The organism is Sphingorhabdus rigui (assembly GCF_014196595.1).
GTDB classification, from domain to species: domain Bacteria; phylum Pseudomonadota; class Alphaproteobacteria; order Sphingomonadales; family Sphingomonadaceae; genus Sphingorhabdus_B; species Sphingorhabdus_B rigui.
Map to the genome: position 1 here is coordinate 11585 of NZ_JACIEA010000001.1, position 113867 is coordinate 125451.

At 56.7% G+C, this 113867-nt stretch carries 112 protein-coding genes, 1 tRNA gene and 2 pseudogenes (1 of these 115 cut by a window edge); 60 read left to right on the forward strand and 55 right to left on the reverse strand.

All coding sequences use genetic code 11. The features are described from left to right. Positions 1-3652: beta strand repeat-containing protein (locus GGR91_RS00025; protein WP_281370173.1), on the forward strand; the 3652-nt coding region annotated here is incomplete at its 5' end. 78 nt (positions 3653-3730) lie between these two features. On the opposite strand, the gene GGR91_RS00030 is transcribed toward GGR91_RS00025, so the two are convergent. The 3 genes from GGR91_RS00030 to recJ all read right to left on the reverse strand — a co-directional run bounded on the left by GGR91_RS00030 (position 3731) and on the right by recJ (position 7174). Further along, a complete protein-coding gene (locus tag GGR91_RS00030; protein WP_183938870.1) occupies positions 3731-4999 on the reverse strand; it encodes an O-antigen ligase family protein in 1269 nt (422 codons plus the stop codon). Between the two features lie 267 nt (positions 5000-5266). Next, positions 5267-5341: transfer RNA gene (locus GGR91_RS00035), tRNA-Glu, on the reverse strand. A 66-nt stretch (positions 5342-5407) separates the two neighbouring features. Then, positions 5408-7174: a single-stranded-DNA-specific exonuclease RecJ gene (recJ, locus tag GGR91_RS00040; protein ID WP_183938872.1), complete on the reverse strand. Its 1767-nt coding sequence runs from the start codon at positions 7172-7174 to the stop codon at positions 5408-5410. A gap of 71 nt (positions 7175-7245) precedes the next feature. Here recJ and GGR91_RS00045 point away from each other — a divergent pair, with 71 nt between their 5' ends. Beyond that, positions 7246-7707, forward strand: a complete 462-nt coding sequence (locus GGR91_RS00045; RefSeq protein WP_246336979.1) for a flavodoxin family protein — start codon at positions 7246-7248, stop codon at positions 7705-7707. A 39-nt stretch (positions 7708-7746) separates the two neighbouring features. Here GGR91_RS00045 and glpX read toward each other — a convergent pair whose 3' ends face one another. Together glpX and GGR91_RS00055 are read right to left on the reverse strand one after the other, a co-directional pair. Beyond that, positions 7747-8730, reverse strand: a complete 984-nt coding sequence (gene glpX, locus GGR91_RS00050; protein WP_183938876.1) for a class II fructose-bisphosphatase — start codon at positions 8728-8730, stop codon at positions 7747-7749. Between the two features lie 220 nt (positions 8731-8950). Beyond that, the gene (locus GGR91_RS00055) at positions 8951-10270 is read right to left on the reverse strand and encodes a homoserine dehydrogenase (protein WP_183938878.1); all 1320 of its coding nucleotides are present in this window, start codon (positions 10268-10270) and stop codon (positions 8951-8953) included. 233 nt (positions 10271-10503) lie between these two features. Here GGR91_RS00055 and GGR91_RS00060 point away from each other — a divergent pair, with 233 nt between their 5' ends. Continuing rightward, entirely contained in the window at positions 10504-11373 is an 870-nt protein-coding gene (locus GGR91_RS00060; RefSeq protein ID WP_183938880.1) for a 3-hydroxyacyl-CoA dehydrogenase NAD-binding domain-containing protein, read from the forward strand. 9 nt (positions 11374-11382) lie between these two features. Here GGR91_RS00060 and metC read toward each other — a convergent pair whose 3' ends face one another. From metC to GGR91_RS00075, 3 genes are all read right to left on the reverse strand, one after another. After that, the gene (gene metC, locus GGR91_RS00065; RefSeq protein WP_183938882.1) at positions 11383-12597 is read right to left on the reverse strand and encodes a cystathionine beta-lyase; all 1215 of its coding nucleotides are present in this window, start codon (positions 12595-12597) and stop codon (positions 11383-11385) included. Further along, positions 12552-13394 (reverse strand): 3-mercaptopyruvate sulfurtransferase, encoded by an 843-nt coding sequence (gene sseA, locus GGR91_RS00070; protein WP_183938884.1) that lies wholly within the window; start codon positions 13392-13394, stop codon positions 12552-12554. The genes metC and sseA overlap by 46 nt, the downstream gene beginning before the upstream one ends. A gap of 61 nt (positions 13395-13455) precedes the next feature. Then, positions 13456-14979, reverse strand: a complete 1524-nt coding sequence (locus GGR91_RS00075) for a cryptochrome/photolyase family protein (protein WP_183938886.1) — start codon at positions 14977-14979, stop codon at positions 13456-13458. A gap of 165 nt (positions 14980-15144) precedes the next feature. On the opposite strand from GGR91_RS00075, the gene queF reads away from it, so the two are divergent. Both queF and GGR91_RS00085 read left to right on the forward strand, forming a co-directional pair. Beyond that, positions 15145-15603: a preQ(1) synthase gene (gene queF, locus GGR91_RS00080; RefSeq protein WP_183938889.1), complete on the forward strand. Its 459-nt coding sequence runs from the start codon at positions 15145-15147 to the stop codon at positions 15601-15603. 268 nt (positions 15604-15871) lie between these two features. Continuing rightward, on the forward strand, positions 15872-16882 hold the full coding sequence (locus GGR91_RS00085) for a serine hydrolase (protein WP_407698392.1): 1011 nt from the start codon (positions 15872-15874) through the stop codon (positions 16880-16882). Positions 16883-17010: 128 nt separating this feature from the next. Here the strand turns inward: GGR91_RS00085 and GGR91_RS00090 are convergent, their stop codons facing one another. Then, positions 17011-17265: a circumsporozoite protein gene (locus GGR91_RS00090; protein ID WP_183938893.1), complete on the reverse strand. Its 255-nt coding sequence runs from the start codon at positions 17263-17265 to the stop codon at positions 17011-17013. Positions 17266-17495: 230 nt separating this feature from the next. Here GGR91_RS00090 and GGR91_RS00095 point away from each other — a divergent pair, with 230 nt between their 5' ends. From GGR91_RS00095 to GGR91_RS00115, 5 genes and pseudogenes are all read left to right on the forward strand, one after another. Further along, a complete protein-coding gene (locus GGR91_RS00095) occupies positions 17496-18476 on the forward strand; it encodes an ArsR/SmtB family transcription factor (protein WP_183938895.1) in 981 nt (326 codons plus the stop codon). Beyond that, complete coding sequence (metF, locus tag GGR91_RS00100) at positions 18473-19414, forward strand: methylenetetrahydrofolate reductase [NAD(P)H] (RefSeq protein WP_183938897.1); 942 nt, start codon at positions 18473-18475, stop codon at positions 19412-19414. The genes GGR91_RS00095 and metF overlap by 4 nt, the downstream gene beginning before the upstream one ends. After that, the gene (locus GGR91_RS00105; protein WP_183938899.1) at positions 19411-20457 is read left to right on the forward strand and encodes a homocysteine S-methyltransferase family protein; all 1047 of its coding nucleotides are present in this window, start codon (positions 19411-19413) and stop codon (positions 20455-20457) included. Before metF ends, GGR91_RS00105 begins: the two co-directional genes overlap by 4 nt. Continuing rightward, positions 20427-23099: pseudogene (gene metH, locus GGR91_RS00110) on the forward strand (methionine synthase); the annotation flags it as partial. The gene GGR91_RS00105 and the pseudogene metH, both read left to right, overlap by 31 nt. 34 nt (positions 23100-23133) lie before the next feature. Beyond that, the gene (locus GGR91_RS00115; protein ID WP_246336981.1) at positions 23134-24066 is read left to right on the forward strand and encodes a right-handed parallel beta-helix repeat-containing protein; all 933 of its coding nucleotides are present in this window, start codon (positions 23134-23136) and stop codon (positions 24064-24066) included. Between the two features lie 200 nt (positions 24067-24266). Here the strand turns inward: GGR91_RS00115 and GGR91_RS00120 are convergent, their stop codons facing one another. The 8 genes from GGR91_RS00120 to GGR91_RS00155 form a co-directional block, all read right to left on the reverse strand. Continuing rightward, a complete protein-coding gene (locus tag GGR91_RS00120; protein ID WP_407698393.1) occupies positions 24267-25853 on the reverse strand; it encodes an ATP-binding protein in 1587 nt (528 codons plus the stop codon). A gap of 242 nt (positions 25854-26095) precedes the next feature. Continuing rightward, positions 26096-26857 (reverse strand): TIGR02186 family protein, encoded by a 762-nt coding sequence (locus tag GGR91_RS00125; RefSeq protein ID WP_322788780.1) that lies wholly within the window; start codon positions 26855-26857, stop codon positions 26096-26098. Then, positions 26857-27771 carry a sulfite exporter TauE/SafE family protein gene (locus GGR91_RS00130; protein ID WP_183938907.1) on the reverse strand — a complete coding sequence of 305 codons (915 nt, stop codon included), beginning with the start codon at positions 27769-27771 and terminating at the stop codon, positions 26857-26859. The genes GGR91_RS00125 and GGR91_RS00130 overlap by 1 nt, the downstream gene beginning before the upstream one ends. 51 nt (positions 27772-27822) lie before the next feature. Next, positions 27823-28560, reverse strand: a complete 738-nt coding sequence (locus GGR91_RS00135; RefSeq protein WP_221204187.1) for a hypothetical protein — start codon at positions 28558-28560, stop codon at positions 27823-27825. Positions 28561-28853: 293 nt separating this feature from the next. Continuing rightward, positions 28854-30254 carry a glycosyl transferase family protein gene (locus GGR91_RS00140; RefSeq protein ID WP_322788747.1) on the reverse strand — a complete coding sequence of 467 codons (1401 nt, stop codon included), beginning with the start codon at positions 30252-30254 and terminating at the stop codon, positions 28854-28856. 73 nt (positions 30255-30327) lie between these two features. Further along, positions 30328-30756 carry a hypothetical protein gene (locus GGR91_RS00145; protein WP_183938911.1) on the reverse strand — a complete coding sequence of 143 codons (429 nt, stop codon included), beginning with the start codon at positions 30754-30756 and terminating at the stop codon, positions 30328-30330. Between the two features lie 51 nt (positions 30757-30807). Then, the gene (locus tag GGR91_RS00150; protein WP_183938913.1) at positions 30808-31146 is read right to left on the reverse strand and encodes a hypothetical protein; all 339 of its coding nucleotides are present in this window, start codon (positions 31144-31146) and stop codon (positions 30808-30810) included. A 49-nt stretch (positions 31147-31195) separates the two neighbouring features. Beyond that, complete coding sequence (locus GGR91_RS00155; RefSeq protein ID WP_183938915.1) at positions 31196-31717, reverse strand: helix-turn-helix transcriptional regulator; 522 nt, start codon at positions 31715-31717, stop codon at positions 31196-31198. A 115-nt stretch (positions 31718-31832) separates the two neighbouring features. Between GGR91_RS00155 and nhaA the strand changes: the two genes are divergently transcribed. The 3 genes from nhaA to GGR91_RS00170 all read left to right on the forward strand — a co-directional run bounded on the left by nhaA (position 31833) and on the right by GGR91_RS00170 (position 35512). Then, positions 31833-33053 carry a Na+/H+ antiporter NhaA gene (gene nhaA, locus GGR91_RS00160; RefSeq protein WP_183938917.1) on the forward strand — a complete coding sequence of 407 codons (1221 nt, stop codon included), beginning with the start codon at positions 31833-31835 and terminating at the stop codon, positions 33051-33053. Next, positions 33050-34363, forward strand: coding sequence for a hypothetical protein (locus tag GGR91_RS00165; RefSeq protein WP_183938919.1), 1314 nt, complete (start codon positions 33050-33052; stop codon positions 34361-34363). Before nhaA ends, GGR91_RS00165 begins: the two co-directional genes overlap by 4 nt. 144 nt (positions 34364-34507) lie before the next feature. Beyond that, positions 34508-35512 (forward strand): histone deacetylase family protein, encoded by a 1005-nt coding sequence (locus tag GGR91_RS00170; RefSeq protein ID WP_183941466.1) that lies wholly within the window; start codon positions 34508-34510, stop codon positions 35510-35512. Positions 35513-35516: 4 nt separating this feature from the next. Here the strand turns inward: GGR91_RS00170 and GGR91_RS00175 are convergent, their stop codons facing one another. From GGR91_RS00175 to ykgO, 6 genes are all read right to left on the reverse strand, one after another. Then, a complete protein-coding gene (locus GGR91_RS00175) occupies positions 35517-36323 on the reverse strand; it encodes an energy transducer TonB (protein WP_183938921.1) in 807 nt (268 codons plus the stop codon). A gap of 184 nt (positions 36324-36507) precedes the next feature. Then, the gene (locus GGR91_RS00180) at positions 36508-37437 is read right to left on the reverse strand and encodes an electron transfer flavoprotein subunit alpha/FixB family protein (RefSeq protein ID WP_183938923.1); all 930 of its coding nucleotides are present in this window, start codon (positions 37435-37437) and stop codon (positions 36508-36510) included. Next, positions 37434-38180, reverse strand: a complete 747-nt coding sequence (locus tag GGR91_RS00185; protein ID WP_183938925.1) for an electron transfer flavoprotein subunit beta/FixA family protein — start codon at positions 38178-38180, stop codon at positions 37434-37436. The genes GGR91_RS00180 and GGR91_RS00185 overlap by 4 nt, the downstream gene beginning before the upstream one ends. A 99-nt stretch (positions 38181-38279) precedes the next feature. Further along, complete coding sequence (gene sucC / locus GGR91_RS00190) at positions 38280-39488, reverse strand: ADP-forming succinate--CoA ligase subunit beta (RefSeq protein WP_183938927.1); 1209 nt, start codon at positions 39486-39488, stop codon at positions 38280-38282. Between the two features lie 164 nt (positions 39489-39652). Continuing rightward, complete coding sequence (locus GGR91_RS00195; protein ID WP_183938929.1) at positions 39653-40264, reverse strand: HAD family hydrolase; 612 nt, start codon at positions 40262-40264, stop codon at positions 39653-39655. Between the two features lie 102 nt (positions 40265-40366). Beyond that, positions 40367-40492: a type B 50S ribosomal protein L36 gene (ykgO, locus tag GGR91_RS00200; RefSeq protein ID WP_125229386.1), complete on the reverse strand. Its 126-nt coding sequence runs from the start codon at positions 40490-40492 to the stop codon at positions 40367-40369. A gap of 153 nt (positions 40493-40645) precedes the next feature. Between ykgO and GGR91_RS00205 the strand changes: the two genes are divergently transcribed. From GGR91_RS00205 to GGR91_RS00270, 14 genes are all read left to right on the forward strand, one after another. Further along, positions 40646-41239, forward strand: coding sequence for a DUF4136 domain-containing protein (locus GGR91_RS00205; protein ID WP_183938931.1), 594 nt, complete (start codon positions 40646-40648; stop codon positions 41237-41239). 25 nt (positions 41240-41264) lie between these two features. Further along, the gene (locus tag GGR91_RS00210) at positions 41265-42401 is read left to right on the forward strand and encodes a M14 family metallopeptidase (RefSeq protein ID WP_183938933.1); all 1137 of its coding nucleotides are present in this window, start codon (positions 41265-41267) and stop codon (positions 42399-42401) included. Positions 42402-42404: 3 nt separating this feature from the next. Beyond that, positions 42405-42944, forward strand: a complete 540-nt coding sequence (locus GGR91_RS00215; protein ID WP_183938935.1) for an AAA family ATPase — start codon at positions 42405-42407, stop codon at positions 42942-42944. Between the two features lie 110 nt (positions 42945-43054). Further along, on the forward strand, positions 43055-43528 hold the full coding sequence (locus GGR91_RS00220) for a GNAT family N-acetyltransferase (RefSeq protein WP_221204188.1): 474 nt from the start codon (positions 43055-43057) through the stop codon (positions 43526-43528). Positions 43529-43570: 42 nt separating this feature from the next. Further along, the gene (gene gpmA, locus GGR91_RS00225) at positions 43571-44254 is read left to right on the forward strand and encodes a 2,3-diphosphoglycerate-dependent phosphoglycerate mutase (RefSeq protein ID WP_183938937.1); all 684 of its coding nucleotides are present in this window, start codon (positions 43571-43573) and stop codon (positions 44252-44254) included. A 113-nt stretch (positions 44255-44367) separates the two neighbouring features. Then, the gene (gene purE, locus GGR91_RS00230; protein ID WP_183938939.1) at positions 44368-44856 is read left to right on the forward strand and encodes a 5-(carboxyamino)imidazole ribonucleotide mutase; all 489 of its coding nucleotides are present in this window, start codon (positions 44368-44370) and stop codon (positions 44854-44856) included. Positions 44857-44866: 10 nt separating this feature from the next. Further along, the gene (locus tag GGR91_RS00235) at positions 44867-45937 is read left to right on the forward strand and encodes a 5-(carboxyamino)imidazole ribonucleotide synthase (protein ID WP_183938941.1); all 1071 of its coding nucleotides are present in this window, start codon (positions 44867-44869) and stop codon (positions 45935-45937) included. 23 nt (positions 45938-45960) lie between these two features. Further along, positions 45961-46458, forward strand: coding sequence for a dihydrofolate reductase (locus tag GGR91_RS00240; protein ID WP_183938943.1), 498 nt, complete (start codon positions 45961-45963; stop codon positions 46456-46458). A gap of 24 nt (positions 46459-46482) precedes the next feature. Continuing rightward, complete coding sequence (locus GGR91_RS00245; RefSeq protein WP_183938945.1) at positions 46483-47664, forward strand: dipeptidase; 1182 nt, start codon at positions 46483-46485, stop codon at positions 47662-47664. A gap of 144 nt (positions 47665-47808) precedes the next feature. After that, entirely contained in the window at positions 47809-48735 is a 927-nt protein-coding gene (locus GGR91_RS00250; protein ID WP_407698394.1) for a bifunctional riboflavin kinase/FAD synthetase, read from the forward strand. Positions 48736-48834: 99 nt separating this feature from the next. Continuing rightward, a complete protein-coding gene (gene ileS, locus GGR91_RS00255) occupies positions 48835-51588 on the forward strand; it encodes an isoleucine--tRNA ligase (protein WP_183938950.1) in 2754 nt (917 codons plus the stop codon). A gap of 339 nt (positions 51589-51927) precedes the next feature. Next, positions 51928-52476: a signal peptidase II gene (gene lspA / locus GGR91_RS00260; protein WP_183938952.1), complete on the forward strand. Its 549-nt coding sequence runs from the start codon at positions 51928-51930 to the stop codon at positions 52474-52476. Next, positions 52473-52736 (forward strand): DUF3035 domain-containing protein, encoded by a 264-nt coding sequence (locus GGR91_RS00265; protein ID WP_183938954.1) that lies wholly within the window; start codon positions 52473-52475, stop codon positions 52734-52736. Before lspA ends, GGR91_RS00265 begins: the two co-directional genes overlap by 4 nt. Before the next feature lie 12 nt (positions 52737-52748). After that, positions 52749-53141, forward strand: coding sequence for a DUF3035 domain-containing protein (locus GGR91_RS00270; protein ID WP_183938956.1), 393 nt, complete (start codon positions 52749-52751; stop codon positions 53139-53141). Between the two features lie 21 nt (positions 53142-53162). On the opposite strand, the gene dxs is transcribed toward GGR91_RS00270, so the two are convergent. The 3 genes from dxs to GGR91_RS00285 are packed head-to-tail and all read right to left on the reverse strand — an operon-like array spanning position 53163 to position 56015. Beyond that, positions 53163-55094 (reverse strand): 1-deoxy-D-xylulose-5-phosphate synthase, encoded by a 1932-nt coding sequence (gene dxs / locus GGR91_RS00275; protein ID WP_183938958.1) that lies wholly within the window; start codon positions 55092-55094, stop codon positions 53163-53165. A gap of 54 nt (positions 55095-55148) precedes the next feature. Continuing rightward, positions 55149-55607 (reverse strand): Fur family transcriptional regulator, encoded by a 459-nt coding sequence (locus GGR91_RS00280; protein WP_183938960.1) that lies wholly within the window; start codon positions 55605-55607, stop codon positions 55149-55151. Between the two features lie 42 nt (positions 55608-55649). Next, complete coding sequence (locus GGR91_RS00285) at positions 55650-56015, reverse strand: MerC domain-containing protein (protein ID WP_183938962.1); 366 nt, start codon at positions 56013-56015, stop codon at positions 55650-55652. A 126-nt stretch (positions 56016-56141) separates the two neighbouring features. Here GGR91_RS00285 and GGR91_RS00290 point away from each other — a divergent pair, with 126 nt between their 5' ends. The 3 genes from GGR91_RS00290 (at position 56142) to rpsI (ending at position 58314) form a co-directional block, all read left to right on the forward strand. Further along, positions 56142-57200 carry a COX15/CtaA family protein gene (locus GGR91_RS00290; protein WP_183938964.1) on the forward strand — a complete coding sequence of 353 codons (1059 nt, stop codon included), beginning with the start codon at positions 56142-56144 and terminating at the stop codon, positions 57198-57200. 143 nt (positions 57201-57343) lie between these two features. Then, entirely contained in the window at positions 57344-57823 is a 480-nt protein-coding gene (gene rplM / locus GGR91_RS00295) for a 50S ribosomal protein L13 (RefSeq protein WP_183938967.1), read from the forward strand. Then, positions 57823-58314 carry a 30S ribosomal protein S9 gene (gene rpsI / locus GGR91_RS00300; RefSeq protein ID WP_183938969.1) on the forward strand — a complete coding sequence of 164 codons (492 nt, stop codon included), beginning with the start codon at positions 57823-57825 and terminating at the stop codon, positions 58312-58314. The genes rplM and rpsI overlap by 1 nt, the downstream gene beginning before the upstream one ends. A gap of 450 nt (positions 58315-58764) precedes the next feature. On the opposite strand, the gene GGR91_RS00305 is transcribed toward rpsI, so the two are convergent. Beyond that, entirely contained in the window at positions 58765-59043 is a 279-nt protein-coding gene (locus GGR91_RS00305) for a winged helix-turn-helix transcriptional regulator (RefSeq protein ID WP_183938971.1), read from the reverse strand. 162 nt (positions 59044-59205) lie between these two features. On the opposite strand from GGR91_RS00305, the pseudogene GGR91_RS11575 reads away from it, so the two are divergent. The 4 genes and pseudogenes from GGR91_RS11575 to GGR91_RS00320 form a co-directional block, all read left to right on the forward strand. Next, positions 59206-59280 (forward strand): annotated as a pseudogene (locus GGR91_RS11575) (30S ribosomal protein S9); the annotation flags it as partial. 242 nt (positions 59281-59522) lie between these two features. Next, positions 59523-59870: a hypothetical protein gene (locus GGR91_RS00310; RefSeq protein ID WP_183938973.1), complete on the forward strand. Its 348-nt coding sequence runs from the start codon at positions 59523-59525 to the stop codon at positions 59868-59870. Positions 59871-59996: 126 nt separating this feature from the next. Beyond that, complete coding sequence (locus GGR91_RS00315; protein WP_183938975.1) at positions 59997-60317, forward strand: cupredoxin domain-containing protein; 321 nt, start codon at positions 59997-59999, stop codon at positions 60315-60317. A 97-nt stretch (positions 60318-60414) separates the two neighbouring features. Then, positions 60415-61305 (forward strand): alpha/beta hydrolase, encoded by an 891-nt coding sequence (locus tag GGR91_RS00320; RefSeq protein ID WP_183938977.1) that lies wholly within the window; start codon positions 60415-60417, stop codon positions 61303-61305. Here the strand turns inward: GGR91_RS00320 and GGR91_RS00325 are convergent. Then, complete coding sequence (locus tag GGR91_RS00325) at positions 61302-62618, reverse strand: lipopolysaccharide biosynthesis protein (RefSeq protein ID WP_183938979.1); 1317 nt, start codon at positions 62616-62618, stop codon at positions 61302-61304. The genes GGR91_RS00320 and GGR91_RS00325 overlap by 4 nt on opposite strands. A gap of 140 nt (positions 62619-62758) precedes the next feature. Between GGR91_RS00325 and GGR91_RS00330 the strand changes: the two genes are divergently transcribed. Next, complete coding sequence (locus tag GGR91_RS00330; protein WP_183938981.1) at positions 62759-63985, forward strand: hypothetical protein; 1227 nt, start codon at positions 62759-62761, stop codon at positions 63983-63985. Positions 63986-63994: 9 nt separating this feature from the next. On the opposite strand, the gene GGR91_RS00335 is transcribed toward GGR91_RS00330, so the two are convergent. Next, positions 63995-64669, reverse strand: a complete 675-nt coding sequence (locus GGR91_RS00335) for an HAD family hydrolase (RefSeq protein ID WP_183938983.1) — start codon at positions 64667-64669, stop codon at positions 63995-63997. An 81-nt stretch (positions 64670-64750) separates the two neighbouring features. Between GGR91_RS00335 and GGR91_RS00340 the strand changes: the two genes are divergently transcribed. Beyond that, positions 64751-65545: an NTP transferase domain-containing protein gene (locus GGR91_RS00340; RefSeq protein WP_246336982.1), complete on the forward strand. Its 795-nt coding sequence runs from the start codon at positions 64751-64753 to the stop codon at positions 65543-65545. On the opposite strand, the gene rpoN is transcribed toward GGR91_RS00340, so the two are convergent. The 5 genes from rpoN to GGR91_RS00365 form a co-directional block, all read right to left on the reverse strand. Beyond that, entirely contained in the window at positions 65546-67033 is a 1488-nt protein-coding gene (gene rpoN, locus GGR91_RS00345; RefSeq protein WP_183938987.1) for an RNA polymerase factor sigma-54, read from the reverse strand. A 28-nt stretch (positions 67034-67061) separates the two neighbouring features. Beyond that, a complete protein-coding gene (gene lptB, locus GGR91_RS00350; RefSeq protein ID WP_246336983.1) occupies positions 67062-67832 on the reverse strand; it encodes an LPS export ABC transporter ATP-binding protein in 771 nt (256 codons plus the stop codon). Positions 67833-67961: 129 nt separating this feature from the next. Next, complete coding sequence (locus GGR91_RS00355) at positions 67962-68486, reverse strand: LptA/OstA family protein (protein WP_183938991.1); 525 nt, start codon at positions 68484-68486, stop codon at positions 67962-67964. 7 nt (positions 68487-68493) lie between these two features. After that, positions 68494-69129 (reverse strand): LPS export ABC transporter periplasmic protein LptC, encoded by a 636-nt coding sequence (locus GGR91_RS00360; RefSeq protein WP_183938993.1) that lies wholly within the window; start codon positions 69127-69129, stop codon positions 68494-68496. 25 nt (positions 69130-69154) lie between these two features. Continuing rightward, positions 69155-69772 carry a ribonuclease D gene (locus tag GGR91_RS00365; protein WP_183938995.1) on the reverse strand — a complete coding sequence of 206 codons (618 nt, stop codon included), beginning with the start codon at positions 69770-69772 and terminating at the stop codon, positions 69155-69157. 215 nt (positions 69773-69987) lie between these two features. Between GGR91_RS00365 and GGR91_RS11680 the strand changes: the two genes are divergently transcribed. Next, a complete protein-coding gene (locus GGR91_RS11680; protein ID WP_183938997.1) occupies positions 69988-70785 on the forward strand; it encodes a cold-shock protein in 798 nt (265 codons plus the stop codon). A 64-nt stretch (positions 70786-70849) separates the two neighbouring features. Here GGR91_RS11680 and GGR91_RS00375 read toward each other — a convergent pair whose 3' ends face one another. Then, complete coding sequence (locus tag GGR91_RS00375; RefSeq protein WP_183938999.1) at positions 70850-71314, reverse strand: Dps family protein; 465 nt, start codon at positions 71312-71314, stop codon at positions 70850-70852. An 89-nt stretch (positions 71315-71403) separates the two neighbouring features. Next, a complete protein-coding gene (locus GGR91_RS00380; protein WP_183939001.1) occupies positions 71404-71970 on the reverse strand; it encodes a TMEM165/GDT1 family protein in 567 nt (188 codons plus the stop codon). A 325-nt stretch (positions 71971-72295) separates the two neighbouring features. On the opposite strand from GGR91_RS00380, the gene rpmG reads away from it, so the two are divergent. Next, entirely contained in the window at positions 72296-72463 is a 168-nt protein-coding gene (rpmG, locus tag GGR91_RS00385) for a 50S ribosomal protein L33 (protein ID WP_125229418.1), read from the forward strand. An 88-nt stretch (positions 72464-72551) separates the two neighbouring features. On the opposite strand, the gene GGR91_RS00390 is transcribed toward rpmG, so the two are convergent. Further along, positions 72552-72917, reverse strand: a complete 366-nt coding sequence (locus tag GGR91_RS00390) for a response regulator (protein ID WP_183939003.1) — start codon at positions 72915-72917, stop codon at positions 72552-72554. Positions 72918-72970: 53 nt separating this feature from the next. Between GGR91_RS00390 and GGR91_RS00395 the strand changes: the two genes are divergently transcribed. From GGR91_RS00395 to GGR91_RS00455, 13 genes are all read left to right on the forward strand, one after another. Then, positions 72971-73240: a DUF3572 family protein gene (locus GGR91_RS00395; RefSeq protein WP_246336984.1), complete on the forward strand. Its 270-nt coding sequence runs from the start codon at positions 72971-72973 to the stop codon at positions 73238-73240. Then, complete coding sequence (locus GGR91_RS00400; RefSeq protein WP_183939005.1) at positions 73237-73881, forward strand: HAD family hydrolase; 645 nt, start codon at positions 73237-73239, stop codon at positions 73879-73881. Before GGR91_RS00395 ends, GGR91_RS00400 begins: the two co-directional genes overlap by 4 nt. Beyond that, a complete protein-coding gene (locus tag GGR91_RS00405; RefSeq protein ID WP_183939007.1) occupies positions 73878-74342 on the forward strand; it encodes a RidA family protein in 465 nt (154 codons plus the stop codon). The genes GGR91_RS00400 and GGR91_RS00405 overlap by 4 nt, the downstream gene beginning before the upstream one ends. After that, positions 74342-75475: a GNAT family N-acetyltransferase gene (locus tag GGR91_RS00410; protein ID WP_183939009.1), complete on the forward strand. Its 1134-nt coding sequence runs from the start codon at positions 74342-74344 to the stop codon at positions 75473-75475. The genes GGR91_RS00405 and GGR91_RS00410 overlap by 1 nt, the downstream gene beginning before the upstream one ends. Positions 75476-75556: 81 nt before the next feature. Beyond that, positions 75557-76768 carry an acyl-CoA dehydrogenase family protein gene (locus GGR91_RS00415; RefSeq protein WP_183939010.1) on the forward strand — a complete coding sequence of 404 codons (1212 nt, stop codon included), beginning with the start codon at positions 75557-75559 and terminating at the stop codon, positions 76766-76768. Positions 76769-76812: 44 nt separating this feature from the next. After that, the gene (locus GGR91_RS00420) at positions 76813-77571 is read left to right on the forward strand and encodes a crotonase/enoyl-CoA hydratase family protein (RefSeq protein WP_183939012.1); all 759 of its coding nucleotides are present in this window, start codon (positions 76813-76815) and stop codon (positions 77569-77571) included. Position 77572: 1 nt separating this feature from the next. Continuing rightward, positions 77573-79099: an acyl-CoA synthetase gene (locus GGR91_RS00425; RefSeq protein ID WP_183939014.1), complete on the forward strand. Its 1527-nt coding sequence runs from the start codon at positions 77573-77575 to the stop codon at positions 79097-79099. Beyond that, positions 79096-80382: a cytochrome P450 gene (locus tag GGR91_RS00430; RefSeq protein WP_183939016.1), complete on the forward strand. Its 1287-nt coding sequence runs from the start codon at positions 79096-79098 to the stop codon at positions 80380-80382. Before GGR91_RS00425 ends, GGR91_RS00430 begins: the two co-directional genes overlap by 4 nt. Positions 80383-80400: 18 nt before the next feature. After that, positions 80401-81822, forward strand: coding sequence for an aldehyde dehydrogenase family protein (locus GGR91_RS00435; protein ID WP_183939018.1), 1422 nt, complete (start codon positions 80401-80403; stop codon positions 81820-81822). 182 nt (positions 81823-82004) lie between these two features. Further along, positions 82005-83174 carry an acetyl-CoA C-acetyltransferase gene (locus GGR91_RS00440; RefSeq protein WP_183939020.1) on the forward strand — a complete coding sequence of 390 codons (1170 nt, stop codon included), beginning with the start codon at positions 82005-82007 and terminating at the stop codon, positions 83172-83174. A gap of 116 nt (positions 83175-83290) precedes the next feature. Next, positions 83291-84073 (forward strand): SDR family NAD(P)-dependent oxidoreductase, encoded by a 783-nt coding sequence (locus tag GGR91_RS00445; RefSeq protein WP_183939022.1) that lies wholly within the window; start codon positions 83291-83293, stop codon positions 84071-84073. A gap of 4 nt (positions 84074-84077) precedes the next feature. Continuing rightward, positions 84078-84950: a crotonase/enoyl-CoA hydratase family protein gene (locus GGR91_RS00450; RefSeq protein ID WP_183939024.1), complete on the forward strand. Its 873-nt coding sequence runs from the start codon at positions 84078-84080 to the stop codon at positions 84948-84950. 19 nt (positions 84951-84969) lie between these two features. Next, on the forward strand, positions 84970-85617 hold the full coding sequence (locus GGR91_RS00455; protein WP_246336985.1) for a TetR family transcriptional regulator: 648 nt from the start codon (positions 84970-84972) through the stop codon (positions 85615-85617). 21 nt (positions 85618-85638) lie between these two features. On the opposite strand, the gene GGR91_RS00460 is transcribed toward GGR91_RS00455, so the two are convergent. Next, positions 85639-86832: a CaiB/BaiF CoA transferase family protein gene (locus GGR91_RS00460; RefSeq protein ID WP_183939026.1), complete on the reverse strand. Its 1194-nt coding sequence runs from the start codon at positions 86830-86832 to the stop codon at positions 85639-85641. Between the two features lie 72 nt (positions 86833-86904). Between GGR91_RS00460 and GGR91_RS00465 the strand changes: the two genes are divergently transcribed. The 4 genes from GGR91_RS00465 to GGR91_RS00480 all read left to right on the forward strand — a co-directional run bounded on the left by GGR91_RS00465 (position 86905) and on the right by GGR91_RS00480 (position 91878). After that, positions 86905-88398: a hypothetical protein gene (locus GGR91_RS00465; RefSeq protein ID WP_183939028.1), complete on the forward strand. Its 1494-nt coding sequence runs from the start codon at positions 86905-86907 to the stop codon at positions 88396-88398. A gap of 61 nt (positions 88399-88459) precedes the next feature. Beyond that, positions 88460-88885, forward strand: a complete 426-nt coding sequence (locus GGR91_RS00470; protein WP_246336986.1) for a hypothetical protein — start codon at positions 88460-88462, stop codon at positions 88883-88885. Between the two features lie 126 nt (positions 88886-89011). Then, positions 89012-91009 (forward strand): threonine--tRNA ligase, encoded by a 1998-nt coding sequence (thrS, locus tag GGR91_RS00475; RefSeq protein WP_183939030.1) that lies wholly within the window; start codon positions 89012-89014, stop codon positions 91007-91009. Positions 91010-91122: 113 nt separating this feature from the next. After that, positions 91123-91878 carry a sulfite exporter TauE/SafE family protein gene (locus GGR91_RS00480; protein ID WP_246336987.1) on the forward strand — a complete coding sequence of 252 codons (756 nt, stop codon included), beginning with the start codon at positions 91123-91125 and terminating at the stop codon, positions 91876-91878. Positions 91879-91908: 30 nt separating this feature from the next. Here the strand turns inward: GGR91_RS00480 and uvrB are convergent, their stop codons facing one another. Beyond that, on the reverse strand, positions 91909-94095 hold the full coding sequence (gene uvrB / locus GGR91_RS00485) for an excinuclease ABC subunit UvrB (RefSeq protein ID WP_183939032.1): 2187 nt from the start codon (positions 94093-94095) through the stop codon (positions 91909-91911). 188 nt (positions 94096-94283) lie between these two features. Between uvrB and GGR91_RS00490 the strand changes: the two genes are divergently transcribed. The 4 genes from GGR91_RS00490 to GGR91_RS00505 all read left to right on the forward strand — a co-directional run bounded on the left by GGR91_RS00490 (position 94284) and on the right by GGR91_RS00505 (position 97782). Then, positions 94284-94811 (forward strand): DUF3617 domain-containing protein, encoded by a 528-nt coding sequence (locus GGR91_RS00490; protein ID WP_183939034.1) that lies wholly within the window; start codon positions 94284-94286, stop codon positions 94809-94811. Next, positions 94808-95983: a serine hydrolase domain-containing protein gene (locus GGR91_RS00495; RefSeq protein ID WP_183939036.1), complete on the forward strand. Its 1176-nt coding sequence runs from the start codon at positions 94808-94810 to the stop codon at positions 95981-95983. Before GGR91_RS00490 ends, GGR91_RS00495 begins: the two co-directional genes overlap by 4 nt. A 109-nt stretch (positions 95984-96092) precedes the next feature. Continuing rightward, positions 96093-97427, forward strand: a complete 1335-nt coding sequence (locus GGR91_RS00500; RefSeq protein ID WP_246336988.1) for an amidohydrolase — start codon at positions 96093-96095, stop codon at positions 97425-97427. A gap of 34 nt (positions 97428-97461) precedes the next feature. Continuing rightward, complete coding sequence (locus GGR91_RS00505; RefSeq protein ID WP_183939038.1) at positions 97462-97782, forward strand: HNH endonuclease; 321 nt, start codon at positions 97462-97464, stop codon at positions 97780-97782. On the opposite strand, the gene GGR91_RS00510 is transcribed toward GGR91_RS00505, so the two are convergent. The 5 genes from GGR91_RS00510 to GGR91_RS00530 form a co-directional block, all read right to left on the reverse strand. After that, complete coding sequence (locus tag GGR91_RS00510) at positions 97779-98261, reverse strand: SgcJ/EcaC family oxidoreductase (protein ID WP_183939040.1); 483 nt, start codon at positions 98259-98261, stop codon at positions 97779-97781. The two genes, GGR91_RS00505 and GGR91_RS00510, sit on opposite strands and share 4 nt — an antisense overlap. A 34-nt stretch (positions 98262-98295) precedes the next feature. Beyond that, positions 98296-99285, reverse strand: coding sequence for a TerC family protein (locus GGR91_RS00515; protein ID WP_183939042.1), 990 nt, complete (start codon positions 99283-99285; stop codon positions 98296-98298). A gap of 69 nt (positions 99286-99354) precedes the next feature. After that, a complete protein-coding gene (locus GGR91_RS00520) occupies positions 99355-99549 on the reverse strand; it encodes a DUF465 domain-containing protein (RefSeq protein ID WP_183939044.1) in 195 nt (64 codons plus the stop codon). A 234-nt stretch (positions 99550-99783) separates the two neighbouring features. Next, a complete protein-coding gene (gene dapD / locus GGR91_RS00525; protein ID WP_183939046.1) occupies positions 99784-100623 on the reverse strand; it encodes a 2,3,4,5-tetrahydropyridine-2,6-dicarboxylate N-succinyltransferase in 840 nt (279 codons plus the stop codon). Then, entirely contained in the window at positions 100620-101402 is a 783-nt protein-coding gene (locus GGR91_RS00530) for a pyrimidine 5'-nucleotidase (protein ID WP_183939048.1), read from the reverse strand. The genes dapD and GGR91_RS00530 overlap by 4 nt, the downstream gene beginning before the upstream one ends. A gap of 283 nt (positions 101403-101685) precedes the next feature. Between GGR91_RS00530 and GGR91_RS00535 the strand changes: the two genes are divergently transcribed. Beyond that, positions 101686-103797 (forward strand): S8 family peptidase, encoded by a 2112-nt coding sequence (locus tag GGR91_RS00535; RefSeq protein ID WP_183939050.1) that lies wholly within the window; start codon positions 101686-101688, stop codon positions 103795-103797. Here the strand turns inward: GGR91_RS00535 and GGR91_RS00540 are convergent. The 11 genes from GGR91_RS00540 to GGR91_RS00590 form a co-directional block, all read right to left on the reverse strand. After that, positions 103794-104150 carry a HesB/IscA family protein gene (locus GGR91_RS00540; RefSeq protein ID WP_183939052.1) on the reverse strand — a complete coding sequence of 119 codons (357 nt, stop codon included), beginning with the start codon at positions 104148-104150 and terminating at the stop codon, positions 103794-103796. The genes GGR91_RS00535 and GGR91_RS00540 overlap by 4 nt on opposite strands. Beyond that, entirely contained in the window at positions 104147-104614 is a 468-nt protein-coding gene (locus GGR91_RS00545) for an SUF system Fe-S cluster assembly protein (protein WP_183939054.1), read from the reverse strand. Before GGR91_RS00545 ends, GGR91_RS00540 begins: the two co-directional genes overlap by 4 nt. Further along, a complete protein-coding gene (locus GGR91_RS00550; protein ID WP_322788748.1) occupies positions 104611-105807 on the reverse strand; it encodes an aminotransferase class V-fold PLP-dependent enzyme in 1197 nt (398 codons plus the stop codon). Before GGR91_RS00550 ends, GGR91_RS00545 begins: the two co-directional genes overlap by 4 nt. Next, a complete protein-coding gene (locus tag GGR91_RS00555) occupies positions 105804-106529 on the reverse strand; it encodes a SufD family Fe-S cluster assembly protein (RefSeq protein ID WP_183939056.1) in 726 nt (241 codons plus the stop codon). Before GGR91_RS00555 ends, GGR91_RS00550 begins: the two co-directional genes overlap by 4 nt. Positions 106530-106635: 106 nt before the next feature. Beyond that, positions 106636-107379 carry a Fe-S cluster assembly ATPase SufC gene (sufC, locus tag GGR91_RS00560; protein ID WP_183939058.1) on the reverse strand — a complete coding sequence of 248 codons (744 nt, stop codon included), beginning with the start codon at positions 107377-107379 and terminating at the stop codon, positions 106636-106638. A 52-nt stretch (positions 107380-107431) separates the two neighbouring features. Beyond that, complete coding sequence (sufB, locus tag GGR91_RS00565; protein ID WP_183939061.1) at positions 107432-108934, reverse strand: Fe-S cluster assembly protein SufB; 1503 nt, start codon at positions 108932-108934, stop codon at positions 107432-107434. Further along, positions 108931-109344: an SUF system Fe-S cluster assembly regulator gene (locus tag GGR91_RS00570; protein WP_183939063.1), complete on the reverse strand. Its 414-nt coding sequence runs from the start codon at positions 109342-109344 to the stop codon at positions 108931-108933. The genes sufB and GGR91_RS00570 overlap by 4 nt, the downstream gene beginning before the upstream one ends. Before the next feature lie 65 nt (positions 109345-109409). Next, positions 109410-110261 carry a helix-turn-helix domain-containing protein gene (locus GGR91_RS00575; protein ID WP_183939065.1) on the reverse strand — a complete coding sequence of 284 codons (852 nt, stop codon included), beginning with the start codon at positions 110259-110261 and terminating at the stop codon, positions 109410-109412. A 152-nt stretch (positions 110262-110413) separates the two neighbouring features. Continuing rightward, positions 110414-111868, reverse strand: coding sequence for a tetratricopeptide repeat-containing protein (locus GGR91_RS00580; RefSeq protein WP_183939067.1), 1455 nt, complete (start codon positions 111866-111868; stop codon positions 110414-110416). Next, positions 111861-112649 (reverse strand): hypothetical protein, encoded by a 789-nt coding sequence (locus GGR91_RS00585; protein ID WP_183939069.1) that lies wholly within the window; start codon positions 112647-112649, stop codon positions 111861-111863. Before GGR91_RS00585 ends, GGR91_RS00580 begins: the two co-directional genes overlap by 8 nt. A 3-nt stretch (positions 112650-112652) precedes the next feature. Then, on the reverse strand, positions 112653-113867 hold the 3' portion of the coding sequence (locus GGR91_RS00590; protein WP_183939071.1) for a toll/interleukin-1 receptor domain-containing protein. 495 nt of this gene lie beyond the right edge of the window; 1215 of the gene's 1710 nt are visible here — the last part of the coding sequence; its start codon lies off the right edge, out of view — the gene reads right to left on this strand; it ends in the stop codon at positions 112653-112655.

Sequence of the window (113867 nt, forward strand, 5' to 3'; positions counted from 1 at the left end):
GGCACCTGATTATGAGGTGCCGACCGATGGCACGACCTCGGGCAGCAATACCTATATTGTTCAGGTGAAGGCATTGGATGCGGCGGGTAACTTCTCGCTACAGACAATCACGGTCACTGTGCTTGACGTGAATGAGGCAACCGCCCCAGTATTTACAAATACCAACGCGACGGGTGCGAACAGTGCACGTGCGTATAGCTTTAATTATGCTGAGAACCGCGCGAGCGGTGCAACGCTTGGCACCGTGTCTGCGACCGGCACGGGCACGCTGACCTATTCAATCACCGCGGGGAACACCCCGAATAACTGGTTTGCGATTGATGCGACCACTGGTGTGATCACGTTGACCCAAGCGGGCAGCACGTCGCTTGCCAATGACTTTGAGACACAGGTGAATGTTCAGACGCTGACGGTTCAGGTGTCTGACGGTACGCGCACGACGACCATTGAGGTTGCGCTTAACGAGACCGACCTTGATGATACGGCACCATTGATTACGGGCCCAAGTGGCAATGCGGGTGACGCGACTGCTGCGATCTCGGTGAACGAGAACCAGACTGCAGTAACTACGCCAACTGCCAATGAGGCAGTCACTTGGAGCCTTGTGGGTGGTGAGGATCAGGCGAAGTTCGCGATTGATCTGACCACGGGTGCACTGACCTTTGTTGCGGCACCTGATTATGAGGTGCCGACCGATGGCACGACCTCGGGCAGCAATACCTATATTGTTCAGGTGAAGGCATTGGATGCGGCGGGTAACTTCTCGTTGCAGACCATTACGGTAACGGTTCTGAACCTCGACGACACTGGTCCTGTGTTCACCAGCACCAATGCGACCGACGGCAGCAACAACCCGTCCTACAGCTTCACATATGACGAGAACCGCGCGAGCGGTGCAACGCTTGGCACCGTGTCGGCTATAGGAACGGGTACGCTGCGCTACAGCATCACGTCAGGCAATAGCAGCGGCTGGTTTGTCATTGACGCGACCAGTGGCGCGATTACGCTGACGCAAGCGGGCAGCACCTCGCAGGCCAATGACTTTGAGACACAGGCGAATGTTCAAACGTTGACCGTTCAGGTATCTGACGGCACGCGTACAACGACCATTGAGGTCAAGCTCAACGAACGTAACGTCGATGATGTGGCATTGACCTCTATCTCGGGTACAGTGACACGCGCCAACCGCTCCACAGGCGGTGGCGCCGGTGTCGGCATTGGCGGACGGACGGTGACGCTGATAGGCAGCAACAACAATGTTCTGGCCACGACGACGACTGCATCCAACGGCAGCTATCGTTTCGATGGTGTCGTGCCAGGCACGTATTCTGTCCAATTCACCAACGGTTTGGCGACATCAGCTACCGGGAGCGTCTCTGGCTCCACCGTAAGCAATATCTCTGTCGCAGCGGGCGCAACTGTGGCCCAAGTAAATGCGGTCCTCATCGATCCTTCTGGTGTGGTTTATGACAGCGTGCGCCGGAGGCCAATCAGCAACGCGCAGGTTTCGCTCTATTTTGGCGGCACGAAGGTCAGCAACAGCTGGCTGGACCTCACAATCGGCGGCGCGAACGATCAGCAGACCGGCGCGGACGGACGCTATAGCTTTATCCTCGCGAGCACCGCGGCCTCGGGTACATACCAAATCCGCGTGGCGGGGCCTGCGGGCTATACCAATACGGAAAGCACGCTCATCCGGAGCAGTGGCACGGTCTCACCGTCTTTAGGTGGCGGCTTAGACAATGTTCAGTCGCAGGCCACTGCCCCGACGGGCACGCAAGCCACAACCTATTATCTGCAGTTTAACTTCACCATTGGCACCGATGCCGCATCTACGTCGAACGGAATTGGTAACAACCACATCCCGCTTGATCCCGCTGCGGCGCCTTTGGCGTTTACCGGAACCAATGCAACGGATGCGGGCAACCGCCCTTCTTACAATTTCAACTATAATGAGGGCCGTTCCCAGGATGCGACACTGGGCACAGTCGCGGCGAGTGGCGGCTATTCCGCTAACCGGACGTTTTCTATAACAGGTGGCAATACCAATGGTTGGTTTGCTGTCGGTGCAGGAAATGGTGCCGTTACACTTACCGCTTCAGGGGCAGCATCTGTAGCCAATGATTTTGAGGCTCTCGCCAATGTCCATGACCTTGTGGTTCAGGTGTCGGATGGCTTCGGCACAGTAAGTGTTGAAGTGAAGCTCAGCGAAGTGAATGTAGACGATTCTGCGCCGCTCATCACGGGACCAACAGGCGGTTCCGGGGCAACGGAATCGGCTATCACAATCGACGAGGGACGGACACAGATCACGACTATGACGGCTAATGAAGTGGTCACTTGGTCGATTGACAGTGGGCCAGATGCAGCAAAGGTCAGAATTGATGCTACGTCCGGTGCAATCGTTTTTGTTGCCGCCCCGGATTTCGAGAACCCGACGGATAGCGACCGAAACAACACCTATGTTGTTCGGATCAAGGCAGTTGATGCCGCTGGTAATATCAGCTTTCAAACATTGACTGTGACGATCACTAACGTTGACGAGATCGCACGCAAGTTGGGTCAAATTGGCGACAAGCTGCGCGGTAGCCTGCGGAATTACGCGGCACATGGCCTCAGCGATATGTTGGCGTTCAACGAGTCGTTGATGGCGGGCAACGACGCTTTTTGTTCAGATCGAAAGGGGCAAAAGGACATTTCAGGATCTGCGCGCGCTAATCAAAACGGCGCAAATCTCGACGTCAAATATGCCCAGAGGCTCTCCGATTGTAGCCGACCACATCAGCTGTTTGCGGATGCGGGCCTTAGCTCATCGCGCATGGACGGAAAGTGGAGCTCGCGTGTTTTTGGTGCCCTACGCTTTGAAACGAAGTTTAATGACGACATCACTCTTGGCCTGGCGGCTCTGGTTTCTCGTTCAAGTGATAAGCTAACGGGCTTTGAGAGCAGCTCGATTTCAGACAAGAGCCTGCAGGTAAATGCCTATGGACGTTACAACGTGAGCGACACCCTGCGCACGGGTGCATTTATCGGCTATGGTAATACATGGTATGACTTTGCTCTGACCGAAACCGATGGGTTTGATCTTGACGGTTCGATGACCGGAAAACGCAAGGTCTATGGCTGGATGCTCAGTGGTGATTTCAACCTCGGCGACACGGTTGTCACAACAGATGCGATTATCTCGCATGCTCGTGAGATGATCGGATCGGCGACTTTGGCTGCGCGCTATCTTGGCGAGGACCGCTCTGGTATCGCATTTGCAGTAGGCGCGGTGGATGTTACGCGGATCAGCGTTCCCGTCACTGCCCCAATTACACTCAGCGGATCAGCTGATTATGGCGCTTGGTCACGTTTGCTGCTGAGCCCTGGTTTGCTCTGCGAAGATCATGACGTGCAAAGTTCCGGCTTGCGCTGTGGTTATCAACTGGGCGCAAAATTGGTCGCCAACGATGGTGATCGGGCGCGGTTCTACGCTGACTATAACTGGGAAAGCGTAGCCGGAATGCGCCGTTCGCTTATTGCCGTAGGATATGCCTATCGCCTGGGTAACAAGAACAATCTGGAGCTTGCTGTTGAAGCAAATCGGGGCCTCAATGCCATGACAAGGCAAGACAACCGCGCGATGCTCTCAATAAGACTGGCGCAATAAGTTAGTAAATCGGGGCTGCTGGTGGCAGTGAATGCCATCGCCACCAGCTGCGCCGGTCGCCGCGTGTACTCCCCAAATCTATCTGTCGTTGCCGTGTTGCACTTCAGCCGGCGCAACGGATGTAGCAATGGCGACAAGGAAGATCGTGGTGGGATAGCTGAAATATAGTGCGCCATCGTAGAGCGAGTAGACAAGCAACCCCACGACAGCGCCGACTCCCGCTGCGCTTTCCCCTTTGGTGTATGGCCAACGCCAGCGCAGCAAAATCGGGATGACGATCAACAATGTCAGTAGCACCGAAACTATGCCGCCGGAGAACATCAGTTGTAGTGGAAAGTTGTGCGGGTGAAAAAAATTGGCGGGTTTGGAAGGGCCTGAATTGAAAAATTGGTTGATGCCCCAGCCGAATATCGGGCGTTCGCTAATCTTCTCTATTGTGCCGGACCAAAGGAGGGTCCGGCCCGAGCTGGCATCGTGGTCGGCGTTCGCTGTGACGTCCGCCATGCCCGTCGCTTCTGCAATGCCATATATGTGATGCGGCAGTGGCAATGTCGCGACCACCGCGGTGGACAGCAGGGCGGACGCCGCAAAGAATTTTGCGATCGATTTGCGATGGCCTGCAGCCAGGCAAAGCGTTGCTGCCACCACGACCAAAGAAGCGAGCAACGGACCGCGAGACCCCGTCCATAACGACAGGCCGAAACTAACGGCTCCGACCGATACCGGCAACACCCACCGCAGCCACATATTCGTGCGGTCGCGAAACACGATCACGCCAACGAGGCCTGCAGTCACCCCTGCAACCGCAAAATGCCCCATATGCCGGACATTATCCACGCCCGGTATACGATACACCCATTCGTCGCCTTGAGGGGAGTAGAGGAAAATATGGGTGACCCACAAAAGCGTCCATATCAAGGTGCCTGCGCCGATGGATAACCATAACGCGTGCGTCAGTCGGTTACCCACCATGCGCAAACTGTGGATGAGCGCCAAAAAAAACAATCCGGCCACCATCAGTTTGGAAATGCCGACACTCGGGAAAAAATGTTCTTTTCCGGGTTGGAACGACACAACGCTCGCGATTACGAACCAAAGTGCCAGGGCAAACTTGGATATAAAGGGCAATTCGCGCACCGCGTGGATCGGAGAAAAGCTCCCCCCCATCGCCAACAGTATAAAAATCAGTTGAATCATCGGGACCGCGAATGCGTTGACGCGGACGACCAATTGCCAGACTTCGGGTGCCCTCGTTATGTCGAGCGGCGCCAGCACCATCCATGCCGGCAAAAGGCCCACGAGGATCGCAGCGACACCCATCCGTGTGCGAAAACTATCATTGTGCATATATTCCCCGAAAGTGACCCACCGACCGTTTGCCGGTTTATGTATCGGCCTTACTTCCCGAATATGGTTAACATTTGGTGCAAGGTTGCCTCCTTGGCGGGGACAGGCCGAGGGTGGAGTGCAGCAGAACCGAGGGCTGCGGTAGACACGGAGCAGGTTTTGGCTTCGGCAGGGCTATCGAAGATTTCGCGATCAAACAGCGGCGTCACGCTAACTTTGAATATGTTCAGAAAACCAAGCTTGCACCGCCCATTGCGTGCAAAAAGTTGGTGACCCCTACGGGAATCGAACCCGTGTTTCAGCCGTGAAAGGGCCGCGTCCTAACCGCTAGACGAAGGGGCCAATCGCTTGGCGAGCCGCGCCTTTACGGGTTCGTTTTGCACTCGTCAAGGCCAAGTTCGCGCAAATTCAGTCTGCAAACGCAATGTCGTCGACATGCAGCTCCGCTTTTGGCGTTGCGCCCCAATCGTCGATCTTCGCGCGGCCCGCAAACCAGTACCGTCGCCCGCGATCTGCGTGCAGCATTGTTTGGCCCAAAACGGTCTCGCCCTGACGGAAAGCCATGGCTTTGAACGACTGCCCGTCGTCGCCCGCCACGATCGCGCGCACATGGTCTTTGCCGACGATATCGCATTTAATGATGCGCAATGGCCCCGTGACGACGCGTGGCCCGGGCCAGCCCATGCCATAGGGGCCAGCGGATTCCATCGCGTCGACAAAAATAGGGTTTAGGCCGCGTGGCGCGACGATGGCGTCGATCAAAAGCGCCTTGGATCCCGATGCGTTGCTAACGTCGGCCGACAGCCGCGCGTCCAACCAATCGGCCAGCGCATCAATTTTGTCATGCGACACGGTCAGTCCCGCCGCCATGGCATGGCCGCCGCCGGCCTCCAGCAATCCCGCTTCGCGCGCAGAAATAATCGCGGCGCCCAAATCGACGCCCGCAATTGATCGGCCCGAGCCTTTGCCGACGCCATGTTCGTCGACGGCAATCACGATCGATGGCTTTCCCGTTTTTTCCTTAATCCGGCCCGCGACGATGCCAATGACGCCGGGGTGCCAGCCTTCGCCTGACAGCAATGCTACCGCGCGGTTGTGTTGCCCCGCCAACATAGCCTCGGCCTGTTCCTGAACCACTGATTCAATCGCGCGCCGCTCTTCGTTGAGCCGATCGAGCTCAAGCGCGATCTCTTGCGCCTCCGCTGCGTCCTCGGTGGTGAGTAGGCGCACGCCAAGGTCCGACTTGCCCACACGGCCGCCGGCATTGATGCGTGGGCCCAAGGCAAAGCCAAGGTCGGAGCAAATAGGTGCACGCGTCAGGCGGCTCGCCTGAATGAGCGCCGACAGGCCTATATTGCGGCGCGCGGCCATCACCTTTAACCCTTGCGCAACAAATGCGCGGTTCAGTCCCCTGAGCTGCGCCACGTCTGCCACAGTGCCCAGCGCGACCAAATCGAGCAGGTCCATGATTTTGGGTTCTGCGCGGGTTGTAAAATGGCCGCGCGTGCGCAGCGTGCGGATGAGCGCCGCGCCTAACAGGAATGCTACGCCAACCGCCGCCAGATGCCCGTGGGCGGCCGCATCGTCGGCTTCGTCCAAACGGTTGGGGTTTACGAGCGCAAAGGCCTGAGGAAGCTCACTGGCGCATTTGTGATGGTCGACGACGATGACCTCAAGTCCGGCCGCCTTGGCTTGCGCAAGCGCGTCATAGGCCATTGCGCCGCAATCGACGGTTACGATCAAGCGGCTTCCGCCTGCGCCAATGCGCACCAGCGCCTCACCAGACGGGCCATAGCCCTCCATCAACCGGTCGGGGATGTAATAACCTGCATCAAGGCCCAGCATACGCAACAGGCGGATAAGCAACGCCGCACTTGTCGCGCCATCGACGTCATAGTCCCCATAGACGGTAATCTGTTCGCCCGCCTCGACCGCTTGCGCCAAGCGCAGCGCCGCATGCTCCATGTCCTGGAATATCGATGGGTCGGGCATGAAGTTGCGAATGGTCGGGTTACGGTGCCGTTCGATATCGTCGCGGTCGACGCCGCGCGCCATCAGTAACTGGGTCACCAGATCGTCAGGTTTGAAATCCGGATCACGGCCATCGGTGCCACCGCCGCGCCAATGCCAGGCTTGCTCAAGAACGGAACTGTTAATATCGAGTACGGGCTTCATACTGCTTCCCTATGGCGCGCCCGCGGTGCTAGCAAGCGTCGATGCGGCAATTGTTGATAATCTGGCACAGTATGACCGGCGGGTCCGAGGCGTTGGCCCGCGCTGCCTATGATGGTGCGCGCCGTGCGCAGGGTGTCGATGTCCGATTGGTCAACGCAGCAGATGCAGGTGCGGCGCAGGTTATGGCGGCGGACGGATATCTGTTCGCGTTCCCCGAAAACCTCGCGGCCATCAGCGGCGGCATGAAAAGCTTTTTTGACCGTTGTTATTACCCATGCCTTGGCGCGCTGAACGGGCGGCCTTATGCGATGATCGTGTGCGCCGGGTCGGACGGACGCAACGCTGTGGCGCAGGCGGAGCGCATAGCGACGGGATGGCGCTTGCGGCAGATTGCGGAGAGCAGGATCGTCTGCACCCATGCTCAAACGTCGGAAGCCATTTTGGCCCCAAAGACCATCAATGAGGCCGATCAACGGGCGGCGGGGGATCTCGGCGAACAAATCGCGACGGGACTGCTGATGGGCATTTACTAATCACCCTTGGCGAATTTTGCCGACCAATGGGTTAGGTGTTCAGCCGAGCTGCGCAGCCTTGCGATGCTCACTCTTGACCCAGCGCACGGTGCCTGATGATGCGCGCATCACGACGGTTTCTGTGGTGACCCGCCCATCGCGTAATGTTTTGACGCCAGCGAGTAACGAACCGTCGGTGACACCCGTCGCTGCAAAGATGCAGTCGCCTTTTGCCAGCTCTTCCAGATCGTAAATCTTGTCGAGATCTTCGATGCCCCATTTGCGCGCGCGCGACCGTTCATCGTCGTTGCGGAACAGCAAGCGGCCTTTGAACTGGCCGCCGACACAGCGCAGGGCCGCAGCTGCAAGTACGCCCTCTGGCGCACCGCCACTGCCCATATAGATGTCGACTGTGGTATCGGGATTGGTCGTTGCGATGACACCCGCAACGTCGCCATCGGGGATCAGCATCACGCCACAACCAAGCGCCCGCAGCTCGGCGATCAGCTTTTCATGACGCGGGCGGTCGAGGACGCAAACGATGAGGTCGCCTGGAGCGACACCCTTTTCCTTGGCAACTGCGTTCACATTTTCAGCAACCGTTTTGTCGAGGTTGACGATGTTGGGCGAGTAACCCGGGCCAACCGCAATCTTGTCCATATAAACATCGGGTGCGTTCAACAGATTGCCCTCTTCGGCAACTGCCAGCACGGCCAGCGCATTGGGCCCGGCCTTCGCCGTGATCGTTGTGCCCTCAAGCGGGTCGAGCGCAATGTCGATGCGTGGGCCAGTGCCGATGGCGGAGCCAACTTTTTCACCAATGAACAGCATGGGCGCTTCGTCGCGTTCGCCTTCGCCGATGACAACCGTGCCATCCATATATAATTCGTTGAGCGCCGCGCGCATCGCTTCGACGGCTGCGGCATCTGCTGCCTTTTCATCGCCACGTCCGATGAGCTTCGCGGCTGCAATCGCCGCGGCTTCCGTCACGCGGACCATTTCCAAGACAAGCACGCGGTCGAGGATTTGGCTTGCTGCAGTCATCGTATTTTCCTAGCTATTTGAACGTCAGGGTGCGCAGTCTGCACCCGAAATGGAATGGCATTTTGGGAGTTAGGTTTCGATAGGGAAGGCCGCGCCAAATGTCGAGATTAGTTGTCGCGGTTTTTGCTGCGCACTTCGTGATGACGCCCGCCGCGGCGTAACCCTCCACAACCGAAGATGGCGTTGCGGCAAGCATTGAACACGCGCCGCCCCAATAAGCTTATGCGCCCAAAATGTGCATGACCATTGGCTCGCCAAGCAGACTGTCGGAATGCTTGAGTGCCTGAAGCGTATCATTGATCGCTTGCTCTGGCCCAGCATGGGTGACCATCGCTACCAAGGCCGTTCCGTCGTCACCAGCTTCGGTCTGGATCAGGCTTTCAATCGAAAGCCCCGCATCGCGCATCGCCGCTGTAATTTCTGCGAGCACGCCGACGCGGTCGGCGACCACCATACGCAAATAGGATTTGCTGACCCGGTGCGCCGATGCTGCACGTGGCAGCTTTTCAAGCTCGGCCGATGGCATCGAGAAGGCGGGCCCTGTTTCCTTGCGCGCAATGTCGACAAGGTCGGCCACAACCGCGGACGCCGTTGGCTTGTCCCCTGCGCCCGCGCCCTGGAATAAAAGCCGTCCGGAGAAGTTGCCTTCAGCCACGACCGCATTGGTCGCGCCGATGACATGCGCCAGCGGATGGCTGAGCGGGACAAGGCATGGTTCAACGCGTTGGAAAATATTGGCAGAGCCATTGTCGCCGTCGATTTCGGCAAGCCCGATCAGGCGGATGCGATAACCCAGCGTCTTTGCTTGGGCGATGTCGGCGGCGAGTATTTTGCGAACACCGCGCGCTTCGACGCCGCCAAAATCAATGACAGAACCAAAGCTGAGCGAGGCCAGAATGGAAAGCTTATGCGCAGCGTCAATGCCGTCAATATCGAACGAAGGATCGGATTCGGCAAAGCCCTTTGCCTGTGCGTCAGACAGCACCTGCGCAAAATCGAGGCCATCACGCTCCATCGTCGACAAGATGAAATTGCATGTCCCGTTCAATATGCCATATACGCGATCGATCCGGTTGGCGGCGGCACCGTCGCGCAAGCCTTGAATCACCGGAATACCGCCAGCGACAGCAGCTTCAAATTTGAGCGCGGCCTGCTTGCTTTCGGCCAGAGCCGCCAGCTCAGCGCCGTGATGGGCGACCATGGCTTTGTTGGCCGTGACCAAAGCACGTCCGTTTGTCAGCGTTTCGCGCGCCAATGTAAGCGCTGGGCCATCAGCCCCGCCGACAAGTTCAACGACGACATCGAGATCGTCTACGGTGGCCAATTCGCCCATGTCGTCGACCCAGCGATAACCGGACAGATCAACACCCCGGTCTTTGGTCCGGTCGCGCGCGGTGATGGCAACAATCTGGATCTCGCGGCCCGCCCGGCGCGCGATCAAGGCGCTATTTTCTTCCAGAAGGCGGATAACGCCGGTTCCTACTGTCCCAAGACCAGCCAGACCCACCTTAAGCGGGGCGATACGAGAGGGGGTGGACATAGCTTCTAATTTCCTGCCGAAAGAATGCGTATTTGCGCCGCGCTTAAGCGGATTTGCGTTTAATTGCCAGCCCCGGCTTGCTGCAAAGTCACGGCCTGACAAATTGCGCAGAGCCTATCGCCCCTGCGAAAACAGCATTGCGATGCGTGCCAACGTCTTTTTGGTGGGAGTAAGCTAGCCCTGTGACCCATCATTCGCTAGGGGCCACTAATTGGTTTCACAGGGAGCGGCAAATGCGTGCAGTCGGCGTTATCGGAGCAGGTCAAATGGGTGCGGGCATCGCACAGGTCAGCGCTGGCGCTGGCTATCATGTCTATTTGTCGGACCTTGATCTGGCGAAGGCCGAAGAAGGCAAGGCCGGTATCGCCAAGGCACTCAGCCGTCTGGTCGCCAAAGAAAAAATGTCGGCGGGCGATGTCGAGACGCTTTTGTCGCACATAGAACCAGTTGCCAGCTATGAACCGATGGCCGACGCCGGGCTGATCATCGAAGCTGCGACCGAGCGGGAAGACATCAAGCGCAAGATTTTTGAATCGGTGGGCGCGGTCCTTGGTGATCGGGCCGTATTGGCCTCCAACACGTCATCCATTCCCATCACGCGGCTGGCGCAAGCATCACCGGACCCACAGCGTTTCATCGGCGTGCATTTCTTTAACCCCGTTCCCGTCATGGGCCTGATTGAAATCATCCGCGGGTTGGCGACGACCGATGCGACTGTTGATGTCGTCCGCCAATATGGCGAAGCATTGGGCAAGCAATTGGTGTTTGCAAATGATGCCCCCGGCTTCATCGTCAATCGCGTGCTGATGCCCATGATAAACGAAGCATGTTTCGCGCTGGGTGAAGGCGTTGCCACTATGCGCGATATCGACACCGCGTGCCAATTGGGTCTTAACCACCCGATGGGGCCACTGACACTGGCGGATTTCATTGGCCTCGACACCTGCCTTGAAATCACAAATGTGCTGTTTCAATCGACAGGCGATCCGAAATTCCGGCCAGCGCCATTGCTGCAAAAATATGTTGAGGCCGGCTGGTTCGGACGCAAAACGAAGCGTGGCTTTTACGATTATTCGGGCGAAGTGCCGCAGCCAACACGCTGATATCTAGGGTCAGGACCCATTAAATGCTTGGCCAAGGTCGGCGATAAGATCATCTGTGTCCTCAAGCCCGATTTGCAGGCGGATCAGTGTGCCGGGCTTGTCCCACGCGACGACTGACCGGTACTTCTCGGGCTGCACGGGCAACGCAAGGCTTTCAAACCCGCCCCAGCTATAGCCAATGCCAAACAGTTGCAGCGCATCGACAAAGGCCGCTGCTGTTGCGGCGTCGCCGGTGTGGATGAATGAAAACAATCCCGATGATCCGGTAAAGTCGCGTTTCCAAATATCGTGCCCGGGGCAATCGGGCAAAGCAGGATGGAAAACGGTGGCGACATTTGCCTGTGTCTGCAGCCATCGCGCAATATGGAGCGCAGACGTCTCATGCGCTTTCATCCGCACCGACAAGGTGCGTAGACCGCGGCTCGCGAGATAGGCATCGTCGGGTGAAACGGTCTGGCCAAGTTGCTGCGCGGTTTGGCGCAATTTCGTCCATAATTTATCGTGCGTGGTGACACTGCCCATCATCACATCGCTGTGGCCGACAATATATTTGGTGCACGACAAGATCGCCATATCGACGCCCTTGTCGAGCGCGGTGTGGAAATAGGATGTTGCCCATGTGTTATCGAGAAGGGTGACGACATTGCGTTTTTTCGCAGCGGCGCAGATTGCAGGAATGTCCTGCATTTCAAATGTCAGGCTGCCGGGTGATTCGAGCAATATGGCGCGCGTGCGATCACAAAATAGCGCGTCATAATCGGTGGTGCGTGGGTCAAAATATCGGGTCTCAACCCCAAAGCGCTTCAGAAACCCGTCGGCCAAAGACCGGCTTGGATCATAGGCGTTGTCGGTCATCAGCAAGATGTCACCTGCCTTCAGCACCGACAGCAGCGCACAAGCAATCGCGGCAACACCCGACGGATACAGCATGGTCCCATGCGCACCAGGCTCCATTGCGGTCAGCGCGTCGGCGAGGGACCATTGCGTCGGCGACCCACGACGGCCGTAGAAAAATCGGCCGTCTTCGTTGCGCGCTTTGCCCGCCTCCAGCTCAGCCACATTTTCATATAAATGTGTGCTGGCGCGCCAAACAGGTACGTTCACGACGGGGCCCGTGAGCGAGGCCTTGCGCCCTGCAGTGACTGTTTTGGTGGCTGGCTTTTGAGGTTTGTGGGAACTCAAGCCGCACCCTGCGCCTTGGGGGTGTCCTTGTCCAAGCCCCATTCGGACCAGCTGCCATCATATAAGGCAACGTCCGATTTTCCGGTGAGGCGTGCGCCGAACAGAACAACAGCTGCGGTCATTCCAGAGCCGCAGGTTGTGATCATGGGTTTGTTCAAATCAACGCCCGCATCGGTAAAGGCTTGGGTCAACGCATCGCCGCGCTTCCACGTGCCGTCTGCGTTAAAAAGATTGCCAAAGGGCAAGTTGCGGCTGCCGGGGATATGGCCGGAAGCCATGTCAGGCCGCGGTTCAGATTCTTCACCGGTAAATCGTCCTGCACCGCGGGCATCCACAACATCGGCTTCCTTGCTGTGCAGATTGGCGAGCATGTCTGCTTTGTTGCGCACGGCCTTTTCGTCTTTCCAGACAGTGAAGTGGCGGTGTCGCAACGTAGGCTTGCCGGTTTCGAGCGCGCGGCCTTCGGCTTTCCATTTTGCAATGCCGCCATCGAGGATCGCGACATCATGCGCGCCAAACAAGGTCAGCATCCACCAGGCACGCGTTGCCGATTTGAACGGGCTGTCGTCGTAGACCACGATACGGCTGCCATCGCCCAGGCCCAGTGATTGCATGCGGCTGGCAAATTTTTCCGGCGGCGGCAATGTATTGGGCAGGCTGCTGTTTGCGTCGGCGAGTTCTTGCAAGTCCATGAAAACAGCGCCGGGAATATGGCCACCTTCATATTCGGCCTGCGCATTGCGGCCAGCATCGGGCATGAACCAGGTGGCATCGACCACGCGCAAATCAGACGCGCCGATTTCATTCGCCAACCATTCGGTACTTACTAACAATTCCATGTTTTGTCCTTGCCCGCTATTTTTGATTCTTGTGCGGTGCAAGATAAGCCGCTTTTCCAAACTAGCCAAGCGTTTCGAGAAATTGCTGTGCCTGACGACGAAGCGCGACTTTATCGGCCTGCGCCATCCGGTCCCAGTTTTTATACGGCATCGCCATGCGCGGGTTCTTGCGCAGCCTATCTTCGTTGCGCGCAATAAATTCCCAATAAAGCGCATTGAACGGACATGCCTTGGGCCCGGTTTTTTGTTTCACATCATAACGGCAGCTGGAGCAATAATCCGACATGCGGTTTATATAGGCGCCACTGGCTGCATAAGGTTTTGACGCCAGCATGCCGCCGTCTGCAAACTGGCTCATGCCCAGGCTGTTCGGCAATTCGACCCATTCATACGCGTCGGCATAAACGGCGAGATACCATATATGCACTTCGGCGGGGTTGATGCCCGCCAGCAGGGCGAAATTGCCTGTAATCATCAGCCGTTGGATATGGTGGGCGTAGGAATATGCGATTGTCTGATCGACGGTTTGCGACAGGCAATGCATGTCGGTTTTGCCGGTCCAATAAAATTCCGGTAGCGGCCGTTCGGCGGCAAGGGCATTGCTTTCCACATATTGCGGACCGGCATGCCAATAAATACCGCGCACATATTCGCGCCAACCAATGACCTGACGAATGAAGCCCTCAGCCGCGTTTATGGGCACTTTTCCGGCCTGATATCGCTCTTCGACGGCGCGGCACAATTCCAGCGGATCAAGCAACCCGGTATTGATGTAGGGTGACAAAATCGAATGCCATAAAAATGGCTCGCCGGTGAGCATTGCGTCCTGATAATCCCCAAAGGACGGCAAAGCATGTTTCAGAAAATGTGCTTGCTGTTTCAGCGCGTCGGCACGTGTGACCGCAAAACCGAATTTCGCGGTCTGGCCCATATTGATCGCGAATTTTGCTTCGACCATTTCAATCACGTCCTGCGTGATATCGTCCGGCGCGAAATGCAGTGGCTGCGGCATCGCGAGATCGCGCTTGGCCGGTTTCCGGTTTTCCGCGTCAAAATTCCACTGCCCGCCGACGGGTGCATCGCCATCCATCAGCAATTTCGATTTACGCCGCATGTCGCGATAGAAATATTCCATGCGAAGTTGCTTGCGGTCCTTGGCCCAGCTTTCGAATTCGGCATGGTCACACAAGAAACGGTCGTCGGCGCGTACCTCTACGGGCACATCAAAGCGGTCGGCCCAGCTATCCAGCATGGCCTTCACCCGCCACTCGCCGGCTTCGGTGACACAAATGGCGGATGCGCTATGCCGTTCCATCGCGCGGGCGAGTTCGCCGGTAAAACTGCCGCTGTTTTCCGGCTCTGCCAGCTTCACATAGTCGACGGTCCATCCGGCTGAACGCAGATCTTCGGCATGGTGACGCATTGCCGATAATATGAACGCCATTTTGGATTTGTGGTGCGGCACATAGGTCGTCTCTTCATCGAGTTCGGCCATCAAAATGACGCACGTTTTTTTGTCCTGCCCCGCCAATGACGAAAGCGCATGGCTCAGTTGGTCGCCGAGTACAGGAATAAGGGTCGTCATGATCGGATCGTTAGCGAGGCCATGTCCGGGGCACGATACAGGTTTTCAGGAAACCAGCGCGCTTTGCCCAAGCCCAATGCGTTTTTGCGTGCACGCGACGTGCATATCTCGCGCAATCGCGATGAGCCGTTTGCTTCCCGTGGTGAAACCGCTAAATGCGCAGCTATGACTGACGAACTAAAGCCGATGTATCTGGGTGCGCAAAGCGCACTTCCCCAAACGCCTGAAGAGGCCGAGCTGGATTATGTCCCCAATCCGCGCCCCGATACGCTGTATCTCGCCCGCTTTGCCGTGCCTGAGTTTACGTCTTTATGTCCGGTCACAGCACAACCCGATTTTGCCCATCTGGTTATCGATTATGCGCCGGACAAAAGCATTGTTGAATCGAAGTCGCTGAAGCTTTTCTTGGGTTCGTTCCGCAACCATGCCGCCTTTCACGAAGATTGCACCGTTGGCATTGGGCAGCGGCTTTTCACCGAAATGAAGCCGCATTGGCTGCGCATCGGTGGATATTGGTATCCGCGCGGGGGAATACCCATCGATGTGTTCTGGCAATCGGGGGAGCCGCCAAAGGGACTGTGGCTGCCTGATCAGGGCGTTGCTCCGTACCGGGGTCGTGGCTGAGTCCATTTAAACAGGTTGCCCAAGTTTCCCCGCATAACGTACGTGCCGAACGATCCCAACTGTTGACCCGGCACTCTTCTCGTCGACGCCATCGAATCATTGGTCGCAAAAATGACCTTTGTCGGTGACAGAACGACCGCGAGGCCTCTATTGCAGCTTCATGGCTGACATAAATTCGACGACCAAGAAGCGCGTGCATAAAGCTGGCCAAACAGGCCTTGCGTCTTTGGCGCTGTTGTCCGTTTTATCGGGGTGCGTATCCGCGCCAGTGCCTCGGGGACCTGCTCCGCCAGCAGCAATAGCCCCAGCGCCAGCAGTTGTAGCGCCCGCACGTCCCGCAATTGGGCGGCCGCCCGCCGGCCTTGAAAACCTGATTCAAGATCAATGGCGTTTGTTCCCGGGGCGGACTGGTGTTGCCATTATGCGCGTTGATGGCGGTGAGTGGGTTTTGGGCCGCAGGATGGATGAATTTTTTCCCCAACAAAGCGTATCCAAAACCTGGGTTGTGCTCACCGTGTTGGACATGGTTGATCAAGGGAAGCTTCGCCTGGACCAGAAAGTGCGGATCACGCGGGATGATCTGGCGGTTTTTCATCAGCCCATCCGTGATCAGGTCATCGCCAATGGCAGCATTGAGGTTTCCATCCTCAATCTGTTGGAGCAGGCCATTCGCGCCAGTGACAATACCGCCAATGACTCGTTGCTGCGCACCGTAGGTGGCCCGCAAGCGGTCACCACTTTTATCGCACGCAAGAATTTGGGCGCGATCCGCTTTGGGCCGGGCGAACGCGCTCTGCAAAGCGGCATTGCCGGCCTCGACTGGAAGCAGGAATATTCAATTGGCCAGCGCTTTTATGCTGCGCGCGATGCCGTGCCGTTGGTAACCCGCAAAGCAGCGCTTGACCGTTATCTGAATGATCCAATCGATGGAGCAAGCCCGCAAGCAATTGTCCGCGCCTTGGCAAAGCTTGCCAAGGGCGAGCTGCTGTCGGCGTCTTCAACGCGCCTCATGCTCGATATCATGTCGCGGACGTCAAGTGGCCCTAACCGGTTGAAGGCTGGCGTGCCTGCGGGCTGGAGCTTTTTGCATAAGACCGGAACCGGGCAGGTTTTGCCGCCGGTGTCCACGGGATATAATGATATCGGGATTATGACTGCACCAGATGGCACACGTTACGCTGTCGCAGTGATGATGGGCAGCACGACGGCGTCTATTCCGCAACGGATGACGTTCATGCAATTTGTATCGCGCTCTGTGGCTTCATACCACCAGAACTGACGCCTTATTGCGATGTTTCGGTTGGAGCGCCGCGCGCGGCATCCAACGTGTCTACGGCAGACAAAGAAAAGGGCCGTCCTGCAAGCAGAACAGCCCTTATCAAAAACTTTCGCTAAAAAGCGCGAATATTACTTCGCAGCTTCTTTCGCAGCGTCTGCAGCAGGTGCAGCAGCAGCAGCGTCTGCAGCAGGAGCAGCAGCAGCGTCAGCAGCAGGAGCAGCTTCAGTTGCAGCAGCGTCAGCGCCTTCTACAGCTGCGTCAGCAGCTTCAGCAGGAGCTTCTGTGGTTGCTTCAGTTGCTTCTGTGGTTGCTTCTTCAGCACCTGAGCAAGCAGCCAAACCGAGCGAAGCGGCAAGAACGAGAGATACAGCAATTTTCTTCATATGGGAAACCCCCTAGCAAAACTTATGAAAACCTGACAGGCACACCACAACGAATGCAGTAATGTCTGCGGACAGCCCTCTAGCCCGTTCACAATTCGGTGGCAATGCGCTTTTTTATTCCGGTAAGCTGATCAGCCTCAAAATTGCGCCTAACTCTACCAGAACGGTAGAAAATGCGGGGGATTTGAGCCGATTGACTTGATATAAAGATTTCTTTATATGACATCGAAATGATCAATTTGCTTACTATCATGCGGGCGTTAGCCGACCCGACCCGGCTTCGAATCGTATTTCTCGTGCTTAGGCTTGAGCTGTCAGTGGGCGAGCTTGTGCAGATATTGGATCAAAGCCAGCCCCGCGTTTCCCGGCATATCCGCATATTGGACGAAGCTGGATTGTTAGAGCGACGCAAAGAAGGCAGCTGGGTTTTCCTGCGGCCGGGCGCTGTTCTGGAGGACGGGCGCCTGACGTCATTGCTGAAAGAAGCCGATGTTACGCAGGCAAAGGCATTTCAAAAGGATTTGGCGCGGCTGGACGAGGTCCGCAATGCGCGTACCAATATGGCGGCATCCTATTTTGCGGCACATGCAGAAGAATGGGATTTCCTCAGATCGCTCCATGTTGCCGATTCGGAAGTTGAGGCGAAGATTGCGCAGATTTTGCATAGTGCGCCTTTGGGCCGTGTACTGGACGTTGGCACAGGAACTGGCCGCATTGTGGAATTGTTCGCGGAGAGTGCAAGCCGCTTTGTCGCTTTAGACAATAGCCCCGAAATGTTGCGGCTTGCCCGCGCAAAAATAGCGAACTTCAGCGCCGATATCGCGAGCAAGGTCGAAATCAAATTGGGTGACTTCAACATGCTCCCCGTCGGCGATGGTGAGTTTGATACCGTCATCTTCCATCAAGTGCTGCATTACGCCCAAGACCCTGAGGCAGTCATTGCCGAAGCCATCCGGACAGTCGCGGACGATGGACGCCTCGTGATCGTCGACTTCGCCGCCCACGACCATGAAGAACTCCGCACCGTTCATGCCCATGCCCGGCTTGGCTTTACGGACGAATTTATGCGGAATGCGTTCTCGGCACATGGTCTGCAGATGGTGCATCAGGCCGCACTTGAGTCGGGTGAACTCATTGTAAAAGTGTGGATGGGGCAAAAGCTGTCGTTCGCCACCCCGCACCCAAAAAACAACTTAAGGATTGTTGCATGATTCTCCCGTTCGACCAGATGCAGGAAGCCAGCCGGGCGCTGGCCGCGCCTCTTTTTGCCGGTCTTGCCGGTGATTGCGAAATCAGCTTTGAATTCTTCCCGCCCAAAACCGAAAAGATGGAAGAGCAGCTTTGGGATTCGGTAGTAACGCTGGCGCCGCTTGCCCCGCGCTTTGTATCGGTCACTTATGGTGCCGGCGGCACAACACGTGAGCGTACGCACAACACCGTCGCCCGCATTGCGCGGGAAACCAATATTCCGGCTGCGGCACATTTAACCTGCGTCGAAGCGTCAAAGGGCGAAATTGCCGACGTTGCAAATGCCTATTGGGACGCAGGCGTGCGGCATATCGTTGCACTGCGCGGAGATCCACCAAGCTCGGACAGTAAATTTGTCGCGCATCCCGACGGCTATGCCAGTGCCGCTGAGTTGGTCGAAGGGCTGCGTAAGCTCCATCCGTTCGAGATATCGGTCAGTGCCTATCCCGAAACGCACCCCGAAGCCCTGTCCGCTGCAAGCGATATCGACTTTCTGAAGCGCAAGCTGGATTCGGGCGCGAGCCGGGCCATCACACAATTTTTCTTTGAACCTGAAACATTCTTCCGTTTCCGCGACGCGGTCGCTGCGGCGGGTGTCGATGCGGAAATCGTCCCGGGTATCATGCCGGTTTCAAATTTTGCGGCAATCACACGCATGTCCGCCATGACTGGCACCGCAATTCCCGTGTGGATGGCGCATTTGTTTGAAGGGTTGGATGACCATCCACCTGCGCGGCAACTTGTCGCAGCCACCGTCGCGGCCGAAATGTGCCGCCGATTATATGCGGGCGGTGTGCGTGATTTCCATTTCTACACGCTCAACCGGGCCGAGCTGTCTTATGCCATTTGCCATTTGCTTGGAAAACGGCCCGCTGGCGCTGCGCAGGAGCAAGCGGCATGACCCCGCGTGAGGCATTTGTTGCAAGAGCGTCCACGCAGATATTGGTCTTCGACGGCGGCTATGGAACCGCCATTCAGGGTTATAAATTATCCGAGGCGGACTATCGCGGGTCATTGGAACTGACCCACGATCAAAAGGGTAATAACGATCTGCTGTCCATCACACGGCCTGACGTGGTTGGCGCCATCCACAGCGCCTATCTGCGCGCTGGGGCGGACATGATTGAAACCAACACTTTCAGCGCCACGAAGATCAGCATGGCTGATTATGGCTGCGAACATCTGGTCCAGCAATTGAACATCGATTCGGCAAAGCTCGCGCGCGCTTGTTGTGACGCCGCGGAAGCCGAAGATGGCAAGCGGCGCTTTGTCGCAGGCTCAATTGGGCCAACGAACAAGACATTGTCATTGTCGCCAGACGTCAACGACCCCGGCTATCGCGAGATCGATTTTGATTATCTCAAAGGCGTCTATCGCGAACAATGCGACGCGCTAATCGAAGGCGGCGTTGATTTCCTGCTGATTGAAACGATTTTCGACACGCTGAACGCCAAATGCGCAGGCATGGCGGCGCAGGAAGCCGCATTGGCATCGGGCAGGGACGTGCCCTTGATGATATCGATGACAATCACCGATATGGCTGGACGCAATTTGTCGGGGCATACGGTTGAAGCATTTTGGGCCGCGATCCGGCATGTCAAACCGCTTACCATCGGGTTGAATTGTTCGTTCGGCGCTGACCTGTTGCGTCCGCATTTGGCCGCTTTGTCAAAGCAAGCCGATACGCTTGTTATGGCTTATCCCAATGCAGGCCTGCCCAATGACCTTGCCGAATATGACGAACTGCCCGAAACGACGGCGCAGCTGATTGGCCAATGGCTTGATGATGGGTTGGTCAACATTGTCGGCGGTTGTTGCGGCACCACGCCTGCGCATATCGCCGCGATTGCCAAGGCCGTTGAGGGCCGCGCCCCGCGCAGCATCCCGCAGCCACAAGTGGTCACTCGGCTTGCTGGCCTCGAACCCTTCATCATGGCCGCCTGAACTCCTTAAAGCTGAACATCAATATGACATCCTCCTCCTCCCGTTTCGTCAACATCGGTGAACGTACGAACGTTACCGGCAGCGCCAAATTCAAGAAGCTCATTCTGTCTGGTGATTATGAAGCCGCTGTCGAAGTCGCGCGCGACCAGGTCGAAAATGGCGCGCAGATTATCGACATCAATATGGATGAAGGTCTGCTCGACGCGCATGAGGCGATGACGACATTCATCAAACGGATCGCTGCCGAGCCAGACATCGCGCGCGTGCCGTTGATGATCGACAGTTCCAAATGGAGCGTGATTGAGGCGGGGCTGAAATGCGTTTCGGGTAAGCCCATCGTAAATTCGATTTCGATGAAAGAAGGCGAGGAAGCCTTTTTGCATCATGCGCGGCTGTGCATGGCCTATGGCGCGGCAGTCGTCGTGATGGCGTTCGACGAGACCGGTCAGGCCGACACCAAAGAGCGCAAGGTCGAAATCTGCAAGCGCGCTTATGACTTATTGGTCGGCATTGGTTTTCCGCCCGAAGACATCATTTTCGATCCCAATATTTTTGCGGTGGCAACGGGGATTGAAGAACATAACAATTATGGCGTCGATTTTATCGAGGCGCTGAAAGAGCTGCGCGTTCTATGCCCGCATGCCCATTATTCGGGCGGCCTTTCCAACCTGTCTTTTTCCTTCCGCGGCAACGAGCCTGTGCGCCGCGCAATGCACTCGATCTTCTTATATCATGCGATCCCTGCCGGCCTCGATATGGCGATCGTTAACGCCGGGCAGTTGGACATCTATGACGATATTGATCCTGAACTGCGGGTGGCGTGCGAAGATGTGATCCTCAACCGCGACCCCGATGCCACCGAGCGCCTCATCACCTTGGCCGAGAAATATCGCGGAACGGATGTAGCGCAGGAAAAAGCCGAGGCCGAATGGCGCGGCTGGGAGGTCAAGAAGCGCCTTGAGCATGCCTTGGTCAAAGGCATTGATGCGCATATTGTCGACGACACAGAAGAGGCGCGGCTGGCGATCAAGGCGGCTGGTGGCAGGCCAATTGAGGTTATCGAAGGTCCGTTGATGGACGGCATGAATGTCGTTGGAGACCTGTTCGGATCAGGCAAAATGTTTCTGCCGCAGGTCGTGAAATCGGCGCGCGTTATGAAAAAAGCGGTCGCGCATCTGTTCCCTTATATCGAGGCTGAAAAAGAAGTCGGCGCGAAGGGCAAGGGCAAGATCATCATGGCGACCGTCAAGGGCGACGTGCATGATATCGGCAAGAATATCGTTGGCGTTGTGCTACAATGTAATGGCTTCGAGATTGTCGATCTGGGCGTGATGGTCCCGTGGCAAGACATATTGAAGGCGGCGGTCGAACATGATGCCGACATGATCGGGCTATCGGGCCTGATCACACCTTCGCTCGACGAGATGGTCACCGTCGCTGAAGAAATGCAGAAGGCCGGCATGACGATGCCGTTGATGATCGGCGGCGCGACCACATCCAAAACGCATACGGCGTTGCGGATTGAGCCTGTTTATTCGGGTCCCGTTATTCATGTGCTGGATGCTTCGCGCGCTGTCGGTGTTGCGGGCACATTGGTCAGCGATACTATGGCCGAAAAGTTCGTCGCGGACACCCGCGCCGAATATAGCCACATCCGCGATGCCCGTGCGGGCAAGACCGCAAAGCCATTGGCTTCGCTCGACGAAGCCCGCGCCAATGCGTTCGAGATTGACGAGGCGCTAAAGCCCGCGCCGCCATTGCAGCCTGGCGTGCATGCCTATGATGATTGGGACCTTGCGGATCTGCGCAATTATATCGATTGGACGCCGTTTTTCCGCGCATGGGAATTGCATGGCAATTACCCCGATATTCTGACCGACGAAGTCGTTGGCGAAAGTGCCACCAGCCTGTTTGCCGATGCCAACGCGATGCTCGATAAAATCATCAGCGAAAAATGGCTCCGCGCCAAGGGCGTTGCGGGCCTTTGGCCATGCTGGCGCGATGGCGATGATGTGGTGGTCTATTGCGAAAAGACCGAAGCCCATATTCGCCTGCCGTTCCTGCGGCAGCAAATCGCCAAGCGCGAAGGCAGGGCGAACATGTGTCTGGCCGATTTCATCAGCCGCGATGGCGACTGGATTGGCGGCTTTGCTGTCACCACTGGCCATGGCATCGGCACGCATTTGGCGCAGTTCAAAGCCAATATCGATGATTATTCCGACATCATGTTGAAAGCGCTCGCCGACCGTCTGGCCGAAGCCTTTGCCGAGCGGATGCACGAGCATGTCCGCACAACATTATGGGGTTATGCGCCCGATGAGCAATTCACGATAGAGGCGCTGAACCGTGAGGAATATCGCGGCATCCGGCCCGCACCGGGCTACCCCGCATGTCCGGACCACAGCCTGAAGCCGATATTGTTCGACCTGTTGGACGCGACCCAGAAAACGGGTATCACCTTGACCGAAAGCTTTGCCATGTTGCCGACCGCCGCGGTCAGCGGCTTTTATTTCGGGCACCCCCAAGCCGAATATTTTGGTGTTGCGCGCATTGGCGAAGATCAGGTTGCGGACTATGCCGCACGGCGCGCACTCGATTTGGATCGGGCGCGGCAGTATCTGAGGCCGAACCTCAACGAATGATCAGGGCAATATTAGATTTTAGGGACGAATGCCCATGAAGAAAACTGCGCTCTGTGTCCTGACCGTTTTCTGCGCGGTGGCGGCATTTGCGCGCAGCCCGGCCCCTTTCCGCAATGGCGAGACGGGGCGTGGCTATTCCAGCCTTCAAAAAGCGGTTGATGGCATAGGGAGCGGCGAAGGCACGATCATCATCGCGCCGGGCACCTATCGGCAATGTGCCATCCAAAAAGCGGGGATCATCGCCTTCCGCGTCGCAGTCCCGGGCCAGACGATATTTGACGGCGCGACCTGTGAAGGCAAGGCGGCCTTAGTCCTGCGCGGACGGGCGGCGCGCATTGATGGTGTTATCTTTCAAAATATGCGCGTGCCTGATGCCAATGGCGCAGGCATTCGTTTGGAAAAGGGCGACCTGACGGTGACGCGCGCGGTCTTTCGCAACAGCCAACAGGGCATCTTAACCGCCGACGACAAAGCTGGTAAAATTCGCATCACGCAATCGAGCTTTTCCGGCCTTGGCCGCTGCGACCGGGGGCGGTCCTGCGCGCACAGCATCTACATTGGCGGCTATCGCAGCCTGACCATCACCAAATGCCGTTTCGAACGCGGCAAGGGCGGGCATTATATCAAAAGCCGCGCGTGGCAGGTGTCGATCACCGACAACGCATTTGACGATACGCGGGGCCGCGAAACCAACTACATGATTGATTTGCCCAATGGCGCAACCGGCAACATCGCGCGCAATATGTTTGTGCAAGGTGCAGCCAAGGAAAAGGACAGCGCCTTTATCACCGTTGCAGCCGAAGGCCGGACGCAAAGCAGTGCTGGCCTGGCGATTAACGCCAACGAAGCGAGCATCGCGCATGGTGTGAATCGCCAAACCGTGTTTCTGGCGGATTGGTCCGGCGACCGGCTGGCGTTGGGCGGCAACCGGTTGGGCCGCGGACTGAAGCCGTTTGAGAGGCGATAGGCTTAAGGCGACAAAGACAACGTCGGACGCCGTTTTTACTGTCTGCTTTGTCGCTTTAACGGCAAATGCGGTTCTGACTTATTTCTGCTGGTCTCAACATTGAGAAAGAACCATGCGCGCTTTCGCGTGTGCGCGGCGATACTCTCAAAGCCAATCCTACATTGCAAGCGTGGACATGCTTCCAGCCCTTGCAGCGGCGATTACCGCCCCTGCGCACGCCACCTGCGCACGACGCGGTCCAATATTTCGGCTTCGCCGCCTGTTTCCAGCCAAAGCTGGCTGAACAGCGGGTCTTCCGATGCCGGGCGTTTTTCCGATTCCAGATGGTCGAGCGAGACACGGATAGGAATGCTGACACCTTCGCCGCAAATGATGCATTCGCGGTTACGCAAGGCGGGGATGGCATCTAGGAAACCACGCGCACCTTCGGGCATGGCCGCGCGGACAAATGCCTGATCACGCTCGTTGTTCAATCGCATCGAAATGATCGTGCCACATTGCGAGAGCACGCCTTCGGCCAAATCGGATGGACGCTGCGTAATCAGGCCAAGCGACACGCCATATTTACGGCCTTCCTTGGCAATGCGTTCAAGGATGGCGCGCCCCGCGCTGTCTTTGGAAACGCGATCCGACGGAATGTACCGATGGGCTTCTTCGCACACCAGCAGGATGGGGCGCCGCGCTTCGTTGCGCGACCAGATGGCATAGTCAAACACCAGACGGGACAGAACCGCGACAACGGTCGAGGTGATGTCGGACGGTACGCCCGACACATCGATAATCGAAATGGGTTTGCCATGTGACGGCAGGCGGAAAAGTTTGCCGACAAACTCGGCCATAGTGTCGCCGACCAGCAGGCCCGAAAACATGAAATTGTAGCGCGGGTCGGCTTTCAGCTCGTCAATTTTGCTCTTCAACCGCATGAACGGCGCGGACGATGTCGCCTTGTCGAGCTTGCCCATTTCGTTCTGGATGATGTTGGTCAGGTCAGACAATAAATAGGGGATCGGCGCATCAACCGTCAGCTTGCCAATAGTTTCGGCAAGCCGGTTTTTGGCGCGTGCCTGCAACAGGCAGCGGGCGAGAATGTCTGAGTCAATTTGCCTGTCGTCGCCGGTGGAGGTGACGAACACTTCGCAATGTTCTGCAAAGTTCATCATCCAATAGGGCATGGCCAGATTGTTGACGTCGAACAACGCGCCATTATGTTTGAACGCCGCACTATATTCGCCATGGGGGTCAATCATGACGATATGCCCTTCGGGCGCGATATCGCAGATCTTGTGCAGGATAAGCGCGACACTGGTTGATTTACCGGTCCCTGTCGAACCCAAAAGCGCAAAATGCTTGCCCAGCATGGCGTCGACATACAACGCACCGCGCGTGTCTTTGGTCGGGAAAACGGTGCCGATTTCAACATGCGCGCGGGCGTCGGCGGCATAGACTTGCTTCATGTCCGCGCTCGACACGGCATAGACTTCGCTGCCGGGTGCGGGATAATGCGTCACACCGCGGCGGAAATTGGAAATCTTGCCGGTGAGGCGTTCTTCCTCGCCTTCGCCCAGAAAGTCGACGTGCGCCATGATGATGCCATGGTCGCGTTCGTGCATGCGTTGCGAACGGATAGTTGCAAGCAGCCATATATTGCCAGCGCGAATCTTGATTTGGCTGCCCACCTGTCCGGCCATCGCAATGCTTGGATCGGGATGCGACATCAGCTTGCTCAATATGCCGGCATCAAAGGTAAGTTGCGAACCCGATCCGGAAACGTCCATGACAAAGCCCATATGGTGCAGTGCAGGGCCATGTATGGGCGTGCCGCCGGTTCGGGTTGCCGGGCCAGACATATCATGTGCGGCTGGTGTTGCCGTTGGTTGCCTCTGCTCACTTGGTTCTGCCGACGTAGACTGCCGATGCCCTGTCATATCCATTGCCGAACTGCCTTTGCATTAAGGAAGCGACCAGCGATAGGTACAGAAGGTAAAGGTATATTTACCATGGAAGCCGTTATGGCCCCCGCCAACCCCGGCTATAAACGCTGGAAAATATATCCGGCGAACCAGCCGAGCAGCAACGAGACGAGCACAGCCATCGCGCCATAGAATAAGGCGTAATCCTGTGCCATGATGGTCACCAGTTGCTCAAACCCGGTTTTGCGTATCCGCACTTGGACATTATCGTCCGCCACAATGACGCGGCCATCGCGGATCAGCAATGTTTCGGCGGTATATGTGCCCACCGGCACGCTGGACGGAATATTGAGGCGTGCGCGGTACAATACCTGATCGGTGATTTCGACGGTGCCCGCCTCTTGCCGGAAAAGACCGTTGCGGCGGTTCAGATCGACCAAGCCATCGACAAAACGCTTTTGCTCTGCGGCATCGACTTCACCGCTGGGCGACAATTGCAATCTTTCGAGGCCAAGTTCGTAAATGGCCGCAGTTTTGCTGTCGACGATTTCGCGGAGCGAGCGCGATGATGCGATCGCGTAATAAGCAGGGACGGACCGGAAATCGGTGCTGTCCGCGTTAATCCATATGCCTGCAATCTTCTGCTTTTCACGCAGCGTGACGGGACGCGTTGGCCCGCGCAGAACCACGGCGACGTCCACCTGACCCTCTGGCGCAACGCCGCGCGGGTAAATGATCGCGCCAAACAACAGCATTTCAGCGCCCGTGAAACCCGATTGAATATTGATTTCGCGCTGCGACACATCGGGCACCAGCTTGGGCACATTTTGGGCGCCCGCCGCCACCGGCAGCAAAAACAGGAACAGGGCGATCAAGCGTATCACAGGGCTTGCAACGTGTAGATTTCGTCGGGACGCCAGCCAAGGCCAAGCGCCATCCGGATGGCGACGAGCAGGACAATGATTGCCAGAAACAGGCGGAGATATTCGGGGCGCATCCGCTGCGCCAATCGTGCGCCAATTTGCGCGCCTGTGACACTTCCGATCAGCAAGAATACCGCCAGCACAATATCGACTGCCTTGGTGGTCAGGCTGTGCATCATGGTGGATGCCATGGTGACGAACAATATCTGGAACAAAGATGTACCCACGACGACCTGCGCACCCATGCCAAGCAAATAGAGCATGGCGGGCACCATGATGAACCCGCCGCCGACGCCCAGCAGCATAGTCATAATGCCCGTGATGAAACCCAATATCAGCGGTGCGAGTGGCGAAATATACAGCCCCGACCGGTAGAAACGCCAACGCATCGGCAAATTGGCGACCAATGGATGGTGCCGCCGTTTCGCCGCTGGCACGGGTTTGCCTGCACGTGACGCGCGGACGCTGGTCAGGCTTTCTTTCGCCATCAGCCCGCCGATGCTGCCCAACATGACGACATACAGGATGTTGATGACGGTATCGATCTGACCAAGTGATTCCAATATTTCGAAGATTGCAGCGCCTGCAGCTGTGCCGAAAATGCCGCCGAACACGAGAACAGCGCCCATTTGGAAATCCACACCGCCGCGTTTCATATGCGCAAAAACGCCCGATACGCTTGCGCCTGTTACCTGCGTGGATGCTGACGCTGCGGCAACGGCTGGCGGGATGCCGTAGAAAATAAGCAATGGCGTGGTCAGGAACCCGCCGCCCACGCCAAACATTCCAGACAACACGCCAACGCCGCCACCCAGCAGGATGATGACCAGCGCATTGACCGACAAATTGGCTATAGGAAGATAGATATCCATGTTTGACCAACCGACCCTAACGGCATTTAGCGGCAGGATAAAGGCTGGTGCTTAGAAACTGGTGGACAATGTTACCGCTGGCCCATGGCCCGGCTGTGCTTGGCCCGCAACACGCCAACGCCAGCTTGCGTCCAGTTGCAATACTGCGCCGCGCGTGGTCACATTTGCGCGGATATTTGGGCCGACATCCACGCGCATGACATTGTCTTGCCCGCCGCCCCATACGCCTGCGCCAATCGCAAAAGACGCGCGTTGCGATTGTGCGATTGGGCGATGTGCTTGCACCGCCACATCGGCAAAGGGGCCGCCGCCTTGCCCCGAAACAAAGCCGGCCTGACCATAGCCATCCAACCGGAACCGAAGCGGCAATTTTACGCCAGACTGCCCCCCTGCGACCAAGGCCGCAAATGCGTCGGGCCGGTCTTGCCTAAACCTACGTTCAGCAATGATCTGCACCGGAATGCGTGCAACGGGTCGCCAACGCACCCCTGCTGCCAACTCCCTTTCACGCACGCTGCCATGTGCAACCGATATCCGGCCAGCCATGGACAGGCGCGATAGGCCAGGGTTGCCGGAGAAACGCAGGACGGGGATTGCGGCAATCACGGCACTTTGGCTTGCGCCATATTGTCCGTTGCCCAGTGTTCCAGCGGGGGAACTGCCGTGCCGCCAAAAGCTATAGGCATAGACCTCAAATCCTTGCGGAGCCTGAGGGTTTGGAAGCGGCGCTCCGATAGGGGTGACGGCATCGGGGTCAGTCGGTAGGAATGCGGCGGGGGAGATCCGCAAGTGGGAGCCTGCGCTGACGAACAATGGGGCGGCTCCCTCCGGCGGGAGGGCCATCTTGGCTTGGCTGTTTTGGGCGTGCCGTACCGCGGGGGCCGCAACGCGGTGCTGCGAACTGTAACGGGTGAATGCTGGGGTGCTCGCCAGCTTCGGGACGGGCCCCATGCGGACTGGATTTGGATATATGTCATGACCGGTCTGGCTTACAGCCCTGATATCCATCGTTGTGACGGCGATGCGGGCCGTGACCCACGTTCCACATAGCAAAGCTATAGATGCCAAGGCGCGCCCGCGCATCAGTCGGGCCGGGCCAGTGACTCAGGGACAATATGGTGGGCGGTTTTGTCCCAACGCAGCGGAGCCCCGAAGCAATGCCGTACATAGATTATGCAGGCGCGCTGCGCCGCCATGATCGCGATAATGTTCGTAATGACGCTGCGTGGGATCGACAGCAGTGCTTCTTTTGGACCGTAAAGCGCAGCGACAAAGCCCGCCCGAACACACAGCCGCCAGAAAAGGAAGCCCGCGTTACACCACAGCAGAATGATCAACATCGGCGCCAAGGGCTTTGGGCGGTGCACGCCCTGTGTTTCAGCCACCGTCAAAACCGCCGTGAGCAAGATGCAGGCATAGGCTGCACTCACCACGATCGCTGCGAGTATCGACCGGCGATCCTGAAGTAACATCCATTTCTGCGCGAGATTGCCGTTCCACCCCAGCCTGTCCCAACCGGCAAGCGCAATGCCCGTCAGCCAACGTGTTTTTTGGCGGACCGAACTTGTGAGCGTATCGGGAAAATAGGATCTGGTCCCAATAAGCCTGCCATTGCTGTCCAAAATCCGCGCCATGATGGTGCGTCCGCCCGCAGCCCCAATACGCATGCCCAGCTCATAATCCTCGGTCAGGCTGTGCGCGTCGAACGGATCGCCGCCGTTCATAATGGCGAGCCGGCCCATTAGATTGCGTTCAATCGCGCAGGCGACGCCAGCGAGCGGCAATCGCGCGCCAATCGCCTCGCGCACGACCATATTCTTGCCATGGGCTTCGGCAAATTCGTCGCAATAATGTCCGCTGATCCATCGCGAACTTTTTGTCCGCACCGGAATGACCGGCAATTGCACCGCGCCGCCTATGGCGAGCAGCCGATCAAACACCCGAAGCTCATCGGCGTGGACGGCATCTTCGGCGTCATGCAGAACAATGGCTTTGGTTGTGAAACCGCCTGCGATTTCATCTGCGCGTAACGCCTTCCAAAGCCGGTTGAGGCAATCGGCTTTGGTGGTGGGGCCGATATGGTTGACCAGCACCAGCCTGATAACTGGGTTGTGTTTTGCGGCCCGAATGACTGCGGCCGATGTGTGCGGGTCATTTGGGTAGCAGCCAACATATATTCGGTGGTCGCATAAGCTGTCGGCCCAGCTGCGGCTGCAGTTACGCAGCATCGCGCCGATAACCGCGGCCTCGCCCCATGCCGGTATCAAAACCGCAATCAGCCCGGGCCCCGACTTTGTCGGCAATTCATCCACAGTCATCGGTGGCCTGTGCCAATAAAAGGCAATCTTTCGGTACAGCCGCCGGCCTGCCCAGATGGCATCGACGCACACATCGTCAATCGCGCCAATCAACAGCCAGACGGCGCTGAACATCAGCAGTTCGCGCTGTGCCGTTTCGACGATTTGAAAAATCCAGTTAGGCACAGGTGCGACCCCTCAACCGGCTACGATCGTTGTCGCGCCGTTTTGATATGCAGTGTTCCGGAAATATTTTGTCTCAGGCTACATGGACTTTTCTCCGTTCATATTGGCGGTCTTTGCGCGTGCCCATCACCATCACCCAAAGGATCGGTATCGCCCAAAAAGATAACAATGCCTGATAGGATTTCGCCACTAAGTCGGGAAGCCAAAGCGTTGCCATATGCGTTGCGACGGCCACGGTTTGAAACCCCATCGCCCATATCGGCCAATAACGGTTACTGTTCAGCGCCAGAACAATGAGTGCAAGCAAACAGCCCCCATCCACGGCGAACAGACCATAAGATGTCGTTGCCCAACTGGGGTTCATCGTTGCGGCAGCGGCGCTCAATATTGTCGCAACGATGAAAATGGCTGCGCCAGCCCTGCCGGTACGTCCGCCATTGATGCCCGCATAAAGCGCACATAGCAGAAGGGCGAAAATAAAAGCTGACTGGAGAATATCCATCCCTTGCCCGTCCTCAGAATATAGCCCGCGGCCGGGCAAGGGCGCCCAACATCAGCCGTTTACGACCCGAAGACCGGATGGTTGGGTAAGGGGACCGGGGCCAACGCACCCGAAGTTGATTTCTTGAAGATTGCTATCGCGTTGCGCGACGGCAATTTTGCGGTGCGCGTTTACAAAGCCCTTGCGGGCATCGACCATCATGGTCAGTCCGTTCGCTACGCCTTCAATCGCAGCCTGTGTATGCGCAGGCGGTGCGTCTGAATTTCGGCAGACATCAATGACCGAAAAAGTAAGGCTGGCCAGGTCTGCCAGCGCGTTATCTATCGATTGGTGGGTCGACCGGATGTCAGATGCCAATTGGCGGGCGGTCTCATGTTCGAAATTCACCATAAACTGTCTCCCTCTTGATCTGAATTCAGCTTCAGCCAGCGAAAGACGTTTATTGAAACAGTCGAAACGTACCCGTTAAAACAGCAACAACAAATGCAAACGCCACTGTGCTGAAAAATGCAATATTCAGCGATTGAACCAAAATATCCTTTGGGGATAAATTGTGCCTTTCGCCACCGATGGGCGGAACAGAAACGCGCGCAGCAATTTCTGTAACGATCCGCCCCACCCTGCTCGGTAGCCCGTTCTGGCTAGCGGCATATTGCTGTCGCTCAAGGTCTTGCGTTTCGTATACGAATGGCTCGGATATTGTCCGTTGCTCAATGGCAGCAAAAATTTTCGCGGCATCCTTGCGCGTCGCGGCGTTCAATTTGCGTCGCGCCGCGTCCAACCTTTGATCGACAGTGAAGTGTGAAATTCCCAGAAAACGGCCGATTTCTTTCGACGTCAGGTGGTCGTCGACCAGCCTAAGGCACGCTTTTTGACCTTCCGTCAATTCAACCGATTCATCGGCAATCGCAGCGGTATCCGTGCCCTCAATAGTTTGATTTAATGCCGCCATATTGGCCATATTTCCCGCCCCTTTGGCAGTTTCTAGACCAACCGAAACCGCGAAGGCAAGGGATTTGCTCAATGTTTTGTGCTGCGCTTGCTATCAATTATGCAGGCGGGCATATAGCTGGACGATGACTGAAACGCACCAAAAGCGACCCAACCAATCCGCATTGCGCGCGTTTCTTTCCAGCGAGGCGGCCGGCGGCATTTTGCTGATGGTGGCAGCGGCTTTGGCGCTGCTTGTCGCCAATTCGCCTTTTGCCGATCGCTATGCCCATTTCGTGCACGCGGTGATTGGGCCGGAATTGACGCCAAAACTTGGTCCGATGACCGTCCATCTCTGGATAAATGACGGGCTAATGGCGATATTTTTCCTGTTGGTCGGGCTGGAGATTAAGCGCGAATTTGTCGACGGCCATCTTTCAACCTGGAACGATAGGCGTCTTCCCATCATTGCCGCCGCGGCGGGCATGGTCGTTCCGGCGCTGATCTATCTGGGTGTGGCGGGCGGCGATCCAGATCTGCATCGCGGCTGGGCGATACCGGCTGCCACCGATATTGCATTTGCCATAGGCGTGCTGGCTTTATTGGGCAGCCGCGCCCCTGCGTCTTTGAAACTGTTTCTAACCACGGTGGCGATAGTCGATGATATGGGTGCGGTCGCCATCATTGCGCTTTTCTACACCGCGGAACTGAACATCATGGCATTGGCTGCGGCGGGTGCGATTTGGCTGTCGATGATGGCGCTCAATCGTTCTCGGGTTAATGTGCTTTGGCCGTACCTCATCCTTGCGGCCTTGCTGTGGTATGCGACATTACTCTCTGGCGTTCATGCCACGATTGCCGGAGTCATGGCTGCATTTGCCATTCCGTTTCACCGGACAATCGCAGCGCCCGATGCCGAAGATTCGGCGCTGCACCGGCTTGAACATGCCTTGGTGAAGCCCGTCGCGTTTTTCATTGTGCCGATATTTGGCTTTGCCAATGCGGGCGTTTCGCTTGCGGGCACAAGCTTGGCTGCGCTGGCGGCGCCGCTTCCGCTTGGCATTGCCATGGGGCTGTTTCTGGGCAAGCAAATCGGCATTTTCGCAAGCGTATGGCTTTCCGTGACATTCCGAATTGCCGCCCGCCCAAAGGACGCCAGCTGGGTACACGTCTATGGCGTCGCGTTGCTGTGCGGGATAGGTTTCACGATGAGCCTGTTTATCGGCGGCCTTGCGTTTGTCGGGCCGGAACAATCCGACGCCGTCAAAATTGGCGTTTTGATGGGGTCGTTGGTTTCCGCAATTTCGGGCTATCTCATTTTGCGCTTTGCCGCGCGCCAGAGGCACATATCGGGAGACGCAATATGAAGGCTTTCCTTCCCATCGTCACGGCCGCGTTGCTGGCTTCGGCCTGCACCTCGCTTCCCGTGGTGGCACGTTCTGCGACGGCGGCCCCGGCGCGTTCTTTAGCCAGCATTTCGCAAGATTATGTCCGCCTCACGCTTGAGGCTGGAACGCATGAAGCCGAATATGTCGATGCATATTATGGGCCTGAATCGTTGCAAGCTGCGGCGAAAGCCAGTCCGCGTTCGCTCGCCGACCTGATTGCGGAAGCCCGCAAGCTGACGGCTGCCATTGATGCACACTTGCCGACCGTCAAGGATGATGCCGACCGCCGCCGTGCCTTAGCCTTGCGGGGCATGCTCGTGGCCGCAGACACCAGACTGCAGTTGCTTCAGGGCCGCAAATTTGCGTTTAATGAGGAAGCGGGCGGCCAGTTTGCGACCGTCCCTGTGCTCATGACGCTTGAACATTATGATGCCATTTTAAGCGGGCTTGATACGCTCATTCCCGGCACTGGCCCGCTTGCCGCGCGCGTTGATGCGTTTAACGAGCGGTACACCATTCCCAAAGAGCGGCTGCAACCTGTCTTCGACGCCGCAATCGCCGAATGCAAACGCCGCACCGCGCAGCACATCGCGCTGCCTGTTGGCGAAAGCTTTGATATGGAGTTTGTGACGGGAAAAACCTGGTCCGGTTACAATTATTATAAGGGCAATTACAAAAGCCTGATCCAGATTAACACCGACCTTCCCATCCGTGTCAGCCGCGCCGTCGATCTGGGCTGTCATGAAGGCTATCCCGGCCACCATGTTTTGAACCTGATGGTCGAACAGCGGCTTGCGCGTGCAAAAGGGTGGAGCGAATATGAGGTCAACCCGCTCTACAGCCCGACCAGCGTCCTTTCCGAAGGTAGCGCAAATTATGGCATAGATCTGGCTTTTCCGGCGCAGGAGCGCTTGGCGTTCGAACGCGATATTCTGTACCCGCTCGCGGGCCTCGATCCGAAGTCTGCCGATGCCTATTGGAAAATGCAGCAAATGACCGAAATGCTGTCTGGCGCGCGGCTGACCATTGCGAAAATGTATCTCGACGGGGAAATATCCCGCGCGCAGGCCCTTGAGTTTACGCAGAAATATCTATTGCTATCGCCCGCGCGTGCCGAACAATCGGTGGCGTTTACCGACCATTATCGCAGCTATGTTATCAACTATGGCTGGGGCAAAGACCTCGTGCGTGGCTATATCGAGCGCGGCAATCCCGACCAAGCCGAGCGCTGGCGCCGGATGGAAAAGATACTCAGCGAGCCCACGCAGCCAGCGGACTTGCTACCCTAAGTAAGATGATCGCGGAACCAAGCGGTGAGTTTGTCTTCGGACAATTCACCGCCGGCGAGGGACAAAAACAAACGCGCAAGCTCTCGCAAAGTGCATATTGTCGGGCTATGCGGTGGCATAGTGTAAACTGGAATATGCCGAATGATGCGCCTGTTTTTTGATCCCCGCCAGCTTGACCATGCGCCGGCTCAGGAGCTGCATAATGGCGCGTTCGTCCCTTATGCCGAAACGCCCGCGCGCGCACAGGCGCTCTGTGCAGGCGTGCACGCCACGGAAAGCCCGACCGACCATGGGGAAGCACCAATATTGGCGGTGCATGATGCGGGTTATGTCGCGTATCTGAAGACTGCGTATGACCGTTGGCTGGCCGCCGGACGGTCAGGTGATGTGATGGGCTATATATGGCCAGTGGTGCGTCGGCGCGCGTTGGACTTGACGCGTATTGATGCCTTGGCCGGTCGCTACAGCATGGACAGCTCTACGCCATTGACCGCCGACAGCTGGACCTCGGCCTATTGGAGCACGCAGTCGGCCTTGTCGGCGCTTGATGCTGTGCTGGCGGGCGACCGCGTTGCCACGGCTTTGTGCCGTCCGCCCGGGCATCATGCAGGGGCCGACTATCTTGGCGGATATTGCTTCATCAATCAGGCGGCGGTTGCGGCGCAAGCGGCACGCGACGCCGGTATCGCGCGCGTCGCCATTCTCGACATTGACTATCATCATGGCAACGGCACGCAGGATATTTTCTGGGACCGGGGCGATGTCTTTTATGCCTCTGTCCACGCAGACCCGGCGACCGATTTCCCCTTTTACTGGGGCCATGCCGATGAAGTCGGCGAAGGCGCGGGGGAAGGCACAACGCTGAACCTGCCATTGCCGCACGGAACAACGATCGCCGCCTTCCGCGCGGCACAAGCGACCGCCCTAGACGCCATTGCCCGGTTTGACCCCGGCCTGCTGATTGTCAGCTTCGGCGCGGATACCTTTGAAGGCGACCCAATCGCCAATTTCGCACTGAAGACATCGGATTATGCGATGCTGGCCAGGGACATTGCCGCGACCGGATTGCCGACCGTGGTTCTGACCGAAGGCGGCTATGCGGTCGACAATTTGGGCGAAAATCTTGCCAGCTTCTTAAGCGGGTTTTAGATCGCTAAGGTATCTGAAACCGGACGGTATTGCGATAATAAGATGTAATAGCCGTTCCGGTTGCGTCCAGTCCTGGTTCAAAACGCGCGCGGCGCATCACAGATTTGCATACCGCGTTGTCAAATTCTTTCGGCCGGGTAGTCTCTTGAATGTGGCATGCCAATGGCACCCCATCTGGACCAATACTAAGGCGAAACTCGACAATTGCGGGTTGCCCGACCCTAAGCATTTTGATGGGATAGTCGGACGAAACAATCCACCGCGATGGTGGTTTTTGCGGTGTTGGCATGCGCAGCATTGTTCTGTGTTTTTCGACGTCAATACCCCAGGTGGTCATCAAATTATCGATGCATGCGTTCGACACCTTAAATGCTCCCCGCATTGATCCTGTTTCCAAAACGACGGGACGCCTTAGCGGCTTGCCAATAGTGAGATTGGAAATAGCCTTTAAACGTGCGTCACTCACGGGGGCCAGCTCGATCCATTCGTCGTCGGGGGAACGCTTCGCGATTGCTGCGAGCTCTTCATCTGAAGGCGGAGCCACACGCGTATGGCTGGAGAAAATAAGCGCGGGCAATTTGTCTAATGTGCCTGCGAGGAAATCGATCTGCTGTTCTTTTTCAGCAGGCCCGAATTGAACCGAGGCATCGCCTTTGTCATGCAAGGTTTGCATTGGCTTACCTACGACGGTCAGCCTAAAATATTCGCCGGGTCCGTAACGATCAAGGAACATCAACACCCGCTCATTATCAGCGCCAAAAACACGGGCAATGCGGCATCTGTCCTCAGCAAAGTCGACATTCCAAGGCATGCTTGGTTTCAATCTAAGTGGCTCTTTTGGTGCTGCGACTAACGCGTGGGGCATTACGAGAAGTGCTGCCGCAATAAAGATTCGTGTTATCATGCCGGTAAGTTAGCGCCAGCCTTTCTTCGCACAATTAAAAAGGGCGGCCATTTCTGACCGCCCTGAAATTTTTACGCAATGTTAATAGAAGTTACAGCTTGCCGACCAATTCAGGCACAACCGTAAACAGGTCACCGACAAGGCCGATGTCTGCGACTTGGAAGATTGGTGCGTCTTCATCCTTGTTGATGGCGACGATGACCTTCGAGTCCTTCATGCCCGCAAGATGCTGGATCGCGCCGGAGATGCCTACGGCGATATAGACTTCAGGGGCAACGATCTTGCCGGTTTGACCGACCTGATAGTCATTGGGGACATAGCCCGCATCCACAGCAGCGCGGCTTGCGCCAACGCCTGCGCCAAGCTTGTCGGCGAGTGGCAAAATGACTTCGCTGAACGTCGCCGAGTCCTTGAGCGCGCGGCCGCCCGATACGATGATCTTGGCCGATGTCAGTTCAGGACGTTCTTGCTTCGCGATTTCCGCCGAGACGAACTTCGACGTGCCCGCATCGCCGCTGCCCGAGACAGCTTCGATTGCAGCCGAACCGCCGGTTTCTTCAGCCTTGGCAAAGGCGGTACCGCGAACGGTGATGACCTTCTTGGCATCCGAAGATTGCACAGTCGCAATTGCGTTACCCGCATAGATGGGACGCGTGAACGTGTCCGCGCTTTCAACGCTGAGGATGTCGGAGATTTGCATGACATCCAGCAAAGCAGCAACGCGTGGTGCGATGTTCTTACCGTTCGATGTGGCTGGCGCCAAAAACGCGTCGTGCGTGGCCATCAATGATGCCACCAAAGGCGCAACATTTTCAGCCAACTGCTGGGCATAAGCTGCGTCATCGGCAACGTGCACTGTGGTCACGCCAGCGATTTTTGCAGCCTGCTCGGCAACTGCGCCGCAGCCTGATCCCGCGACGAGGACATGCACTTCGCCAATCTGCGATGCAGCGGTGACGACCGCAAGCGTTGCATCCTTCAGCGATGCATTGTCATGTTCGGCATAAACGAGGGTCTTCATGCGGCCACTCCTATTTCCTTGAGCTTTGCAACCAGCGCATCGACGTCGGCAACCTTGATACCTGCGCTGCGCACAGGCGGTTCAACAACCTTCAACGTCTTCAGGCGCGGGCTAACGTCCACACCATAATCGGCAGGTGTTTTCTGCGCGAGTGGCTTGGACTTTGCTTTCATGATGTTGGGCAGCGACGCATAACGTGGCTCGTTCAAGCGCAGGTCGGTCGTGATGATGGCGGGCATCTTCAACGCTACGGTCTGCAGACCGCCATCGACTTCGCGTGCGACATGCACTTCATCGCCAGACACGTTGACCGTGTTGGCAAAGGTGCCCTGCGGACGACCGGTCAAGGCAGCGAGCATTTGGCCCGTCTGGTTCGAGTCATCGTCAATGGCTTGCTTACCAAGAATAACGAGGCCGGGCTGTTCTTCGTCCATGACCTTCGCAAGGATCTTGGCAACCGCGAGCGGCTCGACATCTTCAGCGACGACGAGGATCGCGCGATCCGCACCCATGGCGAGCGCCGTGCGCAATGTTTCTTGCGCCTTATCTGGTCCGATCGACACCGCGATGACTTCGGTCGCAACGCCCTTTTCACGCAAACGCAGTGCTTCTTCCACCGCGATTTCGTCAAACGGGTTCATGCTCATTTTGACATTCGCCAAATCAACACCCGAACCATCGGGCTTAACCCGCGGCTTAACATTATAATCGATGACCCGCTTAACGGGGACGATGATCTTCATCTGCTCATCCTTCCATACCGACTCAAATGGCGAGTGAATGCCCGCCTAAACTGGTGCGCCTATGCTTGACGTTAACGTGAACGTCAAGCGTTCGATACGCTAGGCGGCTTTGCGTACTTCCGCGACAATCTTCGCGGCTGCATCGCCAAGGTCGTTGGCCGATACGATAGGCAGGCCGCTATTGGCGAGGATGTCCTTGCCCTGCTGCACATTGGTACCTTCAAGGCGGACAACGAGCGGCACCGACAGGTTCACTTCCTTTGCCGCAGCAACGATACCGTCGGCGATGATATCGCACTTCATGATGCCGCCGAAGATATTGACCAAAATGCCCTTTACGGCAGGGTCCTTCAGAATGATCTTGAATGCCGCAGTCACCTTTTCCTTCGAAGCGCCGCCACCGACGTCCAGGAAGTTGGCGGGGAATTCGCCGTTCAACTTGATGATGTCCATGGTGGCCATCGCAAGACCCGCGCCATTGACCATGCAGCCGATGTTGCCGTCGAGCTTGATATAAGCAAGGTCATATTCGGATGCTTCGACCTCTGCAGGGTCTTCTTCGGTCAGGTCGCGCAGCTCGGCGAGATCCTTGTGGCGGAACATCGCATTGCCATCAAACGCAACCTTGGCATCCAGCACCAACAGCTCGTCGCCATTCTTGCCTTCGCACACAGCGAGCGGGTTGATTTCAATCTGTTCGGCATCGGTGCCCAAGAATGCGGCATAAAGGCCGGCAACCACAGTTTGCGCCTGCTTGGCCAAATCACCCGTCAGGCCAAGCGCCTTTGCAACGCTGCGGCCATGGTGCGGCTGAAGTCCGGTTGCCGGATCGACAACGATGGTGTGAATCTTTTCGGGGCTGTCATGCGCCACGTCTTCGATGTTCATGCCGCCTTCGGTTGAGGCAACAATAGCAATCCGGCTGGTTGCGCGGTCGACCAACAATGCGAGGTAGAATTCCTGCTTAATGTCGGCGCCATCGGTGATGTACAGACGGTTGACTTGCTTGCCTTCAGGGCCCGTCTGGATGGTGACCAGCGTGTTGCCCAGCATTTCTTTGGCATGCGATTCAACTTCGTCGAGGTTGAAGGCCAAGCGAACGCCGCCCTTTGCATCGGGACCCAATTCCTTGAACTTGCCCTTGCCGCGTCCACCCGCGTGGATTTGCGACTTCACGACATAAAGAGGACCAGGCAATTGCTTCGCAGCCGCAACCGCTTCTTCAACGCTGAGCGCCGCGATACCAGCGGGGCAAGCCACACCAAATTTCGCAAGCAGTTCTTTGGCCTGATATTCATGGATATTCATGGGAGATTACATCCTCGACAATAAAGAGTTTCGCCGGTCGCTTAAGCACAGACGGGCGCTGAATGGAAGGGCTTGCGCGGATGTTTTTTGGTTGATGCAAAGGCGCAGCGCGCGCGAAGCAAATCATATATTCTCTGCGCTCTCCGCGCCTCTGCGTGCAAAAATTAATCCAGCAAATTGAGATCCATCAATGCGCGGCGCAGCTTTTCTGCATCGGTAAAATGATGTGCAGCAAAGCCATTGGCGCGGGCGCTGACGACATTGTCGTGATTGTCATCGATGAATATCGCCTCGCCGGGCTTCAGCCCAAAGCGCCGCAGCGCCAGCGCATAGATATCGGGGTCTGGCTTGATCATTTTCTCGACGCCCGAGACGACAATATCTCCGAAATGGTCGAATATGGGTTGGGTCGGGCGGAACATCTCCCAAAATTCCGCGCCAAAATTGGTGATAGCAAAAAGCGGGACGGCGCGCGCGGCCAGTTCGTGCACGATTTCCAGCGATCCTGTGACAGGGCCCGGAATCGTCTCGTTAAAACGTGTCCGGTACGCGTCGATCTCGTTTTCATATTTTGGATATAGCGCGATCCGTTCCGCGGTCATCTCTGCCAATGGCCGGCCGGCATCATGCTGAAAATGCCATTCGGGCGTAACAACATGCGTGACGAAATATTCCAGCTCCGCCTTGTCGGCGATCAGCTTCGCAAAAAGATGCCGTAAATCCCATTCGAACAGCACTTTGCCGACATCAAACACGACGGTGGTGATTTTTGTCATGGGAAATATCTCACCTGAAGACGCAAAAAAACCGCCCGCGAATCAGATTCGGAGCGGTCTTTTGATAGAACCATCTGCCCGCATTGCGCAGGCAGCGGCCAATTAACCCTGGCGCGCCTTAAAGCGTGGCTGAGTCTTGTTGATGACATAGGTCCGGCCACGACGACGAATCACGCGGTTGTCACGATGGCGGCCTTTGAGCGACTTGAGAGAATTAACGACTTTCATCGGATTTACCCGTCTTTTTGATGCATAAAGCTTGAATTGAAGGCGCGCTCCTATGGGTGGGGCGGCGTAAAGTCAAGCGCGTTCGGCGCTATTATGCGATTCAGCCCCCATACATGGCTTGCCATGATATATGACGCGCTTAAGGATAGGACCATGATGAAAACTCCAAGAATCTTGCCGCTTCTCGCGCTTTCACTGTTGTCGGCCTGTGTCGTTCCCACTGGCCCTGTCGAGGTTACGCGTTTTAACCGCGCATCCGAAGGCGTGCCTTATGGCAATGGCAGTTTCGTGGTTGAGGTTGCCGGCGAATCGGCGGCGGACCGATTGCTATCGGCTTCGCCTTATGTTGCGGCGGTGACGCGCGAAATGCAGCGGGTCGGCTATCGCAATCAATCGGGTACAAGCGATGTTGTTGCCGAGATACGCTTTGGCGCGACGATGATGCGCCCGGACCGCCCGTCACCGATTTCCGTGGGCGTCGGCGGATCAACCGGCAGCTATGGGTCGGGCATTGGCTTGGGCGTTGGCATCAATCTCGGGGGCGGTTCGGCGGCGCAATTGCAGACCACATTGTCGGTGCGCATTATCCGGCGCAGTGACCAGCTGGTAATATGGGAAGGGACGGCAGTGCAATCTGCCAAAGCGGGCTCGCCTGCCGCGCAGCCCGGCATTGCTGCCTCTAAATTGGCCGAAGCCTTGTTTAAGGACTTCCCCGGCGTGTCTGGCGAGACTATCCGCGTTCCATAAACTTCATTGCGAGAACGAACCAAAAATGCCGATCACCGATATCAATGCTGCCTTCGACAGCGGTAACATCATAGTGCACGCCATCGATGGCAACAGCGCCACCCTTGGCATTCGCAAGGATAAGGATTCGGAGTTTGCGCAATGGTTCCACTTCCGCGTTGCGTGCGCAGCGGGTGAAGAAATTGAACTGCGCATAACCGGCTTGGAAGGCAGCGCCTATCCCGGCGGTTGGCCAGATTATCGCGCCTGCGTTTCGGAAGACCGCGATTTTTGGGGCCGCGCCGATACGAGCTATGACAAAGCCGCAGACGGCGGCACCCTGACCATCCGCTACACGCCCGCCAGCGACATTGTCTGGTTCGCCTATTTCGCACCCTTTAGCATGGAACGGCACCATGATCTGATTGCCGACGCCGCAACATGCGAAGGCGTTAGCTATCGGTGCTTGGGCCACAGCCTGGAAGGGCAGCCCATTGATTGTCTGTCGATGGGGGATGGCGAAACGCAAGTCTGGCTGTATGCGCGCCAGCATCCGGGCGAAACGCAGGCCGAATATTGGATGGAAGGTGCGCTGGATATGCTCACCGACCTCAGCGATCCGCACACGCGCGTGTTGCTGGAAAAATGCCGGTTGCATATCGTGCCCAATTGCAATCCCGACGGCAGCTGCCGCGGACATTTGCGCACCAATTTTGCGGGCGTAAACCTGAACCGCGAATGGGCCGAGCCAAATTTGGAGCGCAGTCCAGAGGTTCTGGGAATCCGCAACGCCATGGATGAAACCGGCGTGCATTGGGCGATGGATGTGCATGGGGATGAAGCCATTCCCGCTGCATTTATGGCCGGGTTTGAAGGCATCCCGTCATGGACCGATGATCAAGGCGCGCGATACAATGATTTCATCAATCGCCTCGCCGCGCGCACACCCGATTTTCAGACCGAGCTGGGTTATACCAAAGCGGGGCCGGGCAAGGCCAACCTGACGATGTCGACAAACCAGCTCGCCGAGCGTTTTGGCTCGTCGCACAAATGCGTGTCGATGACGCTCGAAATGCCATACAAAGACACGGTGCACGGCAATGATCCCTATCAGGGATGGTCACCCGAACGGTGCCGCCTGCTGGCCCGCGAGTGCCTCGCGACGCTGGCGGAGATGGTGTAAGCAGTGCCGTTACGGCGTGTTGTAATTTCCGGTTGTTCGGGTGGGGGTAAATCTACGCTGATCGACGGATTGGCGTCAAAAGGCCTTCAAACTGTACCGGAGGCCGGACGAATTGTCGTCCGCGAAGCATTGGCTAGCAGCAGTGATGCATTGCCTTGGGTGGACCGCAAAAATTTTGCGGAGAAACTTGCGGCTTTTGCAATCCAGCAATTTGATGCGACTGCTGATCTTGACGGGCTCGTATTTTTTGATCGCAGCGTCATCGAGGCATTTGCTTATAGCCAAATGCATAACGTCGAAATGCCGGTCTGGCTTGGGCAGGCTGTTCGCAACTGCCGTTATGACGATACCGTATTTGTCGTGCCGCCTTGGCAGGACATTTTCGTCGAAGATGAAGAGCGGCGTCATAGTTTTGATGAGGCAGTCACAGAGTATAATTTGCTTTTGAGAGCATTTACCGAATTCGGCTATAACGTCTGCGAGGTCCCGCGGATGGCCAATCAAGAACGTGTAGAATTCATTTTGAATGAAATTGGCCATTAAGAAGAATGTTCAAGCTGTAACCTCTGCGCAAAAGCCCTTTCGTGGGCTTCATGACTTTGGCGATTTGACCAACTTGCGTTAAGGCGCGGTCAAGCAACGAAGGAACGCCCATGCCAACGCTTAACCCCATGCGCATCATCGTGGATGATCTTTCCGGCAGTGAAATCCGCGCATTGCTGGAAACGCATTTTGCCGGGATGTTGGCAAGCTCCCCACCGGAAAGCTGCCATTTTCTGGATTTCGACGGGCTGAATGCGCCGGATGTAACCTTTTGGTCGATTTGGGACGGGGACGCGCTTGCGGGGTGCGGGGCTTTGAAAGAGCTGACGTCCGAACATGGCGAGGTCAAATCGATGCGGACGCATGCGGACCATTTGCGCAAAGGTGTCGGCGCCAACATGCTGACGCATATCATTTCGCAAGCACGCGACCGGGGTTATCACCGCTTGAGCCTTGAGACAGGATCGTCGGCGGACTTCGCGCCTGCGTTGGCGCTGTATGCAGCGCACGGGTTTGAATATTGCGCACCCTTTGGCGATTATGTCGAAGACCCGTTTAGCCGTTTCATGACCTTGGCGATTTGACCAACTTGCGTTAGGGCGCGGTCAAACAACGAAGGAACTCCCATGCCAAAGCTTATCCTCATTCGCCACGGACAATCCCAATGGAATCTGGAAAACCGGTTCACCGGTTGGTGGGATGTCGATGTGACCGAAAAAGGCGCAGCCGAAGCGTGGGCCGCGGGTGAGCTAATGAAGGCCAAGGGCATTGCCCCTGATGTCGCCTTTACCAGCGTGCAGACCCGCGCGATCAAGACGTTGAACCTTGCGCTTGAGGCGATGGGTCGGCTTTGGGTTCCGGTGACCAAGAACTGGCAATTGAACGAGCGCCATTATGGCGGCCTGACGGGCCTTGATAAGGCAGAGACAGCGGCCAAGCATGGCGACGAACAGGTCAAAATCTGGCGCCGCAGTTTTGATGTTCCGCCGCCGCCATTGGAGGTGGGATCGCCTTATGACCTGTCGTCCGATCCGCGTTATGCGGGCATCAAAATTCCCGCGTCGGAAAGCCTGAAGGACACGATACTGCGCGTTCTGCCATATTGGGAGAGCGCCATTGTCCCAGAGCTAAAGGCTGGAAAAACTGTTCTGATTTCTGCGCATGGAAACAGCTTGCGCGCGCTGGTGAAGCATCTTTCTGGCATTTCGGATGCGGATATCAATGGCTTGGAAATCCCGACCGGCCAACCGATTGTCTATGAACTCGACGATAATTTGAACGGTGCATATCACTATCTATCCGCGCGGTAACATTGTCGTGCCACGCGCGTGCGCGGGCCTGTGATTATCCTATTGTTGCTGGATTGCGCCTTTTGCACCACGCGGCTAAGGCCATGCCATCAAAGTTGTCAGGGGAGTGACACATGACTGACTCAGCGCCGCGTATTGGCATCATCATGGGCAGCCGTTCGGACTGGGACACGATGCGCGAAGCGTCAGCCACGCTGACCGCGCTCGACATTCCCCATGAATGCAAAGTGGTGTCCGCGCACCGTACGCCGGAGCGTCTGTATGAATATGCAAAGAGCGCGGCTGATCGGGGTCTGCACTGCATTATTGCTGGCGCGGGTGGCGCGGCGCATCTGCCGGGTATGGCGGCATCGATGACGCGGCTTCCGGTGCTTGGCGTGCCGGTGCAGTCAAAGGCGCTGGATGGCATGGATAGCCTGTTGTCGATCGTCCAGATGCCCGCAGGCATTCCCGTCGGCACACTCGCGATTGGCAAGGCGGGGGCTACGAACGCCGCGCTTTTGGCCGCGGCGATGCTGGCCAATAATGATGCAGCGCTCGCGTCGCGATTGGATGCATGGCGCGCGGCCCAGACCGCGTCGGTAGCCGAAACGCCGGAGTGAGACGAAGCCGATGACTGCGTTGCCTCCTGGTTCGACCATTGGAATATTGGGTGGCGGCCAGCTTGGCCGGATGCTGGCGGTTGCGGCGGCCCAGCTTGGCTATCGCTGCCATATTTACGCGCCCGCAGGGGACAATGTGGCGTTTGACGTCGCCGCGCAAAGCAGCATCGGCGCTTATGACGACCATGCCGCGTTGAAAGATTTTGCGCAGCAATGCGATGTCGTCACCTTCGAATTTGAAAATGTGCCCGTTGCGCCACTTGAAGCGATTGCAGGGCTTGTCCCCATCTATCCGCCGGCCAAGGCGTTGGAAGTTGCGCAGGATCGCGATGCCGAAAAACGCTTTGTGCGCAGCCTTGGCGGACAGACAGCGAACTTCGCCATCGCAAATGTGCCAGGCGACGTGCAGGCGGCGGTTGATGCGGTGGGTATCCCGTGCATCCTGAAGACCATCCGCATGGGATATGACGGCAAGGGGCAGCTTCGCGTCACGTCGCAGGACGATCTGGCCGATGCATGGGCGCAGACGGGTGCGCAGCCGCTGATCGCGGAAGCCATGGTGCAATTCGATGCCGAATTTTCGGTGATATTGGTGCGCGGCCAAGATGGCGAGATCCGCTTTTGGGACAGCCCGCACAATGTGCATGTCGGCGGCATTTTGGCAACGTCGACACTGCCGTCTGGCGCGCTTGTGGAAAGCCAGCAGCAAGCAGCGCGCGATATGGCGGCGGCGGTTGCGACCAAGCTTGATTATGTCGGCGTATTCACCGCCGAATTTTTCGCCAGCAGCGCCGGTCCCTTGTTCAATGAAATCGCGCCGCGCGTGCACAATAGCGGCCATTGGACGATTGAAGGCGCGGCCACCAGCCAGTTTGAAAACCACATCCGCGCGATTTGCGGACTGCCGCTTGGCAGCACCGAAACGGTGGCGGCCCGTGTCGAAATGCAGAATCTGATCGGGGATGATGGCGACGCCTTTGCACAGATTTTGGCTGACCCTGCGGCGCATCTGCATCTTTATGGAAAGGCAGAAGCGCGCCCGGGACGAAAAATAGGCCACGTCACCCGCTTGTATCGCTAAGTTTTTCAAGGCAAAGCGGGGTTATGAATCATCCCGAGATTATCCTTGTCCTCGCCCGCGCCGCCAATGGAGTCATCGGGAAAGATGGCGGCATGCCGTGGCATCTCCCCGCGGACCTGCGTCATTTCAAACAGATAACCAAAGGCCGGCCCATGATTATGGGGCGCAAGACCTTTGACAGCCTGCCCGGCTTGCTGGATGGCCGACGCCACATTGTTTTGACGCGCGATACCGCGTGGGAAGAAGACGGCGCAGAAATCGCGCATTCGGTGGACGACGCGTTGAAGCTCGCCAATGGCCCACATGTGTGCGTGATTGGCGGCGCGGAAATCTATAATCTGTTTCTGCCGCTCGCGGACCGTATTGAACTGACGGAGATTGCCGCGCAGCCCGAAGGCGACACGTCGGTTCCGGATTTCGACATGGCGGAGTGGGACGAGCTGTCCCGCGAACACCATGCTGCGTTGAACGACGCACCAGCATTCGACTTTGTCACGCTTGTGCGGCGGGCAAAGAGCTAAGCACGCGGTATATTGGGGGAAATAATGCGTAAGAAATTCTGGATTCCGCTGACGCTGATTGGCGCTGCTGCGATTGGCTTTTTCGGCTTTTTACCCGGCTATGTCGAAGGTTCGATGAACCAGATTGACGGCCAGCCGCTGATCAAGGTCAGCGATGAGGCCAAGGCATTGCACAAGACATTGAACATCGTAGACCTGCACAGCGACACGTTGATGTGGAACCGCGATTTGGGCAAGCGTGCGGATCGTGGCCATATGGATTTGCCGCGCTTGCAAGAGGGCAATGTCGCGCTGCAGCTTTTTTCGTCAGTCACCAAAACGCCCAAAGGCCAAAATTATGATGGCAATGGCGCGGACACCGACAATATCACTTTGCTGACCTTCGCCCAGTTGCAGCCGGTGAAAACATGGCGCTCATTGGTTGAGCGGTCGCTATATCACGCGTCCAAGCGCGACAGCGCGGTCACGGGATCGGACGGAAAATTGCAAGCGGTGAACAAGCCGCAGGAGTTGGATGCCTTGCTTGCTGCGCGGCAAAAGGACCGGAGCACGGTCGGCGCGATGCTGACCATTGAAGGGCTCCATAATCTTGAAGGCAAGGCCGAGAATCTCGACCGATTGTACGACGCCGGTTTCCGCATGGCGGGGTTCACCCATTTCTTCGACAATGAATTGGGCGGGTCGATGCACGGCCTGAAAAAACGCGGACTGACGCCGTTTGGTCGCGACATTTTGCGCCGGATGGAAGCCAAGGGCATGATCGTCGACATCGCGCATCTCAGCCATGCTGGCGTTGCCGAGGTTTTGGCCATGGCCAAACGTCCCGTGGTCTCCAGCCATGGCGGCGTGCAAGCAACCTGCAAGGTCAACCGCAACCTGACTGATGACGAAGTGCGCGGCGTGGCCAAAACCGGCGGCATCATTGGCATCGGCTATTGGGAGGGCGCCATATGCTCCACCGATCCGCGTGCTGCGGCCAAGGCGATGAAGCATGTGCGCGATCTGGTTGGCATTCAGCATGTCGCGTTGGGATCGGATTATGATGGCGCGACCACGGTGCGTTTCGACACCTCGCAACTCGCGCAAGTCACCCAAGCTTTGATGGACGAGGGTTTCACGCCAGACGAAATTCGCGCCGTCATGGGCGAAAACGCGTTGCGCGTCATCCGTGCTGGCTTGGTACCGATGGCGAATGTTGCAAAATGACCAATACACAAAACCGCAGCCCTGAGCCGTCGACGCGCAGCGTCGGCGAAAAGTCGAAGGGCGTTGCAAGACCGAGAGCCGCCCTTCGACGGACGCAATCGCAAGGCGATTGCTGCTCAGGGCTACGGTGACATTGATATGACGATTCCGCGCCTTTCTGCCAAAGACCAAATGCCTGACGCATTGCGCGGCGGTGTTGTTGCCTTGGGCAATTTTGATGGCTTTCATTTGGGGCATCAGGCCGTTGCTGGCGAAGCGATAAAGCAGGCGAAGGCAGCAGGTAAGCCAGCGATTATCGCAACATTTGATCCGCATCCCGTGCGCTTTTTTGCGCCGGAATCGCCGTGGTTCCGTCTGACCACGCTCGATCAACGCCAGCGCTTGTTTGCTGAAGCCGGTGCCGACGCGATGCTGGTGTTTGATTTCGATGCAGAGCTTGCGGCGACCAGCGCCGAAGATTTCATCGTCACATTGCTGATGGAGCGTTTGGGCATTTCGGCGGTGGTCACGGGTGAGGACTTTACCTTTGGGCATAAGCGCGGGGGCAATATTGATGTGTTGCGCGATTTGGGCGGTGCGCATGGCCTAACGTCGACGGCCATGGGGCCAGTGGTGGATGATGGCGGCGTGATATCGTCGAGCCGCATCCGCACTGCGCTGAAGGATGGCGACTGCGCCACGGCCACCGCCTTGCTCACGCGGCCGTTCACGGTCGAAGGCATTGTGCAGCATGGCGATAAAAACGGGCGGCTATTGGGTTTCCCGACCGCCAATATCGACATGGGCCATTATCTGCGCCCGCGCTACGGCATTTATGCGGTGAAGGGCCGGTTGCCCGATGGCCGCGTGCTCAACGGTGCCGCGAACCTTGGTATTCGTCCCACATTCGATCCGCCCAAGGAATTGCTTGAGCCGCATTTCTTCGACTTTGCCGAGGACCTCTATGGGCAAAATATCGGAATCGAATTCCACGCCTTCATCCGCGGAGAGGCGAAGTTTGACAGTCTGGACGCACTGATGGCGCAAATGGCGCAGGATTGCGACGAAGCCCGCCGGATATTAGGCGCGTAGTGGGCTGAGCGACAAACCATCTCCACATGAAGCGGTGCGTGCAACAGCGCGGATACAGGCTTTATTTGCAGCGCCATATCCTTTAGGCACCCGCACAACATGACTGACCCTATCGACTATCGCGACACCGTTTTCCTGCCGAAAACAGATTTCCCTATGAAGGCCGGCCTTCCGCAGAAGGAGCCGGGCATTCTCGCGCGTTGGCAGGCGCAGGATTTTTATGCGGAGCTGCGCAATCGCCGTCGCGGGCGTGAGAAGTTCATTCTGCATGATGGCCCGCCTTATGCGAATGGCGACATGCATATCGGCCACGCGCTGAACCATATTCTGAAGGACATGGTTGTTCGCACGCAGACATTGTTGGGCAGAGACGCGCCTTATGTGCCCGGTTGGGATTGCCACGGCCTGCCCATCGAGTGGAAGGTCGAAGAGCAATATCGCAAGAAAAAGCTGAACAAGGACGAGGTTCCGGCCGTCGAGTTCCGCGCCGAATGCCGCGCTTATGCGCAACATTGGGTCGATACGCAGCGCGAACAATTGAAACGGCTGGGCATCAATGCCGATTGGGACAATCCCTATCTGACGATGGATTTTCAGGCCGAAGCGACCATTGTTTCGGAGTTGTTGAAGTTCGCAGAAAGCGGCCAGCTGTATCGCGGCGCAAAGCCCGTGATGTGGTCGCCGGTGGAAAAGACCGCGCTCGCGGAAGCTGAAGTCGAATATGAGGACATCGTTTCGACGCAGATCGATGTGGCGTTTGGGATTGTGGAATCGCCGATTGCCGAACTCGTTGGCGCGCACGCGGTGATCTGGACCACGACGCCTTGGACGATTCCGGTGAACCAAGCTTTGGCTTACGGTCCTGAAGTTAGCTATTGGCTAGTCACGGTAAATGGTTCCAAAAAATGCCTGGTTGCAGAAGCTTTGGTCGATGACTTTGCCAAACGTCTCGGTGAGGATGTGAGCTTGATCGACGTCACTTGGCGCGGCAAAGGCGCCGACCTCGCCGGAACCATGGTCCGCCACCCGATGCACGAACTCGGCGGTTTCTTTGCCAAGCGGCGTCCCATGCTCGCAGGCGATTTCGTCACCACCGACAGCGGCACCGGCCTTGTCCATATGGCGCCTGACCATGGCGAGGATGACTTCGACCTGTGCAAGGCGAACGGCATTGAACCGGTCTTCGCGGTCGAAGGCGACGGCAAATATCGCGCCGATTGGCTCTGGCTTGGCGGTGAAGGCAGCGTCATCAACCCCAAATTCAACGCGCCTGACGGCCCCATCTGCGCTGCATTGTACAAGGTGGACGGATTGCTTGCGGCGTCGGCGGATTACAAGCACAGCTATCCGCACAGCTGGCGGTCAAAGGCGAAGGTCATCTATCGCTGCACCCCGCAATGGTTCGTGCCGATGGATAAAGCGACGGCTGATGGCACATTGCGTGAAAAGGCAATGACCGCGATTTCGGAAACCCGCTGGGTTCCGGAAAAGGGCCAGAACCGCATCACCGCAATGGTCGAAGGCCGCCCCGACTGGGTGCTGTCTCGCCAGCGCGCATGGGGCGTGCCGATTACGCTGTTTGTGGATCGCAAGTCCGGCCAATATCTCTGCGACGCGGGCGTGAACGCACGTATCATCGCGGGCATTCGCGCACATGGCGTTGATGGCTGGAGCGACGAACGCGCACAGGAATATCTGGGCAGTGACTATGCGCTCGCCGATTATGAACGCGTCACGGACATTTTGGACGTCTGGTTCGATTCCGGCTGCACGCATGCTTTCGTCCTTGAAAGCGGACGTTGGCCCGACCTGCAATGGCCAGCGGACCTCTATCTCGAAGGCAGCGACCAACATCGTGGCTGGTTCCAGTCAAGCCTGCTGCAAAGCTGCGGTACGCGGGGCCGCGCGCCTTATAATGCGGTGCTGACCCACGGCTTTACGATGGACCAAAAGGGCATGAAAATGTCCAAGTCGCTGGGCAACACGATCAACCCACTCGACCTGATGCGCGACAGCGGCGCGGATATCTTGCGGCTATGGGCGTTGACCGTGGACTTCACCGAGGACCACCGGATCGGCAAAGAAATCCTGCAGGGCGTTTCCGACCAATATCGCAAATTGCGCAACACCTTCCGCTATCTGCTCGGCGCGCTCGACGGCTTTTCGGACGCGGAAAAGGTCGCGGTCGCCGATATGCCCGAGCTGGAGCGTTATCTGCTCCATCTGCTTGCGGATATGGACGCGAAGTTGAAGGTCGCGGTCAATGATTTTGACTTTAACACGTATGTCCGGTTGCTGACCGAGTTTTGCAACGAAGACCTGTCGGCATTCTTCTTCGATATCCGCAAAGATTGCCTCTATTGCGACGCGCCGACCGACCCCAAGCGGATGGCGTATCGCACGGTGCTGGACACCTTGTTCCACGCCCTCGTGCGCTATGCCGCGCCGGTGCTGGTCTTCACCAGCGAAGAGGTGTGGCAGACGCGATTCCCCGATGCCGACAGCGTGCATTTTTCCGATTGGCCGGAGGTTGATGCGGGTTGGTTTGATGAAGGATTGGCGGGAAATTGGGCGGACATTAGGGGAACCCGTATACTGGCCAACGAGTTGATCGAACCTATGCGCCGTAACAAGGAAATCGGCTCAAGTCTGGAAGTCGAATATAGCTACCCGGGTGATCCCGGCGAAATCAACCTAGCAGAAATATTTATCGTGGCAGCGGTGCATCATGGTCGCGAGACAAGCGCAGTCAAAACAACCAACCACAAATGCGGTCGGTGCTGGCGGCATCTGCCCGAGGTTGTGGACGATGGCGCGTTGTGCGGTCGCTGTGCGGATGTTGTTGGTGGGTAATAACCTTCTTCGTGCCTTTGTGCCTTTGTGCGAACCAAAAAGCATGAAGGGCGCGCACAAAGGCACGAAGGCACAAAGACTGACTAAGGCCCGTCATGCTGGACTTGTTTCCGCATCTACCTTTGGACGGAGCCAAATTAAGACCCTGAAACACGTTCAGGGTGACGATGCAGCTTTGCTGGGTAAGCCTTCCCAAATCCTCCCCACTTGTGGGGAGGTGGCAACCCACGGGGTTGACGGAGGGGGCTGGCAGTTTACACGAGGGGGCATGCGTGCACTTACACCCCCCTCCACCACGCTTTGCGTGGTCCCCCTCCCCGTAAACGAGGAGGATTAAGCATGAACCCCAATCCGAAATTCCGCCTTCAGGGCATCATGCTGGCAAGCCTTGTGTTCATCGCGGACCAGATTGTGAAATATGCGATGCTTGGCCCGCTTCAGCTGAAAAGCCGCGGTGTCATTCACATCATTTCGTTCTTCGACCTGCGCTATGCCGAAAATCGCGGCGTTTCGATGAGCTTTTTGACGGCCGATAGCGACGGCGAACGCTGGGCATTGGTGGCGCTGACGGCGGTGATTGCGATCGGGGTTGCCGTTTGGATGTGGCGTGAGAAACTGCGCGGCGATGTGCTGGCCTTGTCGCTCGTCTTGGGCGGCGCGCTGGGCAATATCGTCGACCGCGTGCGCTATGGCTATGTCGTCGATTATGCCGATTTGCACATTGGCGCATTCCGGCCTTTTTACATATTCAACCTTGCCGATGCCTGTATCACCATTGGCGTGCTGATATTGCTTGCCCGCGCCTTCCTGATAAGCGACAAGCAAACCGTACGCGGGACTGACGTTCAGCAACCCGAAAGCAGCGCTGACATAGTGGAGAAATCATGAAGCGGATCAATATGTTTGCGGCGGCGTCAGTTGCTTTGCTCGCGCTTTCGGGCTGCGGCACCACCAGCGTGTTTGACCGTGACCGGCCAGATGAATTTGCCGTAAGCCGGTCAAAGCCGCTTCAGGTTCCAACCGAGTTTGAATTGGCCGCGCCGACACCCGATGCGCCGCGCCCGCAAGATGGCGATACGAAAGAACAGGTTTTGGACGCAATGTTCGGCGGCGCTGCACCTGCGCCCCGTCCGCAGTCTGCCCAGTAAATGGATACGCATATGAAAACGAAATCAGCCATACTCGCCATAGCGATCGCGACCCTGCCAATATTGGCGGGTTGTTCCTCGGCGGGCGATGAAGCGCCAACGGTTGGCCGCGCTGCGCCTTTGGTCGTTCCACCCGATTTCGCGCTGGAGCCAACTGCCGCAACGGCAATCCGTCCGGCCGATGGCGGTCAGGAACAGGTATTGGAAGCGTTGTTTGGCGGCACTGCGCCGCGCTCAGCCGCTGAACGCGCGATCTCAACGACTTCGGGCAATGCCGAAATGGGTATTCGTTCGTCCGTCGGTGATCCGCAGACCAACACGGTCAACAAGGGCAGCATCACTCGCGACATCATCGCCGCACCCGAAGGCGACGGCCAAACCGCGCAGGCTGTTATTCCGGGTTAAGTTTTGAGAGCGCCGCGCGGGTTAAGCGCTGGCGCTCGCTTCCTCCACGCCGGCGCTGTTGTGGCGCAGCGCCTTTAACACTGTTTCCACGATCTGCGGGGCATTCAGGCCCGCTTCGTCATATTGCTTTTGCGGGCTGTCATGTTCTTGGAACAGGTCCGGCAGGCGCATCGTGCGGATTTTCAAGCCAGCGTCCATCAGGCCAGCGTCGCTGGCGAGCGTCAGCACATGCGCGCCAAGGCCGCCAACCGATGCCTCTTCGACCGTCACGACAACTTCATGCGTGGCGATCAGGTGACGGATCATTTTTTCGTCCAGCGGCTTTGCAAAGCGCAAGTCGGCGACAGTGGTGCTCAGGCCCTTGGCATCCAGCGTCTCTGCGGCCTTCATCGCTTCGGCCAAACGCGTGCCAAGCGAGAGAATCGCAACCTTCTTGCCTTCACGGATGATCCGGCCTTTGCCGATTTCCAACTGCTGCGGCACGTCGGGCATCGCAACGCCCGTGCCATTGCCGCGTGGGTAACGGAACGCGATGGGCCCGCTGTCGTGCAGGGCGGCGGTGTAGGTCATGTGGACCAGTTCCGCCTCATCAGCTGGCGACATGACGACCATATTGGGCAAGGTCGCCAAATAGGTAATGTCGAACGAACCCGCATGCGTGCTGCCATCGGCACCGACGAGGCCAGCGCGGTCAATGGCGAAGCGCACCGGCAAATTCTGGATCGCGACGTCGTGCACGACCTGGTCATAGGCGCGTTGCAGGAAAGTGGAGTAAATCGCGCAGAAGGGACGCATCCCCTGTGCCGCAAGTCCAGCCGCAAAGGTGACGGCATGCTGTTCAGCGATGCCGACATCGAACGACCGTTCGGGATGCGCGGCCGAGAATTTGTCAACGCCGGTGCCGCCGGGCATCGCGGCGGTTATCGCGCAAATCTTGGGATCGGTTTCGGCGAGCTTGGCCAGCGTTTCACCGAAGACGTTTTGATAAGCGGGCGGACCGCCACCGGGGCCCTTGTCCTGCTTGCCCGTGACCACGTCGAATTTGACGACGCCATGATATTTGTCCGCCGACGCTTCGGCAGGGGCGTAGCCTTTGCCCTTTTGCGTGACGACATGGATCAGCACAGGGCCTTCGGCATTGTCGCGGACATTTTCGAGGACGGGAATGAGCTGGTCGAGATTATGGCCGTCGATGGGGCCGACATAATAAAAGCCGAGTTCTTCAAACAAGGTGCCACCCATTGCCATGCCGCGCGCGAACTCCTCCGCCTTTGATGCAGCCGAATAGATGCGGCGCGAAAGCTTTTTGGCGACTTTGCTCGCGAGGCTGCGCAGGCCGAGATATTCGCTGGAGGACACCAGACGCGACAAATAAGCCGACAGACCGCCAACGGGCGGCGCGATCGACATGTCATTGTCATTCAGGATGACGACCAGACGGTTGCCCGCAGCTTGGGCGTTGTTCATCGCCTCATAGGCCATGCCGGCCGACATCGAACCATCGCCGATGACGGCAATGGCTTTGCCGGGTTTGCCCGCAATCTTGTTGGCGACCGCAAAACCCAAGGCGGCCGAAATAGAGGTGGAGCTATGTGCCGCGCCGAACGGATCATATTCGCTTTCGCTGCGCTTGGTGAAGCCCGAAAGCCCCCCGCCTGTGCGCAAGGTGCGAATGCGGTCGCGGCGACCGGTCAGGATCTTGTGTGGATAGCATTGGTGGCCAACGTCCCAGACCAAACGGTCATCGGGCGTGTTGAATACATAATGAATCGCGGTCGTCAGTTCGACGACGCCCAAGCCAGCGCCCAAATGGCCGCCCGTCACCGAAACTGCCGATATGGTTTCAGCGCGCAATTCATCCGCGAGCTGGCGAAGCTGCGACGCGGCAAGATTGCGAAGGTCCGAGGGCACTTTAACCGTGTCGAGTAACGGCGTGTCTGGGGTATGTGTCATGATATAAGCTTAGCGGCCTTTTATCGGGCTGTCGAACGGGTAATTGCGCCAGCGCTACCCGCAATCGGCACATTTTCCGCGGACTTCGATGACGGGGCGAACCTCGGCAAAACCGGCATGTTCGGCCGCTGCGCGAACGTTCATGGTCAGCGTGTCGTCATCAATATGCGTTGCGGTGCCGCAGCTGTCGCAGATCAGGAAAATGCAATCATGCAGACAGCCGGGATGCGAGTTGGCGAGATAGGCGTTCGCGCTTTCGACGCGGCGCGCAAGGTTGGTGGTCACGAACAGATCGAGTATCCGGTACACGCTGTTGGGTGCAACCCGCTTGCCGCGCTTTTGCGAAACGAGATCTGCAATATCATAAGCCGATGCCGGTTTTTCAAACGTGGCGAGCACGGCGAAAATGTCCGCGCGCATATCGGTCCACTGCTCGCCCGCCTCGACCAAAGCCGATTGGGCGGCTTGGGCAAGCGATGCGCCTGCATGCTCGTGATGATGATGAACTGCCATATGGATGATGTAGGCTTTGACAGCCAGCCGGTCAATTGCCCGTCAGGCAGATGCGCGGTGGTTCAGGAAATGTCCTAGCGCGAGGCAGATGACGCCAAGGACGGTCCAGACGATCTCCGTCCATCCATGCGGCAATGTCAATGCGCCCGCCATCATGCCAATGCCGGCTGCGCCAACGATGGCTGGCGTAAACAGTCCATGATCCCAAAAGCCCTTACCAAGCGCCAGTACGCCGAAGAGAATGGCCAGCAACAGGCCGGTTTCATGAATGATCGAGTTGAGAAAAACACCGCTCGCCGATGCCAGAAACGCCAGCAAAAGCATGGTGACAAGGCAATGCACAAGGCACAGGCCAGCAATGCTTATGCCAAGCCCGTCCCATCGCCATTTTTTCCATGCCTGCGTCATTATGGGCGTATTACACCGATTCGGTAAACGTTACAACATTACATCGCATAAATTGCAGCCGTGGCGACCATTTTTGCAACCTCTGTGCGCTTGCAGCTTGCTGAAATCAGGGGCATATCGCCGTTTATGGATAAAGCTCTTCATTCTGACACCGCATCCGGTGCGCGCCCGTCGCGCCCTCAGGCGCTGATTACATGGCTTATGGGCGTGGCGGTTCTCGTCTTCGCGATGGTGGTTGTGGGCGGCATTACGCGCCTGACCGAATCGGGCCTGTCGATCACCGAATGGAAACCCATCACGGGCACCTTGCCACCGTTGAACGAGGCTAGCTGGCTCTCCGAATTTGAAAAGTACAAACAGATCCCCGAATATACCGAGATCAACGGTCCGGCGGGCATGACGCTCGCGGAGTTTAAATTCATCTATTTTTGGGAATGGGTCCACCGCTTGTTGGGGCGGGTTATCGGATTGGCCTTTGCGCTGCCGCTGGCATGGTTCTGGATCAAGCAGGCGATCCCGAGCGGCTACAAGCTGCGCTTGCTTGCTTTGCTTGCGCTGGGCGGCCTGCAAGGGACCATTGGCTGGTGGATGGTGTCATCGGGCCTTTCTGCGCGCACCGATGTCAGCCATTACCGGCTTGCCGTCCATCTTTTGACCGCCCTCACCATCTTGGGTGGCCTTGTTTGGACCGCGCTTGATTTACACGCACTGACGAAAAATTCATCGGCAAAGCCCGCGCGCATCACTGGCTTTACGGGCAGTATCTTGGCGATATTGTTTATCCAGCTGCTCTTCGGCGCGTGGGTTGCCGGGCTGAATGCCGGATATGTCGCCAACACATGGCCATTGATGAACGACCGCTTTTATCCCGATGGCGTGGATACCGCCAAGGGTGCATTTTACGCTTTGGTGAATGACCCCTATCTCACCCATTTCGTCCACCGCTGGTGGGCGTGGGTCGCGGTGATTGCGCTGATCCTGATGGCACGGCGGGTTAAGAAAGCAGGCGTTCGTGGGGCATCAGCCGCTATTCATAGCGCGTTCGGCATCCAGATCCTGCTGGGCATTGCAACCGTAATGACGGGGGTCAACATCGTCCTTGCCGTTTCACATCAGGCGGTCGGTGCCCTTTTGGTCGCGGCCACGGTCTGGGGCGCGCATGTCTTGGGACGCGACACAGCCTAAACGCAGGCAGGTATTATTATACCCGTCGTAAAACCCTTGCTTTTGCTTGACTATTGGCCGGTTCGTCGCCATTGGCACCGCTTCGCGTGCAGGATCCTTTGTGATTCTGTGCAACACTAAAATTTCGAAAGGTGCGATTAGCGATGAAAACGCTATCCAGAGTTACGAAATCGATCCGTCCACAGGACGTCGAGAAATCGTGGATCCTCATTGACGCAGAAGGTTTGGTTGTTGGCCGTGTTGCCAGCCTCATCGCCAACATCCTGCGTGGTAAGACCAAGCCAAGCTACACCCCGCACGTGGATTGCGGCGACCATGTTGTTGTCATCAATGCCGACAAGGTGAAGTTCACCGGCAAGAAGTTGACCGACAAGGTTTACTATCGCCACACCGGTTACATCGGTGGGATCAAGGGCATCACTGCGGGTAAGGTACTTGACAGCAAGTTCCCTGAGCGCGTCCTTGAAAAGGCCGTTGAGCGCATGGTTCCACGCGGTCCTTTGGGTCGTGCCCAAATGCGCGCGCTGCATCTGTATAATGGTACCGAGCATCCGCATGCCGGCCAACAGCCAACGACGCTCGACGTCGCTTCTATGAACCGCAAGAACAAGGTGGGTGCATAATGTCTGAAACTGCAAATTCGCTCGCTGATCTCGAAACCTTGGGTGCCGACGTTCAGGCACCAGCTCAGATTGCTGCTGTCGTTCGCGAACAGGAAATTGATGCGCAAGGTCGCGCTTATGCAACTGGCCGTCGTAAGGACGCGGTTGCACGCGTTTGGTTAAAGCCAGGCACCGGCAAGATTGTCGTCAATGGCCGCGATCAGGAAATTTACTTCGCACGTCCTTCGCTGCGTCTCGTCATCAACCAGCCGTTCGGTGTCACCGAGCGTACGGGTCAATATGACGTTATCGCAACCGTCAAGGGCGGTGGCCTTTCGGGTCAGGCTGGCGCGGTCAAGCATGGCATCGCACAGGCACTGTCGAAGTACGAGCCACTGCTGCGTAGCGCTGTGAAGTCGGAAGGCTTCCTGACCCGCGACAGCCGCGTTGTCGAGCGTAAGAAATACGGCAAGGCCAAGGCGCGTAAGAGCTTCCAGTTCTCGAAGCGTTAAACCGAAAAGTCGGTTTTCCGAACAAAATCAAGGGCTTGCGAGAAATCGCGAGCCCTTTTTTGTTGTAGCGGAATCGTGGCAGATTTGCAGAAACGTCGACGTTCTGAGCTCTTCGATATAGCTGCATGGCAGCGGTCAGGGCATCTTTGGGGGTCGGAGATCTGATTGTCTATCAACGCACCCTGTCGCTGCTGACACGAACGATCCATTTTTGCTTGAAGCTATGAAGCATTTCCACGCTGGGCAGATTGATAAAGAGACATTGCTTGCGTTGCTGGAACCGAAGGAAAGCCAGAGATAACTTAAAATCTTGAAATAAGCTCAAAAAAACAATATGCCGTGGACCGTCTTTATTAAAATATAATCTAAATATCGGACATTAATTTGTGTTGAAAATATTTATATTGAATTATATTGTTAAAAAAATAGTAATATAAGATTTGTTTCATTTTATTTATTTATAAATTCAGATTTTAAATTTTCTGAAATAGAATATATTATTTTTCTTTTGTCATCATTAGATATTTCCATTTTCAATGCTCCAATATCTAAAAGTCTTTTGATATCTTGGTTGTGACCAGAAATGGATCTTCCTGTTCTTTTCATTAAATCTAGTGACGGAAGTGGTCCATTTTCCGCAATTTCTTTGATAATAACCAATTCGTTGTGCAAGCATTTTACATTTGTTGAATGCTGAAAATTAAATATTTTCCTTATTTCATCAATCATACATTCCCCCAACGATTAATTTTATAAATTAATCGCCAAATTGGAAAAATCGCACCGTATTTCAATATTGATGATGACTATTGTATAAAACTATCAAAAATGAAAATTTACAAATTGCGCATGGCAGCGGTCGCTGCGTCTCGTCATCAACCAGCCTTTCGGGTCAAGCATGGCATCGCGCAGGCACTGTCGAAGTACGAGCCACTGCTGCGCAGCGCTGTTAAGTCGGAGGGCTTCCAGTTTTCGAAACGTTAAGCTCATTCAGTCCGGATCATTACACAAGAGGGGCTGCCAGAAATGGCGGCCTCTTTTTTATGCTGCAGACCATTGGTGTAATCGCATAATCTTTCACCTGACATCTGAAAGGATCCAGTGCGATCAACCATCGACCCGAAAGACAATTCAAAATGCGACCGATTGTCATGGCTATTGCAGTGGCCCGCTGCTACCCCACGGCGCGGAAAATAAAGGTACGCACTATGCCGAAGCAGATTATCATATGTGTCGGCACCGTTTGGGCGCTGCTATATTCCATGCCTGCAACGGCAACAACCGCCCCTGCAAAAATTTGGATTATGATGACCGATACGTCTGCTTCACAAACAAGCGCGACGGTCAAGCTGAACGACAGTTTTACCATCCAAAATAAAGGTAGCAGAGGCTTAAACTGCTCCATAACGCATAACATACTCAATAACTTGAGCAGCGCGACACCAGTGGCTCTGATGCCTGGCGCGACGTTAGTGTCGACGGTGATAAACGCTGACAGTGGGGTCACCTATCTCACGTGCAGCCAATACCGTGTGACGATTACTTATGTGAAATGATGCTGGTCCGCATTCTCATGTGACCCAATCGCGACGCTTGGCTTGCAGAATCTGTGCATTGGTCCGCCGTGTCGTTTCGTTAAATTTGCCAACCTGTTGAGCAGGCACAATATAAGAGGACAATATATGAATAAGCGCCTGATAGCCGGAATGGCGGTTGCTACCGTTCTGACCGCGACCGCCGTTTACGCGGCAACCTCTATTGTTACTATGAAACAAAAGACATTCTCTACCATGACGCTTACCATCCAAAAAGGCGATGTGGTCGAATTCAGGAACGATGATACGGTTTACCACGATATATTTTCGTTGTCTGATAACGCGAATTTCGACCTCGGTTCATTTGGACCAAGTGAAACCAGAAAGATTACGTTCAACACGCCCGGGAAAGTGGAGGTAGAGTGCGCTGTCCATAAGGGCATGAAAATGACGATACAGGTCAAATAGACGCGGCGTTCGCGGATTATCGTCAACATGCGGATGCGCATTGAACAGAATTTCGTTTTTCGTTGAATGTCAGCGCTTTAACCGGCACATACCGCGCATGATCAAATATATCCTTATTGCCGTGCTCCTTGCGCTCGTTGGTTCCGGCTTATGGCTCTGGAATAAGAGTGATCCACAAAAGCTCGATTTTGCGGACCGGTGGGCACCGGGCGCTGCCGAGTTTGATGGAACGCCTGTGACGGCGATCGCTTACGGAACCGACGCGCGGCAGAAGCTGGATATCTATGCACCTGAAGGCGCTGCGTCTGCGCCTTACCCCGTCCTCATCTTCTTTCATGGTGGCTCGTGGCGCGATGGTGAGCGGGAAGGCTATGGCTTTTTGGGTCGTGCCTTTGCATCGCGCGGTTTTGTCACTGTCATTGCCGATTATCGCAAATCGCCTGCGGTTCGTTTCCCCGCATTTGTAGACGACACAGCGGCGGCCATTGCGTGGGTGCACGCCAATGTTGGTACGTATCAGGGCAACAAAGACGACATTTTCCTGATGGGACACAGCGCCGGCGCGCATATCGCGATGATGACCGCGCTCGATCCACGTTATTTGAAGGCGCAGGGCTTGGGGACTGACGTCATAAAGGGCGTGATCGGGCTAGCCGGCCCTTATGATTTCTTGCCGTTCACCACCGAGTCATCGAAAATTGCCTTTGGCCAATGGCCCGACTTAACCGAGACCCAGCCGATTACCTTCGCGCGCGCCGATGCACCGCCTTTGTTGTTGCTGACGGGGGACAAGGACACTGTGGTTAAACCACGCAACAGCAAAATCCTGTCGGAACGGATCGCCGCGCTCGGCGGGAAACAGCAGCTTAAAATCTATCCCGATGTTGGTCATTCCGACATCATCATGGCGGTCGCACGCCCCTTTCGGAACAAGGCGTCTGTCATTACCGATGTTACGACCTTCATAAAGGCGCACGAACCGCGTTAAGCCGCGTCTGCGGTTTTTGGCGCAACTATCTTTTGCCGATAGGAAATGACCAGCAGCGCGGCGTTGACCACCGCTGCGCCTAACATCGCAAATGCTGCACCCACCTCGGCATAAATGGGCATAAGCCAGATCATCATCAGCACCACGACAATAGCGCCGGCAAGGCTGCACAGCATCACGCGGCCCGCCTTGCCCGCGGTGAGCAGCGCAGGCTCCAGCCCCAAGGTGGCAAATTGGATGGCGGTGGCCGTGCCCAAGATCAATACCAACGGATAAGCGGCGACAAATTCTGCGCCAAATATCCATATCAAAGCGGGTTTCCCGGCAAAGCCGACAATCGCCAATACGAGCACCGCCGCAACGCCGGACACTTTAATCATGCGGCTGAGCAAGTTGCTGGCATCTTTGGCGTCGACGGTGTGCGCAACGCGGGCATATTCGGTGAATATCGCCATGGATATGGCGTCGCCGACGCGGGCAAAGACCTGACCCAATTGATAGCCAAGGCGGAAAAATCCAGCCGCCGCTGCACCAACGGAAAAGCCGACCACAACCGCGACCACTTGTTGGCTGGTCAGCTTAAAACTTGAACCCGCATTGGACCATAACGCGAATTTGGTAATGCCGGGGAAGCTGTCCTGAAAGCCACGCAGCGTTGGCATAGTGCTGAGCCGCAGCGGCAATTTGAGCCGGCGCAAAACATTCCCCCAAACCCATATCGTTGGCACCATTTCGGACAATAGCCACACCGCGAGGAACCCCCATGCCGTAGGCTGCGTCAGCACCAATATGCCGGTGCCGATAAGGCGGATGATAGGCACCAGCATGTCCGGAATGGCGGCGTCACCAAAACGGTCGTTGATGCGCAGCAGCCCTGTCGGTGTCGAACGGGCGGACAGCACCAAAAGGGTGGTGAAGCCGACCACGGCGATTGCCTCTGAATCACTCCAGCCTTGGTTGTATGCAAGCGCCCATGCGCCGACCATCGCGACCAGAAACGCCAGCAATGCCCCTATTATATCAAGGATCAGGCAAAACCATGTGAGTTCGGCCAGCTTTTGATCGGACTTTGTGTGCACCAACGTCGTGCCGTACCGGATCAGAATTTGCCACGTCTGGAACGATGTAAAGCTGGATATCGTTTGGGCAAAGCTGAAGATCAGCATGAATTTGCCAAATTCTGCCGCACCCAAGCTTTGGGTAGAAACGGCAAGGTAAATAAGGCTGAGCACCGCAGAGGTGGTCTTTGGCAAGAACAGCCACGCGCCCGATTGCAAAATGCGGCGCCCACTCCCCCGTTTTTGTTCAGCCATTACGCCAGACCCCCGATCAGTCTGCGGGACTAGTGCACTTCCGCCGTTAATCAAAGCCATGTCATGACGCGCCGGAAAAAAACTGAGCGTGCTGCAAACTGGTCGCAAAAATCTAGCAATGGCGATAGATGCTTTCTTGTATGAATAATCCACGACACCAGAAGGCTGCGGCGTCCGTCAAATCGGACGTCATTTTCCTGTTCAACCATGATGCGGGCCACCAAGTGGCGCATTTGGCGGGGATAGCCGGCGCATTCGCGTTGCGTGAAAAAGCCTACCGGGCGATTGTCGCCTTTGGCAGTGACGTGACGCGAAAAGAGGTCGAAAGGCTGCTGACGCCTGAGCAGATTGCCGCCTTGCATTGGCGGTCGCTGGCGTTACCCGAATGGCTCGAGACGCTTACCAGCGGCCTGAACAGATTGGTGCCCGTTCACCGGATATTGCGTTTATATTGGCATAATGCGTTCTTACGGAAATCCGTCGCCATCGTGTCGACGGAACGCACCTGCCTGACCCTCAAACGCCATTGGACCAAATTTCGCCGCCGCAAACATTGCCCTGCCTTTGTCTGTGTGCCCCATGGGGCGGGGGACCGGAATGTATCTTTTCACCCTGCATTCCGGGACTTTGACCTGTTGATGGTCAGCGGACAAAAGGTTGTGGACCAGATGGTGGATGCGGGCGTGTCCACGCCCGAACGCTGCCGGATCATCGGTTATCCAAAGTTCGACATTTTGCGGGGGCGCACCCCCGAAACATTTTTCGACAACGGCAAGCCGACCTTTTTATACAATCCGCATTTCGACCCACATATGTCCAGCTGGTTCGATCACGGGGCGGACATATTGGAATTTTTTTATCAGAATGCGGACCGTTACAATCTGATCTTTGCGCCGCATGTGATGCTATTCTATAAAAAGGTGCATATTTCGCCCGAATATCGCGTGACCCGCACGCGGCCCGACATTGATCCCAAATATTATGATGCCCCGAATATCCGGATCGATGTGGATAGCGCGCGCCTGTTTGACATGAGCTATACCCTGTCCGCAGACGTCTATATTGGCGATGTTTCAAGCCAGGTGTATGAATTTCTGCATCGTCCGCGCGCCTGTTTTTTCATCGATACGCACAGTGTGGTCGCGCCCGGCGCTCCGCCCGAATATGATTTCTGGAACAACGGCCCGGTTGTCCGCACGGCCAAGCAGTTGATAGCATTGTTGCCCGATCATGCGCAGATTGCCGCCCAATATCGCAAAGCCCAAGAGCAGCGCATGGCCTACACCGCCGACCAAAGCGATCCGCGCCCAGCCTCGGACCGCGGTGGGGAGGCTTTGGGTCGATATATTGAAAGCTTAGCTGGCTGAAGCGGGCGCCTATGCGCTGCGGAAATCGAGCACGCCCCAATTGGCCTCGGCAGCCGCCTTCATAAAGCGTTTGGAGGGGTTCACCACATAACCTTCGTCAGCGAAGTCTAAAGTGAACCGGTCGCTCAGATCGTCCGAATAAAAACGGATATGCGCATCTTTGCGGTTAATGCCTTGTTGCGACAGCCATTCCTGCACGCGGCGCAATTTTTCTGCGGCATAGCAATTCTCGCCGTCGATGCGGTGCATCAATTGGCCGTCTGCTTCGCCGATATGACGCGTCGCAATAACGGCATCAAAACCAATTTTGGCGCCGATGTTGCCGGCATAAAAATGGGGTGCAGCGGTTGCCATCACCAACAACGCCCCGCGCGCGCGATCGGCGTCAATGCGGGCAACGGCCCCCGGCTGAAGGCCTTCGCGCACAAGCTGTTCGGCAAAATGGGCGACGATATTGGGTAAGCTGTCCGGACAGATTTGGCGTCCGATAAACATCGCGATCCCAAATTGTTTCAGGGGTTTGCGTCCATATAGGCCAAGCTTATATCCCAGCATCGCCGCGATCCAGACCGGCAGTAATGCCAGCCGAATGGGCGCGGTCCGCCGGGCATAAAATAGCAGAAAATGCGTAAATGTCGGGCGACGGGTTATCGTCTTGTCGAGATCATATATTGCAATATTCATATTTGGTCGCCAAGCCCCACCCCAAGGTATGCCAAATATGTTGGCGTGCCCCCCGATTTGGATGCGTTTAGGAGAAGCTGTTTGCAAGCGCAATGGACCTGCATCGTCCTTGCCGGGCAAAGGCCTGGTACGGATATGTTTGCACAGCATTTCGGGCTGAAGCTGAAAGCTCTGGTGCCCGTGCGCGGCGAACCGATGATTAGCCATGTCGTGCGGACGCTGCGTGCGTCGCCGCTTATCGGTGAAATCATTGTTCTATGTCAGGAACCCGATGCACTGCGTTCCGCGGTAGATGCCGCAGGTGGCGCAACGTTGGTCGAAAGCCTGAGCAGTATATCGCTGAGCATCAAACGGCAGGTGGATGCGTTAGGATTTTCGTCGCCGATATTGGTGACCACCGCGGACCACCCCTTGTTAACCGTTGATATGATTGCGGAATTTCTAGGAAAAGCGGAGGGCGATGTTGCCATTGCGATGGTGGAATGCAAGACGATGCTGGCGCAATTTCCCGATGCCAAACGCACATGGCTGCGTTTTTCGGACGGGGCATGGTCCGGCGCAAATCTCTTCGCGTTGATGAGCCCCAAGTCCGCATTCGCACTTGATTTATGGGCAGAGGCCGAACAGGATCGCAAGAAAGCATGGCGCCTGTTCATGCACTTCGGGGTGCGGCTGGCCCTGCGCGCGCTGACCCGCACGATTGGATTGCGGCAGGCGTTGACCGCTGCGGGCAAACGCCTTGGCCTTGTTGCTACGCTGGTGCCAATGTCTGACCCTGTCGCTGCAATCGACGTCGATAAGGTTAGCGACCATATATTGGCGGAGCACATTCTTATCGACCGCGAAACCGGGGCGCGCTCACATTTGGCTGCTTGATTAGCGGCCCATTTTCTTTTGCCGCCGCCTTTGCACGGACGATCCGATACCCATAGCTTCGCGATATTTCGCGACGGTACGTCGGGCAATGTCGAAGCCTTTTGCCGTCAACAAATCGACCAGCGTGTCATCGGACAGGATCTTTTCGCCCTCGGCATCAATGAGGGATTTGATGTGGCTTTTCACGGCCTCAGCCGACGCGCCCTCACCGTCGGCGGATTGAACGCCCGATGAGAAGAAATATTTGAGATCAAACAGACCGCGTCCGCAATGCAGATATTTGTTGCTCGTCACTCGGCTGACGGTGGATTCATGCATGTCGATGGCATCGGCCACTTGCCGCAGCGTGAGTGGCCGCAAATGGGCGACGCCCTTGCGAAAAAAGCCGTCCTGTTGCTTCACAATCTCGGTGGCGACCTTGACGATGGTGCGCTGTCTTTGATCCATGGCTTTGATGAGCCAATTCGCATCCGCCATGCAATCGCTTAGCCAGGCTTTTGTGGCCTTGTCTTGCCCCAGCTCGGCAACATAGCTGCGGTTGATGAGAATGCGGGGTAGGTTGGCACTGTTCAGTTCGATGGCCCAGCCGTCGCCGCGCGGCGTGATGAATATGTCGGGCGTGACCGCAAGCATATCTTCGCTTTCGAACCGGCAGCCGGGCTTTGGATCATAACCACGCAGTTCCATCAACATATCGCGCAGATCTTCGTCATCGACGCGGCACATGCGCTTAAGCTGGTCAAACGCACCCTTTGCCACCAAGTCGAGATTGTCGATGAGCTTGGCCATGCAGGGGTCATAACGATCCGCCTCGCGCGCTTGAATAGCAAGGCATTCGGACAGATTGCGCGCCCCAACGCCGGTTGGATCGAACCGCTGCAACTCCGAAAGCGCCGCCTCCATTTCCGCCATGGGAACGCCAAGCCGGTGGGCCGCCGCCATCAGGTCTTCGCCAACATAGCCCGTGGGTTCGATATGTTCGATAATCTGCTGGACCAGAAACAACTGCCGTCCAGACAGGCTGGACCCTGCCTGCGCCATCAAATGTTCACGCAGGCTGATATCGCGCGCGGCAAAGCTGTCGAAATCAGGGCCGTCGGCGTCAAAGCCGCTGGGCGCGGCGCCGCCCGAAAGCCCAAGCATGCCATCGGCCCCGCCCACACTATCGGACGGGGTATCATGGTGGAACGTTTCCGCGCTGAAATCGACATCAAGCGCGTCCGATGTGCCTTGGCCATCGCCACTGAGCAGGTCGTCACTGGCGCGCTCGCCACTGTCGTTCAACGCGGGCGCGAAATCCTCGGTCGGCACATCAGGGGCAATGTCGCTGCTGGCTGTTTCCAAAACGGGATTACGTTCGACCTCTTCCGCGATGAACGCTTCAATTTCGAGCGATGATAATGCCAGCAGTTTAATCGCCTGCTGCAGTTGCGGTGTCATCACCAGCGACTGGCTTTGGCGAAGATCGAGACGGGGTGCTAATGCCATGACGTTATGGTTCCGTCATCGCCGCAAATCACATTGCAAAACTCTCGCCGAGATATAGGCGGCGCACATTGGGATCCGCGACCAACGCCTCGGGCGACCCTGCGAACAGAACCTGCCCACCATAAATGATGCAGGCGCGGTCAACGATATCCAGCGTTTCGCGCACATTATGATCGGTAATCAGCACGCCGATGCCGCGGGTTTTCAATTCTTTCACAAGGTCGCGAATATCGGAAATGGATATCGGGTCGATGCCGGCGAAAGGTTCATCGAGCAACATGATCGACGGATTGGCCGCCAGCGCACGCGCAATTTCGCAGCGCCGCCGCTCGCCACCGGACAGCGCCATGGCGGGTGCGCTGCGCAACCGGGTGAGGCCAAATTCACCAAGCAATTTTTCCAACCGCTCGTTGCGCGCATCTGCATCGGGTTCTGACATTTCCAGAACAGCGCTGATATTTTGTTCAACGGTCATGCCGCGGAAAATTGATGTTTCTTGCGGCAAATAGCCCAAACCCAAAATCGCGCGGCGGTACATCGGCAGGTTGGTGATGTCCGCGCCATCCAATGTGATGCGGCCGCTGTCGGGCTTTACCAGCCCCATTATGGAATAAAAGCAGGTGGTTTTACCCGCGCCATTGGGGCCAAGTAGACCCACCACTTCGCCCTTCGCAACCGAGAGCGACACATCGGTCAATACCGCGCGCTTGTCATAGCTTTTGGCGATGGAAACGACACCCAGTCCGGATTGCACGCCGTCTTGCGTCGTCGCATCCGCAGCGGGAGAAGTTGCAGTCATGCTATCCATATCCAAATTTCGCCCGCGATTTTGCCGTTGATATCCAACAGACAGCTAATGAATGCTGACCCATTTTGCAATTGGCATGATTTATGCTGCCCCGTTTTGGAGGCTGTTTGGGGCTGCCCCCTAATTTTTGCGCTGTGGAACGCTAAACGAACCGGTAACGCGGCCGCCCGAATTGGTTGTATTGGCAGGGCCACCGCCATTGATCGTTGACCGGCCTGAATTGAGATCAATGACAAGCCTGCCGCCGGTTAGCCGGTTGCTGCCTTGCACCAGATTCACATTGCCAATCAGTGTGATCAGGCTGGAGTCCAGATCATATATGGCCGAGTTGCTGGTTGCGCGCAGATCATCTTTGGTGATGGTCACGCCGCCCGTGGCGTCGAGGCGATTTACATCCACGCCGCCATTGTCGGAATAGGCGGCTGTCACGCGATTTGCCTTGAGCGTAAGCCCCGCCTGCGTTGCAGTTACGCCGCCGGCAAGAACAACGCGGTCTGCGCGATCCTGAAGCTCCATCGAACCGGCAGCGAAATCGACAGGTGCGTTGCTATCGTGATTGCGAATAGTTTGCGCCGACGCCGAAGACAGCATCATAATGCCAGCAACTGCGGCGGCCAATCCAAAGGAGATAGAAGCTTTGCTCATGACGGCCTCACTTAATCGCATTCTGGTTGATACGCAAACGAACGCCGCCATCTAGTTTAACGACGCGCGTTTCCAGGTCAGCGCGTAATCGTCCTGCATGGAAGGTTCCGACCTTTGTACGGCCGCTCACTGGTCCAAAGCTCTGCATCGTCCGGTCTTTCAACGACAGCTCCACATTGCTGGCCACCATGTCATAGCCCGGCGATTCAACCGCCAATGGGCCCGTCACGCGCATGGTTTCCTTGCCAAGGTCATAGCTGCCGCGCTGTGCGATGATGGAGGCTGGGCCGTCCTTCAACGATATCCGGCCCGACAGCGATGTCATGTCGAGAACAGGTTGAGCCGATGTCTTCTGAACAGCGCTACCCGCGCGCAGCGAAAAGGGCCGGCCCTTGCTGTCTTCGCCGCGATATAATGCTTCAACAACGCGCAACCGCTCACGCGACAGATTCACTTCGTCTTTGTTCAGGACAAAGCTGAGTTCCTGCTTCCCGGTGAAGGGGCTGAACGCCAATATAGCGACAAGCAAACCGATGATGCTCGGCAAGACAACACGCATCGCGCGGATAAGGCGGTCATGCCGTCCACCGGGCAATGCCCAGCGTTGACGATAACTGCGTTCAAGATCGGCCTGTGCGGACATGTTATGTCTCTAACCCGATTAAACCTTAACTGTGCCCGAATATATCGGTCTCTGGCCAGCCAGACAGGTCGAGGTTCGCACGGTGCGGCAGAAAGTCAAAGCAGGCCTGCGCCAAATCGGTGCGGCCTTCGCGTTCCAAACGCACGACAAATTCGGCATGCAGGCGGTGCAGATAGCGCACATCGCTGGCGGCATAATCTTTTTGCGCTTCGGACAATATGGGGCCGCCCCAGTCGCTTGACTGCTGCTGTTTGGAAATGTCTGTCGACAGCATTTCCTTCACCAGTTCCTTCAGCCCGTGGCGATCAGTGTAGGTCCGAACAAGGCGCGAGGCGATTTTGGTGCAGAATAACGGCGTCGCGACGACGTTCAAATAATGCGAAATCGCCGCCAAATCGAATCGGGCATAATGGAACAGCTTCAAACGGGCGGGATCGGCCAGTACGGCACGCAAATTTGGTGCAGAAAAGTCACTGTTGCGGCCAAAACGCACCAGATGTTCATCGCCGCGTCCGTCGGAAATCTGCAGCAAGCACAGCCTGTCACGCGGGGTGATGAGGCCCATGGTTTCGGTGTCTACGGCGACAGGGCCATCGGCCAGTACGCCTGCGGGAAGGTCTTCTTCGTGTAAATATACGCTCATGCTAGCCCCTTGCCCCACCCGACTGTGCAAGGCAAATGAAACTACAGTTGGCACCCTGCGATTTTCGGCCGCAATATTTGCTATCGCGTAACCTTTTAATGCGATATACAAAATGCTTGCGCAATCACCAACGGCTGCGCTTGTGACGTGCAGTACAGTCGCCCTCGACTGCATAACATAGTGGTTCTGGGCGATGAGAAGGCAAGTAAGAAGTTATGGGTTTTGATCGCAAGCGTGCTGGCAAAGGCCGGGACAAAAGAGATGGTTTCGGTGATGAAAGCTATGACGGTTATCGCGCACCGTCCCCCTATCAAAGTGATTTTGGCGGCGGCCGCTCAGGTGGCGGTTACGGCGGCGGAAATAGCGGCGGCGGTGGTGGCGGAGGTGGCTTCGGTGCACCTCGGCGTGGCCCAGGCGGCCCACCAATGCCAGCCCAAGTCATCGGTTCCGGCAAAGGAATTGTTAAGTTTTTCAATGGTCAAAAGGGCTTTGGCTTCATTCAGGTCGATGGTCGTCCCGATGATGTGTTCGTACACATCAGCGCGGTTGAGCAAGCTGGCCTGACGGGTCTCGCTGAAGGCCAGCCGCTCGAATTCTCGCTCGTTGAGCGTGGCGGCAAGGTTTCGGCAACGGACCTCGTCATCGATGGTGAGCCAATGGAAGTGACCGAGCGCGCACCGCGTCCGGATCGTCCAGCATTTGATCGTGACCGCGCTCCGCGTGGCGATGACCGTGGTGGCTTCCGCGGTGGTGACCGTGATTCGGCACCACGTGGTCCGCAGCGCGAATCGACTGGCGAACGTGCCAATGGAACCGTCAAATTCTTCAACGACATGAAGGGTTTTGGTTTTGTGCAGCGTGATGATGGCGGCGAAGATGTGTTTGTGCACATCTCTGCGCTTGAGCGTTCGGGCATGGGTCAAGTGACTCAGGGCGACCGTTTGGCGTTTGACATCGAAATCGATCGTCGCGGCAAATATTCAGCCACGAACTTGGGCCCGCTTTCCGAATAAGCGCGCTTTAGAATTTCAAAAAGGCGGGTGAAGCACAACGCTTCGCCCGCCTTTTTTGTATCTATCATGCCTTACCGATTGTCGCGGCCAGGAACCAGGCGCGCTGTTCGGCCTGATCGGTCCAGTCGTCCAGCATGCCATCGGTCGCATTGTCGCCCGCTTCGTCCGCAAGGCTCTTGGCGTCTTTCAATGCCGTAATCAGCGTCTCATTGTCGGCGTGCAGTTCCTTCAGCATCTTGGGTGCATCAGTCGTCGTCGAATCATGGTCATTGATCCGCTGCTTGGCGGCGATCGCGCCAATGGACGTCAGCGTGTCGTGACCCAACTTGCGCACGCGCTCGGCGACAAGGTCGGTCGTGGCGATCAATTCCGTCGCCTGTTCATCAAACAGCAGATGATATTCGCGAAAATGCGGACCGGTCACATGCCAATGAAAATTCTTGGTCTTGAGGTAGAGCGCATAATAATCGGCCAGCAGGCCATTTAACGCATCGGCCAGCGCTTTTTTGCTATTGTCACCATGTGCCATGGCAGTTCTCCATCATTCGGGGGTGGGGGAGAATATAATATAGGAACGACGCGCGCTATTTACAGCACCCGCGCTTGCGGTAGCGGCAATTAGCTGATGCCATTGGCTTGCGTGGCCAGTACAAAGCCCCATCCCAACAACAATGCGCCAGAGACCCACCTTATGGGTTTCAACGGCACAATCTGGCCAAGCCGCGCGCGCAGGATGACCGCGGGCACCGTGGCGGCCATGATGCCGATGAAGCCGCCGACCGCTGCCATGCCCCAATACGGCGTGCGGGCACTTTGCGCGGCGATGATGAACTGGCTCTTGTCGCCAAATTCCAGGATAAACAGACCCAAGAATGCGGTCAGAAATGCCGGGCTTTTCCACCCCGATAACGGGTCGACATTGCGCCGCCACAGCAGCATGCCGGCGCCTGCAAAGATATAGGCAATGCCAGCGAACATCTGAATGAGCCGCTCGCTCATCCAGCTGTCGATTACCGATCCGCCTGCCGCCGAAATGGCGCAATTGAGCAAAGTGGCACAGGCGAGCCCGGCAAGTATCGCTTTATTGTTGCGATATCGCAGCGCGAGCACGGCGGCGAGGATCTGTGTCCGGTCGCCCATCTCGGCGAGGAAAACAGACAGGAAGGTTGTAAAGGCAGTGTCCATATTTTCTGCCTTAGCACATCATGATCAAAATGGGATGTGTGCGGCGGGTGGACTGAACTGCGCCGCGAATCGCTTTTGTTTTGGCAATCAAAGCGGGCTATGTTGAGCGCGCTCCAGCGTCCGAAAACGCGGCGGCACGGCAAAACGAAGATGCTGAAACCAGTGCAGTGAGACGATTCAGGGGGTATTGGCCCGCTTTGACGTCTGATTTGGGGTTACGGGCTTGACTTTCACCCGCCAAACCAGCAAAGGCCCGCGTCTGTGAACAGCGCGGCCAAACCCTGCGCAGTTTTTTGCGACATTATTTGAACAAAAGGAATGGGCCATGGCGAAGCCAGCCACGATCAAGATCAAGCTGCTCAGCACCGCTGACACGGGCTTCTTCTACGTGACCAAGAAAAATCCACGCAACATCACTGAAAAGATGACGTTCCGTAAATATGACCCCGTCGTGCGCAAGCATGTCGAGTTCAAGGAAGCCAAAATCAAGTAAGCCAACGCGCTGCTTGAATAAGCTATCGATCAGGGCGCCTCGGGCGCCCTTTTTGATTCACGCATTGCCCGCACGCGATTGGGTTCGATTATCCAACAATTCCCCGCACTGCCTCCAGAAACGTCATCACTGACACCGGCTTTGACAGATAGCCTTTTGCGCCTGCGGCCATGATCCGGTCCTCGTCGCCTTTGCCTGCATAAGCGGTCACCGCGAGCACGGGGATTGGGGATAACGCCACATCCTTTTGCATCGCCTCAATCAGGTCGATGCCGCTGACATGCGGCAGTTGAATGTCCATGATGATAAGGTCCGGCGCAAATGTCCGCGCCTGTTCCAGCGCCAGCCGTCCGTCGCGCACACCTTCAACAACAAACTGATGGGCGCGCAGCAAGTCAGTGAATAGCTTGAGGTTCAGCTCATTATCCTCAACGATCATCACCTTTTTCGACATTACCGCTCTTTTCTCGCTTTGCGTTCGTGGATGCCTTCGCTTAAGCGAAAGCCATGCATGAAACAAATGGCAAGTTAGACGCATCGGGTATGGCGTTTCAGGCTTTGGCTTGGGCGTTGATGGAAGAAGCACGGGCGGAGCGGCTTTTGTCGCTGACCGGCCTGACACCCGAAGGGCTGCGCAGTTCGATCACCGAACGCGGCACGCAAGCGGCGATATTATCCTTTCTGGAAGCTTATGAGCCCGACCTCATCGCGTGCGCTGCGGTCATCGGGGTGTCCCCGGCATTACTTGTTCAGGCACGGCAGGAGTTAGAAGCATGAGTAGGCCATTGCTGATTTCCGATTGCGATGAGGTGCTGTTGCACATGATCGTGCCCTTCCGCGATTGGCTGGACGATGCGCACCACATCCATTTTGACCTCGTCCACGGCGATTGGGGTGAGGCGCTGCGTCACAAGCATGATGGCACGGTGGTTGAGCGCGGCATGGTCTGGGACCTGCTCAACGGCTTTTTCGATACCGAAATGCACCGCCAGCAAGCGATTGATGGCGCGGTTGAAAGCCTCAACCGGCTGCGCGAACATGCCGATGTCGTTATCCTCACCAATTTGCTCGATCACCGCGCCGGGCCCCGGACCGAGCAGTTGAAGGCCGTGGGCATCGACGCGCCAGTCTATTGCAACCAAGGCGGCAAGGGCGAGGCACTTGGCCGGATTTTGGACGCATATAAACCCAGCGTCGCCGTTTTCGTCGACGATCTCGGGCATCAGCATGAGTCCGTTGGCGAACAGCATCCCGACGTCTGGCGGCTGCATTTTGTCGGTGAGCCATTGCTGTGGGATCGCGTGAAGCCTTCGAAATCTGCGCATGCGCGGTTGGATCGTTGGGCGGACGCGGAAGTTTGGATTAGGGAACGGCTGGTTGCGAATGCGCCAGCACCCAGTTTGGAAAAGGTAGCATGATGATAGAAGCAAAATTGGCCGAGCTCGGCATTACCCTCCCTGCACCAGCAGCGCCGGTCGCATCCTATGTGCCCGCGGTCGAAGCAAACGGGATGCTGTTCATTTCGGGCCAGTTGCCCTTTGTCGATGGCAAGGTTGTCACCGGAAAAGTCGGCGATACGCGCAGTCTTGAAGAGGGGAAAGCCGCTGCCAAGGCGTGCGGAATCATGCTGATCGCGCAGATGAAGGCCGCGCTTGGCGGCGACCTCGACCGCGTGGAACGCATCGTCAAGCTTGGCGTCTTTGTTGCGTCGACCCCCGACTTCACCGACCAACCCGAAGCCGCCAATGGCGCATCGGACCTGATGGAAGCGGTGTTCGGCGACGCAGGCAAGCATGCACGTGCCGCGGTCTCGGTTCCGGTATTGCCACGCGATGCAACGGTCGAAATCGACTGCGTGGTAAAGGTTCGCGCGGCTTAATGACCGACGGCGTCACCGCCGAACTCTTTAGCAAGGTCAGCGATATTCCCGCGGACCATTGGGATGCGCTGAATCCGCGGGGCAATCCGTTTGTGGCCCACGCGTTTTTGGCGGCGTTGGAGGAATCGGGCAGTGTGGGTCCGGGCACGGGCTGGTCGCCTGCGCCGATCATGATCCGCGATGCGGGCGGCGTTCCCGCTGCTGCGCTGCCTGCCTACCTTAAGAGCCACAGCCAGGGCGAATATGTGTTCGACCATCATTGGGCGGATGCGTTTGAACGGGTGGGCGGGCAATATTATCCCAAGTTGCAGATTGCCGCGCCCTTCTCGCCCGTGCCGGGGCCGCGATTGTTGCTGCGTGATCCAGCGCTTGCGCCAGCGATATTGGCCGCTGCCGAAGCGGTCGTGGACCAAAATGGCCTGTCGTCTGCGCATGCAACTTTTGTTGAAGAGGGCGAGCTGGAGTTGTTTCGTGCGGCGGGATGGCTGACGCGCATCGGCACGCAATTTCACTGGCAAAACCGCGATTATGCAGACTTTGACGGTTTCTTGTCCGCATTGTCGTCACGCAAGCGCAAGGCCATTCGCAAGGAGCGTGCGGCTGCACAATCCGCCGTCCGCATTGCGCAAATCAACGGCGCGGACATTACGCCTGATCATTGGGATGCCTTTTGGGTATTTTACCAAGATACCGGTGCGCGCAAATGGGGGCAGCCTTATCTAACGCGCGCGTTTTTCGACCGCATCGGGGAAAGCATGCAGGACAGCATCGTGCTGTTCCTTGCGTATGATGGTGATCGACCGATTGCGGGTGCGCTGAACTTTGTCAGCCCGGATTGCCTCTATGGCCGCTATTGGGGCTGCACCTGCGATGTGCCGTTTCTGCATTTTGAGTTGTGTTATTATCAGGCCATTGATTACGCGATCGCGCATGGCTTGCCCCGCGTTGAAGCGGGCGCGCAGGGCGAGCATAAGCTGGCCCGCGGATATGAGGCGGTCCCTACATATTCAGCGCATTATATCGCCAATGCAGGCTTTCGTTCCGCCGTTGCCGATTTCCTTGCCCGCGAAAGTCAGGCGATGGAACGCCAGATAGAATTTCTGGGCGAAATGGCGCCGTTCAAGAAAGGCTAAGTCGTCCGCGAACAGGCAGGATTTCGCTGTTGCAATCGACTCTTTAATCGCGCAATTAAATAAGCGAGAGAGGAATCAGCCATGAGCAAACCAAGTCCCCAAGAATTAGCGGATTTCGAAAAGCAGTGCGATGCGTGGTTCGCCGAAAACACGGTGCGCGACCCGGGCTTTATGTTGCCGCTGACCTTCATGGAAGTTTCCACCGATCAGCAGTTTGATTTTCTGCGTGACTGGCAGCGCAAGGTTTATGAGGCGGGCTATTTCGGCATGTCCTGGCCCACCGAATATGGCGGCTATGGCATGCACCCCGAATATCAACGGATCGCCACGCGCGTCATGAAAAGCCATGACGCGCCGATCATGCTGAACGCGATTGCGAACGGTTGGACGGGTCCATTGCTGCTCGACATTGGCCGCGAAGAAGACAAGCGCCGTTTCATTAAGCCCATGCTGTCGGCGGAAGAAATCTGGTGCCAGGGCTTTTCGGAGCCAGAGCATGGTTCCGACCTTGGCAGTGCGCAGACCAAAGCGGTGCGCGATGGTGATGAATATGTCATCAACGGTTCGAAGATCTGGACATCATTGGGCGACCGCGCCGATTATATGATCCTGCTCGCGCGGACATCGAATGACGGGCCAAGCAAATATGCAGGGCTATCGTTCTTCCTCGCGCCGATGAAGATTCCCGGCGTTGAAACCCGGCGCTTGAAGAAATTGACGGGCGAATATGGCTTCACCCAATGCTTCTTCACCGACGCCCGCATTCCAGCGTCAGGCCTCGTCGGCGAAGAAGGGCAGGGCTGGATGGTCGCGATGAAGACGCTTGAATATGAACGCGGCGCGAAGGTCAATCCGGTCGGCGGTTATTTCGTCAAGGAAATGGACGTCATGGGCGTCATCGATATGGCGCGTTCGGCCAAGCGCGGCGGCAAGCCTGTGCTCGACGATCCCGTCATGCGCGACAGGCTGGTCGATTATATGATCGAAATTCAGGCGCTGAACCTCAACAACCAACGCCGCCGTATGGCGCCGCTGACCAGTGACCGTCCGATGGGTCTTGCGCTCATGAACAAGCTGGCGCGGACCGAGTTGGTGCGCGAGCTCACCGAATTCTCGCTCCAGTTTCAAGGAACGCGCGCGGGCTATTATGTGGGTGACGAAAATGCGGTCGATGACGGCTATTGGCACCGGTCTTACCTGAACAGTTTTTCCGCCACCATCGGCGGGGGCACCAGCCAGATCCAAAAAAATATCATCGGTGAACATGTGCTTGGTTTGCCCAAGGGGCGTTAGGCACGCCGAAACACCATATCCGTTGCTGAAGTGAGAGGAATGCAATGTCTGAAGTCCTAACCCAAGCGCAGGACGGCGTCCTGATCATCACCATCAACCGGCCTGAGGCCAAGAACGCCGTCAACCAAGCGGTCGCGCAAGGCGTCGCTGCGGCCATGGAGCAGCTTGACGGCGACAAGAGCCTGAACGCGGGCATCATCACGGGCGCTGGCGGTACATTCTGCTCGGGCATGGACCTGAAGGCCTTTCTGCGCGGCGAGTTGCCGAGTGTTAAGGGTAAGGGTTTTGCCGGGTTCATTGAATCTCCGCCTGCAAAACCATTGATTGGCGCGGTTGAGGGCTATGCACTGGCCGGTGGTATGGAAATCGCCATCGCGTGCGACCTGTTGGTGGCGAATGACAAGGCACAGTTCGGCATACCTGAAGTCAAACGCAGCCTGGTTGCGGCGGCGGGCGGCTTGCTCACCTTGCCGTCGATTATCGGCAAGCGCATGGCGATGGAGCTTGCGCTGACGGGTGATTTTATCTCGGCGCAACGGGCCTATGAGATGGGTTTTGTCAATCGCATCACCGACGGCGCCGCCATCGATGCCGCGCTTGAGCTTGCGGCCAAGGTCGCAGCGAATGGTCCGCTCGCGCTGATTGCGACCAAGCGCGTGATCAATGAGCGTCCGGATTGGAATTCGACGGAGATGTGGAAGAAGCAGAATGAAATCTGCGGCCCCGTTTTCACGTCGAAGGACTCGCGTGAGGGCGCACTCGCCTTTGCCGAAAAACGCAAACCTAACTGGCAAGGCGAATAATATGGGCCACCCCGCCGTTCACGCACAGGCTTTCCCCGATAAACCTGCTGTCATCATGGCGGGATCGGGCGAGACGATAACGTATAAGCAGCTTGACGAACGTTCCAACCAGTGCGCGCATTTGTTCCGCAGCCTGGGGCTGCAACATGGCGACACGGTTGCGTTCTGTTTGGAAAACCGCGCGGAGTTTTTTGACCTTGTCTGGGGTGCGCAACGCGCGGGGCTGATTTATGTCGCGATCAGTTGCCGTCTGACGGCGTCGGAAATCGACTATATCTTGAACGATAGTGGTTCAAAGGCGCTGTTTGCTTCACCCTATTTGGGTGCGACGCTTGATCAACTGCAAAGCCCTGTAAGGCGGTTCATTCTCGGCGGGGAACATGCCGGCTGGGAAAGTTATGCAGCCGCAGTTGCGGACATGCCCACTTCGCCTATCGCCGATGAACGTGCTGGCACCGACATGTTGTACAGTTCAGGCACGACTGGTCAGCCCAAGGGCGTACGTTTCCCCTTGCCCGATGATCCGGACATTGCGGGACCAAATGCATTGTCCGGCCTTGCCGCGATGGCGTTCAAATTTTCGGGCGACAGCATCTATTTGTCACCAGCGCCGCTCTATCATGCGGCACCGCTGCGGTGGTGTGCGGCGGTTCACCGGCTGGGCGGTACCGTGGTCGTTATGGAGAAATTCGACCCCGAAGCAGCGCTGGCGGCCATTCAGAAATATAAGATCAGCGCCAGCCAATGGGTGCCAACGCATTTTGCGCGCATGTTGAAGCTGCCCGAAGAGGTCCGCAACGCCTATGATGTGTCGAGCCTTGATTCCGCGGTGCACGCTGCCGCGCCGTGCCCAGTGCCTATCAAGGAAGCGATGATAAATTGGTGGGGCCCGGTCATCCGCGAATATTATGCGGGGACGGAAGGCCAGGGGATTACCTTTATCTCCAGCGAAGAATGGCTGACGCACAAGGGTTCGGTCGGACGGCCATTGAACGCCATCATGCATATATGCGACGAGGACGGCGATGATGTTCCCGTGGGCGAAGAAGGCACCGTGTTCTTCGAAAGCGCTGCGTCTTTCAGCTATCATAATGATCCCGAAAAAACCAAAGGCGCGACCAACAAACATGGTTGGACAACGCTTGGCGACGTCGGCCGACTGGATGAAGAGGGCTATCTTTACCTCACAGACCGCAAAAGCTTCATGATCATTTCGGGCGGGGTGAATATCTACCCGCAGGAGATTGAAAACCATCTGCTGGCCCACCCGCGCGTCCGCGACGTTGCGGTCATTGGTGGTCCGCACGACGAAATGGGTGAAGAGGTTATCGCCGTGGTGCAACCGCTCGATATGGCGGACGCTGGTGATGCCTTGCGTGACGAGCTGACCGCTTATGCGCGCGAAAAGCTGTCGGGTGTCAAAATTCCGCGCCGCATCGATTTTCGCGAAGAGCTGCCCCGCCATGATACCGGCAAATTATACAAGCGCCTGCTGCGCGATGAATATTGGGCAAAGCAAAAAGCATGACCGCCATTCCCAAGATTGCACCGGAGCTTGCGGCGCATATCGTCGATCCGGTTGTATACGGGAATTGGCGTGCGTTGCTGGATACATTCGCCACACTTCGCCGGGATTCCCCCGTCGCAGTTGCTGAAATACCGGGCTATCGACCGTTTTGGGTCATCACCCGCCATGCCGACATATTGAAGATCAGCAAGGACAATGCGACCTTTCTGAATAACCCCGCGACAGTCGTCGTTGCGCCTTTGATGGCCGAAATGTTTGTGGCGCATTTGATGAAGGGCAGCCCGCATCTGGTGAAGTCGTTGGTACAAATGGACGCGCCTGAGCATCCCAAATACCGACGGCTGACGCAGGATTGGTTCATGCCGGCAAATCTCAAGACGATAGAAAGCAATATTCGGGCGATCGCGAAATCTGCCATCGACAAGATGCTGTCTATGGACGGAACATGTGATTTTGCACGCGACGTGGCGGCGATGTATCCCTTGCATGTCGTGATGGAATTGCTTGGCGTTCCAGAGAGTGACGAGCCGTTGATGCTGAAGCTGACGCAAGAACTGTTCGGCGGGCAGGACCCGGATTTGAACCGGATGCGCGCGGCCAATATCTCGCCGCAAGAAGCGACCGAGCTTATGGCGCAGACTGTCGCTGATTTTAACGCCTATTTTGAAGCGTTGGCACAGGACCGCCGCGCTAATCCGCGCAACGATCTGGCAACGATTATCGCCACCGGAACCATCGATGGCATGCCTATCCCTGACTATGAAAGCGCGGGCTATTACACCATCGTTGCGACGGCAGGGCATGACACCACCTCGGCATCGACGGCTGGCGCGATGTGGGCCTTGGCACAGGACCCGGCGCAGTTTGCTAAAGTGAAGGCAGATCGCTCCTTACTTCCCGGTCTGATTGAAGAAGCGATACGGTGGACGACACCCGTTCAGCACTTCATGCGCACGGTCGGCGCGGACACGGAAGTCAGTGGCGTACCGATGAAAGCGGGCGATTGGCTGATGCTGTGCTATGTCTCGGGCAATTATGACGAATCCGTGTTCCCTGACCCGGAACGGTTTGATGCGGGACGCAGTCCCAACCGGCACATTTCCTTTGGATCCGGCGCGCATCAATGTCTGGGCTTGCATCTGGCGCGGCTAGAGATGAAGATATTATTCGAGGAACTGCTTGACCGTGTAGATTCGGTTGAACTGGCTGGCGAACCCAAACGATCGCAATCGACGTTTGTGGGCGGCCCCAAAACTTTACCGCTGCGATTTGTGGCAGCTTGAACGAAAGAGGATACTCTAATGACCACGCAATATAAGAATCTGATCAACGGCGAACTGGTGGATAACGGCAAATGGATTGATGTCGTAAACCCCGCGACCGAGCAGGTCATTGGCCAAGTGCCCGATTGTGGTCAGGCAGATTTGGACAAGGCCGTTGCCGCCGCACGCGCCGCATTCCAGACTTGGAAGAAAACCAGCGTTGAAGAACGCCGCGCTTTGTTCGCCAAAATGGCCGATGTCATCAAAGCGAACAGCGACGAGCTGATGCGCTTGCTGACGTCTGAACAGGGCAAGCCACATATGCAGGCGGGCAGCGAGATCGCCGGCTGCGTTGGCATGACGCGCGCATTGCCGATGTTGAACCTTGAAGAGAAAATTACGGAAGACAGCGACAAGCGCCTTAGCCGCACGCGCCGCGTTCCCGTGGGCGTGGTTGGCGGCATCGTGCCATGGAATTTCCCCGTGTTGATGGCGATCCAGAAAATTGTCCCGGCGCTTTTGTCCGGCTGCACCATGGTGCTGAAGCCTTCGCCATTCACGCCGCTGGCGACCTTGCGCCTCGCGGAACTGGTTGCGGGCGTATTCCCACCCGGCGTTTTGAACATCATCACCGGTGGCGACGCGTTGGGCCCATTGCTGACGTCGCATCCTGATATCGACAAGATTACCTTCACGGGTTCGACTGCCACGGGCAAGCGCGTGATGGAATCGGCGTCGAAGGATCTCAAGCGCATCACGCTTGAACTGGGCGGTAATGACGCGGCGATTGTTTTGCCCGATGCCGATGTATCCAAGGTGGCTGAAAAGCTGTTTTGGGCAAGCTTCTACAATGCAGGCCAAGTCTGCATCGCGGCCAAGCGTATCTACATTCACGAAGATATTTACGACGAATTGTCGGGCGCGATTGCGGCTTATGCCAAAGTGGTCAAGGTTGGCGATGGCGCCGAACAGGGCACAGCAATTGGCCCCATTCAGAACAAGCCGCAATATAAGCGCGTGCTTGAGCTGATTCAGGATGCCAAGGACAAGGGGTATAAGTTCCTCGCCGGCGGCGATCACGACCCATCCATCCCCGGCTATTTCGTGCCTGTAACCGTTCTCGACAACCCGCCCGAAGATGCGCGGATTGTGGCCGAAGAACAGTTCGGACCCGTGATGCCATTGATGAAGTTTTCGACCATCAACGAAGTCATCAGCCGCGCCAATGCATCAGATTACGGCCTTGCCGGTTCGATCTGGACCAGCAATCCCGAAGCTGCGGTCGAAGTGGCCGAGCAGCTGGAAACCGGAACGGTGTGGATTAACGAATCCATGCACCTTGCCCCCAATGCACCATTTGCTGGACATAAGCAGTCCGGCTTTGGCGCGGAATTGGGCGAAGAAGGTTTGCTTGAGTTCACCTACCCGCAAGTGATCACAATCGCCCGCGAAGCGGCGTAAAGTATATATTCCAGGCGTCGTCATGCTGAACTTGTTTCAGCATCTTACTTTGGAACGCACGAAGTAAGACCCTGAAACAAGTTCAGGGTGACGATTGCTTAAGACACCACAGCCAATCGTACTTGACTCTCCCCTTCCAAAGTTTAATCGTCTGATTAAATTTGAACAACAGGAGAGAGAAAATGGCAGACGCTTATATTGTGGATGCGGTTCGTACCGCTGGTGGCCGCCGCGGTGGTAAGCTTGCGGGCGTTCACCCCGTCGATTTGGGCGCTGCCGTGCTCGATTCCATTGCCGACCGTAACGATTTCGATCCTGCGGCGATTGAAGACGTCATCATGGGTTGCGTCATGCAAGGCGGCGAACAAGCCGGCGATGTCGGCCGCAATATCGTTCTGGCATCGCGTCTGCCCAATTCGATCCCATCGGTCAGCATCGACCGCCAGTGCGGATCATCGCAGCAATCGATGATGTTCGCGGCGCAAGGCGTCATGTCGGGCACGCAGGACATTGTGCTCGCCGCCGGTATCGAAAGCATGACGCGTGTCCCCATGGGTTCGACGTCGATGCTGTTCAAGAAAGAAGGCATGGGCACCTATAAGAGCCCGCGGCTCGAAGAAGCCTATCCCGGCATCATGTTCAGCCAGTTCATGGGCGCTGAAATGCTCGTGAAGAAATATGGTTTTACCCGCGAAGACCTTGACCAATTCGCGCTGGAATCCCACCAAAAAGCTATCGCTGCGACGCAAAATGGCGCCTTTGCCAATGAAATCGTCGGCATCGAAGTCGATACGCCAGAAGGCAAGATTGTCCACAATAGCGATGAAGGCATCCGCTATGATGCAACTTTTGAAAGCCTGTCGGGCGTCAAGTTGCTTCAAGAAGGCGGTTCCATCACGGCTGCGAATGCCAGCCAGATTTGTGATGGGGCTTCGGCCGTTCTGATCGTGTCTGAAAAGGCGCTGAAAGAACATGGTCTCACCCCGCGCGCGCGCATCGTCAATTTGACCGTGACCGCTGGCGACCCCGTCATCATGTTGGAAGAGCCCTTGTTCGCGACCGACCGTGCGTTCCAGCGTTCGGGCATGAAAATGTCGGACATTGACCTGTATGAAGTGAACGAAGCGTTCGCACCTGTGCCACTCGCTTGGTTGAAGCATACCGGCGGTGACCGTTCGAAAATCAACGTTCATGGTGGCGCGATCGCATTGGGCCATCCGCTTGGCGCATCGGGCACGAAGCTGATGGCGACATTGCTGAATGCGCTTGAAGCACGTGGCGGCAAATATGGTTTGCAGACGATGTGTGAAGGCGGCGGTCAGGCCAACGTTACGATCATCGAGCGGGTATAACGATTAGTCATCCACTACCGTCACCCTGAACTTGTTTCAGGGTCTTAATTTCCACCGTCAAAAAGTAAGATGCTGAAACAAGTTCAGCATGACGGTTAAAACGATCAGGAGTATTTATGAAACTGGATTCAACAGTCGCAGCAGTCGTCACCGGCGGCGCATCGGGCCTTGGTGAGGCAACCGCCCGCGCGTTGGCCGCAAAGGGTGTGAAGGTCGCCATCTTTGATTTGCAGGCCGACAAGGGCGAGGCACTTGCAGCCGAAATCGGCGGTGTATTTTGCAACGTCAATGTGACCAGCGATGAAAGCGTCGATGCCGGTTTCGCCAAGGCGCGCGCTGCGCATGGTCAGGAACGCATTTTGGTCAACTGTGCCGGCACAGGCAACGCGGCGAAGACCGCAAGCCGTTCGAAGGAAGACGGATCGATCAAGCATTTCCCGCTCGATGCCTTTGACCGCATCATCCAGATCAACTTGGTCGGCACGTTCCGCTGCATCGCCAAGTCGGCAGCGGGCATGTTGACGCTGGAGCCCATGGAAGATGGCGAACGCGGCGCGATGGTCAACACCGCCTCTGTTGCCGCTGAAGACGGCCAGATGGGTCAGGCAGCCTATTCCGCATCAAAGGGCGGCGTTGTCGGCATGACTTTGCCAATCGCACGCGACCTGATGAGCGAAGGCATTCGCGTCAACACGATTCTGCCGGGCATCTTTAACACGCCATTGATGAACGGCGCGCCTCAGGCGGTGAAAGATGCGCTTGCTGCGTCGGTTCCATTCCCGAAACGCCTCGGCCATCCGCACGAGTTCGCGCAGGTCGCCATGACCATGATCGAATGCGGCTATTTCAACGGCGAAGACGTCCGCATCGACGGCGCCATCCGTATGGCACCGCGTTGATCGCATGACCGCGTTCACCCAAATCCTTTATGATGTCGCAGATGGCATTGCGACCATCACGATGCATCGTCCCGAAAAGATGAATGCGTTTACAAATGTGATGATGCGCGAAATGTGTGCGGCATTTGATTTGGTGGACGCGGATGATGCGGTGCGCGCCGTCATCGTAACGGGTTCGGGTGACCGTGCATTTTGTGCAGGGGCCGATCTGACACCCGAGGGTGGCGGTGACGTGTTCGCGAGCCGGTCCGAAGTCGAAACGCTTTCCGATGAACGTGTACGCGATTCCGGTGGCCGGTTAACGCTGCGGATTTTCCAATGCAAAAAGCCTGTCATTGGCGCGATCAACGGCGCTGCGGTCGGCATTGGCGCGACCATGCAACTGCCCATGGACTTCCGCTTGGCCAGTGACACCGCACGATTTGGCTTTGTTTTTGCGCGTCGCGGGATTGTGCCGGAGGCTGCCTCAAGCTGGTTCTTGCCGCGGCTGGTGGGCATGCAACAGGCGCTGGAATGGTGCATGACGGGCCGGGTTTTCAACGCGGCGGAGGCACTTCAGGGTGGGCTAGTGCGTTCCATTCATGCGCCTGCAGACGTGATGGACGCAGCGCGGGCATTGGCCCGCGAAATCGCCGACAACACCGCGCCAGTGTCGATTGCCCTCACGCGGGCGATGTTGTGGCGGCTGTCCGCTGCGGAACATCCTATGGCCGCGCATCAGATTGACAGCCGTGCGATTTACCGCCGGTCACGCTCAGGCGACGCAAAGGAAGGCATTTCCAGCTTCCTTGAAAAGCGGCCACCCGTTTATCCCGATAAAGTTTCCGCAGATATGCCGGACTTCTTCCCTTGGTGGGATGAACCTGTTTATAAGTAACCCGACGTAAACGGGGAGTATGGCACCAATGGCCACGACGGGACCAAAGCTGGTGAATGAAGCGGGCGATAATGCAAAAGCGCGCGACCAGCTTATTGAAGCGGCAAGCCAGATCATGCGTGAGGGCGATACCATCGACCTTTCGCTATCGGAACTGTCGCTTCGTGCAGGCCTGAACAGTGCATTGGTCAAATATTATTTCGGCAACAAAAACGGCTTGATGCTGGCGCTGCTTGATCGCGACATGGGCAATATCGTTCTCAGTCTTGGCGCGTTGCTCGCAAAAGACATACCGCCGGAAGACAAATTGCGCATCCACATCGGTGCCGTCATCGACACATATTATGCGTTCCCTTATCTGAACCGTCTGTTGATGCGCATGGTGCGTGACAGCGCGCCGGTTGAAGCGGCCCGTATCGCGGACCTGTATCTGAAGCCTATTTCAAAGGTGTATGACGCGCTGATCGCCGAAGGCGTAAAGGCGGGAAAATTCCGCAAGCTTGATCCGCAGTTTTTCTACTTCACCGTAACGGGCGCAGCTGACCGATTTTATTCGTCACGCTTGGTGTTGCGCCACTGTTATAATCAGGACGATTTTAACGAAAATATGCGCGACGCCTATCGCGAGCACAGCATCGACCTGATTATGCGTGGGCTGCTGGTTTAGGGCTGGACTGAGCCGCGCGCCTCACAGCCCCAACGCGGCCCTAATTTCATCACCATCGGCATCCAGCATCGGCGGATGCGCATAGTTGGACGCTGGCGTTCCGGCATAATGCACCGGGTGCTTCATCGATCGATATGTGCCGATATCGGGCGACTCCAGCTCTTCGAAAAAGCCGACGTCGGCCAGATGCGGATCGGTGAGGACATCCGCCATGCGGTTATATTTCATCGCCGGGATGTCATGCTCGGCCAACAGGTCAAGCCATTCGGCGGTGGTGCGCAGCGCGCTGACTTCTTCGATCAGCGCGTATAAGTCGCCCGTGTGCTTTGTACGCTCCTGATAGGTCGCGAAACGCGGGTCGTCGAACACGTTGGGCCTGCCGCCCAGTTCAAAAAACTTCGCCCATTGCCGGTCATTATAGGGGACGATCGCGATGAAGCTGTCCTTGGTCGGATATGGCCGCCGGCGGGGGTTTACCGAACGCGTATAGCCCATACGGCCATTGCCGGGGATGAAGGTTTCGCCCCATAGATTTTCGACCATGTTGAACCAGGTGAAGCATTCGAACATGGGCACCTGAACAAATTGTCCGCCTTGCCCGCCTGCACGTGCAAGCAATGCTGCCATGGTTGCATTGGCCGCGAACAGACCGCTGACTTTATCCGCGACAAGGCTGGGCGAATAGGTTGGGCGGCCACCATCGCGCTGCTCGCTTAAGGCGGCAAAGCCGGAAGCCGCCTGAATCAGGTCGTCATAAGCCTGCCGCTCGCCATAAGCGCCGCCCGCTCCAAATCCGGCGCAGTGGACATAGACGATATTGGGGTTAATCGCCTTGACCGCCTCATAGCCAAAACCCAGTCGTTCGACCCCTGCCATGCGGACATTATGGATGAAGACATCGGCCTCCTCCAACAACGCTTCGAGAACGGCTTTGTCCTCCGGCTTTTTGATGTTGAGGTTGATGGCTTTTTTGTTGCGGTTGAGCGCGGTGAAAATGGGCCCATGCTGCTTGCTGGGCGAATCACCGCCATGGCGCATCAAGTCGCCGGGTGTGTTGCCCTCGCTATTTTCGATTTTAATGACCTCCGCGCCAAGGTCGGCCAATTGCACGGTGGCATAAGGCCCAAGGACAACCGTGGCCATGTCGACAACCTTAATCCCTTTCAACGGACCGGTTGGTTCTTTGTCCCACGTCAATTTCGGCCATTTCGCCATGTGCGCTCTCCTTATCTCTTGCATCGACTGCTAGCATATTTAAGCGTGCAGTTAAGAGATAATCGGGAGTGAATGATGAGCAATTTTGATGCAAGCGCGCCGGTCATTATTGGCGTGGGCGAAGCCAGCCGAAAGACAGTGGCCGGCGAATGGCCAAGCCCGCGCGAATTGGCTGGCGCCGCTATCAAGGTTGCACTGACCGATACGGGCCAATCCCTGTCGGTTGCAGCGGCAATTGACACCATTGCCGCGATCCGCACATTCGAAGACAGCGGCGTCAGCCTGGGCACAGGGTCGCCCGACAATGCGCCCGAAGCTTTTGGAGCGGCCGGCGGCATCAGCGCGGCGCGCCTCATCTATGCCGATGTCGGCGGCCAAAGCCCGCAGGCGATGTTGAACGAACTGGCGGGCGATATCCGCCGCGGGACCTGTGAGCTTGCCGTACTCGTGGCCGCAGAAGCCACCGGGACCGCGAAGCGCGCGCGTAAGGCGGGTGTGACGTTGGACTGGCGCTTGCCTTCGGACATAGCGTTCGACAATCGCCTTTCCAGTTTTCCGATTTTGAGCCGAACGGAAATCCGCCATGGCATCATTTCCATGCCGCTGGCGTACAGCCTGATTGAAAATGCGCGGCGGATGGAGCTGGGATTAAACGCCGACGCTTATGCACAGGAAATGGCGGCGTTGTGGTCGGCATTTTCAGCAAAAGCGGAAGGGCGGACCCACGCACAATTCCCCGGCTTTCGCGCGCCCGAAGCGATGTTGAGCGACGATAATGCCAATTATCCGCTGACGGACATTTACCGTCGCTGGCATGTGGCACAGGATGCGGTCGATCTGGGCGGTGCGATTATCCTGACCAGCGCAGGTAAGGCGCGCGATCTGGGTGTGCCGCAAGACAAATGGGTCTGGCTGGCCGGCGCGGCCGAAGCTGCTGAACCACCATTGGCAGAGCGCGGTGTCATTCACCGGTCGGCGGCGCTTGATTTTGCTATTCCGGCGGCACTTGGGCAGGCCGGAATTCAGGCCAGTGACCTTGGCCCCGTCGACATTTACAGCTGCTTTCCGTGCGCCGTATTTGCGGCCGTTGACACCATGAATGACGCGGCGCGTGCGCTTGGTGATTATACGCTGACCGGTGGCCTCAGCTTTTTCGGCGGGCCCGGCAATGGCTATAGCATGTATAATATCGCCGCGATGGTCGATGCCCTGCGCCAAGATGGTTCAAAGCCCGCTTTGGTCACTGCGAATGGCGGCGTAATGTCAAAACAGGCGGTCGGCATCTACACCGCATCGCAGCCGGACATTGCTTGGTCGGGAGAGGCGGCGAAGGGCTATGTGCCGAAACAGATCGCGCTCGATGACGCCCCACATGGCAAGGGCCGTGTACTCAGCTTTGTCCGGTCCGCGGGCAAGGACGGTTTCGGTCCGGCCACGCTCATCCTTGAAATGGAAAATGGCGCCCGTGCCATGGCGGTGCTGGACAGCACGCTCGATGGCGACCTTGGCCATAGGATCGTTGACGTCACGTCGGGTGAAAAACGCCACATGGCGACGATTTTATGATAATCTGTCGTTCAATACCTAGCGGCTATTATGTCGCGACGTGAATTCAGGAGATAGACCGATGCATATCCTCAAACTGGCTGGCCTCATACTGCCTGTGACGGTTGTTGCGGCATGCGGCCAAGTCGACCGCACACCCGCGCCGCTGACCGAGAAACAATCTGCTGTGTTGATGAAGGAAATTGGCGGCAAGGTCGCAGGGAAACCGTTAACCTGCATCAGTGATTTCAATGCCGACAATATGATCCGCGTCAGCGACAATATCGTGCTCTACCGTGTGTCAGGCCGGCTTGTGTACAAAAATGTTTTGCGGTCACCTTGTCCGGGCCTTGCCCGCGACAGTGATATCGTCGTCTCCGAACAATTTGGCAGCCAGAAATGTCGCGGTGATATTCTCCGCTTGGTGGACCGAACCAGCGGTATGACCGGCGGCATTTGTAGCCTTGGTGATTTCGTGCCCTATCGCGCCGAGAAGACTGCGGGTTAGGATGCAATAGGGCGTTGCACGGCATGAAAAGGGTATAGCGGATAAGGGTAAAGCTGCAGGGTTGCGACTTCGCGTTTGGACTGGCAAAGGGACGGTTCCAAAACGAAGCTGAAAGCAAGTAAATCCATGTCCGAGATGATCCGCATTACCCTTCCCGATGGCACTGCCCGTGAAGTCGCGCGCGGCACTACCCCGGCGGATATTGCCGCTGCTATTGGCCCCGGCCTTGCGAAGGCTGCGATCGCCGCGCGGGTGGATGGCGAATTGCGCGATATCACGCGCCCGCTTGAGGCCGATGCGCAGCTCGCACTGGTGACCAGCCGTGATGAGGCGGACGCGCTTGAACTTGCCCGCCATGACTTTGCGCATATTCTTGCCGAAGCGGTGCAGGCCTTGTTTCCCGGAACGCAAATTACTTTTGGCCCGTCGACTGATGACGGATTTTATTATGACGTGATGGCGCCTGCTTCGCGTGGCCCATTCACGATGGATGACTTGCCCGCGATTGAAGAAAAGATGCGCGACATCATTCGCGCCGATAAGCCGCTGCGCCGCGAAGTCATGGCGCGTGATGCGTTGATCGCCACATGGCAGAATGCAGGCGAAAGCTTCAAGGCGGAATGGGCGGCGGAACTGCCCGAAGGCGAAGAGCTTTCGGTCTATTGGTCGGGCAATGACTGGATGGACATGTGCCGCGGCCCGCATTTGGCGTCGACGGGTAAGCTTGATCCTGCGGCGTTTAAGCTGACGCGCGTTGCCGGTGCCTATTGGCGCGGTGACCAGAAGAACCCGCAGCTGAGCCGCATTTACGGCACCGGCTGGTTGAACAAAAAGCAGCTCGACGCGCATCTGCTGCGTCTTGAGGAAGCCGCAAAGCGCGACCATCGCCGTCTGGGTCAGGACATGGACCTGTTCCATTTGCAGCAAGAGGCGCATGGCTCGGTCTTTTGGCATCCCAATGGCTATCTGATCTGGCGCGAGCTCGAAGCCTATATGCGCCGGGCCATCGACGGCGCGGGTTACAAGGAAGTGAAAACCCCGCAGGTCATGGACGCGCGGCAATGGGAGCAATCGGGGCATTGGGGCAAATATCGCGCCAATATGTTCGTGATCCCTGACGAAGTGCCAAATGTCGATGATGAGGGTCCGGTGATTTCGGGCGACGCCGACTGGATGGCGTTGAAGCCCATGAACTGCCCTGCGCACGTTCTGATTTTCCGCCAGGGTATCAAATCCTATCGTGACCTGCCGCTGCGCATATATGAAAACGGCTGTTGCCACCGCAATGAACCACATGGTGCCTTGCATGGCCTGATGCGGGTGCGTCAGTTCACACAGGATGACGCGCATATCTTCTGCCGCGAAGACCAGATTGTGGAAGAGGTACAGGCATTTTGTGCGCTGGCCGACCGGATCTACAAGGAATTTGGTTTCACTTATTCGATCAAGCTCGCGCTGCGTCCTGACCAACGGTTCGGATCGGATGCGGATTGGGACAAGGCGGAGAATGAACTGCGCGACGCCGTTGTGCGCGCGGGCCTTGCGACGCCGGAATTTGGTTGGGAAGAATTGCCCGGCGAAGGCGCATTCTACGCGCCAAAGCTTGAGTGGCATCTGACCGACGCCATTGGCCGCACATGGCAGGTCGGAACGATCCAATCCGACCGCGTCCTGCCCGAACGTCTCGATGCAAGCTATGTCGGTGAAGATGGCGCACGTCACCGTCCGGTCATGCTGCACCGGGCGATCTTCGGCAGCTATGAACGCTTCATTGGTATATTGATCGAACATTATGCCGGTCGCTTCCCTGTGTGGTTGGCGCCTGTGCAGGCGGTCGTTGCCACCATTACGTCGGAAGCGGACGGCTATGCGCATGATGTTACGGCTAAGCTGAAAGCGGCTGGTATTCGTGTTGAGTCCGACACGCGGAACGAGAAAATCAATTACAAGGTGCGCGAACACAGCGTCGCCAAGGTACCGCATCTCCTTGTTGTTGGCATGCGTGAGGCGGAAGAGGGCAAGGTCGCCATCCGCAGCCTTGGTTCCGACGGTCAGCGCATCATGACGCTTGATGAAGCGATCGCGATGCTGTCGCATGAAGCAACCCCACCCGATATTCGCTAACGCAAATTAGTGGACAAGGAGATTGCGGTGAAGACAGTTCCCTTAACGCTCGCGGCTAGATTGCTGTTGGCGGCATGCCAAAAACCTGCCGCTGACCATGCGGCAATGGGGCATTGAACATTCACGACCTAACGGGCCTTGCCACCGCGCAATTGCTGCTGTTGTCCGCAATGACGTTTGGCGCTGCGTATATCCGTGGGCTGACTGGCTTTGGCATGGCGATCATTTTGGTGCCGTTGTTCGGGATGATTGTTACCCCGGGCGAAGCGGTCGTCATTGGCATATTGCTTCAGGTGCTGATTGGACCGGTTGGGTTAAAGGTCATATTTGCCGACGCGCATCGGCAAAGTGCGTTGATGATTGCCGCATTTGCCATGCTGGCGACACCGATTGGCGTCCTACTGCTGAAGGTCACAACGCCTGACGTTGCGCGGTTGATGATCGCGGCCATTGCCATTGGCGCGTTCGCGCTCGTTCTGCTTCCACAACGTGGCGAACTGCGCCCCGGCCCCAAAGAGACCGCAGCGACCGGGATTGCATCGGGCATCCTAACCGGCTTTGCCGCGATGCCCGGCCCGCCTGTTGTGCCATTCTACCTGCGCCAGCCAATTCCGCCCAAGGAAGCACGCGCGTCGATGATGCTCGTGTTTTTCGCCACGGCCATTGCGGGCACGATTTCGGCCTTTGCCTTGGGCTTGGCCGACGCACGCTTATTGTGGCTGTCGCTGTTGCTGTTTCCGTCTGTGCTGGCGGGCAACTGGCTGGGCGCAAAATCTTTTGGCAAAGTACCGCCTTCGTTGTGGCGCAGTTTTGTCGCTGGCATCCTTGGCCTTGCCGGAATTTCGGCGCTCATTCGGCTCTTCAACTGAGAACGTAAAAAGCTGGCTAAAAGCCGGGGCCTACTTCCCGAATTTCCGTTGCGTTTTTCCGTACCGCATTTTGCGTGTGCCGGGCTGACCTTCGGTTGATCGGCCGCGCGGGGCGGCGACATGTTGCTGGTGCGGCAGGCCAAGCTCGGTGGCTTCTAATGAGCGAATCTCATCGCGCAGACGTCCAGCCTCTTCAAACTCAAGATCTGCAGCGGCTGCACGCATCTTCTTTTCCAGGTCGTCGATATAGGCCCGCAGATTATGGCCGACGAGATTATTGGCGCCGTCGGCGTCAATTTCGATCAGCACCGAATCGCGGCTGGCGGTGTCGGCAACAATATCGTGAATGTCCCGCTTGATGGTCGCAGGCGTAATGCCATGTTCGATATTATAGGCATGCTGTTTTTCGCGGCGGCGGTCGGTTTCGCGAATCGCACGCTCCATGCTTCCCGTCATCCGGTCGGCATATAGGATAACGCGCCCTTCAACGTTACGTGCGGCGCGGCCAATGGTTTGAATGAGCGACGTTTCGCTGCGCAGGAAACCTTCCTTGTCCGCATCCAAGATCGCGACGAGCCCGCACTCCGGAATATCCAAACCCTCGCGCAGCAGGTTGATGCCGACAAGCACGTCATACACGCCGCGCCGTAAGTCACGGATCAGCTCGATACGCTCCAACGTCTCAACATCGCTGTGCATATAGCGCACGCGCAAGCCGGCCTCATGCATGAACTCGGTCAGGTCTTCGGCCATGCGCTTGGTTAGCGTGGTGACCAATGTCCGGAAACCTGCCTCTGCCGTCTTGCGGCATTCATTGATGCAATCCTGCACCTGATCCTCAACGGGTTTAATCTCGACAGGTGGGTCGATAAGCCCCGTGGGCCGGATAACCTGTTCGGCAAACACACCGCCCGATTGCTCCATTTCCCAACCGCCCGGCGTTGCAGAAACGCACACCGTTTGGGGGCGCATAATGTCCCATTCGTTGAAACGCAGCGGCCGGTTGTCGATGCAGGACGGCAGGCGGAAACCATATTCGGCGAGCGTCAGCTTGCGCCTATGGTCACCCTTGGCCATCGCGCCGATTTGCGGCACCGTCTGGTGGCTTTCGTCGACAAACAGCAACGCATTGTCAGGCAGATATTCAAACAAAGTGGGGGGCGGCTCACCCGGCAGGCGGCCCGTTAAAAAGCGCGAGTAATTTTCGATGCCTGCGCAACTGCCGGTCGCCGCGATCATTTCCAGATCGAAATTCGTCCGCTCCTCAAGCCGCTGCGCTTCCAGCAATTTGCCTTCGGACACCAGTTCTTTCAGCCGCTCTGTAAGTTCGAACCGAATGGCTTCGCTCGCCTGCTTCATCGTTGGGCCGGGCGTCACATAGTGGCTGTTCGCGTACACGCGTACACTGTTCAGCTTGGCGCCTGTCGTCCCCGTCAGCGGGTCGAACTCGGCGATTTCCTCAATCTCGTCGCCAAAGAAACTGACGCGCCATGCCATGTCTTCATAATGCGACGGGAAGATTTCCAGATTGTCGCCCCGCACACGGAAATTGCCGCGGGCAAATCCGGTGTCGTTGCGCTTATATTGTAACGCGACGAGCTTGCGGATCAATTCGCGCTGATCGACGCTTTCGCCTGCCTTCAGGTCGAATATCATCGCCGAATAGGTTTCCACCGAACCGATACCGTAAATACACGACACGGACGCAACGATGATAACATCATCACGTTCAAGCAACGACCGCGTCGCCGAATGGCGCATACGGTCAATGGCCTCGTTTACGCTCGATTCCTTCTCAATATAGGTGTCGCTGCGCGGGACATAGGCTTCGGGCTGGTAATAGTCATAATAGCTGACGAAATATTCGACGGCATTGTCGGGGAAGAAGCTTTTGAATTCACCATATAGCTGCGCGGCCAAAATCTTGTTCGGCGCAAGGATCAACGCGGGCCGTTGCAACGCCTCAATGACTTTAGCGACGGTAAACGTCTTGCCGGACCCCGTAACACCCAAAAGGACCTGATTCTTCTCGCCGGTCAGCGCGGTTGTCACCAGTTCTTTGATTGCAGTTGGCTGGTCGCCCGCAGGTTCATAATCGGAAACGATTTTGAAAGGGCGACCCCCTTCAAGCTTGGACGGGCGTTCCGGCCTGTGCGGGGTGAAGCTGCCAACCGTGTCCGGTTCTTCCAGCCCACGGCGGATAATCAATTCAGCCATGTTCGCTATATGTGCTGTAGCTGGTGCAAGGGCAAGAGTGTGCGGCGGCTTTATGCGAAAAACGTCATCTAAGTTATCACGTTGGCCACGGAACGCCAAAACCACAAAAGGGGTTCTGATCGCCTGTTGCCTTTTTGATAAGTCAGCGACACAAGACGGAAATGAACACAGAGCGAGAAAGGCAACCCATGCACAAGTTCCTTTTATTGGGTGTTGCGGCGTTGGCGATTTCAGCCTGTTCGGACAAAGGCGCTGACACCGACAGCAAAGAGCGCGCCGCCGACATGGATGATGACGCGTTCATCCCGATGAAGGCCGGGCAGTGGGAAACCAAGTTTGTCTTCACCGACATTGACGTGCCGACGCTGGGCAAAGCGGAAAAGCAGCAGATCATGGATGAGGTCGCCAAGAGCGCGTCGAGCCGCAGCTGCCTGACTGAAGCAGAAGCCAAAAAGCCAAGTGCGGATTTCTTTGGCGGCAATGGCGGGGAGAAATGCGTGTATAAGGCATTTGACGTTTCTGGCCAAAATGTCCGGTTGAAGCTGTCATGCGGCATGGAAGGCATGGGCAGTGTCGACATGGAACTTGCGGGCGTCATGGGCGAAACCGAATTCAATTATGACAGCAAGTTCGATGTCCGTCTGCCGATGATTGGCAAGGTGAAGATGCAGGGTAAGGCAAGCGGCAAATATTTAGGCGCCTGTCCGGCGGCATGATGCAGCGGATAAGGCAGTCTTGGAGTAAGGCGCAAGTCGCGTCTCTGGCCACGGCTTTGTCGATCTTTGCGGCGGCGCTTGGGGGCAGCGCAACAACGCCCGCTTCGGCTGAACTCGCGCTTCCTGCGGCGGCTGAGGTCCGCGTTGATTTTACCGCTGACAGCATCACGCACGGGGTCGCTCAAGGGGATGCTGGTGTTGCAGGCCGTCCCGTAACGCTGGATGACCCTGCGCGCGTGGCTTCGATCTCGAAACTGGTGGTGGCCATTGCGGCGATGCGGCTGGCGGAGCAGGGTGTGCTTGATCTTGACCGTGATGTTGGTCTTTATCTGGGCTGGCCCGTTCGCAATCCAGCCTTCCCCGATGTGCCGGTGACCATGCGCGCCTTGCTGTCTCACCAAAGCGGGCTGCGCGACTCTGTCGATTATATCGTGCCGCTGGATGGCGAGCTGTCCAACGTCATTGCCAATCCAAAAGCGTGGGATGGGGCCCACCCGCCGGGCAGTTATTTTTCCTATGCCAATATCAATTCGCCCGTGATCGCGGCGGTGCTGGAAAGCGCCGCGGGCGAACGGTTTGACCGGTTGATGGCGCGGCTGGTGCTGACACCGCTTGGGCTGGATGCCTGCTACAATTGGGGTGCGGGGTGCAGCGAGGGACGGCGTGCGCAAGCGGTCACTTTGTTGCGCCCAAATGGCGATTTGGCGCGCGATGCCGCCATGAAGGGGCCTGACCCTTGCGCGGTGTATCCGGCAACCAACGGCAGTTGTGATGTTGATGCGCTGTATGTTCTTGGCCGCAATGGTTCGGCGTTCAGCCCGCAAGGCGGCCTGCGCATTTCGGCACGCGATCTTGCCAAAGTGGGCCAGCTGCTTTTGCGCCAAGGCGCGCCATTATTGTCGAAAAAAAGCTTTGCCGAAATGACAGCGCCAGTTTGGACGTTCAATGGTTCAAATGGCGACGACGACAAGGGCTATTTCACGGCATATGGCCTTGGTGTGCATTGGTTGGAGGACAATGCGGGCAATCGATGGTTTGGCCATGTCGGTGAGGCATATTCGCTACGTGCCGGGTTTTGGATTAATCCTGCGCAAGGCAAGGGATTTTACCGCTATGTGACGATGGTCGATGAATTTTCACCCGTCGGGCATTGCTTTGACCGGTGCCCGTGATAGCGTAGCATTTAAACCGAGGCGGCCTGACCCAACGGGAAAATTAAGCCGCCGCATAACAAAACACTGCGCGCCACATGGTGACGCAGACACAATAAGGGGCAGGATTATGATGAAAAAGACTTTATTGGGCGCGCTTTTGACAAGCGCATTAATGGCCGCACCAGCGGCGGCCCGCCCGGATTATGCGGATGCCGTCAAGGCAGACTATGACAAGTCGCTCGCCAGCCTGTGGGATCATTTCCACCGCAATCCTGAACTGTCGTTCCGCGAATATAAGACCGCTGCCCGGATGGCACAGGAATTGCGCACCGTGCCTGGCATGATCGTGACCGAAAAGGTTGGCGGAACCGGCGTTGTCGGCATGCTGAAAAATGGCGATGGTCCAGTCGTGCTTGTCCGTGCGGACATGGACGGATTGCCGGTGCAGGAACGCTCGGGCCTCGCCAACAGCTCGACCGTCAGACAGGTTGGCGTTGATGGCCTTGAAATGCCCGTCATGCATGCCTGCGGCCATGATGTACACATTACCTCTTTGCTCGGTACGGCACGGCAAATGGCGCGCATGAAAGACCGGTGGAAAGGCACAATCCTGTTCATCGTCCAGCCCGCTGAAGAGCGCGTTGGCGGTGCCAAGGCCATGGTGCAGGACGGGCTATATACCCGTTTTCCGAAGCCTGATTATGCGCTTGCCTTCCACGTGGCAGCAGAATTGGAAACCGGTAAAATCGCAGCAGCAGAGGGTATTCAATATTCGTCCGCTGACAGCGTCGACATCCGCGTACCCGGTATCGCCACGCACGGCGCTGCGCCGCATCTTGGCCGTGACCCCGTCTACATCGCGTCGCAGATCGTCGTTGGCCTGCAATCGGTCATCAGCCGCGAAAAGGGTCCCTTGGACGCTGGCGTGATTACCGTTGGCGCATTCCATGCCGGGACAAAGCATAACATCATTTCGGAATATGCCGATTTACAGGTGACCGTGCGTGCCAATAGCCAAGCGGTTCGAGATCAGCTGATTGCCTCGATTGAGCGTGTGGCAAAGGGTATTGGCGCGGCCAATGGTTTGCCTGCGGATAAATTGCCTATCGTAAAGGTGAGCGAAAGCACACCCGTCACCGTCAATGACGCTGCGCTTGCCCGCCGCTTGAACGGTGCAATTGCGACGGCATTGGGTAGCGACGTTGTTGTGCCATTCCACCAAAGCAACATGGGCGCAGAGGATTTCGCATTTTTCGTCGATCAGCAATTTGGCATCCCGGGATATTATTTCGCGGTCGGCGGGACAAATCCCCAATGGATTGCAGCTGCGAAAAATGGCGGACCAGCCGTGGCCGGTCACCATTCGCCCTTGTTCAAGATTGATCCCGAACCGTCGGTCCGCTTGGGCATTGAAGCGATGACAGCTGCCGCGTTGGACTTGCTCGGAACAGGCAAGAACTGATTGCGGATATCTGGCAGGTTACGGAGCGGCGACAATGGCGCGAAAAAATCGCGATTTTTATGACTCTGACGAAGAGTCCATTGCGCCCGAAGTAACCTGCTGGCTGTGTTCGCGCCCGATGGGTGAGGTCACCGAATGGCATCATCCTGTGCCCAAAAGCCGGGGTGGCAAGGAACGGCAGCCGGTGCACCCGATTTGCCATCGGACCATTCATGCCAATTTCACCAACAGCGATCTCGAAAAGCGTTTTGCAACCGTTGATGCGTTGTTGGCGCATGAGGAAATCGGACGGTTCGTGGCATGGATTGCCAACAAACCGTCCGACTTTAACGCGCCGACGAAGGACCGGCGTTAGCCCGCTTTTTCAGGCATCATCGACGAGTGCAGGTGGTCGATTTTCCACTTTCCATCTTCAATACGATAGATGAACGAATAACGGGCCTTGATGTCTGTTTTCGCACCCGTTGAAGGGTCTGTTACGGTTACCGTCCAAGTGCCGAGCCGTGCTGCCATGTTGCAACCGATTTTGACCGTGCTGCTGTTGATGGTTCCCACTGGGCTGGGTTTTAGGAAGCCGACGAAATAGTCACGGATACCCGCATGGTCGGTGCGTGGCGTGTTGGAAACGGTCGCCAGCAGGACTGCGTCCTTTGTGAACAAGCTGGTGACCGTATCCGGATTTTTGGATGCCCAAGCATTGTTGAAATCATTGAACAGCGATTCGACTTGCGCTTGGTTGACGACCGCGCACTGCATGGGTGTTGCAGTTTTAGCTTGAGCCGGAATGGCGATTACCGATGCAACTGCAACAGCACTTAACATAAATTTATTCATCTCAGTTTTCTCCTCTTGGTCGTTAAAGTAAAAACTAAAGCGTGTGATGTGATTGATCCTGTCCGCGCGTTTTCCAGAGCGAAAAGAATATGCCTCCCAAAATCAGGGCAAAGGTGACGCCCAGGCTTAGGACGGGCGGGAACTTGTCGCCGTCCATCACAAAGTCTGAAACGAAGATCTTCGAACCGATGAAGACCAAAACCAGTGCCAGCGCATATTTGAGATAATGGAAACGATGGACCATCGCGGCGAGTGCGAAATACAAGGCACGCAGGCCCAAAATCGCCATGATGTTTGACGTGTACACAATGAACGTGTCGGTAGTTATGGCAAATATCGCCGGTACCGAGTCTACCGCGAACACAAGGTCGGCGAGGTTGATGACGACAAGCGCGAGGAACAATGGCGTCGCAGCGCGCACCATCTTGCCGGTCTTGTCATCTGCTACCTTCACAAAGAACTTCTCGTCATGAAGCTCTTTGGTCACGCGCATATGCCGTGAAATAAATTTGACCACCGGGTTCTTGGCGACATCCATTTCCTCATCGCCAGAAAACAGCATCTTGATGCCGGTTCCAATCAGGAAGGCCGCGAAGATATACAGCGTCCAATAATATTCCTGCACGATCGCGGCGCCCGCGGCGATCATCAGGCCACGCAGGACGATGACGGCGATAATGCCCCATAGCAATGCGCGGTATTGGTACTTTCGTGGAATCGCGAAGAAGGTGAAAATCAGGCTGATGACAAAGACATTATCAATCGACAGCGCCTTTTCGATGAAAAAGCCTGTGTAATATTTCATGCCCATGTCTGCCCCCTTTTGGAACCAGACCCAAAGGCCGAACAGCATCGCAATACTGATGTAAAACGCCGACAGCTTCAGGCTTTCGGCGATGCCCATCTCTTTGTCTTCCTTGTGCAAAATGCCAAGGTCAAACGCGGTGAGCGTGATTACGATGCCGATAAAGGCCAACCAGAACCAAACCGGTGTGCCCAGCCAGTCCATCATCAAAAATTCCATGAAATCATTCCCTGTATTGTACGTGCCGACGCCGCGCAGATTTAAATGCGCGCGGCGTCAGCTTTAAAATTACGTCTTTTTAAGGCGCAGACGACGGCCAAAGGAGGTGTGCGCGTGGCGCGCCAACCGATCCTTGATCGCAAGCTTCAACCGCTTCAGTTTCTGGATTCGAAACACGTCTGGCCAACGCCGTGAAATTTCGGCGCGCAGTTCGCGATCAATTTTTTGGTGATATTGCATCAATCGAAATGACGAAAAAGTCATGACTACATCCTCTTGAACATTGTTTAAGTTCAATCGGATGTTCCGGGCAAAGCCTAGCGTATTTCGGGGGTTTGAAGACCGCCTGACCAATGCACCGGAAACATCCGATGCGGCCGACATCACGTTCCTTCCGAAGAAGCGAAGCGCCAGAGGGGCCCGGTCCGCCTGCACCTTCTGGAGTAAATCCGTCCGAATTACAAGCCCGTTTTGATCGCCCCTACTCGGTTCGGCGAATTAATCCCTCAACAGGTCGTTGATTGCGGTCTTTGCGCGGGTCTGTGCATCGACGCGTTTGACGATGACCGCGCAGGAAAGGTGTGGACCCGGGCTGCCGTCAGGAAGCGCTTTACCTGGGAGCGAACCCGGCACAACAACCGAATAGGCCGGTACGCGGCCCACAAAGACTTCGCCGGTTGTCCGGTCAATAATCTTGCTAGTGGAGCTAATGAAAACACCCATCGAAAGCACTGCGCCTTCTTCGATGACGACGCCCTCGACAACTTCTGACCGTGCGCCAATGAAGCAATTGTCTTCAATGATGACAGGGCCAGCCTGAAGCGGTTCAAGTACGCCGCCAATGCCGACGCCGCCCGACAGATGGACATTTTTACCAATTTGCGCGCAGCTTCCGACCGTTGCCCATGTGTCGACCATGGTGCCTTCATCAACGCGTGCGCCGATATTTACAAAGCTGGGCATCAACACAACATTCTTGCCGATGAAGCTGCCGCGCCGCGCGACGGCGCCGGGCACAACGCGGAATCCAGCGTCCCGGAAGCGGTTTTCGCCCCATCCTGCAAATTTGGAAGGGACCTTGTCATAGGCAGGTGCGCCAGCTGCGCCGCCGTCAACCACGACATTGTCATTCAACCGGAACGACAACAAAACAGCCTTTTTCAGCCATTGGTTGACCTGCCAATTACCATCCAGCTTTTCCGCAACGCGCAGTGACCCGTCATCAAGGCCAGCCAATGCTGTTTGTACGGCGTCGCGCACCTCGCCTTGGGTTGCGCTGCTGATCCCGTCACGGGCGTCCCATGCGGCGTCAATGATGGCGGTTAGTTGTTCAGTCATGCGGCTCTTTCAAAGCTGTGAATTTCCGATAGCCAGTGGGTCACATCGGAAATTTCATGGTCGATATGGTCTTGATGGGCTGCGCTATCAGCTTCGTCTTCATGTTTCACCCAAATTGTGCGCATGCCCAACGCTTTGGCCGGCACGAGATTATGTGCGGAATCTTCCACAAAAAGTGCCCGTGTGGCGTCGATCCTCAATTCGCTGCACAAGGCGTCATAACTGCCAGCGAATGGCTTTGGCATATGCTGCATCCGGTGGATGTCGAAAATATCCTCGAACACATTGTCCAGTCCGCGGGCGGTCAACACGCGCTGGGCATAAGGTGCGTCGGCGTTGGTAAAGATAATTTTGCGGCCCGGTAAAGCATTAATATGCCCACGCAAATCCGGCGCTGGTTGCAACAAGCTCAGGTCAACCTCATGGACGAAATCGAGATAGCCGTAAGGGTCAACCGCATGTTCGGCCATCAGTCCGCCCAACGTCGTGCCGTATTTCTTCCAATAACGATGCCGGATTTCATGCGCCTCGACGGAGCCAATTTGGAAATGATTCTCGACATATAGCGCAATACGATCCCGGATCTGCGCCATGATATTCGCCTCCGGGCCATATAAGGTGAGGTCGAGATCAAAGATCCATGTGTCGATATCGGTGAAATATGATTGCATAGCCTGCGCGTAACAACCCGTTGGGAATATCTCAATCAACATATTCAGGCTGACGAAAGCGATTTGTGTGTAAAAGGGTGCTCCCGGATAGAGGGTTTGCAAGGTCATGAGTTCAGCTTTGATTGATCGTAAGCTGGTAATCGGTGGGTCGATTATATGTGCATTGTCGCTTTCTGCCTGCGGCGGTGGCGGCGGAGGCGTCAATTCGACACCACCTGCACCGCCCGCACCCCCTCCGGTTGTGGCGCCGCCCCCTCCTCCACCTCCACCTCCTCCACCGCCTCCACCACCTCCGCCGCCAAATTTTGCGACAGCGGAATTTAATCGGTCGGACGGTCCGGGCTTTCACAACGCGATAACGGCCTATCGTGCCGGCGCATCGGGATTGGGTGTGACCGTGGGCGTTATCGATTCCGGGATTGATCCCAGCAGCCATGAATTCACTGGTCGCATTCATGCGCAGTCGGGCGATGTCACGGGCGCAGGCAGGCCGCTTGGCGACGATGATGGTCATGGGACGGAAGTCACCCGCGTGCTGGCCGCTGCCAAGGATGATCGCGACGTCCACGGCATCGCCTTTGACGCGACGATTTTGGCATTGCGGGCAGACCAAGCCGGAAGCTGCACCACCGCCGCGCCCGGTGAGGATGAGGCGCAATGCGCGTTTTTTGACTCCGCGATTGCAGCAGGCGTGGACCGCGCCATCGACAATCGCGCGCGTGTTGTAAATATATCTCTGGGCGGTGCAGGTGGCGCAAGTGCCACGCTTCGCGCGGCGATCAACCGCGCGACTCAGGCGGGCATCATCATCGTCGCTTCGGCTGGTAATGAAGGTAATGATGCAGTGCCCGCGTTCGACCCGAACAATCCAAGCCCATTTGCCCAGGCATTGTTGGCCAATGGTAACGGCCTGGTCATCATCGCTGCGTCGGTTGACGATCAGGGCGTGATTTCGAATTTCAGCAACAAGGCTGGCGTTTCGCAGGCGTCGGTTTTGTCCGCACTGGGGCAGGGCATCTGCTGCGAATATCGGAATGACGCGATTTACCGGTTCGACCAAAATGGTCAGACAATCACCCGCGTTTTCAACGGCACATCATTTTCCGCGCCACAAATTGCCGGTGCCGCAGCATTGCTTGCGCAGGCTTTCCCGAACCTGACGGGTTCGCAAATCGTCAATCTGCTGCTGACGTCCGCACGTGATGCTGGTGACCCCGGCACCGACGCAATTTATGGCCGCGGCATATTGGATATTGCGCGCGCCTTTGCGCCGGCCGGAACGACGTCATTGGCGGGCACGACAACCGTGGTTCCGCTTTCGGGCGATGGTGGCACAACAAGTGGCCCGATGGGCGATGTTGCGATGTCCAATCGTCCCGTGAACGCGGTGATCGTGGATAGCTATGGTCGTGCCTATGACATCGACCTTGCGCATGGTTTGAATGCCACTGCGCCCCGGTTGCGGTTAACGCCTGCGCTTATCCATCAGGACCGATCGGTCAGCGCGGTTCATGGCACAACCCAAATTGCATTTTCGATCAGCGACAGCGGCGTTGGTACAGCCAGCATATTGCCGCTCGCGCTTTCGGACGGGCAAGCGCGACAAGCGCGGTTTTTGGCGGGCCGGGTCAGCGCAGATATTACGAAAGATACCCGCTTTAGCTTGGGCATCCGGCAAACGGCCGCCAATCAGGTCGCGGCCTTGCAAGACATGACCAGCAGCGCCTTTTTGACCGCTGGTGAGGCACGGATGGAGGGCGGCTTTGAACGCCAGCCGGGCAATTCCTTTGCCCTGCGACAGAAATTGGGTGCTTTCGGGCTGACGGGCAGCGTCGAACATGGCGACGCCCGTCTGTATGAAGGTGCCGGCGACGAATATCTCCGCCGCGGTACGCGCGGATATCCCTATGCAACATTAGGGCTCTCGCTGGATCGGAAGATCGGGCCGGCCAGACTGGCGCTGGGTGCCAATTGGATGCGGGAGGATGAAACCATCCTCGGTGCCCGTTTTGCCAACTTCATCGGTCGCGGCGGTGCGCGCAGCCTGTTCATCGACGGCAATATGGAAGCGACCTTGGGGCAGGATTGGTCCATCGGCACCAGTTGGCGGCAAGGGTGGACCTATGCCAATGCGGGGTCGACACTGACTGGACAAAGCCTGCTGAAGAGCAACGCATTCTCCTTTGACGTCACACGGGCCAACGCATTTGCATATGGCGACCGGCTGGCGTTTCGGTTGGCCCAACCGCTGCGCGTCACCAGCGGTGGCCTCGCGCTGAATGTGCCTGTTGCCTATGATTATGCGACGCTTACGCCGACATTCGGCATCAGACGCTTCAGCCTTGCGCCACAAGGGCGCGAGATCGCGAGCGAGCTTGCGTGGATATTGCCAATAAGCGGCGGCTATGTCTCATCAAACCTGTTCTGGCGACAGGAACCGGGGCATTTTAAACGCGCGCCGGATGACATCGGCGTGGCGTTCCGGCTGCAGTTCGGTTTTTAAACCGTAAAGCTTTCGCCGCAGCCGCAACTGCCGGTGGCGTTGGGATTATTGAAGACAAAGCCAGCGGCAAATTCATCTTCGACCCAATCCATGATGGATCCGACGAGATAGAGCACCGAGCCGCCATCGATATAGAGAACGCCGCCGGGTGTTTCGATTTTTTCATCGAAGGCGATGGCTTCGGACACATAGTCGACCGAATATGCGAGGCCCGAACAGCCCCGGCGCGGCGTGGACAGCTTTACGCCAATCGCGCCTTCGGGTGCCTTGGACATCAGCTCGGCAATCCGCGCTTCCGACGCGGGCGTCAGGATGACTGCAGCGGGGCGAACGCGGGTCTTTACATCGGTCATAACATTCCAAGCTCCAGACGGGCTTCATCGGTCATATTGGCTGGCGACCATGCCGGTTCCCAGACCAAATTTACTTCAGCATCACCAATGCCCGGTACTGCGCCAACGCGCAGTTCAACTTCGCCCGGCATAGATTCCGCCACCGGGCAATGCGGGGTCGTCAGTGTCATCGACACGAGCGCATGGCCGTCATTGATCTCGACATTGTAAATCAGGCCAAGGTCGTAAATGTTCACCGGAATTTCCGGGTCGTAAATTTCCTTAAGCGCGGCAATGACCGCTTCGTACAAATCGCCGTCGGGTTCGCCCGGTGATGGCGCAGTAGGTTTCTGCGCGAGAAAGCCCTCCAGATAATCCTTCTTACGGGCCAATGTCTCGCCAGGCGTTTCGACGGCGTTTTCGACGCGCGCACGGGGCGGCTTTTCGACGCTATCAACTTCTTCTATCCGGATGTTCTCGTTCATCCAAAAATCCTTTTCACCCGTTCCAGCCCGCGCACCAGCGCTGCGACATCATTTTCGTCATTATAAATACCAAAGCTCGCCCGCGCAGTGGCGGGGATGCCCAGATGGTCCATCAGCGGTTGTGCACAGTGATGGCCGGCACGAATCGCGACATTTTCTTCGTCCAATATCGTGCCGATATCGTGCGGATGGATGCCCTCCATGCTGAAGGACACGATGCCAGCGGACTTTTCCGGACCGTATAAGGTGACCGAATTGATGCCACGCAAGGCGTCGCGCGTTTGCGCGGCGAGCGCACTTTCATGCGCAAATATCGCTTCAGGACCAAAGCTGTCGATAAAATCGATCGCGGCGTGCAGGCCGATCACCTCGATAATCATCGGGGTGCCCGCTTCAAACCGCGATGGCGCCGGGGCGTAGGTCGTCTTTTCAAAGGTCACACGATCAATCATTGCACCGCCGCCTTGCCATGGCGGCATGGAATCCAGCGTTTCCGCCTTTGCCCACAACACACCAACGCCGGTTGGGCCGTATAATTTGTGGCCGGACATGACGTAAAAGTCGCAGTCCAGCTCGGCCATGTTCAACCGCATGCGTGGCGCCGCCTGACAGCCATCGAGCATGAGCTTGGCACCAACAGCATGTGCAGCCTTGGCCGCACGCTTTACGCCAAGGACCGACCCAAGCACATTGGACACATGCGCGAGCGCGACGAGCTTATGTTGTTCAGTCAGGTTCGCTTCCAGCCAGTCGAGGTCAATTAGGCCATCGTCGGTCAGCGGGCAGACGTCGATATGCGCGCCGACCTTTTCCGCCAGCATCTGCCACGGCACGATATTGCTATGATGCTCCAATTGGCTGAGCATGATGCGGTCGCCAGCGTTCAGATGGGCGGGCCCCCAGCTTTGCGCGACCAAATTGATGCCCTCGGTCGCGCCGCGCACGAACACGACTTCGTTCGGCGATGCTGCGCCGATGAAGCGCGCCACGCGCTCGCGCGCCGCCTCAAACGCGACAGTCATATTGGCCGAGCGGGCATAGACACCGCGATGGACGGTGGCATAATCGGCGCCACCGGCACGCATCATCGCGTCGAGCACGACCTGCGGTTTTTGCGCCGTCGCGGCGGTGTCGAGATAATGCCAGTTGTTCGCCAGGCCGGGAAATTGGTCGCGAAGGGCGGTGGTGGTCACACCAAATCCCCCAATTTAGCCAGCGCAGCCTCAATCAGCATCGCCTCATCTGCCGCGCCTTCAAACACGCCCGCGACAAAGGCCTGCAACATCAGCTTCTTTGCTTCGGCAGGGGTAATGCCGCGCGCTTGCAGATAGAAAAGTCCCATGGCGTCCAACTCGCCAATCGCGCAGCCATGGGCGCATTTGACGTCGTCGGCGTAAATTTCGAGTTCGGGCTTGGCGTTGGCCGTCGCGCTGCGATCCAGCAGCATCGCTTTGACGGACTGCACGCTGTCGGTTTGCTGGGCATCGCGTGCCACGGCCACTTTGCCAAGATAGGTACCGGTCGCCGTACCCGCCAAGACGGAGCGGACAATCTGCGATGACGTCGCGCCGGGTTCGGCATGGGTAACGGTGGTGATGACCTCCAGCGTTTGCGTGCCGCCACCAATTTGCACCGCGCCAAGTTTGAAATCAGCGCCCTCGTGAAGTGTAACGTTCAACTCCACCCGCCCATAATCGCCGCCTGTATTCAGCACATGGATGGCGGCGGTGGCGCCTTTGCCAATCGCGATGTCCAATTGATGGATGGTGCCGCTGTCCTGAATAATCGTCCGCGCAAAGGTTCCACCCGCAGGGACGATGATGCTTTCGGGCGCAGGCAATGGCCACGCCCGCGCCAGCGCATCAATATCGCTGTAACGCCAAGCTTCGTCATGCCGCGTTGGGAGAACAGTCATCGCTGCGCCCACCTCTCTGCGGCCTTTGCGCCTCTGCGTGAACCAATTGTTTTTGCACGCAGAGGCGCAGAGGTCGCAGAGAAAAAGAGAGTAATGCCTGCGGCGCTCATGCCGCCAATTCCTTATATCCGTCACGCTCCAGCTCAAGCGCGAGGTCGGCACCGCCGGTCCGCGTGATGCGGCCACCGTCGAGGACATGCACAAAGTCGGGTTTCACATAATCGAGCAGCCGCTGATAATGGGTGATCAACAGCACAGCCTTGTCCGGCTTGCGCATGATGCGGTTGATGCCATCGCCCACCGTGCGCAGCGCGTCGATGTCGAGGCCGCTGTCGGTTTCGTCGAGGATCGCGAGCGCCGGGTCGATGATACCCATCTGTACCATTTCGTTGCGCTTCTTCTCGCCGCCGGAAAAGCCGACATTCACCGGGCGCTTGAGCATCTCCATATCCATGCCAAGCGCGCCTGCCTGTTCGCGTGCGACCTTCAGGAATTCACCACCGGTCAGCGGCGCCTCACCGCGATATTTGCGCTGCGCATTGAGCGCCTCGCGCAGGAACTGGACGTTCGATACGCCGGGAATTTCGACCGGATATTGAAAGCCCAAGAACAGACCGGCGGCGGCGCGCTCATGCGGTTCGAGGGCGAGCAAATCCTGCCCGTTGAAGGTCACCGAACCCTCGGTCACCTCATAACCGGGGCGTCCCGAAAGCACATAACCCAGCGTCGATTTTCCCGCGCCATTCGGACCCATGATCGCATGGATCTCGCCCGCGTTCAGCGAGAGCGTGAGGCCCTTAAGGATAGGCTTGTCGCCAACATTGGCGTGGAGGTTATTTATTTGGAGCATATGACGTCTGTTTTTCCGTTAAATCGTTTTGCGTTTGAGAGGCGAAAATGCCTCACCCCACGCTCCCCTCAAGGCTAATGCCCAACAACTTCTGCGCCTCAACCGCGAATTCCATCGGCAATTGCTGCAGCACTTCTTTGGCAAAGCCGTTGACGATCAGCGCGACCGCTTCTTCGGCATTCAGGCCGCGGGCCATTGCGTAGAACATCTGGTCGTCCGAAATCTTGCTGGTCGTCGCCTCATGCTCGATCTGCGCGCTTGGGTTGCGAACTTCGATATAGGGGACAGTGTGTGCGCCGCTCAAAGACCCGAGCAGCAGCGAGTCACATTGGGTGAAGTTGCGCACGCCCTCTGCATTTGGCGCAACGCGCACCAGCCCGCGATAGGTGTTGTTGCTGTGTCCGGCGCTGATACCCTTGCTGACGATGGTTGAGCGCGAACCCTTGCCATTGTGGATCATCTTGGTGCCGGTGTCGGCCTGCTGGTGATTGTTGGTCACCGCGACCGAGTAAAATTCGCCGACGCTGTTTTCGCCGTTCAATACGCAGCTTGGATATTTCCATGTCACCGCGCTGCCGGTTTCCACCTGGGTCCAGCTCACCTTGCTGTTCCGTCCCTGACACAATGCGCGCTTGGTGACGAAGTTATAGATGCCGCCTTTGCCTTCCGCGTCGCCGGGATACCAGTTTTGCACGGTCGAATATTTGATTTCGGCATCGTCCAGCGCGACCAGTTCGACCACGGCTGCGTGCAGCTGATTCTCGTCGCGCATCGGCGCGGTGCAGCCTTCGAGATAGCTGACATAGCTGCCCTTATCAGCGACGATCAATGTCCGTTCGAACTGCCCGGTATTTTCCGCGTTGATACGGAAATAGGTGGACAGCTCCATCGGGCAGCGCACGCCTTCGGGGATGTAGACGAACGTCCCGTCGGAAAAGACCGCGCAATTGAGCGTGGCGAAATAATTGTCGTGCATCGGCACAATCTTGCCGAGATATTTGCGGACGAGGTCAGGATATTCCTTAATCGCTTCCGAAATGCTGCGGAATATAACGCCAGCCCGCTCCAATTCAGCGCGGAAGGTCGTGGCCACCGACACGCTGTCAAATACGGCATCAACCGCAACGCGGCGTTGGGGCAAGCCGCCATCTTCGCCGCCTTCGACACCGGCAAGCAATTTCTGCTCGGCAATCGGAATACCCAGCTTTTCGTAAACGCGCAGGATTTCGGGATCGACCTCGTCCAGTGAATTCAGCTTTGGCTTCGCCTTGGGCGCGGCATAATAATAGGCGTCCTGATAATCGATGGGGGGGACATTGAGCTTTGCCCAATCCGGCGCTTCCATCGTTTTCCACATGGCAAAGGCCTTAAGCCGCCATTCCAGCATCCATTCGGGCTCATTCTTCTTTGCCGAAATGAAGCGAACGGTATCTTCGTTCAGGCCCTTTGGCGCGAAATCGGTTTCGATGTCCGACGACCAGCCATGCTCATAATCGGCAACCTTTTCGGCGGCGTCCCACGCAGCCTTGTCTTTGATTTCAATATCGTCGGTCATCGCGTCAGTCCTGCCAAATTGATTTGCGCAAGCGCACCGCGCACAGCGTTGTTAACGACAGGCCAATGCGATTGGACGTGGCAGCTGCCTTCTTTCGCACAATGCTGACCCAAGGCGTGTTTATGCGTATCGCAGCACGCGGTCATCGCAATCGGGCCTTCGACAGCCTCGATAATATCGGCCAAGTTAATTGCCGCAGCAGGACGGGCAAGCGTGATGCCACCGCCTGTTCCACGTGCCGAACGCAATAGGCCCGCCTTAGTCAACATGCTCACCAGCTTTTGAGTCGTGGGCAGCGCAAGGCCGGTTTCGGTCGCAAGGTCCGTCGCAGATACGCGCGCAGAGCCGCAATGGCGCGAAGCCGCGCTCATAACCACCACTGCATAATCTGCCATATTCGACAAACGCATAACAACGTCCCTAATCAGATAAATTTACTCCGATTGGGGGCAGATGGTCCTTTTATTCGCGGAAATCAACCCAGAAAGGATTCGATGTCGCGGCAGCTTTCCTTGCTCAGCCACAAGCGCATCACTTTTGCATTGTTGCTGTCCAACATGCCCGGCGTGCGTCCCGCGAATTGGCGGATTTCACGGATCATATGCGGCTGATCATAAAAGGCAGATTCGAACTGCGACCGCATTTCTGCCGTCGCGGTTGGATCCACCATGACAGTTGCTGCCCGCAGCGCGCGATATTTGCGCATCAACGGCTTTGGCGCGCACCCGAAATATCTCTTGATAAGGCGCGCGGCGGTGCTCCGCGACATGTCGATTTTGCTGTAAAGCTGATCGATGTCCGGATAAAAATCGCTTGATACCCAACGATTGACTGTCTTTATCATTTGAACATGGGAGTTCGGGATTGGCCGCAGACGCGCGAGCAAAAAGCACGTGACTTCATCGACAATCTGCGAAAGCCGCATCGTGCCGTCCGCGTAGCCTGCGGTAATAGCTTGGGCGAGGGTTTCGATTTCCGGGCCAAATAATTCAGATGCCGGCACCGCCCTGTCCGCGTACTGATTGGCAGGCTGGCCAGTGAGCGCGACAAAACCGAGCGGCGAAAGCGCAAATCCGAGATTGTAAAAAGGGCCGTTGAAGGTGAATTCCGCAGCACCAAGGCCCGGCCCGATAATCGCTGCCTGATGTACGGGGACAGTTGGTTCGCCCTGAATCTGCAAGTTGGCGCTGCCTTTTAGCAAGAACAGCAGCTGCCCCAATGTTGCCGGCATTTGGTCGGTAAGGCGCAATTCCTCGGACCGGAAAAAAAAGACATGCGTGACAAAGGGCGCGAGCGCAGCAGGGGAAACAAATTGTGTAAATTTCATGCTATCGGGTGATAGCTCAGCGTCATCCTCCAGAACGTGGTTTGAAACTTTTTGCCCACTTATGTGGTTGTCATACATTGCCTTTTTTACCCCGTTCAATCTGAACTTTATTCCATATGCACTTCTGAGCATTCACGATATTTAACAGGTACTTAATTCCCAAAAGCGTTTGTTGGATCGGACCTGGATCCAATGGCATACACGCCTGACGCACCAACGGATCCGGGCAGTTCGCCGAGCGGTTCAATGCTGATATCGGGTGCCTGTGCTTTCATCATCATCGCCGCTGAAGACGTTGCGACGGCACTGCCGTTTGATGCGGATTGGACGAGCCGGGTTAGGTTATCGGTGATAGCTTGCGCGGGGCTATCGTCGTCAGATACAGAGACGTCAAAGGCAATGCGGGCATCAGAAGCAGCAGAGAGCAACGCGTTCATTAAGCCACTGGCATCGCCAGGCTGCGTGTCGCGGCTGATATAATATTCTCCAACTTGTTCCCATTGCACGGCATCACTGGCCAATGGCGCGTCCGTCGCAATACAAAAATGGCAACTGCCGCGCGGCATATCATGACCCGCGGGTGCGGTGGCGCTTCGGGCTACAGTCACTGCGGGCGTCGATGAAGACGTAGGTGTCAGGCTGCCGTCGGATACTTCAAACGGCGCATGCGTGCTTTCCAGACGCTGGGCATTGTCAATTGCGCGTCCCTTTGCAACTTGAGCCGCAAGCATGATGGCGGCATGTGACATTTGTTTCCCAGATTCGATGGTCTCCACAGAAGAAGCTTGCGCCCAAAGACTGTCAAACCGGTCGAGCCAAGTGTCGCCATAAGGCGCAACGGACTGGGCTTTGAACACCGACGGAATGGTCGGAATGACAATATGCAATTCGCCACCTGCGTTTCGGATCGCTTCGGCAATCATGATGTCTGCGCCAGCCGCCAATGCGCCAAACGCAAATCCGGCGCTGATGTCGCTTAAGCCATTGGCGATGCTGCCCGCGGCAAGATGGTCATCGGGGGCTAGGCCCATTAAACCTGAAAAATATACGCTTTTGGGCGGTGCGAAAGGTGCGAGCCAGCTATCATTTTCGCGGCGATGACGCAGAACGCTGCGCAACTGCCGAAGTGTCGTTGCGTGGTCCTCCCACGCATGCGGCGCATGCCGCACGCCTGACCTGAGCGTTGTTTCCGCTTTATCGCGATCGCCCAATAGCAAATGCGCCTCTGCCTTTGTTGAGTCATGCCAATAGGCGGTTTCGCCACGACCTGCGCCCGTTTCAAGCAATGCCAAGACCTGGCTTGCCAACAACGCCATATGGTCACTTTGGCCCGCAAAAAATGACATGGTTGCCGCATTGATGAGCGGATAACTGTCGGGTTTCAACGCTGCGGAGTCCGCATAGGCCTTGGCGGATTGCAGAAACAGTCGTGCTGCAGCATCGCCTTGTGTTTTACGGGCCCTATCCTTCAGCAACCGGCCCTTCAGATTCAGAATGGCGGGGTCATTATTGATATTGTGCAAGCCAGCCGCGAGAAACGCCTCCCACGCTTTTTGGGCTGCACCAGCGCGTGCCAGTTTCAGAATGGGTAAGCTATCCTCACGCATCGGATAAAGGCGGGCCGCCCATATTTCCGGTATCAGGATCAATGATGATGGGAACCCAATTCAACTTTACCGTGCGCTTCGATGTCGCCATTTCAAGGTGAATATTCATTGCATACAGATAATAGGTTGAAGGATCGCGTTCGTTCACACCTGTAATGGCATTGCCATTTTCGTCGGTATTCCAAAAATCGATCAAATATGCCCTTTTGCCAAAAGTGCCTCCGCCCGGTGCAATGGATACGGCGCGCCGGTTAAAAAATGCGTGATTGGGCCTAATATGGGCTTTGGGGTCGTTGCCGCTGATCGGGACAAAGCGGATGATGTCGCTATCTTTTGACGAGAAACGAACGGCGTCATCCTTGTTATCGAGATAAATGACTACGACTTGCTGGCTCGCAAAGCTAAAATCTTCAAAATTCTCTTTGAATGCTTGGGCGCCGCCTCCGGCATAGCTTGCTTTGCTCATTGCCTTCAGGAGGGGTTCTGCCACGGCGACTATATCGGCGTTGGTCGGTTGCGGATTGGGTGCAGCAACATAGGCTTGCTTCACGGTCAGTGTACCATTGGGTTCGAACCGGATGTACACTGCGCAGATATGTTTCGGCCTGAAGTTTTTTACATTCCCTTCCGTCTCAGGCTCTGAATCGGTGGCGGGTTGGCCGAAAGCGTATCCTGCCCCGAACATTCTGACATATTCTGCCTGTTCGGTATCAGGGTTGTATATAGGGGTTGTTGCCATCGTTGCACCATGTGGTCCGAACGAGAGATGGTCTGGGATCATGCCTTATCCTTCCGTTCCAATATATGATGTCCAAATCTTCTTGGCTGCTTGTCTAAAGCTTGGTCCAAGCACTTCCATTTTCTGACGAATGCGGCGGGCCGCCGCCATGCTGGCTACATTGTCCTGACCCTGGAATTTTTGTGTTCGCGCCAAAAGCATCCAAAGCCTCAGCTCAGTCTCCATGACGGGCAAATTACCTTGTCCTGCAGCCAATATCGCGCTGCTGCCGGCAATAGATTTTTGAAGAAGCTGTTCTGCTGCGCGATATTGTTTGAGGGCGATATGCGCATCGGCCATTCCAATAAGCGCCCAGCTGCTGCGCAACGCATATTCGACATTGCGCGGATCAGATGCGGCCAGTTCTTGCATGAGTTGCGCTTCCGTTTTGCGCAGCGCCAAAACATCCTGAAAAGCGCCGAGGCGGGTTTTGACGTTCGCGGCCCAACCATAACGGTTGGCAAGATCTTGCTTTATTTTCCGGTTCGTCGGCTCAAGCGCGAGCGCCTTTTTCTCATAATCAATGGCCGCCATACAATGCCGTAATGCGACGGTCAGGTTGCCGCCATTGCGCACATATAGATCGCACAGATTGCCTTCGGAATAGCCAAGCTCCATCTGGCTTCGAACGCTATTGGGTTCGACCTTTGCCAACCGCCCGGCCAAATCGCGATATGCATTCCAGTGCCGCAATGCGGTTTGTCTGTCCCCGCGTAGCAAGGCGCTTTGGCCGACGTAAAATGCGCTTTGGGCATGTCCAAAAATGCTGTCGGACGATTTAGGCGTCAGCGCCAGCAATGCAGCGGTGGTCCGGTACGCCTCCAGATATTTCCGCTCGGCCAATTCGGGGCGCCCGGCAACGGTATCGTCTTCCCCCATCGCCAATATCACCCGCGCGCGGCGTTCCAGGCTTTCAGGCGGGAGCGACGCCAAGTCGCCTTGCGCGCGATAATGTTCAAGTGCTTCCGCATTCACCACGGTCATAGCGTCGGGCCTGCCAACCCCGCGCAATGTTTCGCGCAAGTCCGTCAGCATGAATTCGACCAGCCCTTCTGCCGCAGCGCGCTGACGCGCTGCTTCGTTTCGGGCGTGAAGGGCAAATATCGTCATTGCACCCATGATTATCACTGCCGCTATCGCAACCACCGTGATGGCCATCACGCGACGGAGTTTTCTTTGGGCATCGCGCTGGATCAACGCATCGAGTGGAACACCCGCAAC

What these genes read in the sequence shown, in the direction of transcription:
- GGR91_RS00165 (WP_183938919.1), top strand. Translation starts at nt 33,050, where the DNA reads ATGAAGGCTTTCCTTCCCATCGTCACGGCCGCGTTGCTGGCTTCGGCC.
- GGR91_RS00170 (WP_183941466.1), top strand. Translation starts at nt 34,508, where the DNA reads ATGCGCCTGTTTTTTGATCCCCGCCAGCTTGACCATGCGCCGGCTCAG.
- GGR91_RS00175 (WP_183938921.1), bottom strand. Translation starts at nt 36,323, where the DNA reads ATGCCTTGGAATGTCGACTTTGCTGAGGACAGATGCCGCATTGCCCGT.
- GGR91_RS00270 (WP_183938956.1), top strand. Translation starts at nt 52,749, where the DNA reads ATGAAAACGAAATCAGCCATACTCGCCATAGCGATCGCGACCCTGCCA.
- GGR91_RS00570 (WP_183939063.1), bottom strand. Translation starts at nt 109,344, where the DNA reads ATGCGTTTGTCGAATATGGCAGATTATGCAGTGGTGGTTATGAGCGCG.
- GGR91_RS00130 (WP_183938907.1), bottom strand. Translation starts at nt 27,771, where the DNA reads ATGGATATCTATCTTCCTATAGCCAATTTGTCGGTCAATGCGCTGGTC.
- GGR91_RS00395 (WP_246336984.1), top strand. Translation starts at nt 72,971, where the DNA reads ATGCATGAAACAAATGGCAAGTTAGACGCATCGGGTATGGCGTTTCAG.
- GGR91_RS00515 (WP_183939042.1), bottom strand. Translation starts at nt 99,285, where the DNA reads ATGGAATTTTTGATGATGGACTGGCTGGGCACACCGGTTTGGTTCTGG.
- GGR91_RS00470 (WP_246336986.1), top strand. Translation starts at nt 88,460, where the DNA reads ATGCATATCCTCAAACTGGCTGGCCTCATACTGCCTGTGACGGTTGTT.
- lptB (WP_246336983.1), bottom strand. Translation starts at nt 67,832, where the DNA reads ATGACTGCAACTTCTCCCGCTGCGGATGCGACGACGCAAGACGGCGTG.
- metC (WP_183938882.1), bottom strand. Translation starts at nt 12,597, where the DNA reads ATGGGGCTTGGACAAGGACACCCCCAAGGCGCAGGGTGCGGCTTGAGT.
- GGR91_RS00540 (WP_183939052.1), bottom strand. Translation starts at nt 104,150, where the DNA reads ATGACCGATGTAAAGACCCGCGTTCGCCCCGCTGCAGTCATCCTGACG.
- GGR91_RS00405 (WP_183939007.1), top strand. Translation starts at nt 73,878, where the DNA reads ATGATGATAGAAGCAAAATTGGCCGAGCTCGGCATTACCCTCCCTGCA.
- sufC (WP_183939058.1), bottom strand. Translation starts at nt 107,379, where the DNA reads ATGCTCCAAATAAATAACCTCCACGCCAATGTTGGCGACAAGCCTATC.
- GGR91_RS00530 (WP_183939048.1), bottom strand. Translation starts at nt 101,402, where the DNA reads ATGACCTTGCAAACCCTCTATCCGGGAGCACCCTTTTACACACAAATC.
- GGR91_RS00075 (WP_183938886.1), bottom strand. Translation starts at nt 14,979, where the DNA reads ATGACGACCCTTATTCCTGTACTCGGCGACCAACTGAGCCATGCGCTT.
- GGR91_RS00195 (WP_183938929.1), bottom strand. Translation starts at nt 40,264, where the DNA reads ATGACAAAAATCACCACCGTCGTGTTTGATGTCGGCAAAGTGCTGTTC.
- GGR91_RS00510 (WP_183939040.1), bottom strand. Translation starts at nt 98,261, where the DNA reads ATGAATAAATTTATGTTAAGTGCTGTTGCAGTTGCATCGGTAATCGCC.
- GGR91_RS00145 (WP_183938911.1), bottom strand. Translation starts at nt 30,756, where the DNA reads ATGGATATTCTCCAGTCAGCTTTTATTTTCGCCCTTCTGCTATGTGCG.
- GGR91_RS00315 (WP_183938975.1), top strand. Translation starts at nt 59,997, where the DNA reads ATGAATAAGCGCCTGATAGCCGGAATGGCGGTTGCTACCGTTCTGACC.
- GGR91_RS00310 (WP_183938973.1), top strand. Translation starts at nt 59,523, where the DNA reads ATGCCGAAGCAGATTATCATATGTGTCGGCACCGTTTGGGCGCTGCTA.
- GGR91_RS00555 (WP_183939056.1), bottom strand. Translation starts at nt 106,529, where the DNA reads ATGACTGTTCTCCCAACGCGGCATGACGAAGCTTGGCGTTACAGCGAT.
- GGR91_RS00420 (WP_183939012.1), top strand. Translation starts at nt 76,813, where the DNA reads ATGTCTGAAGTCCTAACCCAAGCGCAGGACGGCGTCCTGATCATCACC.
- GGR91_RS11680 (WP_183938997.1), top strand. Translation starts at nt 69,988, where the DNA reads ATGGGTTTTGATCGCAAGCGTGCTGGCAAAGGCCGGGACAAAAGAGAT.
- GGR91_RS00330 (WP_183938981.1), top strand. Translation starts at nt 62,759, where the DNA reads ATGAATAATCCACGACACCAGAAGGCTGCGGCGTCCGTCAAATCGGAC.
- GGR91_RS00450 (WP_183939024.1), top strand. Translation starts at nt 84,078, where the DNA reads ATGACCGCGTTCACCCAAATCCTTTATGATGTCGCAGATGGCATTGCG.
- GGR91_RS00365 (WP_183938995.1), bottom strand. Translation starts at nt 69,772, where the DNA reads ATGAGCGTATATTTACACGAAGAAGACCTTCCCGCAGGCGTACTGGCC.
- GGR91_RS00520 (WP_183939044.1), bottom strand. Translation starts at nt 99,549, where the DNA reads ATGACTTTTTCGTCATTTCGATTGATGCAATATCACCAAAAAATTGAT.
- lspA (WP_183938952.1), top strand. Translation starts at nt 51,928, where the DNA reads ATGAACCCCAATCCGAAATTCCGCCTTCAGGGCATCATGCTGGCAAGC.
- GGR91_RS00150 (WP_183938913.1), bottom strand. Translation starts at nt 31,146, where the DNA reads ATGGTGAATTTCGAACATGAGACCGCCCGCCAATTGGCATCTGACATC.
- GGR91_RS00060 (WP_183938880.1), top strand. Translation starts at nt 10,504, where the DNA reads ATGCGTGCAGTCGGCGTTATCGGAGCAGGTCAAATGGGTGCGGGCATC.
- GGR91_RS00495 (WP_183939036.1), top strand. Translation starts at nt 94,808, where the DNA reads ATGATGCAGCGGATAAGGCAGTCTTGGAGTAAGGCGCAAGTCGCGTCT.
- GGR91_RS00115 (WP_246336981.1), top strand. Translation starts at nt 23,134, where the DNA reads ATGAAGAAAACTGCGCTCTGTGTCCTGACCGTTTTCTGCGCGGTGGCG.
- nhaA (WP_183938917.1), top strand. Translation starts at nt 31,833, where the DNA reads ATGACTGAAACGCACCAAAAGCGACCCAACCAATCCGCATTGCGCGCG.
- GGR91_RS00285 (WP_183938962.1), bottom strand. Translation starts at nt 56,015, where the DNA reads ATGACGCAGGCATGGAAAAAATGGCGATGGGACGGGCTTGGCATAAGC.
- GGR91_RS00105 (WP_183938899.1), top strand. Translation starts at nt 19,411, where the DNA reads ATGACCCCGCGTGAGGCATTTGTTGCAAGAGCGTCCACGCAGATATTG.
- GGR91_RS00180 (WP_183938923.1), bottom strand. Translation starts at nt 37,437, where the DNA reads ATGAAGACCCTCGTTTATGCCGAACATGACAATGCATCGCTGAAGGAT.
- GGR91_RS00585 (WP_183939069.1), bottom strand. Translation starts at nt 112,649, where the DNA reads ATGATCCCAGACCATCTCTCGTTCGGACCACATGGTGCAACGATGGCA.
- GGR91_RS00240 (WP_183938943.1), top strand. Translation starts at nt 45,961, where the DNA reads ATGAATCATCCCGAGATTATCCTTGTCCTCGCCCGCGCCGCCAATGGA.
- purE (WP_183938939.1), top strand. Translation starts at nt 44,368, where the DNA reads ATGACTGACTCAGCGCCGCGTATTGGCATCATCATGGGCAGCCGTTCG.
- GGR91_RS00575 (WP_183939065.1), bottom strand. Translation starts at nt 110,261, where the DNA reads ATGAAATTTACACAATTTGTTTCCCCTGCTGCGCTCGCGCCCTTTGTC.
- queF (WP_183938889.1), top strand. Translation starts at nt 15,145, where the DNA reads ATGACTGACGAACTAAAGCCGATGTATCTGGGTGCGCAAAGCGCACTT.
- gpmA (WP_183938937.1), top strand. Translation starts at nt 43,571, where the DNA reads ATGCCAAAGCTTATCCTCATTCGCCACGGACAATCCCAATGGAATCTG.
- GGR91_RS00325 (WP_183938979.1), bottom strand. Translation starts at nt 62,618, where the DNA reads ATGGCTGAACAAAAACGGGGGAGTGGGCGCCGCATTTTGCAATCGGGC.
- GGR91_RS00090 (WP_183938893.1), bottom strand. Translation starts at nt 17,265, where the DNA reads ATGAAGAAAATTGCTGTATCTCTCGTTCTTGCCGCTTCGCTCGGTTTG.
- metF (WP_183938897.1), top strand. Translation starts at nt 18,473, where the DNA reads ATGATTCTCCCGTTCGACCAGATGCAGGAAGCCAGCCGGGCGCTGGCC.
- GGR91_RS00435 (WP_183939018.1), top strand. Translation starts at nt 80,401, where the DNA reads ATGACCACGCAATATAAGAATCTGATCAACGGCGAACTGGTGGATAAC.
- GGR91_RS00355 (WP_183938991.1), bottom strand. Translation starts at nt 68,486, where the DNA reads ATGAGCAAAGCTTCTATCTCCTTTGGATTGGCCGCCGCAGTTGCTGGC.
- GGR91_RS00400 (WP_183939005.1), top strand. Translation starts at nt 73,237, where the DNA reads ATGAGTAGGCCATTGCTGATTTCCGATTGCGATGAGGTGCTGTTGCAC.
- GGR91_RS00095 (WP_183938895.1), top strand. Translation starts at nt 17,496, where the DNA reads ATGATCAATTTGCTTACTATCATGCGGGCGTTAGCCGACCCGACCCGG.
- GGR91_RS00220 (WP_221204188.1), top strand. Translation starts at nt 43,055, where the DNA reads ATGCCAACGCTTAACCCCATGCGCATCATCGTGGATGATCTTTCCGGC.
- GGR91_RS00210 (WP_183938933.1), top strand. Translation starts at nt 41,265, where the DNA reads ATGCCGATCACCGATATCAATGCTGCCTTCGACAGCGGTAACATCATA.
- GGR91_RS00320 (WP_183938977.1), top strand. Translation starts at nt 60,415, where the DNA reads ATGATCAAATATATCCTTATTGCCGTGCTCCTTGCGCTCGTTGGTTCC.
- rpoN (WP_183938987.1), bottom strand. Translation starts at nt 67,033, where the DNA reads ATGGCATTAGCACCCCGTCTCGATCTTCGCCAAAGCCAGTCGCTGGTG.
- GGR91_RS00280 (WP_183938960.1), bottom strand. Translation starts at nt 55,607, where the DNA reads ATGGCAGTTCATCATCATCACGAGCATGCAGGCGCATCGCTTGCCCAA.
- GGR91_RS00045 (WP_246336979.1), top strand. Translation starts at nt 7,246, where the DNA reads ATGACCGGCGGGTCCGAGGCGTTGGCCCGCGCTGCCTATGATGGTGCG.
- GGR91_RS00245 (WP_183938945.1), top strand. Translation starts at nt 46,483, where the DNA reads ATGCGTAAGAAATTCTGGATTCCGCTGACGCTGATTGGCGCTGCTGCG.
- GGR91_RS00440 (WP_183939020.1), top strand. Translation starts at nt 82,005, where the DNA reads ATGGCAGACGCTTATATTGTGGATGCGGTTCGTACCGCTGGTGGCCGC.
- thrS (WP_183939030.1), top strand. Translation starts at nt 89,012, where the DNA reads ATGTCCGAGATGATCCGCATTACCCTTCCCGATGGCACTGCCCGTGAA.
- uvrB (WP_183939032.1), bottom strand. Translation starts at nt 94,095, where the DNA reads ATGGCTGAATTGATTATCCGCCGTGGGCTGGAAGAACCGGACACGGTT.
- GGR91_RS00545 (WP_183939054.1), bottom strand. Translation starts at nt 104,614, where the DNA reads ATGAACGAGAACATCCGGATAGAAGAAGTTGATAGCGTCGAAAAGCCG.
- recJ (WP_183938872.1), bottom strand. Translation starts at nt 7,174, where the DNA reads ATGAAGCCCGTACTCGATATTAACAGTTCCGTTCTTGAGCAAGCCTGG.
- GGR91_RS00500 (WP_246336988.1), top strand. Translation starts at nt 96,093, where the DNA reads ATGATGAAAAAGACTTTATTGGGCGCGCTTTTGACAAGCGCATTAATG.
- sucC (WP_183938927.1), bottom strand. Translation starts at nt 39,488, where the DNA reads ATGAATATCCATGAATATCAGGCCAAAGAACTGCTTGCGAAATTTGGT.
- rplM (WP_183938967.1), top strand. Translation starts at nt 57,344, where the DNA reads ATGAAAACGCTATCCAGAGTTACGAAATCGATCCGTCCACAGGACGTC.
- GGR91_RS00375 (WP_183938999.1), bottom strand. Translation starts at nt 71,314, where the DNA reads ATGGCACATGGTGACAATAGCAAAAAAGCGCTGGCCGATGCGTTAAAT.
- GGR91_RS00055 (WP_183938878.1), bottom strand. Translation starts at nt 10,270, where the DNA reads ATGTCCACCCCCTCTCGTATCGCCCCGCTTAAGGTGGGTCTGGCTGGT.
- GGR91_RS00490 (WP_183939034.1), top strand. Translation starts at nt 94,284, where the DNA reads ATGCACAAGTTCCTTTTATTGGGTGTTGCGGCGTTGGCGATTTCAGCC.
- GGR91_RS00360 (WP_183938993.1), bottom strand. Translation starts at nt 69,129, where the DNA reads ATGTCCGCACAGGCCGATCTTGAACGCAGTTATCGTCAACGCTGGGCA.
- GGR91_RS00205 (WP_183938931.1), top strand. Translation starts at nt 40,646, where the DNA reads ATGATGAAAACTCCAAGAATCTTGCCGCTTCTCGCGCTTTCACTGTTG.
- dxs (WP_183938958.1), bottom strand. Translation starts at nt 55,094, where the DNA reads ATGACACATACCCCAGACACGCCGTTACTCGACACGGTTAAAGTGCCC.
- GGR91_RS00390 (WP_183939003.1), bottom strand. Translation starts at nt 72,917, where the DNA reads ATGTCGAAAAAGGTGATGATCGTTGAGGATAATGAGCTGAACCTCAAG.
- GGR91_RS00415 (WP_183939010.1), top strand. Translation starts at nt 75,557, where the DNA reads ATGAGCAAACCAAGTCCCCAAGAATTAGCGGATTTCGAAAAGCAGTGC.
- GGR91_RS00580 (WP_183939067.1), bottom strand. Translation starts at nt 111,868, where the DNA reads ATGCGTGAGGATAGCTTACCCATTCTGAAACTGGCACGCGCTGGTGCA.
- GGR91_RS00290 (WP_183938964.1), top strand. Translation starts at nt 56,142, where the DNA reads ATGGATAAAGCTCTTCATTCTGACACCGCATCCGGTGCGCGCCCGTCG.
- glpX (WP_183938876.1), bottom strand. Translation starts at nt 8,730, where the DNA reads ATGACTGCAGCAAGCCAAATCCTCGACCGCGTGCTTGTCTTGGAAATG.
- GGR91_RS00235 (WP_183938941.1), top strand. Translation starts at nt 44,867, where the DNA reads ATGACTGCGTTGCCTCCTGGTTCGACCATTGGAATATTGGGTGGCGGC.
- GGR91_RS00465 (WP_183939028.1), top strand. Translation starts at nt 86,905, where the DNA reads ATGATGAGCAATTTTGATGCAAGCGCGCCGGTCATTATTGGCGTGGGC.
- ileS (WP_183938950.1), top strand. Translation starts at nt 48,835, where the DNA reads ATGACTGACCCTATCGACTATCGCGACACCGTTTTCCTGCCGAAAACA.
- GGR91_RS00380 (WP_183939001.1), bottom strand. Translation starts at nt 71,970, where the DNA reads ATGGACACTGCCTTTACAACCTTCCTGTCTGTTTTCCTCGCCGAGATG.
- GGR91_RS00445 (WP_183939022.1), top strand. Translation starts at nt 83,291, where the DNA reads ATGAAACTGGATTCAACAGTCGCAGCAGTCGTCACCGGCGGCGCATCG.
- GGR91_RS00185 (WP_183938925.1), bottom strand. Translation starts at nt 38,180, where the DNA reads ATGAAGATCATCGTCCCCGTTAAGCGGGTCATCGATTATAATGTTAAG.
- GGR91_RS00505 (WP_183939038.1), top strand. Translation starts at nt 97,462, where the DNA reads ATGGCGCGAAAAAATCGCGATTTTTATGACTCTGACGAAGAGTCCATT.
- GGR91_RS00335 (WP_183938983.1), bottom strand. Translation starts at nt 64,669, where the DNA reads ATGAATATTGCAATATATGATCTCGACAAGACGATAACCCGTCGCCCG.
- ykgO (WP_125229386.1), bottom strand. Translation starts at nt 40,492, where the DNA reads ATGAAAGTCGTTAATTCTCTCAAGTCGCTCAAAGGCCGCCATCGTGAC.
- rpmG (WP_125229418.1), top strand. Translation starts at nt 72,296, where the DNA reads ATGGCGAAGCCAGCCACGATCAAGATCAAGCTGCTCAGCACCGCTGAC.
- GGR91_RS00265 (WP_183938954.1), top strand. Translation starts at nt 52,473, where the DNA reads ATGAAGCGGATCAATATGTTTGCGGCGGCGTCAGTTGCTTTGCTCGCG.
- GGR91_RS00455 (WP_246336985.1), top strand. Translation starts at nt 84,970, where the DNA reads ATGGCACCAATGGCCACGACGGGACCAAAGCTGGTGAATGAAGCGGGC.
- GGR91_RS00120 (WP_407698393.1), bottom strand. Translation starts at nt 25,853, where the DNA reads ATGGGCTTTGTCATGGACGTTTCCGGATCGGGTTCGCAACTTACCTTT.
- rpsI (WP_183938969.1), top strand. Translation starts at nt 57,823, where the DNA reads ATGTCTGAAACTGCAAATTCGCTCGCTGATCTCGAAACCTTGGGTGCC.
- sseA (WP_183938884.1), bottom strand. Translation starts at nt 13,394, where the DNA reads ATGGAATTGTTAGTAAGTACCGAATGGTTGGCGAATGAAATCGGCGCG.
- GGR91_RS00460 (WP_183939026.1), bottom strand. Translation starts at nt 86,832, where the DNA reads ATGGCGAAATGGCCGAAATTGACGTGGGACAAAGAACCAACCGGTCCG.
- GGR91_RS00425 (WP_183939014.1), top strand. Translation starts at nt 77,573, where the DNA reads ATGGGCCACCCCGCCGTTCACGCACAGGCTTTCCCCGATAAACCTGCT.
- dapD (WP_183939046.1), bottom strand. Translation starts at nt 100,623, where the DNA reads ATGACTGAACAACTAACCGCCATCATTGACGCCGCATGGGACGCCCGT.
- GGR91_RS00305 (WP_183938971.1), bottom strand. Translation starts at nt 59,043, where the DNA reads ATGATTGATGAAATAAGGAAAATATTTAATTTTCAGCATTCAACAAAT.
- GGR91_RS00030 (WP_183938870.1), bottom strand. Translation starts at nt 4,999, where the DNA reads ATGCACAATGATAGTTTTCGCACACGGATGGGTGTCGCTGCGATCCTC.
- sufB (WP_183939061.1), bottom strand. Translation starts at nt 108,934, where the DNA reads ATGACCGACGATATTGAAATCAAAGACAAGGCTGCGTGGGACGCCGCC.
- GGR91_RS00410 (WP_183939009.1), top strand. Translation starts at nt 74,342, where the DNA reads ATGACCGACGGCGTCACCGCCGAACTCTTTAGCAAGGTCAGCGATATT.
- GGR91_RS00155 (WP_183938915.1), bottom strand. Translation starts at nt 31,717, where the DNA reads ATGGCCAATATGGCGGCATTAAATCAAACTATTGAGGGCACGGATACC.
- GGR91_RS00430 (WP_183939016.1), top strand. Translation starts at nt 79,096, where the DNA reads ATGACCGCCATTCCCAAGATTGCACCGGAGCTTGCGGCGCATATCGTC.